General features: G+C 61.8%; 105 protein-coding genes, 1 tRNA gene and 2 pseudogenes (2 of these 108 cut by a window edge). 66 read left to right on the top strand and 42 right to left on the bottom strand.

Annotation, left to right across the window (positions count from 1 at the left end; genetic code table 11):
- The 4 genes from K2O51_RS31565 to K2O51_RS31550 form a co-directional block, all read left to right on the top strand.
- Positions 1-821, top strand: the 3' portion of a protein-coding gene (locus tag K2O51_RS31565) for a HEPN domain-containing protein (RefSeq protein WP_220631740.1). 487 nt of this gene lie to the left of the window's left edge; only the last 821 of its 1,308 coding nucleotides appear in the window; its start codon lies off the left edge, out of view; its stop codon occupies positions 819-821.
- Positions 822-973: 152 nt separating this feature from the next.
- Entirely contained in the window at positions 974-1,498 is a 525-nt protein-coding gene (locus K2O51_RS31560; RefSeq protein ID WP_220631739.1) for a GIY-YIG nuclease family protein, read from the top strand.
- A 102-nt stretch (positions 1,499-1,600) separates the two neighbouring features.
- Entirely contained in the window at positions 1,601-2,053 is a 453-nt protein-coding gene (locus tag K2O51_RS31555; RefSeq protein WP_220631738.1) for a C2H2-type zinc finger protein, read from the top strand.
- A gap of 546 nt (positions 2,054-2,599) precedes the next feature.
- Entirely contained in the window at positions 2,600-2,809 is a 210-nt protein-coding gene (locus K2O51_RS31550; protein WP_220631737.1) for a hypothetical protein, read from the top strand.
- 40 nt (positions 2,810-2,849) lie between these two features.
- On the opposite strand, the gene K2O51_RS31545 is transcribed toward K2O51_RS31550, so the two are convergent.
- From K2O51_RS31545 to K2O51_RS31535, 3 genes are read right to left on the bottom strand one after another with little or no spacing between them, the layout of a single operon-like run.
- Positions 2,850-3,320 carry a 3'-5' exonuclease family protein gene (locus tag K2O51_RS31545; RefSeq protein WP_220631736.1) on the bottom strand — a complete coding sequence of 157 codons (471 nt, stop codon included), beginning with the start codon at positions 3,318-3,320 and terminating at the stop codon, positions 2,850-2,852.
- Positions 3,321-3,338: 18 nt separating this feature from the next.
- Positions 3,339-4,175 carry a type II toxin-antitoxin system HipA family toxin gene (locus K2O51_RS31540; protein WP_220631735.1) on the bottom strand — a complete coding sequence of 279 codons (837 nt, stop codon included), beginning with the start codon at positions 4,173-4,175 and terminating at the stop codon, positions 3,339-3,341.
- Positions 4,172-4,567 carry a HipA N-terminal domain-containing protein gene (locus K2O51_RS31535; RefSeq protein WP_220631734.1) on the bottom strand — a complete coding sequence of 132 codons (396 nt, stop codon included), beginning with the start codon at positions 4,565-4,567 and terminating at the stop codon, positions 4,172-4,174. The genes K2O51_RS31540 and K2O51_RS31535 overlap by 4 nt, the downstream gene beginning before the upstream one ends.
- Before the next feature lie 89 nt (positions 4,568-4,656).
- On the opposite strand from K2O51_RS31535, the gene K2O51_RS31530 reads away from it, so the two are divergent.
- Both K2O51_RS31530 and K2O51_RS31525 read left to right on the top strand, forming a co-directional pair.
- The gene (locus tag K2O51_RS31530; protein WP_220631733.1) at positions 4,657-4,938 is read left to right on the top strand and encodes a hypothetical protein; all 282 of its coding nucleotides are present in this window, start codon (positions 4,657-4,659) and stop codon (positions 4,936-4,938) included.
- 6 nt (positions 4,939-4,944) lie between these two features.
- Positions 4,945-5,112, top strand: coding sequence for a hypothetical protein (locus K2O51_RS31525; protein ID WP_220631732.1), 168 nt, complete (start codon positions 4,945-4,947; stop codon positions 5,110-5,112).
- Between the two features lie 80 nt (positions 5,113-5,192).
- Here the strand turns inward: K2O51_RS31525 and K2O51_RS31520 are convergent, their stop codons facing one another.
- Positions 5,193-5,435 (bottom strand): hypothetical protein, encoded by a 243-nt coding sequence (locus tag K2O51_RS31520; RefSeq protein WP_220631731.1) that lies wholly within the window; start codon positions 5,433-5,435, stop codon positions 5,193-5,195.
- A 1,155-nt stretch (positions 5,436-6,590) separates the two neighbouring features.
- Here K2O51_RS31520 and K2O51_RS31515 point away from each other — a divergent pair.
- From K2O51_RS31515 to K2O51_RS31505, 3 genes are all read left to right on the top strand, one after another.
- Positions 6,591-7,832: an IS4 family transposase gene (locus tag K2O51_RS31515; protein WP_220631730.1), complete on the top strand. Its 1,242-nt coding sequence runs from the start codon at positions 6,591-6,593 to the stop codon at positions 7,830-7,832.
- Positions 7,833-7,905: 73 nt separating this feature from the next.
- Entirely contained in the window at positions 7,906-8,541 is a 636-nt protein-coding gene (locus tag K2O51_RS31510; protein ID WP_245001973.1) for an ATP-dependent DNA ligase, read from the top strand.
- A gap of 194 nt (positions 8,542-8,735) precedes the next feature.
- Entirely contained in the window at positions 8,736-8,984 is a 249-nt protein-coding gene (locus K2O51_RS31505) for a hypothetical protein (protein ID WP_220631729.1), read from the top strand.
- A gap of 30 nt (positions 8,985-9,014) precedes the next feature.
- Here K2O51_RS31505 and K2O51_RS31500 read toward each other — a convergent pair whose 3' ends face one another.
- Together K2O51_RS31500 and K2O51_RS31495 are read right to left on the bottom strand one after the other, a co-directional pair.
- Complete coding sequence (locus tag K2O51_RS31500; RefSeq protein ID WP_245001972.1) at positions 9,015-10,193, bottom strand: type II toxin-antitoxin system HipA family toxin; 1,179 nt, start codon at positions 10,191-10,193, stop codon at positions 9,015-9,017.
- Between the two features lie 172 nt (positions 10,194-10,365).
- Entirely contained in the window at positions 10,366-10,683 is a 318-nt protein-coding gene (locus K2O51_RS31495) for a helix-turn-helix domain-containing protein (protein ID WP_220631727.1), read from the bottom strand.
- A 225-nt stretch (positions 10,684-10,908) separates the two neighbouring features.
- On the opposite strand from K2O51_RS31495, the gene K2O51_RS31490 reads away from it, so the two are divergent.
- Complete coding sequence (locus K2O51_RS31490; protein WP_220631726.1) at positions 10,909-11,811, top strand: DNA-binding protein; 903 nt, start codon at positions 10,909-10,911, stop codon at positions 11,809-11,811.
- A 315-nt stretch (positions 11,812-12,126) separates the two neighbouring features.
- Positions 12,127-12,414 (top strand): hypothetical protein, encoded by a 288-nt coding sequence (locus K2O51_RS31485; RefSeq protein WP_220631725.1) that lies wholly within the window; start codon positions 12,127-12,129, stop codon positions 12,412-12,414.
- A gap of 201 nt (positions 12,415-12,615) precedes the next feature.
- On the opposite strand, the gene K2O51_RS31480 is transcribed toward K2O51_RS31485, so the two are convergent.
- From K2O51_RS31480 to K2O51_RS31440, 9 genes are all read right to left on the bottom strand, one after another.
- On the bottom strand, positions 12,616-13,065 hold the full coding sequence (locus K2O51_RS31480; protein ID WP_220631724.1) for a hypothetical protein: 450 nt from the start codon (positions 13,063-13,065) through the stop codon (positions 12,616-12,618).
- A gap of 253 nt (positions 13,066-13,318) precedes the next feature.
- The gene (locus K2O51_RS31475; protein WP_220631723.1) at positions 13,319-14,377 is read right to left on the bottom strand and encodes a ParB/RepB/Spo0J family partition protein; all 1,059 of its coding nucleotides are present in this window, start codon (positions 14,375-14,377) and stop codon (positions 13,319-13,321) included.
- A gap of 5 nt (positions 14,378-14,382) precedes the next feature.
- Positions 14,383-15,072, bottom strand: coding sequence for an AAA family ATPase (locus tag K2O51_RS31470; protein WP_220631722.1), 690 nt, complete (start codon positions 15,070-15,072; stop codon positions 14,383-14,385).
- 1,155 nt (positions 15,073-16,227) lie between these two features.
- Positions 16,228-17,565, bottom strand: coding sequence for a replication initiation protein (locus K2O51_RS31465; RefSeq protein WP_220631721.1), 1,338 nt, complete (start codon positions 17,563-17,565; stop codon positions 16,228-16,230).
- A gap of 1,809 nt (positions 17,566-19,374) precedes the next feature.
- Positions 19,375-19,462 (bottom strand) — tRNA-Ile (locus K2O51_RS31460).
- 228 nt (positions 19,463-19,690) lie between these two features.
- Positions 19,691-20,728, bottom strand: coding sequence for a hypothetical protein (locus K2O51_RS31455; RefSeq protein ID WP_220631720.1), 1,038 nt, complete (start codon positions 20,726-20,728; stop codon positions 19,691-19,693).
- A gap of 3 nt (positions 20,729-20,731) precedes the next feature.
- Positions 20,732-21,673 carry a recombination-associated protein RdgC gene (locus K2O51_RS31450; RefSeq protein ID WP_220631719.1) on the bottom strand — a complete coding sequence of 314 codons (942 nt, stop codon included), beginning with the start codon at positions 21,671-21,673 and terminating at the stop codon, positions 20,732-20,734.
- 83 nt (positions 21,674-21,756) lie between these two features.
- Entirely contained in the window at positions 21,757-22,710 is a 954-nt protein-coding gene (locus K2O51_RS31445; RefSeq protein WP_220631718.1) for a hypothetical protein, read from the bottom strand.
- A 29-nt stretch (positions 22,711-22,739) separates the two neighbouring features.
- Positions 22,740-24,338, bottom strand: coding sequence for a hypothetical protein (locus tag K2O51_RS31440; protein WP_220631717.1), 1,599 nt, complete (start codon positions 24,336-24,338; stop codon positions 22,740-22,742).
- Positions 24,339-24,908: 570 nt separating this feature from the next.
- On the opposite strand from K2O51_RS31440, the gene K2O51_RS31435 reads away from it, so the two are divergent.
- The gene (locus K2O51_RS31435; protein ID WP_220631716.1) at positions 24,909-26,621 is read left to right on the top strand and encodes a DEAD/DEAH box helicase; all 1,713 of its coding nucleotides are present in this window, start codon (positions 24,909-24,911) and stop codon (positions 26,619-26,621) included.
- Between the two features lie 42 nt (positions 26,622-26,663).
- Entirely contained in the window at positions 26,664-27,716 is a 1,053-nt protein-coding gene (locus tag K2O51_RS31430) for a hypothetical protein (RefSeq protein ID WP_220631715.1), read from the top strand.
- A gap of 385 nt (positions 27,717-28,101) precedes the next feature.
- Here the strand turns inward: K2O51_RS31430 and K2O51_RS31425 are convergent, their stop codons facing one another.
- The 3 genes from K2O51_RS31425 to K2O51_RS31415 are packed head-to-tail and all read right to left on the bottom strand — an operon-like array spanning position 28,102 to position 32,021.
- Positions 28,102-29,085, bottom strand: coding sequence for a formylglycine-generating enzyme family protein (locus K2O51_RS31425; RefSeq protein WP_245001971.1), 984 nt, complete (start codon positions 29,083-29,085; stop codon positions 28,102-28,104).
- Positions 29,086-29,102: 17 nt separating this feature from the next.
- Complete coding sequence (locus K2O51_RS31420; RefSeq protein WP_425333005.1) at positions 29,103-30,566, bottom strand: arylsulfatase; 1,464 nt, start codon at positions 30,564-30,566, stop codon at positions 29,103-29,105.
- Positions 30,567-30,596: 30 nt separating this feature from the next.
- Entirely contained in the window at positions 30,597-32,021 is a 1,425-nt protein-coding gene (locus K2O51_RS31415; RefSeq protein WP_245001970.1) for a flavin monoamine oxidase family protein, read from the bottom strand.
- 319 nt (positions 32,022-32,340) lie between these two features.
- On the opposite strand from K2O51_RS31415, the gene K2O51_RS31410 reads away from it, so the two are divergent.
- The 5 genes from K2O51_RS31410 to K2O51_RS31390 all read left to right on the top strand — a co-directional run bounded on the left by K2O51_RS31410 (position 32,341) and on the right by K2O51_RS31390 (position 40,288).
- A complete protein-coding gene (locus tag K2O51_RS31410; protein WP_220631712.1) occupies positions 32,341-33,294 on the top strand; it encodes a helix-turn-helix domain-containing protein in 954 nt (317 codons plus the stop codon).
- Positions 33,295-33,488: 194 nt separating this feature from the next.
- A complete protein-coding gene (locus K2O51_RS31405) occupies positions 33,489-34,871 on the top strand; it encodes a DUF1329 domain-containing protein (protein ID WP_425333004.1) in 1,383 nt (460 codons plus the stop codon).
- 210 nt (positions 34,872-35,081) lie between these two features.
- Positions 35,082-36,860 (top strand): DUF1302 domain-containing protein, encoded by a 1,779-nt coding sequence (locus K2O51_RS31400; RefSeq protein WP_220631913.1) that lies wholly within the window; start codon positions 35,082-35,084, stop codon positions 36,858-36,860.
- A gap of 73 nt (positions 36,861-36,933) precedes the next feature.
- A complete protein-coding gene (locus tag K2O51_RS31395) occupies positions 36,934-39,291 on the top strand; it encodes an efflux RND transporter permease subunit (protein WP_220631711.1) in 2,358 nt (785 codons plus the stop codon).
- Positions 39,292-39,301: 10 nt separating this feature from the next.
- Complete coding sequence (locus K2O51_RS31390; protein WP_220631710.1) at positions 39,302-40,288, top strand: WD40/YVTN/BNR-like repeat-containing protein; 987 nt, start codon at positions 39,302-39,304, stop codon at positions 40,286-40,288.
- A gap of 160 nt (positions 40,289-40,448) precedes the next feature.
- On the opposite strand, the gene K2O51_RS31385 is transcribed toward K2O51_RS31390, so the two are convergent.
- Genes K2O51_RS31385 through K2O51_RS31370 form a run of 4 tightly spaced genes read right to left on the bottom strand, consistent with a single transcriptional unit; the run spans position 40,449 to position 44,108 of the window.
- Positions 40,449-41,195, bottom strand: coding sequence for a hypothetical protein (locus K2O51_RS31385; RefSeq protein WP_220631709.1), 747 nt, complete (start codon positions 41,193-41,195; stop codon positions 40,449-40,451).
- Positions 41,196-41,235: 40 nt separating this feature from the next.
- Positions 41,236-42,018 carry a class II aldolase/adducin family protein gene (locus tag K2O51_RS31380; protein ID WP_220631708.1) on the bottom strand — a complete coding sequence of 261 codons (783 nt, stop codon included), beginning with the start codon at positions 42,016-42,018 and terminating at the stop codon, positions 41,236-41,238.
- A 14-nt stretch (positions 42,019-42,032) separates the two neighbouring features.
- Complete coding sequence (locus K2O51_RS31375; protein WP_220631707.1) at positions 42,033-43,025, bottom strand: Bug family tripartite tricarboxylate transporter substrate binding protein; 993 nt, start codon at positions 43,023-43,025, stop codon at positions 42,033-42,035.
- Between the two features lie 57 nt (positions 43,026-43,082).
- Positions 43,083-44,108, bottom strand: coding sequence for a TauD/TfdA family dioxygenase (locus K2O51_RS31370; RefSeq protein WP_220631706.1), 1,026 nt, complete (start codon positions 44,106-44,108; stop codon positions 43,083-43,085).
- Positions 44,109-44,278: 170 nt separating this feature from the next.
- Between K2O51_RS31370 and K2O51_RS31365 the strand changes: the two genes are divergently transcribed.
- The 11 genes from K2O51_RS31365 to K2O51_RS31315 all read left to right on the top strand — a co-directional run bounded on the left by K2O51_RS31365 (position 44,279) and on the right by K2O51_RS31315 (position 54,489).
- Positions 44,279-45,163: a LysR family transcriptional regulator gene (locus tag K2O51_RS31365; RefSeq protein WP_220631705.1), complete on the top strand. Its 885-nt coding sequence runs from the start codon at positions 44,279-44,281 to the stop codon at positions 45,161-45,163.
- A 349-nt stretch (positions 45,164-45,512) separates the two neighbouring features.
- A complete protein-coding gene (locus tag K2O51_RS31360; protein ID WP_220631704.1) occupies positions 45,513-46,673 on the top strand; it encodes an amine dehydrogenase large subunit in 1,161 nt (386 codons plus the stop codon).
- Positions 46,624-47,235 (top strand): MauE/DoxX family redox-associated membrane protein, encoded by a 612-nt coding sequence (locus K2O51_RS31355; protein WP_220631703.1) that lies wholly within the window; start codon positions 46,624-46,626, stop codon positions 47,233-47,235. The genes K2O51_RS31360 and K2O51_RS31355 overlap by 50 nt, the downstream gene beginning before the upstream one ends.
- Before the next feature lies 1 nt (position 47,236).
- Positions 47,237-47,851: a methylamine dehydrogenase accessory protein MauD gene (gene mauD / locus K2O51_RS31350; RefSeq protein WP_220631702.1), complete on the top strand. Its 615-nt coding sequence runs from the start codon at positions 47,237-47,239 to the stop codon at positions 47,849-47,851.
- Between the two features lie 11 nt (positions 47,852-47,862).
- Entirely contained in the window at positions 47,863-48,390 is a 528-nt protein-coding gene (locus tag K2O51_RS31345; protein WP_220631701.1) for a methylamine dehydrogenase light chain, read from the top strand.
- The gene (locus tag K2O51_RS31340; RefSeq protein ID WP_220631700.1) at positions 48,387-48,875 is read left to right on the top strand and encodes a c-type cytochrome; all 489 of its coding nucleotides are present in this window, start codon (positions 48,387-48,389) and stop codon (positions 48,873-48,875) included. Before K2O51_RS31345 ends, K2O51_RS31340 begins: the two co-directional genes overlap by 4 nt.
- Entirely contained in the window at positions 48,872-49,339 is a 468-nt protein-coding gene (locus tag K2O51_RS31335; protein WP_245001968.1) for a c-type cytochrome, read from the top strand. Before K2O51_RS31340 ends, K2O51_RS31335 begins: the two co-directional genes overlap by 4 nt.
- 42 nt (positions 49,340-49,381) lie before the next feature.
- On the top strand, positions 49,382-50,803 hold the full coding sequence (locus K2O51_RS31330) for an aldehyde dehydrogenase family protein (protein WP_220631699.1): 1,422 nt from the start codon (positions 49,382-49,384) through the stop codon (positions 50,801-50,803).
- A gap of 91 nt (positions 50,804-50,894) precedes the next feature.
- Positions 50,895-51,788, top strand: coding sequence for an HpcH/HpaI aldolase/citrate lyase family protein (locus tag K2O51_RS31325; RefSeq protein WP_220631698.1), 894 nt, complete (start codon positions 50,895-50,897; stop codon positions 51,786-51,788).
- Between the two features lie 207 nt (positions 51,789-51,995).
- Positions 51,996-53,429, top strand: a complete 1,434-nt coding sequence (locus tag K2O51_RS31320) for an arylsulfatase (RefSeq protein ID WP_425333007.1) — start codon at positions 51,996-51,998, stop codon at positions 53,427-53,429.
- A 103-nt stretch (positions 53,430-53,532) separates the two neighbouring features.
- Positions 53,533-54,489 carry a SphA family protein gene (locus K2O51_RS31315; RefSeq protein WP_220631904.1) on the top strand — a complete coding sequence of 319 codons (957 nt, stop codon included), beginning with the start codon at positions 53,533-53,535 and terminating at the stop codon, positions 54,487-54,489.
- Between the two features lie 63 nt (positions 54,490-54,552).
- Here the strand turns inward: K2O51_RS31315 and K2O51_RS35850 are convergent.
- The 9 genes and pseudogenes from K2O51_RS35850 to dnaG all read right to left on the bottom strand — a co-directional run.
- Positions 54,553-54,645 (bottom strand): annotated as a pseudogene (locus K2O51_RS35850) (tyrosine-type recombinase/integrase); the annotation flags it as partial.
- A 56-nt stretch (positions 54,646-54,701) separates the two neighbouring features.
- Positions 54,702-57,593, bottom strand: a complete 2,892-nt coding sequence (locus K2O51_RS31310; RefSeq protein WP_220631903.1) for a TraM recognition domain-containing protein — start codon at positions 57,591-57,593, stop codon at positions 54,702-54,704.
- A 44-nt stretch (positions 57,594-57,637) separates the two neighbouring features.
- A complete protein-coding gene (locus tag K2O51_RS31305) occupies positions 57,638-58,117 on the bottom strand; it encodes a hypothetical protein (protein ID WP_220631902.1) in 480 nt (159 codons plus the stop codon).
- Entirely contained in the window at positions 58,114-59,211 is a 1,098-nt protein-coding gene (locus tag K2O51_RS31300) for a thioredoxin domain-containing protein (RefSeq protein ID WP_220631901.1), read from the bottom strand. The genes K2O51_RS31305 and K2O51_RS31300 overlap by 4 nt, the downstream gene beginning before the upstream one ends.
- A 25-nt stretch (positions 59,212-59,236) precedes the next feature.
- Positions 59,237-60,646, bottom strand: a complete 1,410-nt coding sequence (locus tag K2O51_RS31295; protein ID WP_220631900.1) for a secretion/conjugation apparatus DotM-related subunit — start codon at positions 60,644-60,646, stop codon at positions 59,237-59,239.
- On the bottom strand, positions 60,646-61,176 hold the full coding sequence (locus tag K2O51_RS31290) for a lytic transglycosylase domain-containing protein (RefSeq protein WP_220631899.1): 531 nt from the start codon (positions 61,174-61,176) through the stop codon (positions 60,646-60,648). Before K2O51_RS31290 ends, K2O51_RS31295 begins: the two co-directional genes overlap by 1 nt.
- Entirely contained in the window at positions 61,173-61,661 is a 489-nt protein-coding gene (locus tag K2O51_RS31285; RefSeq protein ID WP_220631898.1) for a hypothetical protein, read from the bottom strand. The genes K2O51_RS31290 and K2O51_RS31285 overlap by 4 nt, the downstream gene beginning before the upstream one ends.
- Complete coding sequence (locus K2O51_RS31280) at positions 61,661-62,080, bottom strand: hypothetical protein (RefSeq protein ID WP_220631897.1); 420 nt, start codon at positions 62,078-62,080, stop codon at positions 61,661-61,663. The genes K2O51_RS31285 and K2O51_RS31280 overlap by 1 nt, the downstream gene beginning before the upstream one ends.
- 141 nt (positions 62,081-62,221) lie before the next feature.
- A complete protein-coding gene (gene dnaG, locus K2O51_RS31275) occupies positions 62,222-63,982 on the bottom strand; it encodes a DNA primase (RefSeq protein ID WP_220631896.1) in 1,761 nt (586 codons plus the stop codon).
- A 150-nt stretch (positions 63,983-64,132) separates the two neighbouring features.
- Between dnaG and K2O51_RS31270 the strand changes: the two genes are divergently transcribed.
- The 12 genes from K2O51_RS31270 to ltrA all read left to right on the top strand — a co-directional run bounded on the left by K2O51_RS31270 (position 64,133) and on the right by ltrA (position 83,482).
- Positions 64,133-65,506: a hypothetical protein gene (locus tag K2O51_RS31270; RefSeq protein WP_220631895.1), complete on the top strand. Its 1,374-nt coding sequence runs from the start codon at positions 64,133-64,135 to the stop codon at positions 65,504-65,506.
- A gap of 51 nt (positions 65,507-65,557) precedes the next feature.
- A complete protein-coding gene (locus K2O51_RS31265) occupies positions 65,558-66,277 on the top strand; it encodes a hypothetical protein (RefSeq protein WP_220631894.1) in 720 nt (239 codons plus the stop codon).
- A gap of 133 nt (positions 66,278-66,410) precedes the next feature.
- Positions 66,411-72,779 carry a strawberry notch C-terminal domain-containing protein gene (locus K2O51_RS31260; protein WP_220631893.1) on the top strand — a complete coding sequence of 2,123 codons (6,369 nt, stop codon included), beginning with the start codon at positions 66,411-66,413 and terminating at the stop codon, positions 72,777-72,779.
- Positions 72,780-72,830: 51 nt separating this feature from the next.
- The gene (locus K2O51_RS31255) at positions 72,831-74,798 is read left to right on the top strand and encodes a DNA topoisomerase (protein WP_220631892.1); all 1,968 of its coding nucleotides are present in this window, start codon (positions 72,831-72,833) and stop codon (positions 74,796-74,798) included.
- Positions 74,799-74,841: 43 nt separating this feature from the next.
- Positions 74,842-75,081 carry a hypothetical protein gene (locus tag K2O51_RS31250; RefSeq protein WP_220631891.1) on the top strand — a complete coding sequence of 80 codons (240 nt, stop codon included), beginning with the start codon at positions 74,842-74,844 and terminating at the stop codon, positions 75,079-75,081.
- 14 nt (positions 75,082-75,095) lie between these two features.
- A complete protein-coding gene (locus tag K2O51_RS31245; protein WP_220631890.1) occupies positions 75,096-75,770 on the top strand; it encodes a hypothetical protein in 675 nt (224 codons plus the stop codon).
- Position 75,771: 1 nt separating this feature from the next.
- Entirely contained in the window at positions 75,772-76,326 is a 555-nt protein-coding gene (locus K2O51_RS31240) for a hypothetical protein (protein WP_220631889.1), read from the top strand.
- Positions 76,295-77,608 carry a hypothetical protein gene (locus tag K2O51_RS31235; protein WP_220631888.1) on the top strand — a complete coding sequence of 438 codons (1,314 nt, stop codon included), beginning with the start codon at positions 76,295-76,297 and terminating at the stop codon, positions 77,606-77,608. Before K2O51_RS31240 ends, K2O51_RS31235 begins: the two co-directional genes overlap by 32 nt.
- Positions 77,508-78,041 (top strand): hypothetical protein, encoded by a 534-nt coding sequence (locus K2O51_RS31230; RefSeq protein ID WP_220631887.1) that lies wholly within the window; start codon positions 77,508-77,510, stop codon positions 78,039-78,041. Before K2O51_RS31235 ends, K2O51_RS31230 begins: the two co-directional genes overlap by 101 nt.
- A gap of 11 nt (positions 78,042-78,052) precedes the next feature.
- A complete protein-coding gene (locus K2O51_RS31225) occupies positions 78,053-79,342 on the top strand; it encodes a hypothetical protein (protein ID WP_220631886.1) in 1,290 nt (429 codons plus the stop codon).
- A 74-nt stretch (positions 79,343-79,416) separates the two neighbouring features.
- A complete protein-coding gene (locus tag K2O51_RS31220; RefSeq protein ID WP_220631885.1) occupies positions 79,417-81,657 on the top strand; it encodes a DotA/TraY family protein in 2,241 nt (746 codons plus the stop codon).
- A gap of 457 nt (positions 81,658-82,114) precedes the next feature.
- Complete coding sequence (gene ltrA, locus K2O51_RS31215) at positions 82,115-83,482, top strand: group II intron reverse transcriptase/maturase (protein WP_220631910.1); 1,368 nt, start codon at positions 82,115-82,117, stop codon at positions 83,480-83,482.
- A gap of 197 nt (positions 83,483-83,679) precedes the next feature.
- Here ltrA and K2O51_RS31210 read toward each other — a convergent pair whose 3' ends face one another.
- Positions 83,680-84,336, bottom strand: a complete 657-nt coding sequence (locus K2O51_RS31210) for a hypothetical protein (RefSeq protein ID WP_220631884.1) — start codon at positions 84,334-84,336, stop codon at positions 83,680-83,682.
- A gap of 237 nt (positions 84,337-84,573) precedes the next feature.
- Between K2O51_RS31210 and K2O51_RS31205 the strand changes: the two genes are divergently transcribed.
- Entirely contained in the window at positions 84,574-85,047 is a 474-nt protein-coding gene (locus K2O51_RS31205; RefSeq protein ID WP_220631883.1) for a hypothetical protein, read from the top strand.
- A gap of 233 nt (positions 85,048-85,280) precedes the next feature.
- On the opposite strand, the pseudogene K2O51_RS31200 reads toward K2O51_RS31205, so the two are convergent.
- Positions 85,281-86,419: pseudogene (locus K2O51_RS31200) on the bottom strand (IS3 family transposase); the annotation flags it as partial.
- A gap of 3,262 nt (positions 86,420-89,681) precedes the next feature.
- On the opposite strand from K2O51_RS31200, the gene K2O51_RS31195 reads away from it, so the two are divergent.
- The 4 genes from K2O51_RS31195 (at position 89,682) to K2O51_RS31180 (ending at position 93,285) form a co-directional block, all read left to right on the top strand.
- Complete coding sequence (locus K2O51_RS31195) at positions 89,682-90,068, top strand: hypothetical protein (RefSeq protein ID WP_220631882.1); 387 nt, start codon at positions 89,682-89,684, stop codon at positions 90,066-90,068.
- A 580-nt stretch (positions 90,069-90,648) separates the two neighbouring features.
- Positions 90,649-91,707: a CAP domain-containing protein gene (locus K2O51_RS31190; RefSeq protein WP_245001984.1), complete on the top strand. Its 1,059-nt coding sequence runs from the start codon at positions 90,649-90,651 to the stop codon at positions 91,705-91,707.
- A gap of 213 nt (positions 91,708-91,920) precedes the next feature.
- Positions 91,921-92,415, top strand: coding sequence for a zinc metalloprotease (locus K2O51_RS31185; RefSeq protein ID WP_220631881.1), 495 nt, complete (start codon positions 91,921-91,923; stop codon positions 92,413-92,415).
- A 294-nt stretch (positions 92,416-92,709) separates the two neighbouring features.
- Complete coding sequence (locus K2O51_RS31180) at positions 92,710-93,285, top strand: site-2 protease family protein (protein ID WP_220631880.1); 576 nt, start codon at positions 92,710-92,712, stop codon at positions 93,283-93,285.
- Between the two features lie 637 nt (positions 93,286-93,922).
- Here K2O51_RS31180 and K2O51_RS31175 read toward each other — a convergent pair.
- Positions 93,923-94,603, bottom strand: a complete 681-nt coding sequence (locus K2O51_RS31175; RefSeq protein WP_220631879.1) for a hypothetical protein — start codon at positions 94,601-94,603, stop codon at positions 93,923-93,925.
- A 217-nt stretch (positions 94,604-94,820) separates the two neighbouring features.
- On the opposite strand from K2O51_RS31175, the gene K2O51_RS31170 reads away from it, so the two are divergent.
- The 17 genes from K2O51_RS31170 to K2O51_RS35335 all read left to right on the top strand — a co-directional run bounded on the left by K2O51_RS31170 (position 94,821) and on the right by K2O51_RS35335 (position 104,169).
- Positions 94,821-95,285: a hypothetical protein gene (locus tag K2O51_RS31170; protein ID WP_220631878.1), complete on the top strand. Its 465-nt coding sequence runs from the start codon at positions 94,821-94,823 to the stop codon at positions 95,283-95,285.
- Positions 95,286-95,475: 190 nt separating this feature from the next.
- On the top strand, positions 95,476-95,748 hold the full coding sequence (locus K2O51_RS31165) for a hypothetical protein (protein WP_220631877.1): 273 nt from the start codon (positions 95,476-95,478) through the stop codon (positions 95,746-95,748).
- 373 nt (positions 95,749-96,121) lie between these two features.
- A complete protein-coding gene (locus tag K2O51_RS31160) occupies positions 96,122-96,442 on the top strand; it encodes a hypothetical protein (RefSeq protein WP_220631876.1) in 321 nt (106 codons plus the stop codon).
- A gap of 114 nt (positions 96,443-96,556) precedes the next feature.
- Positions 96,557-97,033, top strand: a complete 477-nt coding sequence (locus K2O51_RS31155; protein ID WP_220631875.1) for a hypothetical protein — start codon at positions 96,557-96,559, stop codon at positions 97,031-97,033.
- A gap of 281 nt (positions 97,034-97,314) precedes the next feature.
- Positions 97,315-97,653 carry a hypothetical protein gene (locus K2O51_RS31150; RefSeq protein ID WP_220631874.1) on the top strand — a complete coding sequence of 113 codons (339 nt, stop codon included), beginning with the start codon at positions 97,315-97,317 and terminating at the stop codon, positions 97,651-97,653.
- Positions 97,643-97,966 carry a hypothetical protein gene (locus K2O51_RS31145; protein WP_220631873.1) on the top strand — a complete coding sequence of 108 codons (324 nt, stop codon included), beginning with the start codon at positions 97,643-97,645 and terminating at the stop codon, positions 97,964-97,966. The genes K2O51_RS31150 and K2O51_RS31145 overlap by 11 nt, the downstream gene beginning before the upstream one ends.
- Positions 97,966-98,712: a hypothetical protein gene (locus K2O51_RS31140; protein ID WP_220631872.1), complete on the top strand. Its 747-nt coding sequence runs from the start codon at positions 97,966-97,968 to the stop codon at positions 98,710-98,712. The genes K2O51_RS31145 and K2O51_RS31140 overlap by 1 nt, the downstream gene beginning before the upstream one ends.
- Positions 98,697-99,191: a hypothetical protein gene (locus K2O51_RS31135; RefSeq protein ID WP_220631871.1), complete on the top strand. Its 495-nt coding sequence runs from the start codon at positions 98,697-98,699 to the stop codon at positions 99,189-99,191. Before K2O51_RS31140 ends, K2O51_RS31135 begins: the two co-directional genes overlap by 16 nt.
- 377 nt (positions 99,192-99,568) lie before the next feature.
- On the top strand, positions 99,569-99,892 hold the full coding sequence (locus K2O51_RS31130) for a hypothetical protein (protein ID WP_220631870.1): 324 nt from the start codon (positions 99,569-99,571) through the stop codon (positions 99,890-99,892).
- Positions 99,893-99,925: 33 nt separating this feature from the next.
- Positions 99,926-100,282 (top strand): Lar family restriction alleviation protein, encoded by a 357-nt coding sequence (locus tag K2O51_RS31125; protein WP_220631869.1) that lies wholly within the window; start codon positions 99,926-99,928, stop codon positions 100,280-100,282.
- A gap of 142 nt (positions 100,283-100,424) precedes the next feature.
- Entirely contained in the window at positions 100,425-100,955 is a 531-nt protein-coding gene (locus K2O51_RS31120) for a hypothetical protein (RefSeq protein WP_220631868.1), read from the top strand.
- 142 nt (positions 100,956-101,097) lie between these two features.
- Positions 101,098-101,859: a hypothetical protein gene (locus K2O51_RS31115; RefSeq protein WP_220631867.1), complete on the top strand. Its 762-nt coding sequence runs from the start codon at positions 101,098-101,100 to the stop codon at positions 101,857-101,859.
- Positions 101,856-102,218 carry a hypothetical protein gene (locus tag K2O51_RS31110; protein ID WP_220631866.1) on the top strand — a complete coding sequence of 121 codons (363 nt, stop codon included), beginning with the start codon at positions 101,856-101,858 and terminating at the stop codon, positions 102,216-102,218. Before K2O51_RS31115 ends, K2O51_RS31110 begins: the two co-directional genes overlap by 4 nt.
- Before the next feature lie 60 nt (positions 102,219-102,278).
- Positions 102,279-102,677 carry a hypothetical protein gene (locus K2O51_RS35340; RefSeq protein WP_245001983.1) on the top strand — a complete coding sequence of 133 codons (399 nt, stop codon included), beginning with the start codon at positions 102,279-102,281 and terminating at the stop codon, positions 102,675-102,677.
- On the top strand, positions 102,674-103,042 hold the full coding sequence (locus K2O51_RS31100; RefSeq protein ID WP_220631865.1) for a hypothetical protein: 369 nt from the start codon (positions 102,674-102,676) through the stop codon (positions 103,040-103,042). The genes K2O51_RS35340 and K2O51_RS31100 overlap by 4 nt, the downstream gene beginning before the upstream one ends.
- A gap of 15 nt (positions 103,043-103,057) precedes the next feature.
- Positions 103,058-103,795: a hypothetical protein gene (locus tag K2O51_RS31095; RefSeq protein ID WP_220631864.1), complete on the top strand. Its 738-nt coding sequence runs from the start codon at positions 103,058-103,060 to the stop codon at positions 103,793-103,795.
- A 239-nt stretch (positions 103,796-104,034) separates the two neighbouring features.
- The gene (locus K2O51_RS35335) at positions 104,035-104,169 is read left to right on the top strand and encodes a hypothetical protein (RefSeq protein ID WP_245001982.1); all 135 of its coding nucleotides are present in this window, start codon (positions 104,035-104,037) and stop codon (positions 104,167-104,169) included.
- Positions 104,170-104,203: 34 nt separating this feature from the next.
- On the opposite strand, the gene K2O51_RS31085 is transcribed toward K2O51_RS35335, so the two are convergent.
- A complete protein-coding gene (locus tag K2O51_RS31085; protein ID WP_220631862.1) occupies positions 104,204-104,878 on the bottom strand; it encodes an SOS response-associated peptidase in 675 nt (224 codons plus the stop codon).
- 935 nt (positions 104,879-105,813) lie between these two features.
- Between K2O51_RS31085 and K2O51_RS31080 the strand changes: the two genes are divergently transcribed.
- Complete coding sequence (locus K2O51_RS31080; protein WP_220631861.1) at positions 105,814-106,536, top strand: hypothetical protein; 723 nt, start codon at positions 105,814-105,816, stop codon at positions 106,534-106,536.
- Between the two features lie 221 nt (positions 106,537-106,757).
- Here K2O51_RS31080 and K2O51_RS31075 read toward each other — a convergent pair whose 3' ends face one another.
- The 7 genes from K2O51_RS31075 to K2O51_RS31045 all read right to left on the bottom strand — a co-directional run bounded on the left by K2O51_RS31075 (position 106,758) and on the right by K2O51_RS31045 (position 112,775).
- A complete protein-coding gene (locus K2O51_RS31075; protein ID WP_245001981.1) occupies positions 106,758-107,258 on the bottom strand; it encodes a carboxypeptidase-like regulatory domain-containing protein in 501 nt (166 codons plus the stop codon).
- Positions 107,259-107,452: 194 nt separating this feature from the next.
- Complete coding sequence (locus tag K2O51_RS31070; RefSeq protein ID WP_220631859.1) at positions 107,453-107,956, bottom strand: hypothetical protein; 504 nt, start codon at positions 107,954-107,956, stop codon at positions 107,453-107,455.
- A gap of 426 nt (positions 107,957-108,382) precedes the next feature.
- Positions 108,383-108,517, bottom strand: coding sequence for a hypothetical protein (locus K2O51_RS35605; protein ID WP_280640424.1), 135 nt, complete (start codon positions 108,515-108,517; stop codon positions 108,383-108,385).
- Positions 108,518-108,548: 31 nt separating this feature from the next.
- Complete coding sequence (locus tag K2O51_RS31060; RefSeq protein ID WP_220631858.1) at positions 108,549-109,562, bottom strand: FAD:protein FMN transferase; 1,014 nt, start codon at positions 109,560-109,562, stop codon at positions 108,549-108,551.
- Positions 109,543-111,756: a PepSY domain-containing protein gene (locus tag K2O51_RS31055; RefSeq protein ID WP_220631857.1), complete on the bottom strand. Its 2,214-nt coding sequence runs from the start codon at positions 111,754-111,756 to the stop codon at positions 109,543-109,545. The genes K2O51_RS31060 and K2O51_RS31055 overlap by 20 nt, the downstream gene beginning before the upstream one ends.
- Before the next feature lie 25 nt (positions 111,757-111,781).
- Entirely contained in the window at positions 111,782-112,249 is a 468-nt protein-coding gene (locus K2O51_RS31050) for a DUF2271 domain-containing protein (RefSeq protein ID WP_220631856.1), read from the bottom strand.
- 112 nt (positions 112,250-112,361) lie between these two features.
- Complete coding sequence (locus tag K2O51_RS31045) at positions 112,362-112,775, bottom strand: PepSY domain-containing protein (RefSeq protein ID WP_220631908.1); 414 nt, start codon at positions 112,773-112,775, stop codon at positions 112,362-112,364.
- A gap of 143 nt (positions 112,776-112,918) precedes the next feature.
- On the opposite strand from K2O51_RS31045, the gene K2O51_RS31040 reads away from it, so the two are divergent.
- Positions 112,919-113,578 carry a response regulator gene (locus K2O51_RS31040; protein WP_220631855.1) on the top strand — a complete coding sequence of 220 codons (660 nt, stop codon included), beginning with the start codon at positions 112,919-112,921 and terminating at the stop codon, positions 113,576-113,578.
- A 2-nt stretch (positions 113,579-113,580) separates the two neighbouring features.
- Positions 113,581-114,140, top strand: partial view of a sensor histidine kinase gene (locus tag K2O51_RS31035; RefSeq protein WP_220631854.1) — the 5' end (the start) only. The gene runs 796 nt beyond the window's last position; only the first 560 of its 1,356 coding nucleotides appear in the window; the start codon lies at positions 113,581-113,583; the stop codon falls past the right edge of the window.

Below are 114,140 nucleotides of genomic sequence, written 5' to 3'. Positions count from 1 at the left end.
TGCGTTGGCTGGAATATCAACAAGCAACTGGAGGCAGCGGCCTGATCACATCGACGCTGGCATGGCAAGAGATCAAAGCAGCCTTGATCCTACCCCGTGAAATCAAAGAACTGATTTCTCTGGAACCCCTCAGCGAGAACGAGCAGCAAGCGGACAGCGTAGAGTTCCAGCGCGTGGAGGACCTATTTAACGACGCAACACTTGCATTAACTATGGTTGGACCTCAGCCGGTGATCCCCGTGGCAAAGTGGTTCACGTTTGACGACCCGGAGCTTGAGCTTGCAGCCGGCGGTGGCCAACGCCTGACAAGGCTGCACGAGATCCTTCCCCGGCAGATTCCCGCTCATAAGGTATTTGATGGAGCGCTCGCCAAGCAGGTGGTTGGGGACTTCCTGGCAATGGATGTCAAAAGTAAAGCTCGGAAGACGATCGGCCTTGCCTTAGCCAGACTCCAGCAGGCAATGACGCGCCACAGTCTTGGCGACGCCGCAGTCGAACTGTCCATTGCCCTCGAGGCCCTATGCGGGGACGAGTCCTCGACGACCGAAATGACTCATAAGGTTACGCTGCGCGCGGTGCGCTTCCTGGGAGGCGATGCCGCGCAGCGCCGGCACAATTTTGACTTGATCAAGAAGATGTATGGCATTCGGTCCAAGCTCGTCCACCGCGGAGCCCAGCCCACCGGATCATATAAGGTCGGCGCAGAGGACCTCACTGCCGCTACGGTGATGAACCGATCGATTGCGCTGTGTGCTGAGCTGATTCGTAAGCTGCTGGCCGGTCGCGCCATCCCTGATTGGACAGAGATCGAGATCCTCTAAGCGCCGCCGAAGTCCAGCCCGAATGTGCGGAATCCCGACTCCACAGGCCGAACTCAAGGTCCACTACAAGCTATGTCACCACCGAAGACGCACGTAGAATGACGGCGTTGAAGAAATTCTGGGGTGCTTAATGGCACCCGCATCATATCCCGATGGCACTACACGACTGCCAGCACACGTTTGAGAATCTTGCCTCGACGGTCCTACCTCAATATATGGACAAGATGCGGGAAGCCATGTTCTGTGCCGAGCCGCTGAGCCGCTTCGCCGAAAAGGGCGTTGGCGTAAAGACGCTGCTTAAGCGACGAGCATTGGCGGAGGATTTCCCGGGCTGCTACGTCATGCTGGAGGCCGAGAAGCCTCTCTACGTTGGCATTTCTCGGTCCGTCATCGGTAGGCTCCGGCAACATGTCACGGACACGACCCATTACGGCGCAAGCCTAGCCTATCGGATCGCTGCGTCGATGCACAGGGAAGATCTGGATCTTCCAAAGACACGGTCGGAACGAATGATGGATCCTCGGTTTGCCTCGTCGTTTGCCGCGGCTCAGGAGCGGTTACGCGCCACAACGGTAGCCTACCTTGAGATAGGCAATCCTCTTGAGCTCTACGTCTTCGAGGCATATTGCGCCCTTGAACTCGACACAGGCCAGTTCAACTCATTCGAAACCCACTGACACTTCGCCTTCCGGAGTTGAACCGCTGCTTGCTAGCGTTCGAACTCCAAGCATGGCGCACACGACTACAACGGCTGGCCGCGCGCGGCTCAGGAGAAACCAATGGCCAAGAAGCAGACCCAAGCATTCCACTCGCTGTATCCCGACATGGTGGGCAATCCGAATGGAAACGCAGATTCAGACCTTGCCGTTTGCCGGGTCTGCAGAATGACGTATGTCTCCTCAGTGCCGGAGGATGTGAAGACCCACGCGGAGGAGCACGCCAGGCTCGCACAGGGCTCAATTCCCAAAGTAGCCCGCGAAATGCTCAAGGCTCACGGATGGGCGCTTGCTCACGGCACCGAGATCCAGATGAACTTCAACCCTGACGATGGCAAGCTGGGTGTTGTCTACGGGTGGTGGATGCGTGCCCGCTATCAAGGAGCCTCGCCTGACGACTTTGACGAATACATGGCCCTGCACTTCAGGCTAGTAGATTCGATTGTGGCCGGAACAGATGGTAACGACACCCCGGAACGACGCGCCACGAGACGCTGGGAACGATTTGCGGGCTGAGCTCTAGCCCTTCTGGCCCAAGTACACGGTCAGCGCCTTCCGAAGCGATAGGCGTCCTGCCCTTGGCCCCGCAATCAGGCAAAAGCCCGTCAGCCAGAATCTGAGTCGGGCAGCCTGTGGGGATGACAACCCTTGGGAACCCCCCTTTGGCGTTACTCGCTTAGCCCTATGTTCTAGGGGTCTTCCTTGCTAGCATGGTTGCCGTGTGCCGACAAACGGTAGACGCCCATGCCATATCCGCTCCGGTTTGCCCTCCAGCTGCTTGCTGCAACCGCCTTTGTTGTCTTGGCAGCTGTCCTCGCGCGCCAAGTCTACCTCCGGCTCGGCCAGCCGGATCGAGATCCGGACGATCTGCCGAAACCGGCTGTGATGCCGGTAGATTTTGACCTGGGGTCTGAGTGCGAGCGGTATCTTGACCGATTGGCCAGGGGAGCGAGCGCATCGAATGGCGAGACGGCGCACGGAGCAGGGTGCCGGCACTCGTGAGCATGTCGGTTGGCGCCTGCGATCGCAGGCCGGCCGCCGGCAAAAGATGGCGAGAGGCCGATGACGAGCGTAAAGACCTGGACCTATGCCGAGCTGACGACGAACGCCGAGCGTGAAATCGAGAACTGCCGCCAACATCCGCTGCGCCACGAACGGGAGCCAATGGCCTTCGGCGTATTTATACTCTGGGCCCGGCTAACCGGCGGTAACCGGGACGAGGCCGACGCGGACCGGCTGGAGGCGCTGGTCAAAAGCCTCAGGCACTGGTGAGACCCTCCAAGGCGCCGGTCGCGCCGCCCTGCGGTTATCGCTAGAGAAAGGCGCGGGCCTTGGCGCGTGCGTCATGTAACGCGTGGTGCCGGCCACCGTGCTCGCAGAAGTATGCTTCCTGTTTATCGAAAGCTAGGCGGCACCCGATGTGCTCGCACTTCCAGCCGGCCGGGATGTCGCCATCGACCAGGTCGGACAACAAGTCAAAGTCGCCTTGGTAGTCGAAGCACAGAATCGGCTTGGGCTTAGCTGGCACGGCGAGCAGCCATGCCAGCAGCTCGGCCTTCAGTTGTGAGCCCGACATCGACCGGCCCGGTGCCTGACCGAGTTGTGGCAGCACGGCCGCGCGCACGAATTCGCTGCACGCCGACAGATCGAAGTCGGAGCACTCACCGTAAAACTCGCGCCCGTCCTCGCCCACAATCGCAATGCTAATAAGCTGGCAGTCCAGAAAATCGGTAAATTCGGTGTCGACGAAGTAGCGGCACTTCCAAGGGCTGCGTGGTCTCATGATTTTAGGGAGGGCCCCTCAGCCGGTCGAGCGCTCGGAACGCCGCCGGGTCGGGGGCGGCGGTAGCTCCGAATCCCGCAACATGAAGGGCTCAAGCTCTCGGATGTCATGTTCGGAGACGCCGGACTCCCGGAAGACCTCGCGCCAGCCGGACACGGTGTCCAAGAGTCGCTCGACTTCCATATACGCCTCGGCCGGCGTGAGCATGAAGCGGCCCGCTTGGGAGAGCGCATTCGTCAGCGTCGGGTCCGTTCCTTCGTCGCCAACAATGAGCTGCTGATACTGAATCCCCTGCAGCTGCGGCTGGACATCGTAGACCGGCGACAATCGCCAACGGTCCGCGCCCTGGTGCAGGAAGGCGTGATTCTTTGCGTGATCGTCCGTATTCTCGATCAGGATGTTCAGGACCATCCGGCGGAACACCTGAAGGCTGTCCTCCGCGGGGGTGGGAGAAATGCGGCGGGCGCACTCGGCGATGTCGGCATACGCCATCTGCTCTTCGGGAATCCCGTTTCCAAGCAATATAGTTCGCGCACTCGCGACGTGGATGCGGCCGCCGTCTGACTCCCGGTCAAATCGCTTCACCAGGAGGACATTCTGTCGGCCGACCTCGACCAGCTTGGATTCAGGCGCCTCAATCCCGCATTCGCGTGCCAGCCTCACCGCGGCGTGTTCAATGGCGCAGACGTCGACCTCATCGCCTTCCGCTGGAAACTTCGCTATCCAGGCAGTGCCGTCGTCGTCGATGACCGCTTTAGGCCGAGCGCCGCCGATCGGTCCACATGCGCGCAGCAATTTGCGAAGCCGGTCATCGATAGGCTCCCGCAATTCGACCGCACGCGCGGCCTCGATCAAGCGCCGCGGTGGACCGGCGGCGCGCCTCTGACTGGGGAGCTCTCTCCGGACCCCGAAAAGCCGAGGGCACCGATGCGGTCGACACCGGCGAGGGCGAGGTAGTCGATAGCCGCGCGCCGGCGCGGATTTACAGCCAGATCCATGACGCGCCGCCCCCAGCGATCTGGTCCAGCATCCTCGAAGATCGGATGCATCTCTACGCCAGCGGACGCGACGTACTGCCGTTCGAGCAATGGCAAGTCAGGACACAGGGCGATAGCATTTGACCGGTTCAAATACTCCGGCGCATAGGAAAACAGGCACTGCCGGCCACCAATCAGGTCCAGTCGACCGCAGAGCAGCGGGTCGTGGCCAGGTGGCGGATAGAACCAGACGAACAGATGGTCATTCATAGCTGGGAAGAGCGGTATCTGAAGGCTGCAAGAGCATTACATACCACCAGTATTTGTGCGGCCGGGTCCTTGGCGGTATGCTCGCGCCCATGCAAATCGACATTGCCCCCCAAGCTGTTGAAATCCTCATCGACAATTGGCGCGACGGCGTCGACATGAAGGCGCCCATGTTGGACGAGTTCAAGATCCACATGATGCAGAACCGTCGCTCGATCCTGAACAACCATGCCCGCGCGGCCGGCGCCTGGAATCTGCTGCTGTCGTGCGCAACGCCGGTGGGAGATGGGGCCGAGTTCGAGCAGCTGCGCGCCAAGATTCGGGCGTTTCAGGACTGGGCTAAGACAGAACTGGCGAAGTTGGACGCACTGTGAGACCTCATGGAATTCCTGAAGCTTTTGTACGTCTTCGTGACCCACAACCCGTTCATTGCGATCCCTGCCGCGATCGGCATCCTCTACGCCATCCTGGTGAGTTCCGGGGCCATCGACTGCGAAACCCGGCACCGCGTCGCAGCTAACCCGGCCTCGGTTAGCTGTACCGATTGAACAGCATACGTGCAGTAATCATAACATTTCGCAGAAGAACCGTTATGTTCAATGCGCATAACCACCGGGAGGGGCGCGCATCAGTCGCCCTTGGCTTCGAGTTCGGCGAGGCGCCGGCGGGCTTGCTTGCCGAGCGCATCGAGCACGGCATACAGCCCTTCGAGGTCATTGTCCCGGTAGGCGGCCATCAGGCGGGCATACAGATCCTCCATGCCCATCAGGTAGGCCATCTGCACGGTTCGTCCGACCTCGGGCGGCCAGTCCGGCAGCTGAAACCAGTCGGCGCGGAACTGCAGCAGTTCGTCCAGGTGCGGAGTGTCCATGCATCAATCCCTCTTGGCGATCTTTGCCTTGAGCATAGAACACATCGAGGACGTCAGGCCTTCGGCGGCTTCTTGCCGGCGGCGGGCTTTTGTCGGCTGCCGTGCCGCCAGCCATGCAAAGCGCGACCGTCGATGTCGCGCCCCAGCATACGCTGGGCACAGAAGCGTCTTGCGCGTTTGATGGACACCGCCAGCCACCGCGCCGCACCCCGGTGGCCCTGTCTTGCTGCGACCAATGACGCGCAGCGTCTCCAGCCGGCGGGCATACGCCCCCCCAATCTCTACCTCGCAGCAAAGATCCGTATGCTTCGTCGCCCGGAGGATCTGCACCCGCTTGTCAAACCCCATGCTGGTGTGGGGCTATCGGGCGCGCCGCACGGATAAAAAAAATTTCCAAAAAATGTGCGCTTGCGAGCGACTTAGCAGAATCTCTTGTCTATTAAAGCGTTTCTGCGAATTTGTCTCTGCCGCACTTGTCATCCGCGTGTCGCAACCACGCTTGTCAAGACTGGTCTTCTGGATTTCTTCCAATATACTCGGGCCCAGCTGATCGATTCCGACCGACGTTTTCTTTCCTCGTTACAAAACCGCCTACGAGGAAAATTCGGAAAGGGATATGATGCGGCTGAGTTCGGCCGGGCCGAACAGTCTGGTGGGGCCAGAACATGGCCGGTGTTAGCGCACCGGCCAGGCCCTGGTTAATGGTGTTATTTGAAAACGAGGTATTTCATATTGAAAGACGTTAATCAGTACGTTGCCCTGGTCGGCATCCTAATCATCATCCTCCACTACTTCCCGCAATAACACCGGCGCACCGGTCTGGTTCGTTAGCGCGATCTAGGCCGGTGTCCTACTGATGTGTTTTTCACAACATCGCAGGCAATGCTACGGTCCTTGCTAACAGGGGTCAAGCATTCGATTGTAATCGCGACTTATTGACCTAGCCGCTAATTAGTCACTTCCTCAACTGTAGGACAGGCGCCGATTGCACGCAATCAACCCAAGATAAGCCGTCAAGAAAAAATCGCAATTCCCGCCAACAACGCTTGACAGGTGACGAGGTTCGAGTGGCCGCCGCCCTGCTTGCGCTGGTTGTTTAGCGCAAGCAGGGCGGCGGCCAATAGAGGATCATTTCTCGATCCTCGCTTGGCTCTGATGCCCCTGTCCGATCTGTTTGCTACGCTTACCCAATATCTGCACACCCAGGTCTTTCGCGAACTTGCCCGTCATGCCGAACATCCGGCTGCATTCACCCGTCAGCGTAAGCTCACCCTCCCAACACTGATCGCCTTCATGCTTGGCAACTTGCGCATGGGGGTACAAGCCGAACTCGATCAATTCTTCGCCGCACTCGCCCGCCAAAATACCTTGTGCCGAGGCGTCAGTGAACAAGCGTTCGCCCAGGCTCGCAGCAAACTCAGCGGCGATGTCTTTGCTCACCTCAATGACTGGCTGCTTCAGCACGTCTCCAAACATTTGCCGCGCTGGCATGGCTTTCGGCTGGTCGCCGCGGACGCCTCACACCTGCGTTTTGCCATCCGCCGCAGCCATCTCCCTCGAGCCGCCACCCGCGATCAACTCGCCTTCGGCCTGTACCTGCCCGAGGCCGAGATCATGCTCACCGCCTCATTGCACAGCGTGCACGAGAACGAGCGTCAGATCTTGTTCGAGCATCTGGACCGCCTGCAATCCAACGACTTGCTTCTCCTCGACCGCGGCTACCCAGCCCGCTGGCTGGTGGCCGTGCTCAACCAACGAAACATCCCTTTCTGCATGCGAGCCGACGGCAGCGGCTTTACCGCCGTGCGACACTTCATCCGCTCCGGCCGGGCCGAGGGCATCGTCACGCTCCCGGCCCCAACTCGCAATGACGCGCGCGACTATGAGTGTGCGGCCGTCCCGCAGACCGTCCGGCTGATCCGACAGATCTCGCCAGCCGGCAAGGTACGCGTGCTCATCACCAATCTGCTCGACAGGCGCCGTCATCCGGCCACCACCTTCCGCGATCTCTATCACCAGCGCTGGCGCCTGGAGGAGGCCTTTAAACGCCTCAAACACCGTATGGCACTCGAACATCTGTCCGGCCTCTCGCAGTTGGCCGCCAGGCAGGACTTCGGCGCCAAAATCCTCAGCGACAACCTTCACGCCCTCTGCTGCCTCAGCGCCGCGCAGGAACATGAAATTGACTCTGATCATCGCATCAACCGAACCTTCGCCATCACCGCTCTCAAACCTGTCCTGTCAGCGGTGCTGCTCGGCTTGCGCTGGGCCAAGGCTGCTCTGAATGAGACCTTGGCCTTGATCGCAACACGTACCCATCGCGTGAGGCCGGATCGCGCTAAGCCACGTCCGCCTCGCCACAAACCTCATCGACATGCTACTTACAAGGCTTTTTGATGCCTATTTGGGCGTCGCTTATGTTGGGTGGATTGCGATTGCACGCCGCTCGGGCCGGCGCAATCCTGCGGCCATGCCGCGCCATTCCCCGTCCCTTCCCATTACCATCCAGGACGTACAGCCCATGCTGGCCGTGCGCAGCAAGGTGCTGCCGCGCTATGGCTCCTGGCACTTTGAGCTGAAGTACGACGGATACCGCATGCTTGTGGCTACGGCACCGTTTGCGCTGAAGACGCGCGGCGGGACTGACGCAACGACCTGGTTCCCTGAGCTGGGCGTCGCGCTCGCGCACCTGCCGCCCGGCGCCCACATCCTGGATGGCGAGGTAGCGGTGCTCGATGAGCTGGGGCGCGCGGACTTCAATCGCCTGCACAAGCGCGCCCTGCGCCGGCGCTGGTATCCCGGCGCTGATGGTGTGGTTCTTTGTGCGTTCGACCTTGTCATGCATGACGGGCGCGACGTACGTGGCCTGCCCTATGAGGATCGCAAAGCGCGGCTCCAGACTCTGCTCGCAGGCGTACCTGGCGTTCTTTTCGTGGAGAGCGTGGAGGATGGCGCCTGGCTCTATGACGCCGTGCTGGGCCTAAAACTGGAGGGCGTGGTGGCCAAGCGGGCTGGCAGCCTGTATGTCGCGGGCGAGTCGCCGGACTGGCTCAAGATCAAGCGACCAGGCTCGACGCCGCCGGGCCGATTCCACCGGGAGATCTGACGCGCCCAGCACAAAGCAACATGGATCGACGCCTGCATGGTCGGCAAAGACTGGAAAGTGAAACAGACCGCGAAGCAGTTTGTCAGCGCATCCCGCTCTGCTCTGAGGTCGATCGACGAACCTGACGTGAGTATGGATAGATCTGCTTCGAATACTGTATATTTATACAGTATTCGAATGCGTTGCCCTACGACATGCCCACGACGATATTTCTCGAAGCGCACTACTTTGGCGAAGACAGCGAGGAGTTGCGCCTGGCCTGTGATGCGGTCGCTGCGACTGCTGGAGGCCTCGTGATCGCCGGCGTTGAAGCGCGCTACCTGCGGGCCTTGAAATGGCGCCCTGATTACCTGTCTTACTGGGATGACGGACAGCTGCTTCGCCTGGCTGTCGGCCCGTGGATTGCCCTCGATGCACTGACGGTGCGCTTCACATTGCGGTAATAGCTTGGGCGCGGGACGATCGCGCTGACGCTACCCCCGCGGCCTGGCCGCCGGCACATGGTCTGGATCCTCCTCGAAGTCCTCGAGCAGGTGCCAGGCGCTCATGCAACGATCGATGACTTCGATCTCCCTGTCAGTTAGGCCTGCGCGCGCGTAGTAGTCGTGCCGGCGGCTGGTCACGTCCTGGACACGGCCAATGATCTCCTGGGCGGCTTTCGGCTTGATGCTCATGCGAGCGGCGCCGGCGAGGGCATTGTCAAAGCTGCTCTCGCGCCCGACTGGACCGATGTGCAGCATGTGTTTGGCACTGCCTTCCTGGGTGACCACGTCGAACAGCGGTGATAGGCGATAGCGTCCGGTGCGGCCGTCCTCATGCTTGAGAAACCCGGTGTTTTTCAGATGGTCATCGGTGTTATGGATCGCCACGTTCAGGACCATCCGGGCGTAAAGTTCCTGCAGATCCCGCGCGGGGCTCGACGAGATCCGCTTGATCACGTCAGCGACTCGGGCATACGAGAACGTGGCCACGCCCTGCGGCCGGTCCATGTCACGCTTGTCGAACGAAGGCGATGGGCTGATCAGGGACGCGGCGCTAAGATAGTGGCGGCGCGAAGTGCCCTGCCCCTCCACGGCGCGGTCAAACCGGTGCACGAGGAGCACCGCACCAAATCGGCCCTCAATCAATTGGGCCTGGGGCACGTCCATGCCGATGTCACGTGCCATTTCCAGGTTTGCCCATTCGACCCGTTGCCGATCAAAGGAGTCCCGCGCCCGAGGAAACTTGGCAATCCACAGTTCGCCGGCCTGGTCTCGTACGATCGTCTTCGGCCTGGCCCCACCAATGTCCCACGAGCTGGCCAGCAGATCCCGCCATGCATCGTCCACCTGGCCGCCTTCATCGATGGTGGCCAGTACGGCTTCGACTGTCTGGATCTCCTCGAACCCGGCCACGTGCGCGGAAGCCTGCGGAAGGCTGGCAAGATCCACCGCTTCGTCGAGCATCTGGGGCGCGAACAGCAGACTGCCGACACCCAGGCCGCGGCCACGCACGAAAACCTCCCGCTCGCTGGGCATGAGGCCCGCGTTGTCGGCCCGAATGACACTGCGCCCCCACGCATCCGGTGCCGCGTCGAACAGGGCGCCCAGCACATGGAAGCGGCTGGTCGTGCGAAACACCTCGTCTCGCAACGGCAAGTTGATAGGATCCAATGGGTAAGCCGCGGGGCTTGCCAAGTACGAGGGCGCGTAGCGGAAGTCCGCGAGGATCGGCCTGGGCACTTCCCCACTGCTGTCGTCAAGGTTTAGCGTGCCGACCCAGACGAGGCGCCTGTCTATGGCGGTATAAACGTAGAGGGGGGATTCAACGCTTTTCGCGCGCAGGTCAGACCTTGGCACGTGAAGTTCCTTTTTTAGGGAGTCGTTGCCGGTCCAGGCGATTGCCGAGTTCGTCGGCCTCGGGTGAGGCCAGCGCGAAGACCTGTCTGTCAAAGCCGTATACGAGGAGAGCTTCGATCAGCAGACCTGTGGCCACGCCAGGACTGCCGTCCTCAAGACGGGCCCAGGTGTTCCGCGTGACCCCCGTCCGCTGAGCAGCCAGAGCCGTTGACTCGCCGCGGCGGAGCCTGGCCGTCCGGATACCGGCGCCGATCGTTCGTAGGGCTTCTTCGGTCTGGAAAGAGTAAGGAGTCGCAACCTTCATTGCACTATAAATGTTGCCGAAATTTCGAAGTTGCTTCTTTTATAGCGCAAATATTCCGAATAGGCGAGCTGTTGTGCCCTCTCCCCTCGGCCAACGGCACTCAGTCTGTGGTGGCTTTTGCCGCCCACGGACTCGCCCCAGGTCGAGAATTGTCCCATCTCTCTGTCATTTCGTATCGTAGTGTCCTTTAATACGATACGGATAATCTCGGAGTGGCAATACGATATGGCCCGTCAAGGAATCTCCTACGAGCAGGTGGCAGCCGCCGCCGATGCGCTCATCGCCGAGCAATTAAAGCCGACGCTGACCGCCGTGCGTGAGCGGCTTGGCACCGGCAGCATGAACACGATCCATCGCCATTTGTCGACCTGGCAGGCCCAGCAGAAGCCGATGCCTCGCAAAATCAGTGAACCGAACGCCCGGCTGCTCGCCGCACTGGGCGCCGAACTTTCGAAGGTTGCAGATGAGGCAGCGGCTGACGCTGAGGCTGCACTTGCCCAGGCGCTAGGTGAACTCGCGGTGATCGCGACCAACGGCGAGGCACTGGAGGCGGAGCGCGATGAGTTGGCCCAGCAGCTCGTGGCTGTCAGCACCGAGCGCGACACGGCAGCAGGCAAGGCCGCCGAGCAAACTGCCGAGATCACACGGCTAAGCCAGGACGCCGTTCGTCAGCAGGAGGAACTGGCCAGCGTCCGACAAGCCCTAGCTCGGGCAGAGCTCCGTCTAGAAGCAGTGCCTCGCCTGGAGGCCGAGGTGGCAGCCTTGCGCACCCAACTGGCAAGTGAACAGAGCCTGCGAGCCGGGGTGGAGAAAGCCGCGGCAGTTGCGGAAGCGCAGCGAGTGGCGGAAGAGGCCGCCCGTCAGCGCGCTGAATTGCGACTGGGCGCAGCGGAGACGAGGGAAGCTGAGACCCGAAAGGATCTGGTGGAGGCCCACGCTGCCTATCAGGCCGTGCAGGGCCGGCTTACCGAGGCGGTCGGCTTGGCCGCCGGGGCTCAGGCTGAATTGAAAGAGCTGCGTGCCCACCTGGAAGGCACAAGCGAGGAGCCAGTCGCTGCCTCAAATCAAACCCCGCGCGAAGACCAGGCGTCGCCGTCGCGGGCAGGAGGCAAGTCACGACAGAAGTGAGAATCCGCCGTGTCCCCCTCTACCTTGGGCATGGCTGGATTTGCCGGTGGACTCACGGTGAGCGTCCGAGTCTAAGGCCCCTCCCCCGCGGTGCGCTCGTCTTCTGGCGGCTTTGCCGCCCACGACTCGGCCCAGGCCGAGCAATCGACCAGATTGAGAAAATCCGGGGGGGTTTGCCGCACGGTTGTGCGTCCAGGCGGTTAGTTGCACCCGGCGGATTCCGAATACGGCACTTGCTCGGAGGACAAATTCTGGCAGACTGTATCTTCCTATCAACTCCGGGGGTAACAGATGGAACCGAACGAGTTTGAGTCCTTGAAGAAATACCTGACGCAGGTGCTCAAGGAACTGAAGGACGCGGACGAGGAAGGCAGCATCGTGGTCTGCTCCATCCACAATCCCGATTTCACCTTCCGCCTTCGCAGAGTTGAACGCCACGAGCACGATCGTGTTTGGCTAGCGGGAAGCCCAATCAGTCCTTCGCCCACTGTGCATATCCCGCACACGGCATCAGTAGTCTGGAATCCCGACAATTACATGCTGATTTCCGCGACGGACCAGATCCTCGAGCCCGCGTTTATCGATTTAGCACGTCGGAACTAACAACGCTTGGGCTAGGCGGTCAAGCTGAATGAGAGGGGTGGTGACCCCTTAGATCTGCCCGCGCGCCGGTCGCCGCCAGCAATGCCCCGGTTGCCACCGCCGCGATGATCCCTCGCCTCATGGCTTCCCCGCCCTTCGTTGTGGTGTGGCAATTCTGCCAGATCGATCCCAGCACGAGACCACGCCCCCAACTCAGGCAATTCACTCGGTAAAGATCCCTTTTTGCCGCCTAGCTACTGGCGCGCTCCCAAACTTCCCTACAAATTTTTGACACTTCCCACTGGCCATGGCGTCCCCGTACGAGCCATCGCCAATAGTGGCATTAACGACCGCACCGTCACGAATCATGAAGTATGCCGGGCGAGCTCCCGTGTATCCACCATAACTGTTTTTGGCATTTATGAGGGCGCACACGACGAAGCCGTATTGCGCGCCGCCCAAGCCGTAGAAGCCTCTTTGCGGGGAATTCTGGAATTGGTATTGGGCGCTGAACGGGTCCTTTAGACGAGAGGACATATAGTCGCGAATGATCTCCTCGTAATTCATCGGGTAAGACCCATAGTCGGCAGCTGCGAGTTCACTCTCCGATGGCGGAAGCGCACAGCCTGACAACGAAACAGCAGCAACAAGAACCGCGAATGCGCGTCTCACAAGTCTTTCCTTTTCTTATGTGAAAGGCGCTAAGTTTGCCTCCTGGTCACCGCCCGCGTCTCCCCGCTTAGGGGGGATAGGAGGGTGTCGTGCTGCGAGCGCTGTGTAGTTAAACATCCCATTGCTCTGCACCTTTACACACCCCAGCGGCGCGACCCTAAGCAAAAAGCCGCGAACCCTTGCAGGATCACGGCTGTTCAATAGATGGGGCGCATCAGGGATACGACGCGCCTGAGGGTCCTGACGGCCTGCTTTACTGCTCCACTTCGGCTCGTTCGCTAGAGAAGGAATCAACGATCGCCTTCAGTTTCTCCGCCAACGCTTCCTGATGTTCCGTTGGGATATCGACGAGTTCGAGGCTCACACGTCCATCTGGGAAGGTCTTCAGTTGGCCAAGGGACCCTCCGCCATTGACCTTGAAGTCGTAGAGCTGGTGATACCGAGTCCGCGCCTTCTTGTTTGGCGCACTGGTATCCGCCAAGTCCCGGACCTGGAGCTCGAGTTGCCGGACGGTTTTCTTGCCGTCGATCACTGCAGACAGCGTGCGGTCAGCCACATCCTCGCCCACCTTGTCGAAGATCAGCTTGATGAAGTAGGCAGCCTGCAATCCGATTTGACTGGCCGATTCAGCCATTCGCTCAAGGATCGACCTTGGGAGGGAATTCAGCGACAACACCTTACTCACGTAGGTCTTGTCTCGCCCTACCCTCTCGGCCAATGCGTTCTGGTCTGCAAAGACAGCATCATCCAGCAGACGGCGCCAGGCAATCGCGTCGTCGAAGATCGTCTGCCGCTCGTGGTCATTGTTTGCTCGGTACGCGGTCGAGTACAGCTCTGCGGGAGCTTGATCAGCTCGTAGCTCCGCGTCAATGAGCGCTTCGCCGAGGGACTTTGTCGCCCGCAGCCGTCGCTCGCCATCGATGACCACGTATTTGCCTGGGTACTTCGGCAGTTGCGTGACCTTGATAGTCTCGATCTGGCCATCCCGCTTCAGCGTAACTGCAAGCTCCTGGATCTTGGCCTCTGGGTAGAACTCGCGGGGGTTGTACGGGTTTGAGATGCAGTCCGCAACCGCGATCCGAAGGCGGCCACCACTCGCGGGTGAAATGGAAGGCCCAGTTTTCGTCACTGGCGGGGAGTCGTGAACAGCGCGGATCGGCGCGACGGTTGCCGAGTGTGGCGGCGTTTCGGCGTCCGCACGCTCCCGCTCATCCAGGGCCGCTTGTTCGTTGTTCAGACCTTTCAGAAGTCCAGCTGCCAACGACAATCCGGTAGCCGCGGGCTTCTTCTTCACGCTATTTTGCTTACTCATTTAAGTCACCCTCTTTTCTTTGTCTCGGCAATGAACGTGGACAGCTCAACCGCCAAAGCCTCAATTTCGGCCCGGGCCTCCTTCAAGCCCCTCATGTAGCGGGTGCACTCGTGAACTGTCGTGCCGAGAGCAAAGACCTGACGATAGATCTCTCGTTGGGCGATCTGGCACTTTAGGAGATGGGTACCCACGTCCTGCTCCTCGAGCAACTTGATGATCTCCCCTCTCATCTTCGTCTTTCCGTTGACGGCATTGAGCATGAGGGCAGAGTTGAGGCCAGGATTGTCCCTGCGTCGAATAGCGGCCACTTCTCGAATCATTGCCAGGGTGCTGAACAGATCCGCTGGCGACGGACCCAAAGGCATGAGGCAGAAGTCAGCAACTTTCAGTACTTCGGGGGTGCGAGGATCTTCCAGATTGCCTGGGCAGTCGACAACCACGAGATCGTACTTCCGTTGGAGCTTGGCAATTTCATTGCCGATCTTGTTGCCGGCCGGCGCCAGGCTTGTGACGGCAATTCCGAGCGTTTCTGCCCCACTTGTCGCCCATCGAAGAGACGTGTTCTGAGGATCAGCATCGACCAGTGCGGTTTCGGTTCCACCGAGGTGAAAAGCAGACGCAAGGTTGAGACCCACTGTCGTTTTGCCGACCCCACCCTTCTGGTTAGCCAATGCGATCGTGTAAGCCTTCTTCATCAGATCCCTCCCGGTTCCTATATTTCGCGAATTCTATGCATCACAAAATATGGTAGCAAGATAATTTTCGATAACTTTCTGTTTGTGTGCTTTTCGTTGCATCTCACGGTGGCATTGGTTGCGGTGTCGCAACGATCTGTTGTCACGTAACAACCATCAAAGGCCAGCATTGCTCGCTGAGTTGCGGAATCGCGACATACCTGTTGTCACGTAACAACCCCAGAGGCGAGGTGCGAAGTCGAGCCTGATTCGCGGAGCGCAGACCGGGGGTGGTTGCTACGTTCTGTTGTCACGTAACAACCCAAGTGCAAATGCGCGCCAATCTGGCATTCGCATGGCAAGCGGTTGTCACGTAACAACCCAAATGGGACGCAGCGAAAATCGATCTTGGTAATCGCGGAGCGCAGACCCTGCGAGGTCGGAAACGGTCTGTTGTCACGTAACAAGCTAAACGCAGTGGGCACGACCACCTGAGAAGACCCGGCTAAATCGTTCCTGGTAGCCGCTCGGCCAGATCGGATCGCGAGCTCCCAACTGGCAGTTGTCACGTAACAACATGAGAAGACGCGGCGAGAATCGGTCTTTGTAATCGCTGAATTGCGAGACCAGCGGTTGTCACGTAATAACCCAAGTGCAGAGGCCTCGTTGGGGTTCGCATGGGCAAACGGTTGTCACGTAACAACCACCGATGGAAGCACCGCAAGGCGTGCGCATCTCGCGTACCAACCCAGGCAAAAGTACGGGCCGACATTTTGCGACCTTGCGCTCTTCACGCCTGCTACTCAGGACCGCTTGTGGGTTGTCACGTAACAACCCGGCCCGTATTGCTCCTCACACCTAGCTGCGCCCGAGTCATTTGTGGCTCACTCTGGCTATAGAGACCCCGGTTGTTACGTGACAACTGATCCGGCCCCAGAGAGCACCGCTCCGAAATGGGGCAGAGGTTACTCGTAGCGTGGACCAAAGCAAATGCCATCGGCTTTCTATGTCAAAGCATACGGTGCCTGCACCAGAGACGACAGAGGCGACGCGAGACGCTGGCACGTACAGTAATGCGTCTCATTTAACGATTGTTACGTGACAACTCTGATAAAACTCGGCCGTAGAGATCAGCATGAACCAAAAGAGTTGTGCGCCTCAAGAAACCTTAAAATCTCAAGCCGCTTGCCGTTCGTCCGACCAGCGCTTCACGTACTGGCCGAGCTCTGCCTTTAGCGCCTTACGGGCCATGATTGCAGCTTCTTCGGGTCGAGCCTTTACCTTTTGTCGGCGAGCAGCCAACTGGAAAGTCTGCTCCCTATAGAGTCCATCGAGAACCTGCAGGCGAGTGCCATCGTCCAGGCCTTCGAAAATTGCCAGGCCGTCCTCGATACTTTTCTCAATGTTTCTAGAAAACTCAATCTCCGCGGCCGGTACTTTCGGTTCGCCGGCGGCTACCACTAGGGCCACATTTCCCTTCGCTGCCTCGCGCTCCATTTCGCTTAGCGACCATCCTTCTTTGATCGCGCGCATGAGGTAAGCACCAGGTGATTTCACCCCGCCGACCTTAACTCGGTACTTCACAAGGTCAATAGCGGCACGGATGCGCTCGTCCGTGTTCACTTCCCGATTACTGATGAGCTCGTTGATCTGCTTCTTGCTGAGCCCGAACCCCTTCACCAACGTCTCGTAGAGATCTTTGAGTTCGTGTGGCTGCGCAAAGTCCAGGACCAGCTTACCCTCGGCGTTGTCCCTGACCTTGAACCTGATCGCGGCAACACGGCGCGATCCTGGTGAAGTCTTCGTCTCGTACTCGATGTACAGGTCGGTCAGCTCATTGATCTGCGCGATGTTCTTGTCCAGTACCAGGCGCTTGAATTGCTTGTATTCAGTAAGCGATTTCACTGTGTCCGCATTGACCCACTTCCGGACCTCTTCGACAGGAATCCAGTCCGTCCCGCCCTTAAAACGAAAGGTCCCGAGCCTTTCATAGAGGATGTATGCGTACTGGCTCAATGCGGCGGCCATGCGCACGGAGAGGTAGGTGAAGCGCTTCGGGTCCTTCAACTGCCGACGAATCATCTCGTCGACCTTGAAAACCACGCGACCCCCAGCGATCCCAACTGAACCTAACAAAGGCACTGACACCCATTGCGGCTCACCATCCTGATCGTCTACAGATACCTGGACAGATGAGCTTTGACATTCGCGCAACGCCTTCTTCAGGTGTCCGACGTTATTCGACGTCTCAAACTTCGCAAGCCACTTGAAGTAGCCGAGGTCGATGTCGTAGTGGGGGAGGTCGGGATTCTCTGATACGGTGAGCCACAGTGCATTGATGGCGCGCCTGGCGACCAATGACATGGGAGTAACGTCGACAAGAACGTTGCTCTTGCTGTACCCAATCTCCCGCGTTGATTCAGTTATCGAGGTCCCCGGCCCCAGCTCCTCGCGGACAGCGTTAAACAGGTCAAACCCTAGCTGTTCAGGGATGTTCTTCGGGAGATTTGACATGGGTAGCGGCGCCCAATTCACTAAGTGACGCTACTATCTCCACAAAGGTGTAATGAGTCAAGTATACGATTACACCTTTGCGGAAGGGTGTTGTGCGCTTGTACCAATCGATTACACCGTTCGCCCAAAAAATACCACCATACTCAATACCTTAAGTCATGAAACGCCCGCCCCATAAGGCTTTCAGGGTAGCCAGGTGTTCAGGACCAATGGTTAACACCTTGCACCAATCCATTGCACCTTTGCACCAATCAATGACACCTTCAGCGACCAACCAGTACCACCTTTGCGGCCCATTGCGGTACACCTTAAGACCAATGAATATCACCTTGGCACCAACGGTTAACACTTTGCTCCACGTAACTTATTGATTATCAAAGCGAAAAACGCTCCCGTATACGTTAGTTGGTTAACGTAAACAAAGCTGCTAGCTATCCGCAAATATTTGCGGAACGTCAAAACCGTCCCAGTTATCCACAGCCTCAGTCTGCATGCCGAGAGAACAGGGCAGCGTCAAGACGTGCATGCGCCGTTTCCTCTCAGGCCCTAAAAGAGGTGCACTTCATTGGTCCGCAACTCCAGGGGCTAACGAAGGTGACCCGTTTGGCCCACAAACACAAGCAACAGCTACTCGGACGGCAGCCCCTGGCACGACTCAACGCCACTGGCAGACCACTGGTGTAATCGTTTGGTCCGCACAGAGTTAACGGAGGACCGCGGCACTGATCAAGGTGCAATGAATTGGTCCGCAATCAGATCCAGCAAGCTCCTAGGCCTGTGATGGTGTAACCAGTTGGTCCGCAAACCCTCAATGCTGTGCATCATGCTGCTCATATACGCGAATCAAGGCTAGGCTGCGGGAAGTAACTACTTACGTCTCTCCGCAAAACTCTCACAGTCAACCAAACCGATGCACCATAGCGTGTATGAGCCGTTGCGGCCATCTGACTGCACCTTAAGGCGAGCGAAAGTGCCTTATATGCCATATCCGAGTTTCTTGCGGCCCAGATCGTTGCACCTTGAGGCGCGCCCAGGAGCACTGGTCGGCATATTTGAGTGATTTGCGGCCCAATCCATGCCACCTTGGAGCGCGTCGAGGGCATCGCCGAGTGATTTGCGGCCCAATTCATTACACCTTGGAGCGCGTCCAAGCGCATTGAAGCGCGCTGGAAGGCATAGCCGAGTGATTTGCGGCCCAATTCATTACACCTTGGAGCGCGTCCACGCGCATTGAAGCGCGCTGGAAGGCATAGCCGAGTGATTTGCGGCCCAATTCATTACACCTTGGAGCGCGTCCACGCGCATTGAAGCGCGCTGGAAGGCATATCCGGTGGTTTGCGGCCCAACTCATTGCACCTTCAAGCGCGTTGAAGCTCACTGGAGGGGCATAGCCGAGTGTTTGCGGCCCAAATCATTGCACCTTGAAGCGCGTTCAAGCGCATTGAAGCGCGCAGGCCGGCCTAGTCGACCGGTTTGCGGCCCAATTCATGCCACCTTGGAGCGCGTCCAAGCGCATTGAAGCGCACTGGAAGGCATAGCCGAGTGGTTTGCGGCCCAATTCATTGCACCTTGAAGCGCGTCCAAGCGCGCTGAAGGGCATAGCGAGCGATCTGCGGCCCAATTCATTGCACCTTGGGGCGCGTTCAAGCGCGCTGGAGGCATGGGTGACTGGTTTGCGGCCCAATTCAATGCACCTTCGGACGCGTCAACGCAAGAGGGGCACGGCCCGGGGCATTTGCGGCCCAAACCACTGCACCTTGGGGTCGTGTCCCGAACATCTCGGGGCCGCAAAATAGGTAAGTTCGGAATTGGTGGGCCGGGTGGGATTCGAACCCACGGTGTCCTTACGGAGGCGGATTATGAGTCCGCTGCCTGCAACCAGCACGGCGTCCGGCCCAGGGAAGCGGCGCGCCGCCCCAGAAGGCGGCAATCGTAAAGGAAACAAGTCGCGGTGACTACATGCGCTGAATGCGCCTCTCGTTGCCGTTAGTCGTGCGTCATCCGCGGGTTGCTCTCAATGCAGAAAAAAAAGCCTGCAGCTCAAGGCTCCAGGCTTTCTCACGTTTGATGGGAGACCTATGTTGCTGGCCGCCACCCCTTGTCAAGCTTTGCCGCCCACCTGAGCCTAATGCACGGAAGGGCGGCTAAAGGTCTCGCGCGCGTGGGCTGATGCATCCACAGGCAGCTCGATCCCGGGGTTTCTCGCGCGCAGATCAGCAATCACCTCGTTCGGCACGTGCTCGCCGCGTTCGCAGGCCGCGACGACCAGGTCGCTGTGCACCATCGACCGGACCGAGTGCGGAGTCAGGCGAGGATTGTCAGAATGAAAGAAGATCATTGCCTTGGCCCCCGGCATCTGGAAGGTCCGAAGATCACAATTCAGCGCGCGATTTAGGAGTTGCGTGACCGACGACGCGATCCACTCCCCACGCGGGGCGAGTTCGAGCCCATCCTTCCCAACAGCAGCTCGGTCATAGATGCGACCCAGCTCAGTGCGCAATGCGCTGAGGTCCTGGGCACCCGCTGGAGCTTGTGTGCCTTCAACAACCTGCATGCGCGATTCCTTCACCCCGTTTCCCCGGATCACCGGAATGGCGAGCGAGGCGAGCTCGAAGTCCTCGAGCGGCATGCACCACGAATCGACATCGGCCAGCCGCGCCGCGCGCGCCGCGCGGAGGGCCTTGTTGCTCTCGACATCGGCGGCGACGACATTGCCTGCCTGGTCGAGCAGCCTGTACTCGACAGCATAGCCGCGACGTCCGCGCTGCCAGACCAGATCCTTTAAGAGCGGGTCGGTCTCGCGGGCAACATTGCTCGCGTGTTGCATGAAGGTGACGATCGGCGCTGCACCAAAGGTATTAAGCAGCAACCGCTGCGCGCTTTGACGCCGCATTGGTACCTCTGTGCCGAAGGGCACTTCATAAGGCTCAGGGTCGGGCTTCGGGGCGAGGCCTCGGCCGGTTCGCCAGGCGTCGCTGAGCGCGACAGCCAACGCCCTTATCACGTCGCCGTTCAAGGGGCCTCCGCTGGCGATACAAACGGGTTCGGACTCAGATGCGCGGGAGACGTAGAGGGAAGTGACATCACCTTGCGTCTTGGCGAAGCACCGGCCAATCCAGTCCGCCGGCAGATGGATCCCTTCGAGATGGAGTTTGCTAATCATTGGTCACGCTGCAGCCAGCAGCGCCTCTTCGTCGTGTTCTTGTCGCTTGCCGTTCGCAGCTCGTTCGCCCCCGAGTGCGTAGATGAGGGCGGCGATAAGCTTGCTCAGTTCGCCGGCCATCAATGCGAAGTCGGCGTTGAATCTTGCGTCCGCATCTTCACCGTTGTCCTTCGATTCGTCCTTTATGACATCCAGAGCCTTGACCTTCTTCACTGCCAGGGCGCTTGTCAGAACAAACGAGACTCGGTCTTCCCAGGTCATTGCCAACTGCGTGCACCGTTTGCCGCCGGCAAGGTGGTGGCCAAGATCGGCTGCATCCAGGCTGTGGTTAGCGAACTTCACGGTCGACTTGCCCTCGCCGGAATCCTTGAGCTCGGCATCTTGGTCGACTGTGAAACCGGCTGGAGCATCGTCGCTGGCCAGCCAATCCGTCATAGCAGCCGCGGGTGACACATGGCAATGCAGCTGCGTCGCCTCAAGCCGATCAATCGAGCGGAAGAGGGCGCTTACGATGAGATCGACCTTCGAGCCAATGGCGTCGATGCAGATCAGCTTATTGACTGGATCGATCCATACGGCTGTCTTACTGCGCGTCGCAAAGGCTTTGGGCAGGAGCTCGCGGGTGACTTCCTCCTTTAACTCTTTCATTTGCTTTCGGCCGACCTTGTATCCTTGCCGGGCCTCAATTTCTGCCGCCCGCGCAGCTAAGGCATCTTTAACGACGGCGCCTGGGAGCACCTTCTTCTCGATACAGTAAGTAAGCAGAACCTGCTCGCCTACTACATGGGCCAGCGGCCCGTCAGTGCGGGGAGCTACCCAGCCGCTTGAGGTGAAATCACTGCTGCCACAGGGCGTGAAAGCTTGCTTTGCAAGCGCGTCGTCGAGTCCGTGGACACGAAGTCCAAGGCTTACGAGCCGAAGCACCGTCGCATTCTTGAGCCACATAGAAGTCCCTTGTTGGTGACGCGCCGGTGTATCCGGCGCTATATCCTGCGTTTTACAGATATACCGATAAATAAATACTTGCACTAGGCAGCTGGGCGCATTGATGCTGAGTGTCGCTGTGAGCCAGAGTCCGTCATCAAGAGGGGCACGGCCACTCGGCGCTCGCCCGGAGTGGAGTCGGTTCGGCCGTCGTCCAGAATGCTGACCGACCCGATGGAAGGGTCATACATGCCAACATTGAGTTCATCGCCGCGGTTGAAATAAACCACCGAGCCAGGCGTTGCTGCGGACCGGCTATATGCGCGGTCAAACCAAACCCCGGCATCGAGCAGGATCTGCTCTGCATCGACCTGGGAGGCTGCGTGCTGTCGCCCGGCCCAGCGGGCAACGTGGTCAGTCCGGCTGCGGGCAAACTGCTGGCGTACGAAGATGGCCAACTGGCTGTTCAGGGCCGTTGCCGGAACCCGTACTGTCGGCCCCAACATCCGCGTGTCACCAAAGGCGAGGGCACCCAGCCAGCTTTCGCCGTCGGCGGCGCGGATCAGCCGGCAGACGTCCATCGTGTCGGCATCTTCCACCAGGTAAATGTCTGCGCCACCGTGCTGCCGGAGGTTGCTGAAGCCGGCGCGCGCCGCCTCGAAGAAGTAACCCGGAGTTTGGCGCTCCCTGTAGGCGACACGCCACCAGTGTGCGATCTGCTCCACGGAGCGGGCCTGGGCAATGAAGTGGCCAAGGTCGTCAAACTCGAGATTCCGCTCATCCGCAAACTCTATCGCCGCGCGGAGAAAAGCCCGATCCGTGCACTGGCTTAGCGCCAGTTCGACATGTGCCTCAGCACCCTCCTGGCTCCCAAAAGCCGCCTCGAGGATGTCGCGAGCCGAGGGGAAGGCACGGCTCAATTCCTCAAGGAGGAGCGCAGTAAGGCTGACAACCTGGAGCGTGAGTCCGCGCGCCTGCGCCTGCTTTTCCAGTTCTGAGGCGATCGCATTGCGCTCGTTCTCGGAAACGCCGTTCAGACCAATAATCTGTGGATCCATTTGAGACCTTGGCGACGATAGTTGGAGGTCTAGCGCATCCGCGGACGGGAGTCGGCTCCCTGCTGGTCGTCGTCCGGATCATCCTCCCGCTGCTCGGCAAGGTCACCGGCAGCCAGCTGCGCGAAGACCGCCGCAACGATTTGCACGTCGGAGGCGTCGCCTGGGATCTGCGCTTCACCGGAAACGCGCTGCATCCAGGCGAAAAAGCTATCTGCCGTGCGACCAACCGTCGTGAAGGAATCCGCCACATCGCTGGAACCGGGCGTCTCTTCGGCGGGCAATGCCAGAGCACCAGTCTTCCAGAGGGAAAAGGCGTGAGCAGCCGTTTCGCGTGGGTTGTTGCACTGGGCAGCAGCCCGGATCAGTCCCTTCTTCGCGAGGCATTTGACTGTGAGGGTGTGCAAAGGCGAGCCAGCTTGGAAAGCCCGGTCGATTGCCTCATTCTTCTTGGGCTCTATCAGATGCTCCTGCGCGTAGTGCCAGCATTCGTGATAGAAGACGCGGTCCGGCTCTTTGGCGCGCGAGGAAAGGAGAATCATCCGGTTCAACTGGCTGCCGGCGACCTCCATACCAGCGGCATCGTAGATGTGGGAGGCGAGTCGGACGGATGCGACCGATCCCAGCATCTCATGTGCGCGGGTGAGATACGCCCGTTGGTACTCGGGCAGGTCGTCGTTCATGACGGCAAGGGTGTGGCGCAGAGCATCGCGGGAATACATGGGTTGGGGCTTCAAAAGGACCTCCCTGGCTTGTGGCGTCATGTCGAACCCCGGCACGCTGTGCTCGGGGCCATTCTCCTGGAACTGCACTGTAGTCATCCGGATCTTCTGGTCGCTTCCCTTGAGAGCCTTCTCGGCAATCTTCGGGAGGATCTTCAGATAGAAATCATTCAGGCCGTCGCTTTGGCGCTCGTTGTTCCAGCCATTGCGCATGTTGGCGGTGATCCATCCCACGCGGCGGATTGCGGGATCCTCTGCAGCCCGCTGGAGGGTTCGGCGCAATACGAGGCCCGACCAGACCTCAGTGTTCGTCACGAAGGGCCCCTTGGCGATCCCGGTCCATTCCTGGCGGCGCCCGCGCTGGGCCCAGTCGGACTGGATTTCCTCGATCATGAAAAGATCTCCACGCACGGTGGTACGCGCATGGGCGAGAAGGTTGGCGATCTTCTGGCCGGGACGCTCCGGGTCCTCCATATCCGAGAAGTGGTGGGCCGAAAAGTCATGAGCCTTGCCGACGGAAGCCAGTAGAGCGCGGCGCTCCGCGTCGAGTCGGACAACGGCGCCAGGATCCCGAGCGAGGCGATCGAGATCGAAATCGAGCTCCTCAAGTTCGAAGCGGATCTCGTCCATCCGGTCTTCGATGTTCGCCTTCTGACTGTTGAGGACGTACAGCGTCTCCTGATAGACACTCGGCCCGGGCTGCTTGAAGCCGGCGTATTTCGGGCGTCCGAGGTCGATCTCCTTGATTGTGGGAGTGGTGGACACAAGCAGCTCCATCAACTCCTCCCGAGTCAGCGACTGCTTAGGATCGCGTAACTCCAAGGTAGGAAGCAGGTTCGAGTCCTCGATCTCGTTGCCTTTGACGCCCTTCTGAGTCAGCTTCCCGATTAGTGAAATCCACTGCGCCACCGGGGCCTTCGTTTGGGACTTGGCGATTTGGTCCGCCAGGACACTATAGAGCCGGGACGATGGGCCGGCATTGAGGTATCGGTAAGGGCTTCTCATGGCTATCAGAAAGGGCAGCAAACCGGATTGAACGGCGCCAACATCATATTGTGTATTATGATTGTAACCGTAAATTATTGAAACTATCGGTAACGTGCCCAGATGGCCATACTCTCCAATCCGACCCTTGACAGGACCGTTGTTCGGCTAGGCTTGCGTCGTCTTGAGGAGGCGCTGCTGTGTGCGCCGGCGAGGCATCAGGACTTCCGCCGCGTATCCCAACGGTTCGCGGAAGCGGCAGGGTCCGAGCGTGCAGTACCAATGCTCGTGCGGGTAGTGGAGCGTGATGACGGTAGGGCTGCAATCCTTGGCTTTGCGTCGGGCTCCAAGGCGCCACTGAAGTCTCCATTTGGAAGATCCACCGCGCGATTGGACATCTCGGTCGCAGACGCGGCAGGCGTCCAGGCCAGCATGGGCATCTTCGGGGCAGTCTGGGGTTGGAAAGACACGCAGGTCGGAGACTCACTATTAGTCATGGCCCGCCCTGTCCGCTTTGGACCGAAGCTCTGCCTGGACAATGTGGAGCAGCTAGACACTCGGTATGTTGGCAAGGTGATGCCGATCTACCTGGGCATACCAGGACGCGTGGCCGGAAACGCGGTGAACGCCCTGGTCGGCCACGTACTGGATCAGGACATCGATCTTGCACTCAGTTCTGCCGTCGCCGCTATCTGCGAAGCATGCGGGCTTTCTGACGAACAGATTCTCGATGCCTGCGAGGCTCCGGAGCAATTCTCTGACCTAGAAGATCTGTTAGCCGCGCTACATGCGCCGGCGACTCCGGAGGAGGGCAGCTCCGCGCTCCTCGTGGCTAAGCGCATTGCCTGCCTGGCTATCCAAGCAGCAGCACTTCGGCAGAACGCCAGAGCGCCACACCCAGACGCCGCGGTTGGCGGCGGCGACGGGATCGTTGAGCGGGCGGCAACGCTGCTACGGTCGCAACCGGAGACGCCTACCGGGGACCAGGAGCGCGTTACCGCTGGAATTGCGGCTGCACTCCAGGGCAGCACACCAATGAATGGTTTGCTTTGTGGGGATGTTGGCACCGGCAAGACACTGGCCTATCTCGCGCCAGCTGTCGCCGCACACCAGATGGGAGCCCGCGTTGCCATCGTTGCTCCGACATCGTTGCTGGCCGATCAGATCGCCCGGAATCTAGTGCGCCGCTTTGGCGACGCGGTCGCGGTGCAGCGCGTGGAAGCGGGGGGCAAGATCACCGACCCGCAGGCGATTCTCGTCGGTACCGCCGGGCTGACCACCGTCGCCGCCAAGGCTAAGTACACGCCAAACTTCCTCATCGCCGACGAACAGCACAAGCTCGACACGAACACGCGCGAGAGGATGGTCGCCCCCTGGACCCACGTCCTTGACGTCTCGGCGACGCCGATACCGCGCACCATGGCGCTATCACTGTTCCCCGGCGTGCAGGTATTCACGATTGATGAGCAGCCAGTCCAGAAGTCGATTCAAACCCGCCTGATTGATGTCGGGCACCGGAAATTGACCGTCGGCGCTATCCAGGCGGCGGTTGCTGCGGGCAAGCGCGCGGCGATCCTGCTCCCTCGAGTGGGCTCTGGCAGCGATGCTGGCCAGGATGGCGAGGTCGCCAACCGTTCGTCTGTGCTGAAGGCCGCGGAGCAATTCGAGAAGGCGTTTCCCGGCAAGGTGGCGACGCTCTATGGCGACATGAGTGACGAAGAGAAGCGGGGCGCTATTGAAGGCGTGGCCAGCGGGCGCACGCCGATCGTCATTGCATCGACCGTGTTCGAGACCGGCATCGATATCCCGGATGTGGCCGTAATGGTGATCCGTGACGCCGACCACTTTGGCATGTCCCAGCTTCACCAGATGCGGGGTCGGCTAGCGCGGGCCGGCGGCAGCGGGGAGTGCTTCCTAATGGTCGAGGACCTGCCGGCCCTGTCACCAGAGACACGAAACCGGCTGGAGGCTATGACGCGAATTTCGAATGGGTTCGAGTTGGCGGCACACGACATGGTTAATCGGGGCGCAGGTGAGTTCGAGGGCGCTGCCCAGAGTGGCGCAACAACCAGCGTGTTCAAGCTCGTTCCAATCAGGCCGCGCGATCTGTTGGAGAACCGCATCGAGCTCGCAGTGACTCTTGACCAGGCGGAGGAGCGCGACGACCTGGCCAATAGGCGCTTCTCGCAAAACAGGCTGTTCAACTAACAAGGGGCCCCGCGGCCCGTTCGATTCACGAAAGGAGAACCTATGGTGGGAATCACCTTCGCCGGCGGACAGCCGGAAGACGTTCAGTTCAAGGAAGTCGACGCGTCGGCGCCGCCGGGGCAGAGGCGCCCGGTAGCGCAGGCCGCATCCGAGGCAACGGGAAACGACAAGAAGGGCTGGGCGGCCGGCTATTCGATGCTGGACAAGGATAAGTCCATGATCGGACAAGTCGTGGATTGGATCGTCCGGTTCTTGAAGGCCGTCAAGGACTTCATCTGGCGCCTTTTCGGAAGGAAGCCAGGTGAAGGGGAAGCGCCGGTCGCAGCGGCGCCGTCTGATGGTGGCACTACCGCGGAGCATACGGATAGGCAAGAAGCGGGACCGGCGGTTGCAAAATTCGTCGAACGCGGGGACCGCACGCCCATCCACGGCAGCCCAAGCACCGATGCGGAGGCGCCCGCCGAGGCGCAAGCAATCGGAGTGGCGGCCTCCCAGGCAAGCGGCTTTCCTGCAGATGCAGTCAGGCGGGCAGCGGAGGAAGTCGTGCAGCGCTGGCCGGCTCTGGGCGCTGAATTGCTCAAGGATCCCGAGATCCTGAGAGAGGCGCAGGGAATGATGGCCAAGGATGGCGGCCCGGACAAGGTCGGCGAATACCTTATGCGCTTGGCGATGGAGCATGACCACGAAGCGCAGGCACAGGCCCTGATCAGCCAGCTGGAGCAAAAGCTCAAGGAAGCTGGCATCAGCGATCACAACAATGGTCTCGGCCTGAATCGGCGTGACCTGGCCCGCATGATGATCTTCGGGATGGAGGAGCCCGGGACGCGGCAAGCGCTAATGCCCCAGGCAAAGCGGATCGTCGAGGCCTTCCTGAAGGAGCCACAGCTCATCCAGCAACTCGCGGCGAACCTAGCCGTGCGCGCCGGCAAACTCGGCATTCAGGAGATTGCCCCCAACTCGGAGAAGCCCTCAGGTGATGCACCGGCCAAACCCAAGGGGTTGACGTTTGGCCCGCCGACGAAGCGCGCGGCTGGAGGCGAAATCGAAGATCCGGATGACGCATACCTGGCCAATCGGGATCGACCGGTGCAGTAAGCAAGCGGCCTGGGAGGGCGCGTCCCCACTCAAGGCGATTGGGGCCCGGCGACCAGGTCGCGCGGCGATGAGCAGAAAGCCGAACTCTTCATCGCCGATTTACCCGCATGACCACGGGCAGGAAACGACCCTTCTGAGACATCCGACAGCCTCGAGCCGAGCGGCCGGTTCGGCCCGAGAAGCTGCCGTTCGCTGACTGGGGAAAGAATCGAAGTTGACCAGGTTTGCGAGTGCGACGACAGGCGCGCCTCCACCGTCTTTCCTCCGCCGTATATCCCTTGAACACGCGGGCTGGCGTGCCGGCATCGTGCATAATCTGCGCAAACAGGTGGCACAGTGCCCGCTGGCACCCGTTCGACGAAGGACTGTCGCGCGCGTTCTGTACCTATCTTGCCGTATGAGAGGCGCAAGACTGCCCCGGTGGATCTTCGCGTTTCACGCATCGGAAGCCCACATGACAAGTCGCCGTGTCCACCGGCTGGGGGTAGCGGGCGGCCGGGCGATAGCGTTGGCAATAGTTGGGCGCGCACAGGTACGATCCGCCCTTGAGGACCTTGCGGGGAATGCGGCTTTCCGGTTCGCGGCTGTCGTAGCTTTCGCGCATGTCAGCGCCTCGCGGATTCTGCGGGATGCAGCAGGGGTTGCCCGCCCGCGCGCCGGCGTGCCGGGACCGATACCAGTCGGCGGTCCATTCCCAGACATTGCCGGCCATCTGGTACAGACCGTAGCCGTTGGGCTGGTACGCCGCGACCGGAGCGGTGCGCTCGTACCCGTCGGTGCACAGGTTTTGCCAGGGAAACTCGCCCTGCCAGGTGTTCGCCATGTGCTGGCCGCCTGGCGTGAGTTCGTCGCCCCAGACGAATTCGGCGCCGTCCAGTCCGCCTCGCGCGGCGAACTCCCATTCGGCTTCGGTGGGCAATGCCAGGCCGGCCCAGGCGGCATACGCCTCGGCGTCTTCGTACGCCACCTGGACGACCGGGTGATCATCCAGGCCGGCAACGGAACTGCCCGGCCCGAGTGGATGCCGCCAGTTCGCGCCCGGCACGTAGGACCACCAGTTCCCGATGTTGCGCACGTCGACACGCTGCGGCGGCCTGGTGAACACGAGCGCGCCGGGAACCAGCAGTTCAGGCAGGGCACCGGGATACATGGCCGGATCCAGCGGACGCTCGGCGACGGTGACGTAGCCGGTTTGCGTGACAAACCGGGCAAACTGGGCATTCGTGACGGCGGTCCGCGCGATCCGGAACGGGGACACTTTCACCCGGTGCGACGGCCCTTCGTCAGGGTAGTGGCGATCCGATCCCATCAGGAACGACCCGCCGGGGAGCCGGACCATCCCTGCATCCGGATCGATCTCCGGGGTCATGGCGTCACGCCTGCTGTTCATGGCCGTGCTTCGGGAGGCTGGTACGGGTCAGGTGTTCCCATCGGGATCAGGGGAGCCTTTTTCACGCTCGCCTCGAATGCGCCGATCATCTTCAGCATGGGACCAAGCACCCAGCTCGAGAAGGCGCGCTTGTGCTCGTCTTCCTGCGGATTGGTATAGAGGTCGAACAGGCGCGGAATGCCGAGCTTGACGGGCGGGGCTTCCATGTTGTCCTGCTGGTAGAAGTGCACCTTGTAGTTGTGCCATTTGACCGCTTGCAAGCGGTTGTCCACCCAGATCAGGATGCCCTCGCGGGCGGACTTGTCGGTCTTGCCCTCGAAAAAGCCGGTCTGGTCCACGCCATCGATCGGGCGGTCCCCCGGCACGCGTGCGCCGGTCACGTGAGCGATGGTGGGGAACAGGTCGACGCCGTGCACGATCTCGTCGCTGACGCGGCCGGCCGGCACCTTGCCCGGCCACCGGATCATGAAGGGTACCCGGATACCTCCCTCGTATGCCGTGAAGTACTGCCCGCGCCAGGGCCCGGACCAGCCGTCCCACGGCTTCAGGTACTCGGCGCCGTTGTCGCTGGCGAAGATGACGATGGTGTTGTCGCGCACGCCGAGACGATCGACCGCGTCCAGCATCTGGCCGACATTCGCGTCCATCTCGGCCAGCATGTCGGCCCAGTCGCCGTTGCCGGTCTTGCCGGCAAAGCGGGGGTTCGGCACCGTGGGATAGTGCGGCTGGGTCAGGCTTGCAAACGCGAAGAAGGGCTTTCCGGCCTTGACCTCCCGCTCCATGAACGCGATCGAGCGGCGTGTAAGGTCGGCATCCATCAGGCGGCGTTGCTCCAGGTCATAGACCCGAAGCTCCCGGCTTTTCTCGCCCTTGCGGCCTTCCATGATGTACTCCGGCTTCATCCGGTCTGGCGAGAAGCCATTGGAGCCGGGCCAGAGCGCCTCGTTCGTGGTGCGGGGGATCCCATACCATTCGTCGAAGCCCTGGTCGTTGGGCAGCCGGCCGTCCGTGCTGCCCAGATGCCACTTGCCGTAGAGGGCGGTGGCGTAGCCTGCGTCCGAGAGCGACTCGGCCATGGTGACTTCCCATTGCGTGAGTCCATCGGCCGCGCCGCCGATGGGCACGGAATAAGTGCCAGACCGGATCGCGTAGCGGCCCGTCAGCATGCTGGAGCGGCTGGGCGTGCATTGCGGCTCCATGTTCATGTTGGTGAGGCGCATGCCTTCGCCGGCCAGCCTGTCGATGCGCGGTGTGGGCGCGCCGCGCAAGGCGCCGCCGCCGTAGACCCCAAGCTCGCCGTAGCCGAGGTTGTCCACCAGGATGAGCAGGATGTTCGGCTTCTGCTGCTGCGCCGCCGCGACAGAAGAGCCGAGCAGGGCGGCGGCTGTCACGAGGGTCGTGGCGACCAGCCGGGTCAGCCGGTGGACGCGCGGCGTCTTGCTTGCGTGCATGGGTTTCATGGCGTGTCAGGAACGAGGACGTTGGAAGGCTTAGCCCAGCATGATCTTGGCGCGCTCGGCGGCCCGGATGCCCGCGCCGATCGCCCCGTCGATGAAGCCGCGCCAGCCTTCGCCATGGTCGCCCTGGCCGAAGATCACGCGGCCACGGTCCTGCTGGAAGTGCGCGTAGTATTTTTCGAACCAGCCGGGGCGGTAGTTGGCCCAGGTGCCCAGGCTGTACGGGTCCTCGGTCCACGGGTGGAAGTGGACCTCTTCCACTTGCGCATCCGGGAAGAAGTCGCGCAGTGCCTGCTGGACCGCGGCCTTGTCCTGGTAGTCGATGCGCTTCGGATCGGGGCCGAACATGACGAGGACGGTGTGGTCGTCGGCGGCCGCGTAGGTGATGATCAGCGGCAGCGGATGCGTGGGATCGGCCAACGCCAGCACACGGGTATCGGCGACGCGCCCCTTCACCTTGATCAGCAGCTTGACGCCGCGGCCGGCATGGCGTTCCTGTCCGGCTGCCACGACGCTGGCATCGAGCGGCGGGGAGAACTGCACGCCTGGCAGCACGTTCATCGGCAGCCCCACGATGACGCTGGCAGCGCGCAGGCGCTGGCCGGCCTGCGTGGTGACCACGGCATGGCTGCCAAGGTCTTCGACCGCGCGGACCGGCGTCGACAGCCGGATCTCGGGCTTGCCGTCGGCCACCATGGCGTTGATCAGGCTGATGGTGCCGTCCTTGAACCGGTAGCGGCCGGCAGCGTCGCGCAGGGCGGTCAGGTTCCCGCCGGGCAACGCCCACCAGCGGCTGACTTCGATGTGCGACGCCATGCCGGGCGGGCAGTGCGACAGGCCGGCCAGATAGCCGTCGAGTGCGACCTGCTGAAGGCGCGAGAGCTTCATGGACTGGACGACGTCGCTGGCACTCAGCCTATCCGCCGCGGCAATGGCGGGCCAGCGGTACTTCGCGTCGTAGGGCCGCTCCCACAGTTTGCCGGCGTCGGCGAAGTAGCGGTTGAAGGCGCCGAACACGTCGCCGAGCCGTTCCGGCGTGTCCAGATACTCCCGGCGGCCGTCCACCAGCACTACGGCGTGCACGCCGGCGGGATCGACGTTCGACTCGGGCGTTTCGATCACGTCGAGCTTGTATCGCTGGACCTCTGCCCAGACGAACGGCTGCGTCCAATGGATCCAGGTGCCGCCCAGCTCCACCATGTGGCCGGCAAACTGGCTGGTGTAGGTGCGGCCGCCGAGCCGGTCGCGGGCTTCGAGCACAAGGGTCCTGTAGCCGTTCTTGCTGCTTTCGCGCGCCGCCGTGATGCCGGCGAAGCCGCCGCCGAGCACGATCACGTCATAGTCGACACCCCTGGATTTCGCCTTGCGCTGCGTCTCGCCAGGCTTGCTGTGGGCTTCCGGAGCGCCGACCACGCTGCCAAGCGCAATCGCGCCTGCGCCCAGTCCGGTCTGGCGCATGAACCCCCGTCGGTCGAGGGAAGCGGCTGCCTTCCGATGTCCCGAATTATTTCCCATGACAATCCTGTTGCGGTTACCTTTCGATCCGAGCATAGGGCAGCCGTCAGGCGGGCGATGTCCGAAAGCGGCAATGGCGTTGCTTTCGCTTGTTACAACCAGGAGGCAACGTGCACCCGGCGCCATTCCTCTCGCTGTTGCAGGCGAGCCGGGTAGTTACCCTAGTATTCCTGCGGGATGACGAAAGTGAAAATTTGGCTTCGGGCTATGGTTTGTACGGACAAAGTACATATCCAGCCGCCTCTTTGCAGAAGCGTCCCCCATGTCACATGCCGTGCATTGCCACGTGGAGTCGTTCGGGAATCCGGAAGACCACGCGCTTGGCCTCCCCCAGCTTAACCAGCAATACCTGCAAACCGGGCCAGGCCGATATGAGGGCCAACTGCAGCAGTTCAGGCTCGACGATGATGTCTTCGTGTATCACGAGCGGCTGAATGTCCCTACCTTGCAGGAAGGCTGTGTAAGGAGGGGGTGCCGGATGTTCGGCATCCCGCTGCCTGCCGATAGCCGTACGACGCTCTATGGGCGTTCGATCGGGACGTCCGTTGGCCATATTGCCGGCGGACGGGAGTTTTCTGCCCAGTCTTCCGGGCCGAGCGAGCATGTCGGCATCGTGCTCGGCGATTCGATCTTTGCGATGTATGCGGATTACCTCGGCGGGATGGCCAGTCTTGCCTGGGCCGATGAGCAACTGCTCAAGGTCGGCCTGCCGGCGCGGCAGCGCGCCTCGGCAGGCATCGTGGAAAGCCTTTGCACCGCCGGGGAAAACCGCGAAGCGCTGGCATTCCCGGCGGCCCGCATTTCCGCGCGCGACGATATCCTGGAACACCTGTTCTGCCTGCTGATCGATGCCGAAGCGCCACGGCGCCGCGGCGACGTGACACGGTTGTCCCACAGTGATGTCGTCAACCGCTGCCGCAAGTACATGCAGGCGAATCCCAGCCAGCCCGTCGGGGTGCTTGAGCTTTGCAGCCTGGCGCGAGTCAGCCGGCGAACGCTGCAGATAGCGTTCCTCGATGTCACCGGCGTAACACCGTACGTCTACCTGCGCACGATGCGCTTGTCGCTGGTTCGCAGGCTGTTGCGGCAAACCAGTGCCGACCGCGTGCAGATCAGGGATGCGGCGGCGCGCTGGGGCTTTGTACACATGGGCAGGTTTGCGGCCGACTACAACCGGATGTTCGGCTACCTGCCTTCGGAGACGCCGCGCGCCTAGACGGGCACCACCGCGGGCACGACCGGCCCGTCCAGGAAATGCGAGCGCAGCGGCCTAGGTAATTTCCCCAATCACATCTCGGCCGCCGGCGCAAAGTCCTGTTACTACCCTCTGCCGAAACCCGGCCTTGTGCGAACGCGGTGGATCGTAGACTTCTCCCGAGTTTCGGATATCGACACGAGGGAGAAGAAAGGATGAGGCAGCGCAAGTTCGTAGTCGGCCTGACCGCCATGGCACTGGCGGCGGGCATGTTGGTGATGGATGCCGGTGTCCTGGCAGCGGAGGGGGACGCGGATCTGACCCCGGCCGGGGCGCAGCGCAGCGGCAGCAAGGATGGCGCCATTCCGGCATGGGATGGCAAGGACACGCCCTCGGCCGGCTGGTCGCCGGAGCAGCCGCGCGGCGGGTTCTGGTCGCACAAGGGCGAGAAGGCGCTTTTCTCCATCGATGCCACCAACGTCGACAAGTACGCCGACAAGCTCAGCCCCGGCCAGGTCGCGTTCATCAAGGCGACAAAGGGCTACCACATGGATGTCTATCCGACGCATCGCAACTGCGGTGCGCCGGACTGGGTGCAGGCCAACAGCAAGCGCAACCTTGCCGAGGCCAGGATGGCGTCCGACGGCGTAATCCTGGAAAACGCCGTCCTGCCGGGCGTGGCCTTCCCGCGTCCGAAGACCGGGGCGGAGGCGATGTGGAATTTCCAGACCCGCTACCGGGGCATGGGCATCGTATTCCCCAGCTTCTACACGGTGCTGTCGCCGCGCGCGGGGAGCGAGGAGTGGGTCGATGCGAACCAGGAAATGACCCTGTACTTCCCGTGGGCGAAGAAGGGTGCTACCACGCCGGAACAGGTCAAGAACACGCTGCAGGCCGCCTACTTCCAGTACAAGTCGCCAGCGGCGCTTGCCGGGCAGGGCGCGGTGGGCGTCAACTCGTTCGGTGGGGCGGCCCCCGAAGTCTCGTACTACTTCCCTGGCCAGCGCCGCGTGCGCCGCATGCCGAGCTACGCCTATGACGCGCCGCAGATCGGCATGGAGAACCAGTACACGGTTGACCAGGCCTTCATGTTCATCGGCAATCTCGACCGCTTCGACTGGAAGCTCGTGGGCAAGAAGGAGATGTATGTGCCGTCGAACACCTTCGGCATCTACGACTTCCACGCCAAGCTTCGCGATGTGCTGGGGCCGCAGTACATCAGCAACGCCAGCCGCCGCTACGAGTTGCACCGCGTCTGGATGGTCGAGGCGACGGTCAAGGCCGGAGCCCGTCACACGGCACCGAAGAAGACCTTCTATTTCGACGAAGACAGCTGGCTGGCGCTGGTGTCCGAGGACTACGACGCGCAGGGCAAGCTCTGGAAGCTGCGCGAAGGCTTCCCGATCCCGGTCTGGGAAACGGGTGCCTGCGACCTGGAGACGTTCGTCCAGTATGACCTGATTTCCGGCCGCTACATCGCCGACGGCGTCACAGTGGGCGGCGGCAAGGATATCCGCTGGGTCACCGACTCGAACGAGCCGCGCTTCAAGCTCGACTACTACACGCCGGAAAGCCTGCGCTCACGCAGCGAACGGTAAGTCCCCAAGCGAGCGCCGCGCCGCCGGCGCTCGCCACATGTCCCGAATGCTCCTGGCACGACGCCGGCACAGACCGGCGCGGCCGGCGCTCGTCCATGCAGCCAACAGCGCAACGAGGCAACAGGCAAGACAACAAGAAGCAGGACAACCGGAAACAGGGAGGAAGAAGTGATTCAAAGCAAGAGACGCTGTATTGCCATTGCCGCCGCCATGGCGGCCATGCAGATGGGCAATGCCAGTGCGGTCGAAATCAAGGGAGAGACCGTCTACGGTTCGTTCGACTCGCAGATCACCACGGGGCTGGCCATGCGGGCGCACGGCATCGACTGCCAGCGCGTGGGCGATCCGAACGCGTCCGGCTGTGCCGGCGACGTGAACACGGCGCAGTTCTCCAATCTGGACAATGGCAACCTGAACTACAAGAAGGGCGACCTGTTCGCTGCGTATGTCAAGGGAACGCACGAACTGCTGCTGAATTTTCCGGAAGACATCAAGTTCATGGCGCGCGGCACCTGGCTATACGATGTCGCCGCCAGCCATACCGAGCGCTCCGACCTGACCAAGGACTCTTTCAACCAGGTGGCGCGCGACACGCGGCTGCTCGACCTGTGGGTCAGCAAGGGTTTTTCGATCGGCGACCAGAGCGCCCGCGTGCGCATTGGCAACCAGGTGATCAACTGGGGTGAAAGCATCTTCGGGCTTGGCGGCATCAACGCGACCAATGCACTGGACATCCAGAAGCTGATGGTGCCCGGCACCCAGATCAAGGAAGCCGTGCTGCCGGCGCCCATGATCAGCTTCGCATCGGGTCTGGGCCACGGATTCAACATGGAGGCGTACTACCAGGTCCAGTGGAACGGCAGCCGCCTGCCGCCGGTGGGTTCGTACTTCTCGCTGACCGACAATCTCGGCCGCGGCGCAGAGCCCTTTAACGTCAGCACGCAGAACCCGAACTTCTCCGGCACTGACGCCACGACGATCGCGCGGTCGCGCGACCAGGGGACCATCCAGTCGGTGCAGCAGGGCATCAACCAGGGCGCATTCGCCGGCCCGCCGTTCAATACCTTCGGCATCCCGCTGCAGCCGAACCAGTACGCCCGCAACTCGGGGCAGTACGGCTTTGCCTTCCACTACAAGCCGGAAGGCACGCAGCTCGACATCGGCACCTACGTCATGAACTATCACGACAAGCTGCCGGTGATGGGCCTGCGCCCCGACGACACCATCCAGGTCCAATACCTGGAGGATCGCAAGCTCTATGGGGTCAGCGCCAACTTCCCAGTGGGAGACTGGGCGGTGGGCTGGGAACTCTCGTACCGGCCGCGCGATGCCGTCGCGCTCTCGGCATGCTATGGGCCAAACGGTCCACTGGACATCATCAGTAACGGCGTGACCGGCGTCAATTGCCAGCAGTGGATCGACAGGAAACGGTTCCAGACGCACCTGACCGGCCTGCTCGCGCTCACGCCGAGCAATTCGGGTGGTTTCCTCAAGCTGCTGGGGGCCGATACCGCGGCGTTCACCGGGGAACTGGTTGCTATCTACTTTCCTGGCGTGAACTCCAACTCGCGCTTCGTTCGCACCGTAGACGGTGTGCAGGTCATGCAAGCCCCGGCACCGGCGTTGCAGCCATGGATGGACAGTTCGACCAACTCCACCCTCGGCTACCCGATCACGGCGGCCAAGGGCACCTCGCTGTCGATGGGCGCGACGGTGGACTTCAACTGGACCTATGACGGCAGGCTGATTCCGGGCTGGCAGGTCACGCCGGGCGTCACGTTCTCGTATTCGTTCATGGGCTACACGCCGACCGCGCTCGGCAACTACATGCAGGGCGCCAAGTCCGCCAACCTCTATGTGCTGTTCAACCAGAACCCCACCAAGTGGCAGGCCGGCATCAACTACACCATGTACTGGGGCGCCAATCCGCTGGCGCAACCGCTTGGAGACCGCAACTTCGTCGGCGCGTTCCTGACCCGGAACTTCTGACGAATTCCACGCGGGTCGCGCAGGCCGCAGGCAGGCGCGACCCCGAACCCACGCACTCTGGAAGTTTGCAGCAATGAACGGATTCGTACGACGCCTGGAAGGCATCCTGTTCGCGCACCGGACCGCAACGCTGGTGGTGATCGGACTATTTACGGCGGTGACGGCCTTCTTCGCCGCCCAGCTACGCATGGAAGCGGGCTTCGAGAAGCAGATGCCGCTGAACCATGAATACATCAAGACCTTCAAGTCCTACCGCGACGACCTGTTCGGCGCCAACCGCCTGACGGTGGTGGTGAAAGCGCGGCACGGCACCATCTGGACCCGGCCCGCGCTGGGCAGGCTCTATGACGTGACGCAAGCCGTGCTGTTCATGCCGAACGTGGACCGGCTCGGCGTGCAGTCGCTGTGGACGCCGAACAGCTACGTCAACGAGATCACGGAGGAGGGCTTTCGCGCCGAGCCTCTCATCGATGGCAACATCACGCCGCCGCGTCTCGATGATGCCGTCATCGGCCGTATCCGCTCGGCCACCAGCGACGGCGGCTTCGTCGGTACGCTGGTCTCGCGCGACCAGACCAGCGCCATGATTACCGCCGAACTGGAAGAGCGGGATCGCGACGGCAGGCAGCTCGACTACATCGCATACAACCATCTGCTCGAGAAGCAGCTTCGCGAGCGGTTCGAGGACAAGGACTTCGAGATCCAGATCATCGGCTTCGCCAAGCAGGTGGGCGATATTGCCGATGGCGCCTCTGGCGTGCTGGGATTCTGCGCGATAGCACTGCTGCTGACCGCACTGGCCGTGTACTGGTACTCCCATTCGGTGCGTTTCACGGTCCTTCCCATCCTGTGCTCGCTGACCTCGCTGGTCTGGCAGTTCGGCACGCTCAGGCTGCTCGGCTACGGCCTCGACCCGCTCGCCGTGCTGGTGCCGTTCCTGGTCTTTGCCATCGGCGTGTCGCATGGGGTCCAGCAGATCAATTTCATCGTCCGCGAGCTGGCGCACGGCAGGAACTCCATGCAGGCGGCGCGCAACAGCTTCACGGGGCTGCTCGTGCCGGGCACGCTGGCGCTGGTGACGGCCTTCGTCTCGTTCATCACCTTGCTGATCGTGCCGATCCCGATGGTGCGGGAGCTGGCGGTCACGGCGTCGATCGGCGTGGGCTACAAGATCGTCACGAACCTGGTGATGCTGCCGGTGGTGGCATCGTTCTTCCGCTTCTCCCAGGCCTACGCCGACGGGGCGATGGCCCGGCGCGAGCGTCGCTCCCGCTGGCTGCGCGGGCTCGCCCGCGTGGCGCAGCCGCGCACCGCCGTGGCCGTGACGCTGATGAGCGCCTGCCTGCTGGCAGTGGCCATCTATGAAAGCCGCGACCGCGTGATCGGCACGGTGGAGCCGGGCGCGCCGGAGCTGCGGCAGGACGCGCGCTTCAACCTGGATGCCAAGTCCATCGCGGCCAGCTACGACATGGGCCTGGACTGGCTGACCGTGGTCTTCGAGGCAGCCCCGGAATCGTGCGGCAACACGGCCATCGGGGCCTACCAGGACGATTTTTCCTGGGCCATGCGCGACGTGCCCGGGGTGGTGTCCATCAGCGGCTTTTCCAGTCTGCTTCGCACCTACAACACGGGATACAACGAGGGCTACCCGAAGATGTCGGTGGTGCCAATGGATGCCGCCAACTACGCGGCGCTTGCCACCGAGATCGGCCGGCTGCGCGGCTACATGCGCAAGGATTGCAGCATGACGGCCGTCCACCTGTTCCTGGCCGACCACAAGGCGACCACCATTGCCGGGGTGATCCGCGCCGTCAACGCATTCCGGGCCGCCAACGCACGTCCGGATGTGAAGATCAGGCTGGCGTCGGGCAATGCCGGCGTGCTGGCGGCCATCGACGAGGAAGTCGAGCGAAGCGAGCAGCCGATGATGCTGTATGTCTACGCCACCATCATGCTGCTGGTACTGGTGGCGTATCGCGACGTGCGGGCCATGATCGCCTGCTGCCTGCCGCTGACCGTGGCGACCTTCGTCGGCTACTGGTTCATGAAGGCGCTCGACATCGGCCTGACGGTGGCGACGCTGCCGGTGATGGTACTGGCCGTCGGCATCGGCGTGGACTACGCCTTCTACATCTATAACCGCCTGCAGGCACACCTGGCCGACGGCCTGCCTATCGCAAGGGCGGTGGAAAGCGCGCTGCTGGAGGTCGGCATGGCCACCATCTTCACGGCGATCACGCTGGCGATCGGCGTGTCGACGTGGGCGTTCTCCGCCCTCAAGTTCCAGGCCGACATGGGCAAGCTGCTGGCGTTCATGTTCCTTGTCAACCTCGTGATGGCGATGACGGCGCTTCCCGCCCTGGCGGTGGTACTGGAACGGTTGTTCCCGCGACGCGGTGCGGTGCGGGTTTCAAACTTCATGTCGCACTGAGGGAGGGCGCATGCAAAAACGGGATCTACGTAACCTGATCGGACTGCTGGCTGCGGCGGCCGTGACGCTGGGGGGGCAGGCATCAGCCGCTGCTCCGCAGGGCCAGGCGCCAGCGCCGCAATTGATGCTGGCGGTGCGCACGCCATCGGCTGCCACGGCTGCCATGCTCGGCGCCACGCGTGCCGGCAACCGGATCGTCGCGGTGGGCGAGCACGGCGTCGTGCTGCTTTCCGACGACAACGGCAGGCATTTCCGGCAAGCGCAAAGCGTGCCCGTGCGCGCGATGCTGACATCGGTCAGCTTTGCCGATGAAAAAAATGGGTGGGCCGTCGGCCACGCGGGCGTGATCCTGCATACCGGGGACGGCGGCGAGACCTGGACGCTTCAGCGGTCGGACACCGAGGCCGACCAGCCGCTGTTCTCCGTGCTGTTCAGTGACCGCAACCACGGACTGGCCGTGGGGCTGTGGTCGCTGCTGCTGGAGACCGACGATGGCGGACATACATGGCGACAGCGCGAACTGCCTGCGCCGCCCGGGGCGACCAAGGCCGACCGCAACCTGTTTCGCCTGTTCGCGGCGCCGGACGGGAAGCTGTTCATCGCGGCGGAGCAGGGACTGGTGTTGCGCTCGACAGACCAGGGCAAGTCCTGGCGCTACCTGCCAACGGGCTACAAGGGCAGCCTTTGGGCAGGCGCCGCCGGGCCAGACGGTGCGCTCTATGTCGCCGGGATGTGTGGCACGGTCTATCGCAGCGGCGACGGGGGGGACTCCTGGCGGCAGGTGCCTAGCGGAACGCACAGCGGGCTGACTGACCTTGTGGCGGCGCAGGGCGGCGTAGCCGGTGTCGGCATGGAGGGTGCGTCGGTCCGCAGCAATGGGACGGAAGGCATGGCCGCTGCCACGCGCCCCGACCGCGTCGACCTCAACGCCGTGGTGCTGGCGGCGGACGGCAAGTTGATCGACTTCTCCTCTCGAGGTCCGCTCGCGCCGCGGTGAATGAACGTTCCGCATCGGGTACAGACCCACCACGTCGCGCGGTCCCCAGAAGATCGCGTCAGTGTACGGCTTGAAGGTCTCACCACGATGCGGCTCGCTCCGGCCGCAAGTCTCTCGGGATCGCGTCAAGAGGCACCGCTACCGCGGGAGCGCGTGGCGATCATCGATACGCGGCCGCCTTCTGCGGGGTGTACAGCAGGAGGACCTGCACGCCGTCGTCGTTCGCGCCCATGTCAGGCAGTGCTTCATCGGCCGACACGAATACGCTCTCCCACTGGCCGAGGTCGTTGCCTGCGGCGCGCATCGCGCCAGCCAGCACGACGATGAACAGATCGCCTGCGCGCGGAGGCCGGTCGACGAAAAGGGGTTGCCAAGGCGGGAGGCGAAGGACGGTGACGCCCAGGCCGTCGTCGTCGAGTGGCACGACCGCCTCGCACGCGGCACCTGACAACGTACGGAGTTGATCGGGTGTATCGGTTGCAATCGGACCGGCCTGTGCATGGCGTTTCGGGCCGCGGATCATCTGTCCGCGCGCGCTGACCGGGATCAGGCCGGTATCGAACGCAGGCCGTATGGTGAAGTACTTGAGTCCGGCGTCTCCCGCGACAAGTGGGCCATAGCCGGTATACGCGCCCGCGTAGTGCACAGTCAGCGGGCGCAGCGGATGCCTGCCAATCGTGCCATCGCCGTCGATAAAGAGCTGGAACTGGTTCTGGCGATGAAAGTGCGCCGGAGCGATGGAGCCGGCAGGCTGCTCGACCAGAAAGACTGTCGGCGAAAGCTGTGGATCACGCCCCGCCTCCATCCATTCTGATTTGTGAAAGATGCAAGCGTGCCCATCCTCGAAGCACAGCGGTACTTCTCGCCGGGTAGCCTCCGCCCGGGCCCGGGTGCCGTAGACGATCATCGGGGTGTCCTCCTCATCAAGGTGTCTCCAGGACGTCAATTCAAAATCTGTAGCTTTCGTCTACGCGGTCAAGCAGGCGAAGCAGCGCCGGCCATTCGCGCTTGCCGAACGTATCGGCGCGGGCGTCCATGGCGCGGCGGGTGCCGTCGATCGCTTGCTGCGAGGGCAGGACGATCTCCGCGCTGGCAGCCATGGCGTCCACCTGCGTACGGCAGGCCATTTCAAGCCAGTAGATGCGACTGAACGCCTCCGCCACGCTCGGCCCGACCGCCAGCAGGCCGTGGTTGCGCAACACCATCACCTCGTGCCCGCCGAGCGATTGAAGCAGTGGCGCTTGCTGCGCCAATTCGACCACGGGGCTGTCGAAGTCGTGGTAGCCGGTCTTGCCGTGAAAGCGCAGCGCCGTCTGGGTCATCGGCAGCAACCCGCACGGCATGGCGGACAAGGCCATGCCGGCACGCGTATGGGTGTGAATGACGCAGTGAACGTCGGGCCGGGTGCGATGGATGGCGGTGTGGATCACCATACCGGCCCGGTTGACCTCGTAATCATGGTCGTTCTGCGGGCTCAGCAGGACATTGCCGTCCAGATCGATCTTGATGAGGTTCGACGCGCAGATCTCGCCATAGAGGTACCCGTAGGCATTGATGAGCAGATGCTCTGTGCCGGGAATCCGCAGCGTGATGTGGTTGTAGATCAGGTCTGTCATGCCGTAGCGGTCGACCAGACGGTAGCAGGCTGCCAGTTCCTGGCGTGCCCGCCATTCGACATCGCTGACGGACGCTTGCACGGCTTCACGCGCAATATTGTGGGAAGAGTTCATATTCTTCAGGATGCCTATTCGACGCGGATCTTGCCTGCCCTGATGACCTTCGCCCAGCGCTCGCTCTCCGTGACGAAATAGCGATTCAGTTGTGCCGGCGTCATGACGTCGGACTCCATGCCGAAGTCGGCGATTTGCCGGCGAACCTCGGGCTCGGCGAGGATATCGGTGACGGTGTGGCCCAGCTTTTCGATCACGCCGGGTGGCGTCTTGCCCCGGGCGACGATGGCGAGCCACGAGTTCGCCACCACGTCGGGATAGCCGCTCTGCGCGAATGTCGGCACGTCAGGCAGAGCCGGCACCCGCTTCGTGCCGGTGAAGGCAATCGCGCGAACTTTTCCGGACCGTATGTGCGGGGCGAAGAGCTGGAGCGTATCGATCATGACCTCGAATCTGCCCGCCATCAGGTCCGGCAATGCAGCGGCGGAGCCCTTATAAGGGATGTGCTCGAGGCGGATTCCCGTATGCATGGAGATCAGCTCGCCGGTGAGGTTCGCTGTCGAGCCGGAGCCCGAGCTGCCGTAGCGAAGCCGGTCCGGATGGGCTTTTCCCCAGGCCACCAGGTCTGCAACGGTATGAATCGGCAAATCCGCGTTCACCACGACAAGCAGGGGTACACGCGCCATCATCGCCACGCCTGTCAGGTCGCGACCGGTTTCGTAGGGAAGCTTGCTGTAGAGCAGTGGATTGAAAATATGCGCGGGCGAGGTCGTCAGCAGGGTGTAGCCGTCCGGGTCGGACCTGGCGACGTAGTTCGCGCCGATTTGCACATTGCCGCCGGGCTTGTTCTCGACATAGAAGCTGGCACCCAGACGCGCAGAGAGGCGGGTGCCAATCAGCCGCGAAACGGCGTCGATTGGTCCACCCGGCACCGAGGGCACCACCAGCTTGACCGGCCGCGACGGATACGCGGGTTCGGTGGCGTGAGACGCCGTGATACCGCAAGCCAGCAGGCCGGCTGCCGCAAGCGCGCCGGCCAGGCGCGCGAATCCGATAGCTTCTCGCATGTTCTTCTCATCTCCTGTTTGCTGCGCCTGAGTGACCGGCCGCCACGTTTGCCACGGTCAGGCGAGGAGCGCGACCTGCACATCCCGCTGCCCCTGGTAGGGATTGCGGCCGTGCCATACCTGGAGGTTGTCCAGGATCATCACGTCGCCGTCACGCCATTCCCAGCTATGGGTGTTCCGGTCGCACACGGCATTGATATGGTCGACTTCAGCAGTCTCCAGTCGCTGCGCGCTACCGAGGAACATGCCGGTCGGATAGCGCCGGTTCTTCCGGATTTCTGTGTCGAGCACTTCGGTAGCCGTGTGGGACCTGTGCAGCCCCGAGCGATATAGACGCTGGCCCGTCTGCGGATGGTCAAGGAACGGGTCAAGCGTCGCGAAGACAGTCAGCGAGCCATCGTCGTGCCAAAGCGGCTCAAGACCGCGCGCAGCACACAGGGCTTCAACTTCGTCCGGACTATCGGTATCGAACGCGTGATTCCAGCCGTACTTGTCCTGGTCGACGTACGAGGCATCGACCGTGCCTGTCTTCGGCCCATAGTTCAGTGCTGACCGGATGCCCAGCGACGCTATCTTCGCGACCAGGTCTTCGCCCATCTGCACCACGAAATTGCGGGCATCGGCGATTGTCGTCTCGCCGCCCACCGGCGCGGTCTTCCGCGAGAAGAAGGCGATCCGCCTGGGGAACTGCCGCCGATACGCCATCTCCGAATGCACGCCAAGCCCTACGCTGGCATCGAGCCGCGTGGCTTCCATCACCCGTCCGGCAATCTGCATGCGCGGTGCGCGTCCGCCGAGGTAGCCATCCCGGAAGGCGGGAAGCTGGTCGATGATGTCGGCGAAATCCGCAGTATCCGGTGTGGGAAAGCCGCGCAATACGATCCCGCCGTGGCGGGTGATCAGCGCTTCGAGTACGGGCATCACATCCCGGGTCCATGCGCGAAAATTTCCCCTGTCCCGCAATGCGTCGCCGTGCGGCTCGATGAAGAACGGCGGCTGCCCCGAACTCCGCTCGCAGCACTGCACGCCATTTCCCAAGGCCTCGGCCAGATCCGAAGCCACCATTGTCCGACCTGCACTCATATCGTCTCCGCTACGCCGTTGTTCCGGCCCCGTTTCGCCACCCTGCGGCGTTGCCGGGCGACGTGGCACAACTTTACGAATGCCGGCCGGGTGGCAGTGATTCCACTGATATGCCCGGTGATTCCAAAGCGGAATACTTGCGGGGAGCCCGACAGGCACCCAGGAGCGAGATGCGAATCGACGATCTTCGAGCGTTTGTGTTCGTGGCCCGGCATGGAAGCCTGCACCGTGCAACGGCGCAGGCAGGTGTGACCCAGTCCGCCCTGACGAAGGCGCTGGCCCGCCTGGAGTCGGAAGCGGGCATGCGGCTGTTTGACCGCACCACGCGCGGCGTAGCGCTGACGCAGGTAGGTCAGTCGCTGCTAGCCCGGGCCGAACGCATCGTGCTAGCGAGTCATGATTTCATGGACGAACTGGAAGGCCAGCGGTCGGGGCGCGCGGGCAAGATCCGGCTCGCCGGAACGCCTCACATCGTCTCGGTGTTCCTGATGCCGGTGATTGCACAGTTCCTGGCCAGGCGCCCGCTCGCCCGCTTTTCCATCGACACCAGCCTGACCCAGGGCGCGCTGCAGGCCCTGGTGTCGGGGGAGGCCGATTTCGCGTGCGGGGGATTAGTGACTGACGTGCCCGCTGGGCTGCTCAGCACCCCGCTGCAGCCGCTGGCCATGCAGATCGTCGCCCGCGCCAACCATCCCCGGCTGCGGTCATGGAAGACATTGGCGGATCTCGCCGAGGAACGCTGGGCGCTCCCGCAGCCGTCATCCAGCGTGTACCAGATCCTGGCGGAAGCGCTGGCGCGCCAGGACCTGCCCGCTCCACGCGTGGCCGTGGAATGGACCGGCTCAGGCGGCTCGGTTGCCGAACTCCTCAGGAGCAGCGACCTGCTTGGCATCGTGGCACAGCGGACATTGCAGCAGGCGGACGGGCACGACCTTTGCGCGGTCGGCGATCCGAGCTTGCTGCGACAGCCTGAGGTTGCACTGTTCTGGCGCGAGGATTGCTACCTGTCCCCGTTCTGTATCGAGTTCCGGGAAGCGCTCATTGCGTCCTTTTAGCTTCGCGAGCGCGGCGGGCAGTGGTCGCCAAAGCTCGGCCGGTTCTTTTCGGGAACAGCGGTACTTCGGCAACTGCTTGCCAGCAGTCTAGGAAGGATTGTGCGAATGACTGCAAGAGTTCGTTCCGAGACTCTCACTCATCCCGCACATCGGTGACGAAACATTCTTCCTGACGGGCTCGCATGGCCCGGTCCGGAGCGCCTTTTGCACTTGTGCCGCCGCGTCATCACGGGCCGGCACCAATCCCGCCCCGGTTACAACTCGCGTCATCTGGTTGGCCGAATCCGGATACTGGCGCCCCGAGCGCGACCCTATAGTTGCTCCATCCAAGTCTCCCCCAATACCAGCCATGCGTATTCCACACCTGCGACCGTTCGTGGTCGCTTGCCTGGCGGCACTTGCAGCGTCGGCGGGTTCCGCGACGGTGTACGGCGCGGCGCCGCTGCAGCCCGAGACGCTCAGCGTGCAGCCCATGCCACCGCGTGGCGATCACTTCCTCTATGCGCTCGAGATGTCCGCGCCTATCGACGCGCGCCTGACGGTGTACGACATTGACAAGAAGAAGGTCGTTGCCCAGCAGGGAGCGGGGTTCCTGCCCGGCGTGACGCGCTCGGCGGATCATCGCTTTACCTATGTTGCGACGAGCTACTTCTCGCGTGGCACCACCGGCGAACGCACCGATGTCCTGGAGATCACGGACAACGCATCTTTCCGCAAGGTTGGCGAGGTCGTCCTGCCGGCCAAGCACGCGCAGCAGGTGCCGTCGCTGTTCAATACCACGGTGTCGGACGACGGCGGCTTCGTCTACGTCACCAATATCACGCCGGCGACGTCGGTCTCCGTTGTGAACCTGGCTACCCGCAAGCTGGCCGGCGAGATCGACACGGCCGCCTGCGTGCTGACGTACCCGTCCGGCAGGAACCGCTTTGCATCGCTGTGCCAGAGTGGAAAGGCGCTGATTGTCACGCTGGACCAGGATGGCAGGGAAGTCGGCCGCGAGCAGTCGGCTGCCTTCATCGACGTGGAGAACGACCCGGTCTACACCCACGCCGCGCGCTGGGGCAGTGGCTACCTGTTTGTCACATTCAGCGGCAAGGTGACGCCGGCGGACTTCAGCGCAAGTCCTGCGCGGTTCGATGCGCCGTGGCAACTCGTCTCGCCAGCGGAGGCGCGCCAGGGCTGGCGTCCCGGCGGCCTCCAGCCGTTCGCGGCAAGCGAGGCTACCGGCAAGCTTTACGTCCTCATGCATCAGGGGGGCGAGGGATCGCACAAGGAGCCGGGCACGGAGATCTGGGTCTTTGACGTCGGGTCGCATGCCCGCGTGGCAAGGTGGAAGCTGGCGGCCGAGAAGCTGATGCCGATGGTGACATTGTCCGTATCCGAAGGTGGCAATCCGATCGTCTATGGCAGCACCTACCTCGGCGTGCAGGCGTTCGATGCCGCCAGCGGCAAGCCGGTGCATGCCGACAAGACGCTGGGCAGGGCCGTCGTTCAGATGTTCCCTTTCTGAGGGGGGAGTGATGGAAATCGATCCCGCTGTCCTTCGGACCTGCCAGGCGGCCGTCATCGTGGTGTTTGGTGCCGCCGGGTTTTCGAAGCTTGTGAATCCGGAGCGCTTCGAGCGCGCGGTCGCGTCATACGGCTTGCTGCCGGCGTTCCTTGTGGCCCCCGTGGCTCTGTGCCTCGCCCTGGCCGAACTGGCGATTGCCGCGGCCCTGCTTGTCGATCCGTCACGTCCGGCGGCCGCGCTCGCCGGGCTTGGCCTGCTGGGCCTCTTCCTTGTCGCAATCGGAGTGAGCCTGGCACGCGGCAACCGCGACATCGATTGCGGCTGCTGGGCGTTCGGAGGAAAAGGCGATGGTCATCCGGCGAGGCTCTCCGGATGGCATCTGGCGCGGCTGGCGCTGCTGGCGGCTTTCGTGGCGCCATGCCTGTTCGAGCCCGCCCAGCGCACAGTCGAATGGATCGACTATGTCACCGCGACGGGCGGGCTGGCCGTTGCCGGCGGCCTGTTTGTCGCCATCGATTATCTGCTGGCCAACGGTGCCGCAATTCAGAAGTTGAGGTCTTGAAATGTCAAATGCTCTCGTTGTTTCGCAAGTCATGCTGTGGGTAGCTGTTGTCGTGCTGGGACTGGTGTGCCTGGCGCTGTTGCGGCAGATTGGTGTGCTGTACGAACGCATCATGCCGGTCGGCGCCCTGGTGGTGGACAAAGGCCCGGCTGTCGGCGCAGTGGCGCCCGCCTTCGACCTGCGCGACCTGTACCAGAGCGAAGTCCGGATTGGCGGCATCTCGGCCGACGGACGCAGCACCTTCCTCTTCTTCGTTTCGCCGACCTGCCCGGTTTGCAAGAAGCTGCTCGCGCTGCTGCCGTCCCTGCAAGCCAGTGAGGGTGCCAACTATCGCTTTGTGCTGGCAAGCGATGGTCCCCGCGCGGAGCACGAGGCCTTTTATCGCAAGGCGGGTCTTTCCGCGTTCCCCTATGTCCTTTCGCAGGAACTCGGCATGGCCTACCAGATCGGCCGGTTGCCCTACGCGGTCGTGATCGATGGCGAAGGCAAGGTGCGCTCGAAGGGCCTGGTCAACAATCGGGAACATCTGGAAAGCCTGTTCGAAGCCAACGAAAAGGGAATGGCTTCGATCCAGGAATACGTGGCACGCCGCGATGAGCAGCACGCCCAGGCATGAGGAACAGAAACATGAAATGGATCGACGGACTCTTTGAGCGTTCCGCTCGCAGCGTCGCCCAGCGCAATGGCCGCCGCAGCGCGCTCGGCCGGATGGGGCGGCTCCTCGTGGGCGCGGCGGCCATGCCGCTGCTGCCGGTGGACCGCCTCGCCTACGCGGCCGGGCCGGCAGCCGCGCCCAAGCTGCCAGCGGGCATCGATGACGAGACCAGTTGCGAATACTGGAAGCACTGCGCCATCGACGGCTTCCTGTGCGCCTGCTGTGGCGGAAGCTCCAGCACCTGCCCGCCGGGCACATCCACCTCGCCCATCACGTGGATCGGCACCTGCCTGAATCCGCACGACGGACGGAACTACATCGTCTCGTACAACGACTGCTGCGGCAGTACCTCGTGTGGCCACTGCATGTGCAACCGGAACGAGCGGGAACGCCCGATGTACAAGATGTCGCTCAACAACGACATCAACTGGTGCATGGCGAGCCAGCCGTCCACGTACGTTTGCTCGGTTTCCGTCCTGCTGGGAGTCCAGGAGCAATGAGGACCACGACGAAGTACATCAAGGCCTGTCTGTCCCTGGTGATCGCGCTGGGCGTATCGGCAGGCGCGGGGGCGCAGGAGCTCGATGCGGGCAAGACCATCTTTGCGAAGAACTGCGCGGTCTGCCACCAGGCAAGTGGCCAGGGCCAGGATGGCCTGGCGCCGGCGCTGACCGCCTATCCGGCCCGCTATGCGAGCACCGAGGGCGGCCGGGCACTGCTGGCGAACATTGCCCTGTATGGCCTCCTGGGTGCCATCCAGAACGGCGGCAAGCAGTACAACGGGAGCATGCCCAGCTTCCGCACAATGTCGGACGAAGAACTGGCCGGGGTGTTGAGCTATATCGCGCTTGACCTCTCCGGCGGGAAGGCGGCGGGCAGCCAGCCAATCAGCGCTGACGAGGTCAAGGCGCGCCGGGCGCAGAACCTCACGCCGACCGAAGTCAGGCACCTGCGCGAGCAGGTGCTCAAGGATGCGGGGCTGTGAGGCTTCTTCCGGCATGGCGGCCATTGACTGCGTGGATGGCGCTCGCGGCCGTGCCGCTGGCCACGAGCGCATGGGGGCAGCCGGCGGACGAGGCGGTCGCCTACCGGAACTATGTGCTGAATTGCATGGGCTGCCACGGCGCCTCTGGTGAAGGCGTGCCGGGCAATATCCCGCCGCTTCGGGGTGCCATCGGCCTGTTCGTGCATAGCAGTGCCGGTCGGCAATTCATCGTCCGCGTGCCAGGCGCGTCGAACTCCGCGCTGACGGACGATGAGCTCGCTGCGGTGACCAATCTCATGCTCGCGCGCTTTGGCGCCAACCAGTTGCCGGCGGATTTCAGACCCTACACTGGCTCGGAAGTGGCTGCCCTGCGCCGCCCGGCGTATGCCGACGTGGCGACAGTGCGCCACGCCGTGATCGAAGAGCTTCGCGGCCGGGGCGTACCGATGAAGTTCGACTACTGACACACCACCACAGCAGTCGCCGCACCAAATCAGGAGCAAATCATGGAGACGATCGATACTTTCTACATTGGCGGGACGTGGGTGGAGCCGGCGCCAGGCTTCACGCAGGCGGATATCGTCAACCCTGCGACCGAATCGGTGATCGGCAGGCTGGCGATGGGTACTGCCGGCGACGCGGACCGTGCGGTGGCCGCCGCGCGCGGGGCTTTTCGCGGCTGGTCGGAATCGACCCGCGACGAGCGTATCGCGCTGCTTGAACGAATTATTGCCTGCTACCAGGCGAGACTTGAGGACATCGCACAGGCGGTGCGCATGGAGATTGGTGCGCCCATCACGCTGGCGAGGAACGTACAGGCGACATTGGGGCTCGAGCAACTGAAGGCGACCCTGGCGGCCCTGCGAAGCTTCGAGTTCGAGTCGACCAGAGGCAGGAATCTGGTGCGACGTGAAGCCATCGGTGTGGCAGTACTCATCACGCCCTGGAACTGGCCGCTTAACCAGATTGCGGCAAAGGTGGCCCCTGCCATTGCCGCCGGCTGCACGGTCGTGCTCAAGCCTTCCGAGACCGCCCCGCTTGATGCGCGTATCTTTGCCGAGGTCATGCACGATGCTGGCACTCCGGCCGGCGTCTTCAACATGATCTACGGCGACGGCCAGACGGTGGGCGCGGCCTTGTCTTCGCATCGTGACGTCGACGTGGTATCGATCACCGGATCAACGCGCGCCGGCGTCCAGGTGGCGGTCAATGCGGCGTCTACCGTGAAGCGGGTGGCGCAGGAGCTTGGCGGCAAGTCGGCATTGTTGATCCTCGATGACGCGGATCTGGAAACTGCGGTACGCCATGGTGTGCTGCAGTGCATGGGAAATAGCGGTCAGACCTGTGTCGCGCCAACGCGCATGCTGGTGCCAAGAGAGCGCTATGACCAGGCAGTCCGGATAGCCGCGGCCACGGCCGACGCGGTGACCGTGGGCGATCCCGGGGACACCGCTGTCAGCATGGGTCCTCTGTCGAGCCGTGCACAGTACGAGAGAGTTCAAGGCCTGATCCACCTTGGCGTGGAAGAGGGCGCGCGCGTCGTGGCGGGAGGCGTGGGTCGCCCGCAGGGTCTGGAGCAAGGCTATTTCGCCAGGCCGACGATCTTTGCCGGCGTTCGCAATGACATGGCGATTGCACAGGAGGAGATCTTCGGGCCCGTGCTGGTGCTGATCCCCCATGATGGGGATGACGATGCGGTCGCTATCGCTAACGACTCCCCCTACGGGTTGGCCGGGTATGTCGCTTCGGCGGATGTCGAGCGGGCCCGCCGGGTGGCCACCCGGCTGCGTGTGGGCTCCGTACGCATCAATGGGGCGCCCATGGACCTGAGCCTTCCCTTCGGCGGGTACAAGCAGTCCGGAAATGGCCGGGAATTCGGCCCCGAAGGGATTAGCGAGTACCTGGAGACCAAGGCGATCATGGCCTGACCCGGACGGCGGCTCCTGTAGACATGAGCTCAGGAAGTCACGAGGCGCCGGTCCGATCCGGCCAAGAACGCTCTGCCATTGATCAATGACCATGCACACGATCTTTCCGAGACGCCTTCGCTCGCTTCTGTTCGTGCCTGCCGACAGCGAGCGCAAGCTGGATGCGTCGCTCAGGGCGGGCGCGGACGGTCTGGTGTTCGATCTTGAGGATGCGGTGCCGGAAAGCGCCAAGGACGAGGCGCGCCGAAAGCTTGCCGTTTTCCTGGAGCGCCATCGGACATCGATGGCCGCTGCGGTCCTGGTTCGTGTCAATGGACTGTCGTCGGGTCATATCCTCAAGGATCTCGCGACGGTCATCCCGCACCGCCCCCACGCGATTGTGCTGCCGAAATGCCGAAGCGTGGAGGATGTCCATCGGCTCTGCGATTTTCTGGCGGCGTTCGAGTGCGCTTTGCTGGAAGGCAAATGGGAGACCGGCATCATTGCCATGGCGACGGAGTCGTCCGAAGGCGTGTTCGGCTTGTCCTCTTACCGGAACGCGCCCATGCGGCTTGGTGCCCTGATGTGGGGCGTTGACGATCTGGCCGCCGACCTGGGCGCCTTCTCCTCGCACGTTGGTCGGGACCTGACAGCGCCATTCTCTGTCGCCCGGACGATGTGCCTGCTGGCGGCGGCGCAGGCGGGAATCGACGCGATCGATGCAGTAAGCACGAGCCCGACCGATGATGCGCAGATCTTTCAGGAGGCAATGCAGGCCAGAAGGGACGGCTTTACTGCCAAGGCTGCCGCGCATCCGGTGCACATAGAGCCGATCAATCGCGCCTTCTTACCGCAGGAGGAAGAGGTACGCTGGGCGCGGGATGTCATCGCCGCCTTCTCGCAGGTTGGCACTTCTGGGGTCGTTCGCCTCGGCAACGCAATGATCGACCGGCCGCACCTGCGTCTGGCCCACCGGATTCTGTGCCAGGTCGAAGGCGAGGATTGATGAAGAGTCCAGTGGGCCAGGTCTGCGGCATTCGTCGAGCCGGATAACATCACGAATCGAAATCTTTAACTTCGGATATCTCGTCACGCCATTGACAATATTGGGCCAGTGCTAGTGACCGGCGGGCGTCCTGATGCGCGGCGGGCATTCTCGGCGACGAGTCCACCTAAGGAATACCGACGGCATATAGCCGCGGGAGGGAGGGAGATGAAAGGTGTTCACGTCCTAACTGCATTCCTTCTGATGCTGAGCGCTGTGGCAGGCCCGGCTTGCGCCCAGGCTCCGCAAAAGAAGCCCAATATTGTCTTCATCCTGATGGACAACCTCGGTTATGGCGAGGTGGGCGTATACGGTGGCGGCATTACGCGGGGCGCGCCGACGCCGAGGATTGATCAACTGGCGTCAGAGGGTACGCGCCTGCTCAATTTCAACGTGGAAGCGCAATGCACGCCGAGCCGATCCGCAATCATGACCGGGCGCTTTTCCATTCGGTCCGGTACCCATTCGGTGCCAATTGGGGGCGGTGCCGAAGGGCTGACCCAATGGGAGGTGACTATTGCGAAGTTGCTTTCCGGCGCTGGCTATGCCACGGGTCATTTTGGCAAGTGGCATCTCGGTAGCGAGCCGTCTCGCCTGCCAACTGCGCAGGGCTTCGACGAATGGTATGGCATTCCGCGCACGACCGACGAGGCATTCTGGCCATCTGAGCCGACGCCTAGATCGCTTGCGCTGCCGCTGATGCAAATCATGGAAGGGCGCAAAGGGGAAAAAAGCCGCGACGTGGCCGTTTATGACCTGGAACAGCGCCGCCTGATCGATACCGAAATCACGCGTCGTACCGTCGATTTCATGAAGCGCAGCGTTCAGGCCGGAAAGCCCTTTTACGCCTATGTCCCGTTCACGCTGGTGCATTTCCCAACATTGCCGCATCCCTCGTTTGCAGGGAAAACCGGCCTTGGCGATTTTCCCGACGCGCTGGCTGAGATGGACGCCCACGTCGGCGAGATTCTTGATGCTGTCAACGCGCTGGGCATACGCGACGACACCATATTCATCTTCACCAGTGACAACGGGCCGGAAGCCACGTGGCCATGGCAAGGATCTTCAGGGCCGTGGCGCGGCTACTACTTCACGCATATGGAGGGTTCCCTGCGCGTGCCCTTTATTGTCCGCTGGCCCGGTCATGTGCCTGCCGGCAGGGTGAGCAATGAGATTGTCCACGAGGTGGATACGTTTACGACGCTCGCCCGCATCGCGGGGGTACGGGTACCCGGGGACCGCCCCATAGACGGAGTCGATCAGACCGAATTCCTGCTCGGCAGGTCGGAGAAGTCCGGTCGGGATGGGTTTCCGGTCTATGTGGCAGACCGCCTGGAGGCGGTCAAGTGGCGGAACTGGAAGCTCGCATTCTATGAAGAGCAGCGCGACTGGTGGACGCCGCCGGTCAAACTTGGCTCCCCGAAAGCTTTCGACCTGGTGACCGACCCGAAGGAAGAGTATCCGGCTACCGGCCTGCGCAACACCTGGGCCGCGGGTCCGATCATGAAGGTAGTCGAGGACTTCCAGAAAAGCCTGGCGCAGTATCCGCCCATTGCACCAGGCACCCCGGACCCTTATTCGCCGCCAACAAAGCGAAGGTAAGCCGAGGCCGAAATGTCGGGCGTCGACTTGCCACGCCGAGAATCATACCCGCGATACCCCGACTTCTTCATGGCATGACCTAACAGGAACGATGAGGGCAAGCATGCGGACCCGATCTCTATGCAACGCCGTCCTGGCGCTACTGTTGCTGGGCATCATCAATCAGGCAGGCGCTACCGAAGGCGCGCTGGGCCGGCCGGTGACGGGCATGAGCGTGCTGCCGGACGCGGGCATTGTCCCTGGCGAGCCCGTGTGGATTGGCAGCATCGCAATGTTCTACATCGACGGGTCGATTGGCGGTGGCAGGGAAGTCCCCGTCGCGGGCAAGACAACGCTGGGCGTCAACGCCGAAGCATTCTTCGCCATGGGCACCATCATGAAGGTATGGGATACCGGTACCGGACGCTGGAACTTCGCATCGAGTTTTACGCTCCCCTACACGTATACGAAGGCAAGTGCGGCGCTGAGCGCGGGTAGTGTGCAAGGGAACACGGGGGACTCATCATCCGACCTGTACGACATCACGTTCTCGCCGATCATCGCAGGCTACCATTTTTCGGAGTTCGAGCATGTCGCCCTCAGCCTGAACATCTGGGCGCCGACGGGAAACTATGACAAGAGCAAACTGTCGAGCCCCAGCCTGAACACGTGGACATTCATTCCACAGGTGGCTTACACCAAGCTGTTTTCTGCACAGAACCTGGAACTTGACGTGGTCGCCGGGCTTGAGTTCTACACCCGCAATTCCGCCACCGACTACCAGAACGCACTGCTGTTCACCCTGGACACCATGCTTCTGAAGCGGTTTGCAGGCGGTGCTGGGGTCGGTCTGATCGTGGGCACGACGCAACAGATCGGAAAGGACTCCGGACCGCTGGCGGACCGGTTGAACGGCTTTCGTGGCCACGACTGGGCGGTGGGGCCAATCGTCACATACGATACCAAGGTTGGGACAAAAAGCCAGCTCTCGCTCAGCTTGCGCTGGGTACCGACGGTATCGAGCAAGAACCGGCTTGACAGCACCCGCTCCTTCATGGGGACTGCTACCCTAGTGTTCTGAATCTGGCGTGCTTGACCTCAACGCTTTGCAGGTAGATCGAGGGGCGTCGTCGGCAAGTTGCCGCGCGTGGCGAAGGTTATCGCGCACTGTGGTCAGCTCTGCATGGTTTGCCGCGGCATGGGGCGCGTGTGGACGTCTGCAGTTCAGCCAACTCGGCCTTTCGACGATGTAAAGGCGGATGGCCGAAAATGGCCGATCTCGGCCGTAGGAGACTAATCTTGCCCCTCATCTGGCGGCGGAGCAAACCTCGCAAAGAACTCGTCGAGTTGCTCGACCGTCAACTCGCCCTGGCCGATCGTGTTGGGCGTGACCTGCGCCGCAAGTATCTGCTGCATCGTATGCGCTGACGCCGCCGGCGTTGGGCTACCAAGCTCGGCCTCGACGTTCACCAGTTCGGACATTGCCTCGTCGGAGAGGCCCACGACAGTGGAATCCGCCGAGCGGGGGTGATGGGCCATGCCTTGCGCCGCGAGGACCGAGTCAGCAATCCAGCGGGGCGAGCCCGGCGGCTGTCGCAGCGATTCGCTCGCTTCGCTGTCCAGGATCGCGTCAAGCTGCTGGTCCGGGGTCATATCTGCTGGGTCGACCAGGTCATCCAGCCCACTTGGCCAGCCCGATGGGGCACCGGTTGCAGACGGCGAGTGGACTTCGTCCTCCTCATCAAACTGTAGATCCGGCGGCGGCGCGAAGACAAATTCCTCGCGCACATGGGAGACCGGCGGCGGGCCGAGTACTTCCGCGATAGGGCGGCGCATGAGCGCAAGCGGATCAGGCAAACCGTGCTCATCGAGCACGCCGGCGACGGTGTCAAATGCACCTTCAGTCGCGAGCACCGCGGCAAAGTGAGTCACCGGCGTGCGGCCGACGGCAGCATGACCTTCACCGAGCAATTCGTCCTGGGAGATCGCGTCATCTGCGGACTGCGCGGCGCTGGCGGGGGCGGCACCAGGAAGCCCTGGCTCGGCGTACCCGACGGGGAAGGTCCCGCCCAAACCCAGCGCGTGTTTGGCCGCCAAGTACAGCACAATGCCGCGCTCCATCGGAGCGATCCCTCTGTCCACGGTATCGAGCCCTTTTGCGACCTTGCCGAGGGTTTGGAAGAGCGGCAGCACCGGCTCCGACGTTGCAGAAGCCACGTGCGAAAGGGCGGGTACCTGCCGCACATAGCGCAGATAGTCGAGCATGCGCTGGTGCACGTCGATGGATCCGCCAGTGCTCGTCGTGCGAATCGGCATGCAGAGTGCGGCGACGTCATCGTCGGTGGATGGGGCAACCTGGAGGAAGCGGTTGATGTGGAACTTCTGATTGTTGAGCTTATTGAGCCAGCTCCCCATATAGAAGGAGCTGATGCGCCGTGTTACCCCGAGCGCGTTCATGACCCCTTGCCCAGGCTTCATGCTCTGCATCTCGTTGAACGACACCCGCTCGATTTCAGTGATTGAGGCGTTTTCTTCGCGGCGGAAGTTCTGGCCGACCTGCTCGAACCGGTTGTAGACACTCACGTAGGCCTTGCCGACGATCTCGCGCACGAGCTCCCAGGTCTTCTTGGGATCGTCGATCTTCATGAAGACCTTGTTCACGGTATTGCCGAGCATGGCGCCGGCTTCAGCCGCGCGGCTGCCTTCCGTGAGCTTCTCAAGGTCCTGGGTGGCGGCCATGAGCGACAAGCCCAGGCTTCGCGCCTGGGCGAACATCACCGCGATACCGTCGGCGAAGTAATAGCCCAGTTCGTCGAGCGCAGCAATGTAGGGGTAGGGTGCGTTCGTCGCCTTCGAATCGAGCAGCTCCTCTCGCGTTCCCTCCAGCTCTGAACCGAGGTTCTTGGCCATCATCACGCGCAGGCATGCAATGGTCAGCTTCCCGAGGTTCTCTGCCTCCTGACTGGACTTCTCAAGGGAGGGAATAAGCAGGAAGAGGATGCGGTTATGGAGCGCCACGTCGATCATGTCGATCTCGGAGAACGCGGACCGGAAGATATAGCCGTAGGTCTTGTCGAGCAGGTTCAGCACCGGCATCAACTGGCCGGTTCGGTAAGCGTGCTGCTCGTACGCGACGTTGTCCTGGTCGTTCGAAGGGGCACGGCCACCGGGGCGAGCAGGCCCGCCGCCTGCGGCTGCCGGGTCGGCAATCCGGTTGTTCTTCTTCAGGAGTTTCTCGACCTGGTAGGCCGGGCAGCCCGAGTCCAGATAGTTCTTGATGCCGACATAGCCGTACGACCAGGATTGGTCCGCACGTTCCTGTGCTTCGTCATAGCCCTCGAGGTAAAGCTCCTCGATCTTGGGCAGGGCCAGGTAGTCGATGATCATACCGACCGACAAGGCGGTACCCTGGGTATCGCGCTTGTAGCAGAGAGCGGTAATCACGGCACGCCATAGGGCAAGCGCCTTCTCCTGCCAGGCCTTGCCATCGCCTTCTGCCTTCGGCAGCAGGTTCGCCCCCATCTGGATGATGGTGTCGGCATCGGCCCCAGAAAACGGGTTGATCTTGTTTGTGCGCCGGCGGCGAGACCGGGCAACCTGCTGGGGAGTCTTCCCGCCCAGCAGGAAGTTCAGCACCAGGAATGAGTCGTCCCGCCCGAAAGCGCGCGCCATGGTGTAGCCGTCGGCGGGAAGCTTGTTGTCTGCCTTGCCGTCCGCGGCGAAGAACCCGCTTCCCCAACAGAGCGCGTTATAGAAGATGCCCTTCAACGTCTCCGATTTGCCAGAGCCGGTCGACCCAAGGATTAGCCAGTGCTTGCGGAGGTCGTCGTCACTCAGCCAGCACTGCTTGAACTTCTCGAACGGCGAGTCGGACCTGACGTCGCCAATCAGCAAGATGCCGTCGCCCCTCTTGCCTTCCGGATCCGTCGTGCCATTGGAGGCCGGATATCGGTAGGGGAGGACGCTCTTCAGGCTCATGACGCCCCAATGCGCCAGCAGGAATGCCGGGGCTACCAGGGGCAGCAGCACGGGAGCCGAGCTGCAGAGATACACGGTCGGTCCGGCGACGAACAGGAAATTCGAAGGCTTCGACAGCCACTCTTGGGCCCGCTCGCCCCACGGGCGCACGTCGGCTATTCGCCGGCTGATGGGAACTTCGTGATGGGATTCGATGAACTTCGTCACGGCGCTTGATAGAGGTGGTTGCGAACGACGGCGAGCGGGCCGGCTTATGCGTCCCGCAGAACGTGTTGGCAGACGGCGATAGCGCCGAGGAACACAGCCGCGGCATGATCGCGGCCTTTGGGTGAGCCGATCAATTGGCCGATCAGGGAAAGGTCTGAGTCGGGGGTGTCGCCTGCGGCGATACCGGTGACGGACCAGTCGATCAACGCCGCTCTCCATGTCACGAGGATCGGGGCCGCCGTCCCACCACTCGGATGTGCGCTTTCGCGGATCCTGGCCAAGCTAGGCCCCATGGCCTCGGCTAAGGCTTTGACTGCGGGTGCACCCCCAGGCGAGCGGCCCGCAGCGAACGAGATAGCGTCGCCCGCGACTTCCAATAGGATTGCTGTGATCTCCCCGGCGTCGCCCTGTGTGACTGCGGACACGACCTTCTGCGTGGCGCTGGGCACAAGGAAGCGATCAATCCCGATTCCTCGGGCCCCCTTCAGCACTGCGTCTGTGAGACGCTCGAGCTCGATTGTCATTGGCGGGTCTCGTTTTGCTTAAGGAACGCGGTGAGGGTCTCGGCCGTATCGCCGCCGGCCGCAACGACGCCGTTCGGGGCAATGATGGTCGGGGTGCCGGTGAGCCGCAGATAATGGAAGAAGAGGTTGCCGGCATTGACTTTGGTCGTGCCCTCCTTACAGGCCTGCGACTTCGCGGCGAGCGATTCATCACCGGCCAGGGTCTTCTTCCACGAAGCGACTGGGTCCTTGCTGCACTGGATACCGATGGCCAGGTCTTCCCCGCCGGTCTGGAAGCCGACCGGAATGACGATCGGCTTGTATCGGGCGGGGACTTGCGTCCAGATCGGCTCCAGAGCGCGGCACGCCGCGCAGGCTGGATCCGCCAGCACATAGAAGGGCACCTCGCCGCTGCGCAGCTGAATGCCAACTTTCTCGCCCATTGCCTTGAGGTTGCCCATGTCAACGTCATTGAGCCGATTGCCTGTCACGTCCATGTCGTTCTCGGTGCCAGACGGAGCGATCGGGGCCAACTGGGATAGGGGCTGAGGAAATCCTGGCGACGCTAGAACTGCGCCCGAGGCGATGTCTGGTTGCGGCGCTGGCTCGCTGCGCTGGGGTTGGGATCGATGTCCCATCGCAAAGACCAGGCCCGCTACAAGAATGCCGCCGGCGGCAAACCCGCCTATGGTCAGGCGTTTGTACCGGCTGAATCGGCTGAATCGGGCCAGACGATGGACAGGGTCGACCTGCGCGGCCGGCGTCTCGGGCGGTTTGCCGGGGCGCAGGGCAGCCGGGATCTTTTCCGAAAGCTCTCGCTGGACCTCCAAGGCCGCCTCGCGGCTGGGGGCATCGAGTCGAACGCGGCTGATTGGTGCTCCTGTCATCGGACACACCAGCGAGAGGTCAACAATATAGCGCCGACTCCCCGACGAAAGCGCACTTGCCTCCTCAACCGAGACGCAGTATCCGTTGGCAAACGCCGTGGCCGGGATAGCCGCTGTGGTCGCGCCGCCGTCGGCGACAACGGCGGAAATGGAAAGGATGTCTACGGCGCTGGGTGCAGTCGCCGGCAGCAGGGTAACTTGAACGGTCGAGCGTTGGTTCTGGTTCATGGGAGATTCGGTGGTCGGTCTGTGCTTAGTTGTCGCCGGCGGGCGGCGGTGGCGGCGCGGTGTTGATAGCCGCAAAGGCATCAAGGATGGCGTTGTTGGATGTGCGCCAGGTATCGGTCTTCTGCCACCAGTCTTCGTTCTCGTCGGCGCTCGTCCGCCAGGTTTCCCATTCTTCGGTCAGTCCCTGATGAACATACTTCGACAGCACGATGTGCTCGAAGGTATTGGTGTCCTCCCGCCGACGGATGGGCAGATACCCGAGGCGGGCGCAACGGACTTCGAACTCGGCCTGGCTGAAGGCAATGGCCCCTTCGGTATGAGGTGTCTCCCGCCCCTCGGAGTCGAGCACGTAGAACATCACCCTGTCAGTGGGCTTGAGCCAGATGAACGACCACGGTCCGAACTTGCCGTTGCGTCGTGCCTGCTTCAGCAGGCCAAAGAGGAATGTGTATTCCCAGTGGTGAATCTTGGCCAGATTGCGTGCGAGTGGATGCGCCCTCCATTTCTCGAAGGTTTCGATGGCGAGCGGAATCCCCAGGTTAGCCATACCAGATGGGGAGCCGAACGCCGAGAGGTTCAGCGCGTCATAAAGGCGGCGGCTTTCCGTGCGTCCAGATGGGCCGCCAAACGCGTACGGGGCCATGATGGCAAAGATGACCTTGCCGGGATCCGAGAGCCGGTCGGGGAACACCACCTCGTCGGGTTTGCGCTTCATGTCGCGTATCAAGTTGACGATCTGCCGACCGAGAAAGCGCTTTTGCACGATCATTTCCCCGCCCAGCTCGATCCCGCGCTCAGCCTGTAGATGTCGCTCGAGGCGATCGGCGTGGATGGTCAGCTGGCTATCCCGGTCCGCGTTGGGGTCGTCCAGCCGGTCGGACGCTTCGTCCATGACTAATAGTGGCTTGCCGCCGACGCGCGCGGCGCGCAAGAACTCGTCCGGGAACGTCTGGCGTCGCCAACCAGGCAGCCGGTCGTCGATCAGTGCCTTCTGGATCTTTACCACCGGCGCGATGTCTGTGAAGACCGAAATCATGTCTTCAGCTAGCTGCTCTGGTGTCAGCTTCTTGTTCAGGCGTGACCGCTCGACCTTGCGGACCTGACGCAGGAAGAGAAGCGCCGCCACGCCGAAAAAGGCGAAGGCTGAAGGGCGCAGTGCAACGTTGCAGTAGCTGATCCAGTCCAGCAGCCCAATCCGGTTCGGGTATGACCGATAAAGGGTATAGGTGGCATTGAGGTCCGCGGGAATCGAGCCGACGACCGTGCGCGGCAGCCAGTGGTACGGGGCGGCGAGGAGATCGAGGACGGGGGTGAAGTAGTAGACGACCAGATGTGAGCCGACCATCCAGATCAATCCACCGAAGATGGCGATTGTCCCGACGATCAGCAGCGCCCAGGAAAGAACGCCGTCTTCGTCCTTCTTTGGCTGTGTCATCAGAAGGCCCCGCGTGCGAGGATGCCCTGGTACGCGCCCCAGACCTTCCGGATATAGATCTCCTGAAACTTCGCGGTCGGGGAGTGGTACTTACCAACGGCGCACCAAATATCGGCCGCGCCCGACCGGCGGCACCAGTCCCATTCAGACCGCAGTGCGTAGCTTTGAGCCATCAGGGCCTGGCACATGTTGGTCAGAAGCTCGCTCTTGGGGATGCCGAAGCGCTCGACCATGGTGCGCCCCCACGAACGGCTGTTCACCTGCGCGGGTCCCCAATCCTCGCTACCATCTTTGTTCTTGCCGACAACACCAATTTGACCGCCGGACTCGACTTTCATGATGGCCAGCAGAGCTACAGCCGGAACGTCGTACCGAGCTGCTGCGTCTGCAACGCATTGGGCGGGGATGTGCGCCGGCAACTGGATCTCGCGCTGTGCTCCCGCTGGGGTTTGTGCATGTACGTTTGTCAGGGCGGCCAGTAGCAGCCCGAAGCCCGCGAGCGGGGATTTCAAGGGGAAGGGGATCTTCACTTGAGAAATAGCAGGGAGAAGAAGTCGGGACGCGCGAGGAAGGCGCGGAACGTGATCAGGGCACGCAGGTCGATTTGGGACTGGAAGAGGGCGTACTGGATCATGCGCGCGGCACAGATCACTGCGCCAAGGCCAAACCCGAATACGCCAACCAGGAACCCCACAATGCCTGGAAAAAACCAGATGACGCCAAGCGTCAGGCACAGTAGCGCCCAGGTAGTGGCGAGCATCGCCCACTTGGCGCGAACTACCGCGCGCCGCTGCTCGATCAACTGCTCTGGTGTCCATTGATTGCGAACGAACAACGCTTCGAACGCAGCACGCTCGTCGTCTGCATCGATGATGGGCGCCGCAGCTGCCTGCGCCCTCAGATCCTGGAGTTGTTGGTAGGCAGACTTAACGCGCTTGCCTGCCTTGATCGACTCCGAGGCAAGACGGATATACGGCGTGGCGAAGACCTTCGCCAGTGAGCTTGCGATGCCCATCAGAGTTCTCCGGTTTCACCGCCAGGCGGCAAGGTGCGCTCATCCCGGATGGCCGCTGCCAGCCTTGCCAGGCTATTGGGATTGAAGAGGGCGGCCCACGAGCGGCTGCTTGTCACGTGCTCGCGCATGGCAGCAAGCTCGGACACCTCGATGATCAGCTTGGGGTCGATTTCCTGGAACGCCCGCGCGGCCTCGAGGAGAAGATCGCCAGACAGTCGCTTAAGTAGCGCATTGACCTGCTCCAAAGCGTGGCTGCGGGCTGGCTCCGGCTGGCTCACAATCTGTGGAAGACCGGCAACCAGCTTGCGCAGCGCTGAGCGCTCGATCTGCGCACGGCCGAGGGGACTCTGGGTGCCGTAGAGCACGCTGGCCACGCCATCGGCGAACAATCCATGGATTTCACGCTCGACACCGCTCATAGAACCGCATCGTCCTTTCAATAATATTGCACGGCGATATAGTACTACGAAATAAAGGAGCGGAGGACAGGGGGCGGGGTAGAGGCGGCCACGCTGCGAGACCGCCGAGCCGAAAAACTGCCATCTATGAGCAGGAGTGGGTCATTCCCGGGTGCGGGCGGCGAGGTACGCCGAATCGGAGATTTCCCCGCGCGCGAGCAGTCGGGCCGCGGCGGCAGCCTCCCTGCTGCGACGAATCTCGCCCGCAATCGCGCCACTGGCTTCAAGTACACGCTCATAGGAGCGGCGCTCCTGATCAGTGCATTGGGACGGCGCAGCTTTTCCGGCCGCAATCGCGGCATCGAGGCGGGCGAGGAACTCCCGCTCGACCATATCCGGACCAGCGCCGGCCGCGAAAACGGAATTGACATTCATCCGGGCGCGGCCCGCCTCACCAGGCAGGCGCATGGCTGCGTTCAGAAGGCGTTCGCCCGCCGGCGGGATTGCCGGCAAAGCTACCGGCTTTGCCGCGGGAGCACGAGGCGGGCGCGCCAGTGCCGGGTTCGGACTTTCGATCCCCTCAATCCGCGTCATTCGCGCCCTCAAGTCCGCCGCAAGGGGGCTCGAGGGATCAAGCTTCTCGATTGCCCGGGCGGCGCGCTGAAGGAGGCTGCGCTTGCCAGCCTCGTCGGCGGCGTCTGCCTGTTCGGCCAGTAGCTTGCTCAGAGCCTCCCCAATCCCCAGGTGATGCTCTTCCCTGAAAGCCGCTGGACCATGGGCACGAACGTATTCATCGGGATCCAGATCATCGGGTAACAGGAGAAACTGGAACCGATTGGCGTCAGCATAAGGAATGACCAACAGCAGCGCACGCAGCATGGCCTTGCGCCCCGCCGCGTCCCCGTCCATGACAAAGAGTACGTCCCGGGTGTGGGCCAGAATCTGCTCGATCTGGCTTTCGGTGACGGCGGTGCCCATACATGCCACAGCGTTCTTGACGCCCTTTCCGGCCAGGGAAAGCACGTCCATGTAGCCTTCGACTACGCAGGCACGCTGGACGGCGCGAATGGCGCTAGCCGCCTCATAAAGTCCGTAGACAACCTCGCCCTTATGAAAGATTCCGGTCTCTGGCGTGTTGAGATACTTTGGGCCATCGTCGCCAGGTAGGACGCGGCCGCCGAACGCGATTGGCCGGCCCTCCTTGTCCCGGACGCCGAAAATCACCCTCTTCCTGAAGAAGTCCCAGCGGGTATTTCGCTCGGGGGTGATCTTCTCCTTTGAGAGACCGGCGGCGATCAAGTCGGTATTTCTCGCATAGTCGTTACCAAACGCGCCCTTCAGAAAGCCAAATTCGTCCGGAGCGAAGCCAATGACGTACCGGCGTGCAATCTCCGGCGTAATCCCGCGGCTTTCCAGGTACGCGATGGCCTCGGGAGAGCGTACGAGCGCTGCGATGTATGCATCAGCGGCAATCCGGGTCACCTGATACAGGTTCTCAACCGGCGCCACTGGCAGGGCAGAGGCTTCATTCGGCTTGGGCCTAACCACCGGTGTCGGCCGGGGCATCAACTGTGGCGCGTCTCCGGCGTGCGGGAACGGGATGCCGGCTCGCTCGGCAAGCATTTGCACGGCTTTCGGGAAAGGCAAGCCGTAAGTGAGCTGCGCCCACTTAACCGCGTTACCCCCGGCTCCGCAGCCGAAGCAATTGAAGAACCCTTTTTCCGATGAGACCGAGAGGGAGGCTGTGCCGTCATTGTGGAACGGGCACTTGCCCATGACCGTCGTCCCGCTGCGCCGTAGGTCGACAGACTCCGATACTAGGTCTTCGAGGTCGACGGCCTCATTGACACTGTTGATAAAGGCGTCGGTAAGGCGTGGCCGGGGCTCAAAACGAGGGCCGGGCTTGCGGGCGGAGAAGCTCATGGCTGCCAAGCTTAATATTGTGTATTGCCATACTACCACGCAAGATGAGCATGGAACCTTGACACTTGCCAGACCTGTTATTAAATTGCGAACCAACATACTAAACAGAAATAAAAGGGCCAGACGCCCGATTATTTTGGGACCACCCCGATGAGCACCAATCCGGATCCGTCCGCGCTCCAGCAGTTACGCCATCAGCTTGTCGCAAGACTCGACCGGCTGCCCCAGCGCGACGCCATTGAACTGTCCGATGCCAACGCGTGGATCGACTATGTGATCGCGAACATGCCACACGAGGCGTCGTGGCACATGGCCAGAGCCGGAGGCATTGGCGGCAGCGAGATCGGCGGACTGGTGCGCAACTACCTTGGCCACCGCGCAGATTTCATGTTCAGCGCGCACGACTGGGCGATGGAGAAGCTTCTCAAAAGGCCTCCGACCCCTACAACTCCGGCGATGCTTCGTGGCAAAGAGTACGAGAACACCCACCGCGGTCGGTTCTACGAGCAGCTCGGGACGGATCGCGATGCGGTTGCGTATAAAAAGCTGTCGAACGCCAAGGGCACACGGCCTTGGATGCGATATTCGCCGGATGACCTGGTAGTCCTGCCGCGCCAGGCGATGCAGACCGCAGCGGGGGAGGTCATGGTCCAGGGCCGCTACCTTACCGATTACAAGGCGCCGACCTCGGTCGACGATTCCGAATCTGTCTCCTTCCAGTACACCGCGCAACTGCACCAGGGCGCCATCCTCTGCGCCGAGCAGGATATTCAGATCAACGGCGCGATCCTCTCCCAGTTTGACTGGGCCAACTGGCGGCTGCGTAACGACTTTGTGCCGATCCGGCCTGAGCTATGTGACCTGATCCGGGAAGCGGGCGACCACTATTGGGGGTGCGTGTTGCGCGGGGAAGTTCCGGCCTATATCCGAACCGCGCGCATGCAGATCGAGGATGCGCAGCGCGAGGCGTGGGCACCGCACGCGGCCCGGATCGCGCGCCAGTTGGCGCTATCGAAAGCGCTTGAAAGCGCGGCGGAGGCGGAGCGCAAGCGCCTTTTGGGAGGACTGGAGCTCAATGCCCGCCGTTTCGGCGGCGAGCGGCTGGTGTTCCCTGGTGACTTGGCTGTCACCGCAAGCGCATCGGTCAGCATCGAGAAGGCCCGCGAGCTGCTTGGCGAGGCGGTGATGGCCACTTGCACCAAGAAGTCGAGCGGAAAGCCGAAATACGACACGGAGAAGATGCTGGCCTTCCTGACCGAGCAGGGCATCGGGCTGGACCAGTTCATCGTGCCGTCGTACGACAGCTCAAAGATCTACCAAGCGCTGGCCGAGCATGGCCATGACGCTGATGCCGTGGAAACCGAGACCATCAAGTTTGCTGCGGACAAGAACCTCAAGGCGCAGGCGGAAGCCTGGGTCGAATCGAACTTTGCCCCGCTCGCTGCGCCGCAGGAGAGCGAGGGTGAGGAAGACGACGGGCAGTCGGAGCACGAGGCGCCCGCCATCCCACGCGAGCGCGCCTAACCGGCCGGTCGATCTCTACAAGCCCATCAGAAATCTCTAAAGGAACAGATCATGGCATTTACCCAACGCGGGCCGGGTCAAGGCAAGGTGACTTTTGCCGAGATCAACGCCAAAGAAGGCATCATGAAAGTGAACACCGGCGAGCGTGATCAGTCGACCGGTAAGACCATCTACCAGGTGGTCGATACGATTGAAGGCCAGATCAACGGCTTTCAGATCCGCGACCAGCCGAGCAACAACCCGCAGTACAAGGATAAGACGGTCGCAACGATCTACTTCGCGGACAACACCGCAGTCAGCTTTTCGCTGAAGTCCGGTGGCGACGCTACGTATTTTGGCGCGCGCTTGGTTGCAAAGCTGCTCGGCTCTGATCTTGGTCGGCCGCTGTCGATCACTCCGGGACTTACCAAGGCGGGCGAAAAGATCGGCGACAACCTCGTTAAGTCCGATATGGCCTGGGTGAGCGTAAAGCAGGACGGCGAACCCGTGGCGCCGAACTATGGCGTGGACGGTAACGGTGCCCCGATGCAGGGTCTTCCCGCCGCGCCTTTCCTGAAGCTCGCGAACGGTGGCGATTCCAACCAGCGTGACTACTCCGCACTGAATGAATGGGTCAACGGCGCGACTGCATACCTGCAGGAGACTGTTACCCAGATGCGGGAGGCTGCGAAACAGCCTGACCAGCATGAAGCGCAGGCTGGGACACCGGAGGAAGACTTCATCGATCCGGACGAAATTGCCCGTGCTGCTCAGCAACGCGAAGCTGCTTAATCCTCCTCTCAGGGCGCAGTGACCACACAGCGCCCATTGGGCCTGGCGCCTCACGGCGCTGGGCCCTTTTCCCTTAATAAGTAGTCCATCGGTCTCCGGTGCACGGAGTCCTAACCTTGCATCGGAGTGAGCGATGTCCGCCACGACCAAGTGGATCGACCTGAATGACCCCGTTGGCGTACGCCTTCGTGTTGCCTCCCTGGAGAACCGGCTGCTGTATGTCATTACGGGCATCAAACCCGGAACGCGGCTGTTCACCCGGGTCATCGAAGAACTGAAGTTCCGCTCGAGCCCGACTGGCGCGTATCTAATCCGGCCGTTCCAAGACGGAGAGCAGGCGCGTCCGAGTGAGTTCCGATCCATCTGGCCAGGCGCTGCGACGCGCGTCATGACCCGCAGCGAGTTCTTCATCGATCTCGATGCAGCCCGCCGCTCTCGGGCGAACCGGGAAGAGGCAGCCAGCCAGCAGCGAGAGCAGGAAGCCGACGAGCTCGCGCGTCTGGTCGCGTCCGGGCTGTTCCTGGGCCGCAACGCCGACGGCGCACGGATCTTCGAGGACATTACCGGCCGCTCCCTAGTCACCGACGGCGGCGCAATGATGCGGGAGGGCGCGGGTATGGCCCCGACTTCCTTCCTGCGCGCCTCGACCGAGCGTGACCTTATCGCCTGTGCGCAGGGCTTCCTGCGCGAGGTCAGCCTCGGGGAGATCCAGCGGGAGGCTGACTTCCACCGCTTCGTGCGGGCAACGTTCCCGGATGTGCCTGCGGATGTCGCCAGCATGCGTATGGCCTGGAGCGCTATCGAGGCAGCATTTGTCGAGCACCTCATGCGCGAGCACGACAGTGCCGCTGCGGCCTGGGGCGATGCCGTTCATATCTACGAGTCGATGCCCGGTGGATCGATCACGCGGGAGGTAGGCGCGGCTCCAGTGCCAATGCCGGTCGCGTTGGCTGCGCAGCGCCTTCTTGGCGTTGGGGCAGCGCAAGAGGGGGCTTCGGAACCCAGCGTGCTCATTCCCTCGGCTGGGAATGGTGCTGCCTTTGCCTGCTACCCGGAAGGCGTGAAGATTCTCGCGGTTCGGTCGGAATCGGGCAGTGCGCTTGCCGAGGCTAACATCCACTGGAATCTGGGCGTGACGTGGGCGGATAGCGTGGACCCGCAGGCGCGCCACGATGGCATTCTCGCCCATAACGTGGACTGGCAGGCCGGCGCCCGGGGCGAGGGGGTCGCATCGCCGGCGGTGCTGGCAGCGGGCCTGTTGCCTGGCGCGCGCGCTGTTCTGACCCTCGACGCCGGCGAGATGCAATCCGACACGGGGCGCCTCGCGCCGGAGATGAGGCAGTACCTGGCCTCCCTTGAGGCCGTGGGTACGATCGAGTACGCCTTCGACGTCTCGCGCGCGCTAACCCAAGCCGGCGGCGCCCCGAACGGTACTCGGGTGCTTGTTTTCCGTAATCGGCCGCGACGCGCCGAGGACCAGAGCTATGCGGAAGCCGATAAGTTGCCGGTCTGCTTCGACTGGGACGGCGTCAAGACGATCGTCGACGAGACGCTCACTCTGCGCGAGAACGCGACTGAGATCGAGGTCGACCCGGACGAGCCGATCAAGGTCGGCGACCTGCGAGAGGAGAACCGTTACCAGCGCCCGTACGCTGCCTTCTCCCGTACCGGGTCTGGTAGCACTATGGTGCCAAAGAACCTGCAGGCGTCGCTGAGCTATGCACTCGCAAAGCTGGAGGAGGAGCGCGGCCAGATCGATGAGTTTGTCGCTCACGAGCTGGGCATGGGCTACGAGACCCTGCCCGAGCGATTCTCGCCCGAACAGATCGACGCCATTTCGCTGATGATCAACCGTGTTCAGCAGGGCCGCGGCGCGATTCTTGGAGACGAAACCGGGATTGGTAAGGGCCGCAGCCTCAGCGCGCTGGCCGCGTGGGCGAACAAGCAGGGGCGCCCGGTGATCTTCTTCACCGACCGAGCCAACCTGTTCTCCGATCTCGCCCGCGACTTGATCGATATTGAGGAGTGGGGCCGCTTCCGCCCGTTCATTACCAATCAGGACGGGCAGATCCTGGACATTGCAGGTGAGGGCCAAGTGCTCGCAGAGCCTGTGCCGGCGGCAAGAATGAAGGCGGTTTTGGCTGAGAACCTTTCCCCCGAGCAAATCGGGGCGAACATCATTTTCACGACCTACTCGCAGGTCAACTCCAAGGATTCCCCCAAGGGTGACTGGCTGCTTAACCACTGCCAGGACGCGCTGGTCTTCTTCGATGAGGCCCACGTGGCTGCGGGCTCGGACTCGAATACTGCCGAGCGCGTGCACCAGATTGCAGAAAGCGCCTGGGGCGTCGTCTACTCGTCCGCAACTTGGGCCAAGGCCGCAAAGAACCTTCATATCTACTCGCGGGCGTTCCCGGAATCTGTGAATATTCAACAGGTTACCGACGCCATGAACCGCGGCGGCGAGGAGTTCGGCGAGGTGTTCTCGGCGATGCTGGCCCGCGATGGCGGCTTCATCCGTCGCGAGCACGACTTGTCGAAGATCGACTTCGTCGTGGAAGTCGACTCGCTGCGCACGGACCGCAATACAGCGGTCGCCGGCCAGGTATCGGAGATCCTTGGAATGATGGCCATGGTCTCCGGGGAAATCGACCACCTGCTGCAGCGTGCAAACTCGCATACCAAATCGCTGTTGCTCGCTGCGCAGGCAGCGCGAGAGCAGATTCGGAAGGCAGAAGCCGCTGAGGAAAAGCGGGAGATCGAGGCAATTGACGCGATCGAGCTGCAGATTGCGCGGTGGGACGCGACCGCTTCCAGTACGCTTTCACAGCGCACGGCCGCGCAGGCTGAGCTGGCTAGCCTGATTGCCGTTCGGGGGCCAGCCGACCCTCCGTCGCAAGAGGAGTTGGCTGTCTCGGAGCGAATTGACCAGTCCGTGACCGCACTGGAGACTGCCGAAGCCACGTTGACAGGCCTGCGGGCCGAACTGGCGCAGGCGAAGGCGGCCGCCCGAGCCAATGCCCGCACGCGCGTGGGCCGTGCCCGCCAAAGCGCTACCCAGGCCGCCGGCCGCCTCTTCGCCTCACGATTCGGGACCGGCGGGGCGATTTATCAGGCGATGCGCCGCACGCTGGCTGCGCTTTCGACCGACCATGCCATCGAACGTGCCCTGAAGGCTATTGAGGCGGGCCGCCGGCCGGTGATCGTGTTCGAGGATACCGGCGAAGCGATGGTGCGGCAGCTTATTGAGGAAGAAACGCTGCGCATGCAGCGGGCAGCTCAGAACGCCACGCAGGACGACACCGGCCACGACGCCGAGCTCGTCAATCAGGCGACGCAGATGCTCGACGAACGGATCCGTGCGCAATCGCAGGTGGATGCCATCCGCATGCCCACCCTGCGTGACCTGATGAAGGCGCTCGTGAGTCGGCTTGGCGCCATCCGGGCGGTGGACGTTAGTGCGGACGGTGAGGACGGCCGGGCCGACGACGATGCTGACCGCCTCGGTGGCTTGGCCATTGCCGATGTTCCGGGCGTCACAGCAGAACAGGTGGCGGCATACCGCACGGGCATTGAGCAGATCATCGAGAGGATCGCCGCGTTGCCGGAAATGCCGATCATGCCAGCGGACGTGATCAGGGTCGGCTTGGAGCAGGCTGGGCAGCGCGTGGGGGAAATCTCCGGTCGCGGGCTGCAACTCACGCCGATCGATGCCTCCCGGCCGGCCGGCCTGGCGAAGATCAGCAAGCGCGCCCGCAAGAAGACCGACATCATGCGCACGGTCCGGGACTTCAACTGGGGTAACCTGGACGTGTTGACCATCAACCGGGCGGCCGCCACGGGTTTGTCCCTGCATGCGTCGCCGCGCTTTGGCAATACTCAGCAGCGCGAACTGATTGAATTCCAGATCCCGGAGAACCCTACCGAGCGGATTCAGCTGTTCGGCCGGGTCAACCGCTTCGACCAGGTAGTGGCGCCGCAGATCACTATTCTGACCACCGGTCTCTATGGCGAGATGCGTACGCTGATGATGCAGAACCGCAAGCTTGCGGGTCTGTCGGCGAACATCCGCTCGTCGCGCGACAACGCCGCCTTGATTGAGGAGGTACCGGACCTGCTGAACCGGTTGGGAGACGAGGTGTGCCGCGATTACCTGCTCGAGAACCCCGGTGTGGCAGGGCGGATGTCCATCGAGTTGCGCAGCGCCCAGGACGCCGCGGGCCTGGCCAACAAAGTCACGCAGCGCATCGCGCTACTGGCACCGCGCGACCAGAAGAAGGTCTACGATGACCTGTACATGGCCTACGACGACGCCGTGATCCAGAATGAGATCGCCGGCGAGAGTTCCGGCATCAAGGACAACGACTGGCGCGCTCGTACCGAGCGCGAGGTTCTGGCTTGGGGGACGGACCAGAATCTCGAGCTCCTGAGCGCATTCGACGGTCCGGTCTACTTGCGCGACGTGGCATACGAGAAGGATTACCAGCCGCTGCAGTGGGAGCAGCTGGAAGCGCGCATTGCTGATCAGATCGAGAGGCTCAAGGACTCGGACCGAACCGGTCGGGTGCCGGTTCGAGGCGTCGTGCGTTCTATGACCGCGCCAATGCTGCGCACACTTGATCGGGAAGCCTCCGCGGCCGCCCCGGAGCGGGCAGAGCAGTTCGCCCGCGCGATCTTCGAAGAGATCATCGACGCGATTCCTGCCGATGCCATCCCCGGCACCGAGGAGGAGGCTTCGGGCAAGCTGAAAGGGCTGGCGGCGATTGGCGGCAAGATGCTGACATTCGGCGCGCGCGTACCCGGCAGTGAAATGGAGTTGCGCTTGATGGCGCTGATGTCCCGCTCTGGGGAAACAGCGACAATCTGGCACTCCAACCCCGAGGCCGCCCAGATGGAGGGCAAGCCGGCCGGCATGCAGTGGCGGATCAACGTGAAAGCCGCAGTGCTGAGCGACGGCGAGGCGTGCGCGGGGGCCCTGCGCAAGCTCAACACTTGGAACGCCGAGGACATGCCGAGCGACGCGTGGTGGGTGGAGCGCTTCCGCCGTGAATGGGGCACCGATCCCAAGTTCGAGGCGCTCACCTTCATGCCCGCAGCGCGCAAGGCGGCCGAAGTCCTTGAGGCGAAAAAGCTGATTGGTCTCGCGCAGACAAACTTTGGCACGATCGAGGAGGCCCTGGCCGACGGGGAGCACAACGCAGTCAAAGAATCCCATCAGCGCAAGCTGTTTGCCGAGACGGTGCTACCGCACCTGACCCCGGGTACCCAGATCTGGGTCCGGGAAGAGGAGGGGAGCAAGTTTGCCCACTTCTTCGCCGACCGCCGGATGGTGATCGTGGGTGTCGACATGCCGCCGCCCAACGAAGAGAGCATGCTGTCGAAGTGGCGCTTCCACCTGGCCAGCCCTGGCGAGGAGAAGCCGGTGATCCTTTCCGCCTCGCACTTGCTCCGGCGTGCCGGAGCCGCGCCTGAGTTCCCGCGCATCCACATCGACGGCAGCCTGTTCAGTCGCTCTAAACGGTTCGAGCTGAAGGATGCGGCACGGCGCTTCAACGACTTCGAGCCAGGCCCGGTGCGTATGACGAGGTCGCTGCTTGTCGGCAACCTTTTCCAGGCGGCTGAGTGGGCAGCGGCTACCAAGAAAGGCACGGCTATTACCTACACGGATGAAACCGGGCAGCGCCACCGGGCGATCTCCATTCATAAACGCGGGTGGGGCGGGGAATCTGAATTCAGCGTCCTGTCGATGCCTCTGCGCCTGCACCAGAAGGGCATGATCGTCAATTTCATTGAGGCTGCTGTCAGCGGCCGGGGCGACCCCGACCACGTCGATTCCGGGCGGGTATATGCCCACGTCTCGTTCAAATCCGCTCTATCGACCGGTCAAGTCGGGGCCAAGAACGAGAACTGGTTCAATATCGATCTGAACAACAACCGAATCGAGATGGACCTGGACAAGTCCGAAAAGGCCAAGTTCGTGAAAACGATGCGCCAAGCCATCGAGCGGGACCAGAAGGCCTGGGCGGTCACCCATCCCGACCAACCATATCCGATCAACCTGGCGCTTTCTGCTACCAAAACCGGCAAGTCGGAGAGCCGAACCGTGATGTATATCGGCCTTCCGGAAACGTGGGAAGGTCGTGAGCGGCTGATCAACGCGATGGTGAAAAGCCAGGGTTTGCAGCTCTACGTGTCGCGCCGTAACCGGGGCTCATACCGCACGGCACGGCTGGCCGAGCAGCGCTATTACGAGCAACTGATCGGCCCACTGGCGGACGAGCGCGCGGCACGCGTCGCGGAACAGGAGGAGCGCAGGGCGCAGGTCCGGCAGCTGCTGGCCACGAGCGCACAGGCCGAGGCCCCAGCGCAGGAGATCGAGGTGCACCAAGTGGCCGCAGGCGCAGTAATTGATGTCGTGGGAGAGCCGGACCGATCCGACGCCATTGGCGACGCGCTCGAAGAGCAGTCGCGAATTACCGCTTCATCGCGCGAGCTTGGCTAACTCTTTATCGTGTGAGGTAGAATATAGAAACGAAATAAAAAGGAAGCAACGTTGAGAATCGAGCGCCTATGGATCCCCGAGAAGCCGAGTGTCGGGAAGGACATCGTGCAGGCCCTGGTCAGGACAAAGCGCGCGAAGGTTCTCAACGCCAAGTCGGCGGCGGCGGACGGATACTTTGCCCTGGATAGCGGCGACGTCATCTGCCCGCTCTTCGGCCACATGCTGACGATGTTGCCGCCTGCTTCGTACCTGACCAAAGAGCAGAACGCCGGGAACTACTTCGATTTCCTTCCGCTCGTCCCGCAGCCATTCAAGTTTGCGCCAAAGCCAGACGTGGATGCAAAGGGAAAGGAGCATCCACCGAAGCGGTTCAATCTGATAGGCGAACTGTCCAAGAAGGCGGGCCAGATCGTCAATGCATGCGATATCGACCGGGAAGGCCAGCTCATCTTTGATGAGATGTTCATGTACTGGGGCCTCGATCCCGCGGGCCACAAATTCCTGCGCGCCAAGATCACCTCGAAGGCCGAGACCGATCTTGACCGGTCTGTCACGGCTTTGGAAAGGAACGGCGCGGAGCATTGGGTTCGCCAACGGATGGCCGCCACCGCTCGCCAAATCATGGACTGGCTGCTGGGAATGAACGGATCAATGGCCTACCAACAGCTCACTGGGGTCAAGACCATGTCGGTCGGGCGTGTCCAATCTCCGGTCCTCGCCATGGTGGTGCTCCGCGACCTGGCGATTCAGACGTTCAAGCCTCAGACCTACTATGTTCCCGTCGTGCAGCTGGCCGATGGGACGACCCTGCGCTGGGAGAAGCGCAAGGATGCCGCAGGTACTGCCGGATTCGACTCAGCGGGCCGTCTGATCGACAAGGCCCTGGCCGCTGGCCTGGTGGGCGCAATCAAAGCCGGAGCGAGGGGCACCGTCGCCGTGGCAGCCACCACGGTCGAGCGGGAAAATCCCCCCCTGCCGTTCTCAATGGGCCGATTGCAAGCGACTGCGTCCAAACAGCATGGACTCTCGGTCGAACAGGTCACCAAGGCTGCCCAGAATCTCTATGAGAAGCACAAGGCGATTACCTATGTGGGCACCGACTGCGAGTATCTCCCGAGCGCGATGCACGCCGATGCCGGCAAGGTAATCGGGCAACTGGCCTCCCTCTTTTCTGGTAAGTGTGCAAAGGCGGACCCGGCACGCAAGTCGCGGGCGTTCAACGATGAGAAGGTGGACGAGCACTTTGCAATCATCCCAACCGGCTTGGTGCCTGCGCTGTCGGACGCCGAGTATGCGGAGCGTGCAGTCTACGAGACGATCGTGCTCCGGTACCTCGCCCAGTTCTACCCGGCGTATGAGTACGAAAAGACTAGCCTTGTGGTGATGTTTGGACCGGATGAGTTCCGTGCCTCGGCGCGCCGTGACCTAGTGCTCGGTTGGCGTGAGTTGGAGCGGCCGGAAGCCACAGAGGCAGAGGGAGGGCCCGCCGATGGCGGCCACCGCGAGTTACCGAAGCTCGAAGTCGGAAAGCAAATCGCGGCCACGGGCGTCACGCTCGAAACCGGCCAGACCAAGCCCCCGGCCCGCTACGACGAGGCCAGCTTGATGGACGACATGATCTCGGCCTACAAGTTTGCCAAGAACGATCGCGACCGGGAGTTGCTCAAGGAGACACAAGGAATCGGAACTTCACGCACGCGTGGTCCCATTCTTGCGGGCCTGCTCAAGCGTGGATTTCTGCTGTCGACCAAGAAGGGGAAGCGGTACGAGATCACCTCCACCCCATTCGGTAAAGAGACCATCGGTCGCCTGCCGCCGTGGCTGACCGACGTCGCGACGACCGCCAAGTGGGAACTAATGCTTAGTGCCATCGCGCGCGGTGAGGCTGACATGCAAAGTGTCATCGATTCCCAGGTCCAGTATGTAAAGACTGTGATCGAGCGGGCCAGGATGCAAGTCTCGCCAAGGACAACAGCGGCGAACGAAAAAGGCGCCGGGACCGCGAAGCGGGCGGCGTAAGTCGGGTACCTACCCATAACGACCACAAACTTTGGAGAAACCTGTGCAACAGAACAGCAACCCGGCACGCCCCGCGGAAGGGCGAGCAAAGAGCCTGTTGAACGATCTGCTGTCATCAATGGACGGGCGGCCACAGGATCGAGCCATGTTCACAGCACTCTTCGTCGAGGGGAAGACTTCGGCCGAAGTGCGGACCGACATGAACCTCACAGAGCAAGAGTACCAGGACCGGCACCTGGCGATGATGCGCCGCTTTCGCAGCGGCAGACAAATAGCGGCGTAATAGGAGACAACGAAATGAAAGCCGCAATTCGGAAGGCCTACGCTCTTGATACGCCGCCAGAGAGTGAAGGGACCGGTCCTGACGCTTGGAACGTCGAAGGCGCCGCTCGCTTCGCCAATCGCCTGCTGTGGTCTGCTCTGGTAGACATCGTGGCAGTCGAAAAGGCAATTGCCGCCAATCAGCCCGTTTCGCCAGAAAAGCAGGAGCTGGCCGTCGACTCTCGCGTGTGGATTGGTGGCGCAGAAGATTGCCCAGTGACCTTTGACACCTGTGTCGAGCTACTGTTCTCGTCCGAGATTCCGGATCTGGCCGACAAGTTGCGGATCGCGATCGAGGCGGATCCGGCCCGTGTTCTGGCTCTCGTCGAAGAAGCTATGCGCGAAGCGGAATATGAGTCGACGGTCTATCGGTTCATGCAGCGCGGCCCGGGCGAGCAACAGGCCGCGCCACTGGAGGAGTACCGCGTGCAGGCCACCGGCATTGTGGAGCGCACCTCCATCGCGGAGACCGCGGCCGCAGCGATGTTGGTCGAAGTTCCCGCGCTTCCGGTTCAGAGTGCAGTTGCAGTTAGAGCGCTGGCCGGGGGCCAATATCTGCTGCCGCTGTTCGACGACCCGGACGAGCTGGACCAGCTTGTCAGTGCGTATGACAGCCGGTCAGCGCGGTATGAACGCGCGCGAGGGATGTGACATGGCAGCGGTCGGCCTGGCTAATCCAGAAGATGTGCTACCCATGCAGCGGCACTGTCCCTTTCGCTTGCTTGCCCGATATTCCGAGCGCCAATCTGTTCGATTCCATATCGGGGGAGCCGAAATTCCGGCGGCGGCTGTGTTTCAGCCCGAAGCATTCGGTCCCGTGATCGCCATTGAGGCTGAGCGGGTGTGGCGGCGGATGGAAGGAGGTTACGGCCATGGTGCGTCCCTGGGGATCACACTGAGTGCTGACACAGAGGCGATGTTCGGGGTCAACGCTACGTTTCCAGTCATCGGCACAGATGTCGCCTCGACGATGCGGATTCTCGCAATTATTGAAGGGGCCACACGGGTGCTCGGCCTGGCCGCCGGCGCTGACCTCGACCTTGCAAAGCATATCGAGGCATTTGATCAGATTGACTGGTATGCGGACGGCTTGCCGTCCATCCCGCTCCCGGAAGACTTCAACCCGGACTTCCGGCGCGAAGCGAACCTGCCCCGCACTGAGAAGGAAAGCCACCATGCCAACCCCAACGAACACCAGCGTACCTGAAGGTGAGGGCCGCGGTCGCCTTGGTATCGCCTCCTCGGCGATCGTCAAGATGGCAAGGCGCGGCCTCGTTCCGACGGGAATGCCGTCTGCGGACCTGGCCACGGCGACCGGTGCTACGCTAGGTAGCGGGCTGGCCGCGAACGCCCCTGCCGCGCCTGTCGTACGCGTGAAGGGGAGATCTACGGCGGAGGCGCTGCCGGCGCTCGCCAAGGACAGGTATGCACCAAAGGCGACTCCGTTCGGGGCAAGCGTGCTGCCGCGCAAGGAACTGCAGATTACGGCGGCCGCCGCCAAGGGCCTCACCCAGCTCGCCGCCGCAGTGTCCCTAGACCCAGGCAGTGGGCCAGAAGTGCCGCGCGAAGTGCGCGTCGCTGCGCTGAATCAGCTTGTGGAGGGCGCGCACTTGACCGCCGACAAGCTGGCGCGCACGCTGGTTGGCCCGAAAGGAAAGATCCCTGACTACCTTCGCGCACGATTGCTGCAGCAGGCTTGCTTCTACATTCATGAGCAATGGTCCAAGACTGGAAAGTTTGACGCGCAATCGCTCCTGGCCCTGAGCGATGACATCTTCAATGGGTTTGTGCCGGCGATCGATCAGCAGGTCATCGACCTGTTCCACCACGCAGCCGACTACCGGAAGGTGGATGAGCGAGAAGTGGCACGGAGCCGCTTGCAAGTGTCTGCGACCAAGGCGGTTTGGTCACTCCTCGACGATGTGAAGACCGTCAAGATTTCCAAGTGGGACACAAACGCCGAGCCGGATGCCGTGTTTTCCTTCGGACGTCCGCCGGAGGACGTCGCATCTGATCTTCTCACGGGCGTGCTTAAGATCGTCAACGAGAACAAGGTGGAAGTCCCCGACGTGGATATGGCCACCTCGTGGATGCAAGGCGCCATGGGGCGCGCGGCGACGCTGGTCGGAGCCGAATACCGATTGCTGACGTCCAGGATCTTGGACAACGCCCACCGAAATGAGCTCCTTAGCCAGCAGGCCCTGGCTTCTGCAACATCCCTGTATCCGGCACTGATTGAGAAGGCGGCGGTGCGAGCTCGAAACGTATTTGTAAAAGTCGAGACGGAAGCAATGAACAAGCTCGATGTTCAGCTGTTCAAGGAGTTCGTGAAAGACGCTGCCTCGACCAGGCAAACAACCAGAAGCCCTGCGCCAGCGGGTACATCAAATGCGCGTGCAGATAGCGAATCCAACCAAGAAAATGAAAATCTCAACAATCAGCCGGATCAGGCACAACGTCCGTCGTTTAGTTTTCGTCAGCGTGGCTAGTTTGGCAGTCGCCGGGGCTGCTGCTCATGCGGATATCGCCGACCAGTCGTGTGCTGATCTGGAAACGGCGAGGCAGACCGGCATCAACCGTGAGACGAGCAGGATTGACGCGTCCGATCAAAAGGTATCGGATTCGAGCCAAGCGGCACAGAAGTGCATGCTGGACTTCGGCATTGGGTCTGGCGCCAGCATCGGCGCTGGATCGACTATCGATGGGATCCTGAACGGGCTCGTGAAGAATCTGCAGTCTTCGGCCTGCGGCGCCCTTTCGAGCCGCAGTGTCCCGGACATTACACAGGTGGCGAAGAATGCCGGAACGCAGGCAACGAGCGCTGCGACGTCCGCAGTCAATTCCGCCGCAACGTCTGCCACGCAGACTGCCGCATCCTCAACCGGTCTTTGGGATCGGCTGAGCAGCGTACTTGGCCTCTAAGGGAGCTCAGGATGAAGTTCGTAAAAGCTTCTGAGGCAACCAAAGTTGGTGTCGCCGCGGCCTTGATGGCTGCGGCGAGCTCTGCTTCGGCCGTAATGGTTTGCAGCGTCGACGTTGCTGGAAAGATGCAGATCCTGGATCGGATCGACGCAAGCAGGGACTATGTGACTGATCGCATCGACACGATGCGCTCCGATGTCGTGAAGGCCATCGGCGAGCAAGGCAAGCTCCTCGCCACACAGGCAGCGAAGGCCGCTGATCAGGTGAGCACCACGACCCGTGGCACGACGAGCGAAACAGAGCGTAATCGTACGCAAAACCGTTACCCTGCAACGCAATGCGGGGTCACCTCGACCGCGAAGGCGGGGGGAGGCGGCGGCGGCTCGTCAGCGGGAACCGGCGTGGGTGAGGGGACGGGCGGGGCCCCATCAGCAAAGAATACCTACACGCCGCGACAGATTACGGCCGCAGAGGTCGCTCGCAAGGAACAGTTGCCACCGTCTGACCCGAACAAGCAGGCGGCGGACATCGGTATTGGCTCTTGCGGCACCTTCGCCGGTGGCGGCTCCATCGGCGACCAGGTGCGCCGCTTCCTCTGCCGAGGCGCGGGTGTCAGTCCCTCGAACAGGAATCGCTTTATCGACGCCGATATCCGCGCGGATACTCTCTTTGACGGGCCGCAGCAACTGGGTGCCGAGAAGCGCCGCTTGACGATTGACCCGGTTGGCGACGAGGGTGAGGCACTCTCCGCGTATCTGAACAACGTGGGCGATCCTTTGCCTCCGCGCATGGTTGGGGCGGAAGAGCTGAAGACTCCGACCGGCCAGGCCTACCTGGGCCTGAAGAACATCTATGAAGCGAGGATGTCGCTGGCGAAGAAGCCGGCCAATGACTATGGCGCATGGTTGCTTGCCCGTTCCGGAAACAAGGCCGCGGCGCAGCAGATGACCAAAGACGCGGATACCGGTGCGTGGGTCCAGAAGTACCTGGACACGAACTTCCCGGCTTGGACGTCCAAGGGTGTCTCGGATGCAGACCTTTTGAACCTCGAGGTGGAGAAGCGGGTTGGCAATGAAGATTGGTACAAGCTGATGACCGCCGGCGGGCCAGAGATTCAGGCGCGCGAACACCTCTATGTCGCGGCACTCGGTCAGCGGATTGCCTTCCTCGCGCTCCAGGAGCAGAAGCGGACAAACGTTCTCCTTGGCCAGATCTCTGCCGGGTTGTTGCAGCAAAACCTGCGGCCGGTGCTTCAGGGCTACCTGAACAGCTTGAAGTCCAGCGCCGCGGCGAACCGATAGTCGCATCACTCATCACAACCAAAGCCATGCCCGCCAAATAAGCGGGCATACCTTTTTCTAAAGGGAGAACGACAATGGATCGCTCGATCCGGCGCAACCAAGCGCTCATCTTCCTGGCCCTGACGCTGGGCCTTGCGCTTTTTTCGTGGTCGGCGCACAGCTGGGCGCAGTCGGTTGGCGACATGCCAACATATGACCAGATCCAGGCCGCTGGCTCAGGCGCGGACGATAAGGCGCGCAACATCCTCAACAACATGCTGGGCCAGTTCGGGGAGAATCCGTTCGCGGCGGTTGGGCCGCCCACCGAGCTGCTCGGGAAGATGTTCTTCATCTTCAATGCCTGCCTGTTCGTGGTTGGGGCATCGTGGGTTGGCTATCACTGCCTGGCGGGTATCGCGCAGACCGCGCACGAGGGAGAGGTTCTCGGCAAGCGCTTGAGCTCGCTGTGGCTGCCTATCCGTATGACGATTGGCGTTGGCGGGATGCTGCCCGTGTTTGGCGGCTTCTCGCTAGCTCAGTCGGTCATGATGATGGTGGGGATATTGGGTATTGGTATCGCGAACCTGCTCTCTACGTCGGCCATCGACAGCGCAGCCGAGTTCGAGGCCCTGGTGCCGCCACCGGCAATCGCCCAGGGGGTAGGGCAAGTCGGCTTTACAGGCGAGCTCGGGCGCGACCTTTTTGCGATGCATGTTTGTACGTTGCTGAGCAACGACTACCGAAGCAAGACAGGACAGCCGACACAGGACATCGCGTTCGACGGTACCAGGCTGGTTGCGCCGGATTCCTGCGGAAGCATCACGATTGTCACGCATGGGAAAAGTGACCGGTCGGGTTATAGCTTGGTGGGCTTTCGCAACGCAGCTGTGGACTATGACAAGATCGCTGCCATCGCCGACCGCACCAACCAGCAATATCCGCAAATGCTGCAGTCGGTGAACAGCAGTGTCCAGCAGTTGGCACAAGCCTGGTTCGAAGTCTACGCGGCGGAAGACGGCCAGACGCACATGCGTATCAACCCGGTGCCCACTTATCCGGACATGGATGTGGCCACCACGATGGTCGATGCGCAGAACCGGTTCTTGGCCGGCGTACGTGGCGATTCGAAGGAGGATAGTGCGCTCAAGGACCGGGCGCTTGCGAATATGAAGCAGGGCGGATGGGCGACCATTGGCTCCTGGTATAGCGCCTTCGCGGAAATGAACGCGGCGATTCAGACGGCGATGACCCAGACGACACTGCAGGTGCAAAGTCCTGAGGAGGCGCTTGCTGTCGCCGGGGGCCAGCGGATCGAGTCAGTGTCTGATGGACTAAAGTCGCTTGGCATCAAGGCAAGCACGGCGGTGGCCAGCCGGGCCGGCGATTTCTGCGACGAGCCAGGGCTCTTGTCGAGTGTTAGCAACCGCGTTGGCAACGCTGTCGGTGCTGGGACGGCAACCGGCAATTGCTCAGTTGGACAGGCCATTATCATGATGATTACCAATGGCGTGGCAGCTGATTCGGGCGGATCGGGGATGATCAACCCGTTGATCGCGGCCAAGAACCTGGGTGACTGGCTGCTAGTCGGCGTTCAGGGGGCATATGCCCTCACAGTAGCGGCGCGAAGCACCCCAGTCGGGGCCGCGGCAGGTGTGGCTGGGCAAGTCGCTTCCGAGAGTGCCGGTGCCACATCCGCGGGACTGGGAAGTAAGTTGTTGAAGTTGACTGGGATTTTTGGAACGATCGCGAGTGACTTCGGCTCAGTTGCTCCGATGCTGCTCGGTGCGCTGCTGGTGATCGGGATGTTCCTCTCGTTCTATGTACCGTTCATCCCGTTTGTTACCTGGTTCACCGGCCTGGTCAGCTACTTCGCTAGTTTCATCGAGGGTTTGATCGCTGCCCAGGTCTGGGCCTTTTCCCACCTCCATGCCGAGGGCGAGGGCCTTGGCCAGCGGACAGAAAAGGGCTATCTCTATGTCCTCAACATGCTTCTTCGCCCGGGGCTTATGGTGCTCGGATTCTTCTTTGCTTCCGCAGCTTCGGTTCTGGTCGGCACCCTGTTGTTTCAGATGTTCGGACCGGCCCTTGCCAATGTCCAAGGCAATTCGGCAACCGGTGTGCTTAGCATCATCGGCTTCTTCTGCATCTTCCTGATGTTGCTGGTGCTGATGCTGCAGATCTTGTTCAACCTAATCTATGAACTGCCCGACCGGGTGATTGCTTGGTTCGGGAGCGGGATGGAGGCGCGCATGGCCAAGGAACTCGACCACAAAGTCGAATCGACCGTAACTAACTTCGCCAGGTGGGGCGGCCACGCGGCAATGCCGAGAGGGTAGAGAGCTACGGATCTGGTTCCCCAAAGATAAAGGCCCGCTGCGAAGCGGGCTTTTTTTGTGCGCCCAGCATGGGCGCACTCCTGCGGGTGCAAGTCCCGCCGTAAGTTGATCACAGCGAACGAAGTGAAGCGCAACTGCGAAAGGGCGACCGATCGTGGGGAGGAAGCGTGGAGCGAAGCTGCGAGCCGAGGGACACGAACCGGATAGAAGGCGGTGCCAACCAGGACGAGCGGGCAAAAATCCGCGAAGTTCTCGTGATCAAGGGGAGGCGGCGTAAATCCGGCGGTTGTGCAGTGATGGAGTGCGTTCTTACCTGGGGAGATCTCGCCTCATGCCTGAAAGGGCGACGGCGTCGAGCCGGAGCGAGAAGTCAGCAGAGGTCGAAGTAGTTGGGGGTAGCGCCGGGAAGGCTTGAGTCCTCCGACGAAGGACCGAACGAGAGGGAGTGTTCGAAGCCGTGTCGATGCAACAGGCATTGCGTCAGAAGCCCGCGCCAGCGGGGCGGGAGGGGGTAGCGGACGGTGAAGCCGGCCGGGAACTCGCTCGTGACGAAGCCTGCGGCCCGCGACGCGAATCGGAGGACACAGGGTCGGCGCTGCTGGCAGCGGCGCTGACGCGAGAGAACCTGAAGCAGGCGTTCAAGCGGGTCAGACGCAACAAAGGTGCCGCTGGCGTGGATGGTCTGGATATTGATCAGACCGCTCGCTATCTGGTGTCGGCGTGGCCAGAGATTCGCCAGCAACTGCTCAAGGGGACGTACCGGCCTAGTCCGGTACGGCGGGTAACGATACCGAAGCCGGACGGAGGCGAGCGCGAGCTTGGTATCCCGACGGTGACGGATCGGCTGATCCAGCAGGCGCTGCTGCAGGTGCTGCAGCCAATTCTGGACCCCACCTTCAGCGAACACAGCTACGGCTTCCGTCCCGGCAGGCGTGCGCACGACGCGGTGTTAGCCGCGCAGTCGTATGTGCAGTCGGGGCGGCGAGTGGTGGTGGACGTGGACCTGGAGAAATTCTTTGACCGGGTCAACCACGACATCCTGATTGACCGCCTACAGAAGCGCATCGGGGACGCCGGAGTCATCCGGCTGATCCGGGTGTATCTGAACAGCGGGCTGATGGATGACGGGGTAGTGCTGCAACGGTACGAGGGCACGCCGCAAGGCGGGCCGCTGTCGCCGTTGCTGGCCAATGTTCTGCTCGATGAGGTGGACAAGGCGTTGGAGCGTCGCGGTCATTGCTTCGTGCGCTACGCCGATGATGCGAACGTGTATGTGCGCAGTCGGCGGGCGGGCGAGCGGGTGATGGCGCTATTGCGGCGGCTGTATGGCGATCTGCGCCTGAAGGTCAACGAGGCAAAGAGCGGAGTAGCGAGCGCCTTTGGCCGCAAGTTCCTAGGCTACGACTTCTGGGCGGGCCCGAATGGTGCGGTCAAGCGCGGCGTGGCAGCCAAACCACTGCTGGCATTCAAGCAACGCATCCGCGAACTGACCCGCCGTTCCGGCGGACGCAGTTTGCAGGCAGTGGTGGAACGGCTGCGGCGCTATGTTCTGGGCTGGAAAGCATACTTCCGGTTGGCGCAAACACCCAAGGTCTGGCGAAAGCTTGACGAGTGGATGCGTCACCGGCTGAGGGCGATTCAGCTCAAGCACTGGCGCCGTGGTCGGGTCATTTACCGCGAGTTGCGTTCGCTGGGTGCTACAGCGGAGGCCGCCAGGCAAGCAGCAGCGAGTAGCCGGTGCTGGTGGCGCAACAGCGGGGACACGCTGAACCGAGTCCTGACCATCGCCTACTTCGATCAGTTGGGCATGCCTCGTCTCACTTAACCTCAACCTCTCGAACCGCCCGGTGCGGACCCGCATGCCGGGTGGTGTGGCAGGGGCGCAGCCACGATGGCTGCCCCCTATGCCGATTTCGTCGATCCTCTCGCCGAGGCTTCTGCCGGAGGGGTCTCCGCCAGAATCGGAGGCATCTCGAAGCGGAACCCCTTTCTGCCCAAAGTCTAGGCAGGTCACCACTAACTTCAGTGTCGAAGGTAGATGAGCCATATCAAGATTCGAAGAGTGATTATGGAAAAACCGATCCAGCCGCAAATCTTGGCTGCAAAGCCAGGGAACCCTTGCCATAGGTACTTTTCTATTTCCCCGTTTGGCTGGCCGGCGGCAACCGGATGCTTGCCAATCATTAGCGCCAAATCCTCGGCAACCCCCAATGGGCCTGCAATGACGACGATTGATGCTATATAGAACGCTGTCTTCTCGTAGCCGAGCCAACCGGCAACAAACGCCATCGCAAATCCGCCTATTATCCCTATGCGTATTATCATTGCGCTAGCATTACTGAAGACGCCGGGACCGAATTTGTAAGCTTTACCATATAGAGAGGTCGTCACCACGGTGAAAATCGCAAGCGCGCATCCCAAAATTTCGAGATGCGCGGGATTTAAGGCTTTTACATTACCCGTCAGAAGCGCACGACCAAGCTCAAAAGGAATGTAGCCTAATGCGACCGCGGAGAATAACGTGGCAGGCAGCAAGACAGCCATGGTCAAGGGGCGGGAATTGATAACACCCTTGATGGCGGCGGTCTGTGCAGCGACAACGCCCGGACCGATAGCGGCCATTATGGCGGTGAAAGGCCCGGCACCCGTCTCCGACATGTTGTGATTGGTGAACTTCATAATGTGTCCCAGTATTAGCCGACCACGCAAAGTGGGGCGAATTAAGTTCTTGCATTCAGTCGGGCAGTAGAATACCCGGTACAGCAGCGGATCTTCCACCCCACGATCTCATGATGCCGCACCAGGGGGGGTACCACGCAAATCTTTTTTTCCCAACCCAGGGCACCGGGGCTATGCCGGTTAGACGGCTCCCGCCGGCGCGGGTATATTTCGACTCAAGCTGGTAAAGTGATCTACATGATGACGACTTCCACGACTCTCGACACCTCCGGTCTGAAGCTGCAAAGGCAACTCCTCCAGCGCTTGGCCAACGCAGCCGTCGCAAGCTCCGGGCGACTCGCCGAGGAGATCTCGCAAACCTTCGCGGCCATCGACTCGCATCTCCAGTACCCACGGCGGGCGAGCTGGGGCGCGGACTGCGAATGGCTGCTCAGCGGGCTGCAGGCTACCAGCCGTACCGCTTTGGACCTCCTGGTCTATGTTGGACACCGGACGCAGGCCGAGTCTGAAGGCATTCAGCGCCGACTTATGGTGACCATCCAGCTAGCGAGGGCGCAGGCGCAGGCGGCGGGCGACACGGTCGCGCCGATTATTGCCGCGAGCCGGATCACTTCATTGGTCGCCCGAGCCAAGGAGGACGTCACCTCATTCTACGATGATCTACGGGACGCTCGAGCACTTGAGCACGAGCCTCGGCAACGCGCACTGTAAGCGGGCTCGCTGAGCTGGCACTCGTCAGCTCTCTCCACCGGCCGGTACCGCAACCGGCCTCCACTCTTACGCGAATTGGCCCAATGCCAGGTACTCGCGCACGTCATTGCTCCCTGGGGTTGCCCCGTTTCATCGGACAGATTCGCATTGGAATTTTATGTCGATGGGTCTTCTCCTTGTGATGGGGCAGTGTAGGCCCGGTGTAGCGCCGGATTCATGCCATTGACGGGCAGCTTTTCAAACTCCTGCGGAGACCGATATCCCAGTGCGCTGTGCAGGCGATGCGAGTTGTACCAACCCTCGATCCAGGTGAACAATGCCTGACGGGCGTCGTCGTGCGTGGCGAAGCGCGAACGCATCAGCAGCTCGCATTCGAGCGTGGCGAAGAAGGACTCGCACATGGCGTTGTCGTAGGCATCGCCCACCGAGCCCATCGAAGGCTGAACGCCAGCCTCGCGGCAACGTCGCCCGAAGGCAACAGACGTGTATTGGCAGCCCTGGTCCGAGTGGTGAATCACTGCACTGGGATGTCGCTGCGCCAGCGCCATGTCCAGCGCTTGCAGCATCAGTGCGGTGCGCAGATGACTACCCATGGCCCAACCTACGATGCGTCGGCTGTACACGTCCAACACGACAGCCAGATAGTAAAAGCCGGCAACGGTCGGAATGTATGTCGCATCGGCGACCCACAGCTGATTGGGCGCATCGGCAGAGAAGTGTCGCTGCACCAGATCGGGCGCGGGTCTGCCCGCTGGCGCACGGTGGGTGGTGCAAATGAAGCGCGGCCGGCAAGCCCCGCGCAGGCCGGCCTCACGCATCAGACGCGCCACGCGCTTGCGCCCGACGTGGATACCTTGGCGCAGCAGCGTGGCATGCACACGTGGCATCCCATAGGTACCGCGCGAGCGGGCGTGAATCTCACGGATTTGCGCGAGCAACAGCTTGTCACTCACGGCATGAGCGCTCGGACGTCGTTCCATCCATGCATGGAAGCCGCTGCGCGAGACCTTAAGCAGCCGCGCCATGGTGGACAGCGGAAAGCGGTCCTGATTTGCCTTCATGAACTCGAACCCTTGTCGGGCAGCGTGTCGGTCTCCCGGGCAAACCAGGCCGCGGCTTTTGCAAGTATCTCCCTCTCCATTTTGAGTTGCCGGTTCTCACGGCGCAGCCGCGTGAGTTCCTGGCGCTCCGCCGTGGTCAGGCCGTCCTGACGAACGCCGGCATCGCGATCCGCTTGGGCAACCCAGTTGTAGATCGTCTGGGCCGTGGGTTCGAACTCCTTGGCCAGATCCTCCGGGCGGCGACCTGCATGGACCAAGTCAACCATTTGCTGACGGAAGACCGCACTGTACGGTGGGCGCGTTTTCGGCATGGTGCACCTCCTGCTTACTCAAGATAGGCACTGTCCGAAAAAGCGGGTCACCTCCACCCAACTCCGCGTGTTAGCGCGTGTCCAAGGCCATTTAGCGGTCGCGCGGGCCTTCGCACCGAATTCTTGGTGATGCCATACCCGCGCTTTGTGGCGCGTCGAAGGGCCTCCAAACGCGTCCAAGGGCCGCCACGCGCCTCCAAGCGCGGTTAAGGCCTTTCAAGGGCGGTGACGGGCGGTGAATGGCGGTGAATGGCGGTGACGGGCAGTGAAGGGCATAGAGGCGCGTAGGGCCGCAACGCAACGCACGGCTGAAGGGGTTGCACGAACGAGATGCGGAAAGATACCTGGCCAACCAAATCACGTCGGTCGAGCACGGGCTATCAAGCAGTGAACACGACCAGAGTAATACCGGGCGCTGTTCAATACGAAGGCCGCGCTGTTCAATACTAAGCCGGCGCTGTTCAATGCTAAGAGCACGCTGACCGCGCAGTCTTCGCACTAAGTCATTGAAACAAAGCAGAAAACGGGGATTGTTCAGCATCCGCGAAGCTCACACTTTAACTAAACCTATCTCACATCGACCTCACATCGCATCTTTCTATGTGAGTTTTTGCATTTCTTTTTATTCTACTGTCCGCGTTGCGTCGACTTTGGTCGGGCGTTGTAGCAAGGATTGGCGTGGAGATAGCTCATGCGACCGTCGATAGAAAGCATGTCATTGGTCATCGGCGCTCTTAGTAAGCCGTCCCAAGAGTAGGAAGGCGGAAGAGATCTGTCCTAAAAGAGCTCACACTCTTCGTCGTTAAAGAGCTCTCATTAAAGTCATATCACTCAATGCACCTCACCTCACGTGTGTAGTAAAGTCGACGGTGCAGAAGCGTCAAATTTGGAAATGGCAAAAAATGATTAAGTGTGAAGACGAGTTTGAGCGCAAGTCCGACGCTGAAGACCGGCTTGAAGCAGGGGAGGACGGGGCTATTACGCAGCTTCCCCCGGGGCGAATCCGCATAGTCAGCCAGTTCGACTTTAGGTCGCCTGCCGAGAGGGGCCCGATACCGTCTTACGTCCTGACGCAAATGCCACATCGACGAGGTGGGCTTGGGGCAGAAGAAGATTCGAAGAACGGTGTCCGGTTAGCGGATTCGTCGGGCGAAAAGCCTGGCCGTCGAACGCATCCAATCAATGCCACATCTGGCAAGGCGTTCGGGCCAGCTGTTCAGAGGGTCTCCGATGAGATGCTGCATCGCTATCACAAGGCGGTCGACTCGCTGTGGAGGCGGATCGTAGCTGAAGAGGGGGACTCCACCAGGCACCGTATTGTCGGGCCACTTGAGATCGTAGACCTCCTGCTGCGCCGCGCGCCTGAAATGCGACCGTCCACATGGAACACGACCAGATCTGCGGTGCTCTACTGGCTGGAGGGAATGCCCGAGGCTGAGGACGCGATACAGGCAAGGGTGATCTTGCTAACTGGTTGCCCAAAGGATGGCTTCAAGGGGCCCAAACCCGGAACAACAGCAACGCGCTATTCATCCAAGTCCCAGCGCAAGCGTACGTTCTCAAAGCGAGAGTTTGATCGATTCCTCCGATATCTGGACCAGCGCGCATTGGCGTCGCCAAGAACGATCAGCCCAGGAGCACTGACCGCTGCATGGTTGCGCGCTGGCCTTGCCTCGGGGCTCCGTCCCGTTGAATGGGAACAGGCCGTGTGGGCCGATGAGTCCATGACCCAGTTGCGGGTGAGGACTGCAAAACAGCGACTGAGGAAGGCAGACTGGACTGCAGGGCTGGCCAGGTTAGAAATAGATCTGGAGCCGGCAGAGGCGAATGAAATGCCGCCGCCAAAATATCGATTGGTCAGAATTATTGAGTCGGATCGAGGAAATGTCGACAAATTCATGATAATGCTACGCGTGCTCATTGAAGGCGGGGAGGATTACCGAACTATTTATAACCGAGTGCGTAGATATCTTTGGGATTCATCGGTCGCGGTATTCGGTCAGCAAGGCACGCGATTCTCTCTGTATCTGATGCGGGGTCAATTTGGGGCAAACAGAAAATCGCGTCAAGGTACGGTGGCAACCGCGGAAGAAATGGGAAATTCTCCATTAAAGGCGAGCGGATATTATGGAAAGGTAATACACGCACACCGAACTGGTGGTTCTGGCGGACAAAGACCAGTTGAGAGTCCGAGCGCTTCTCGTGGCGAAGCACCTGGGAACTAAAGGAGTGAAAATTGTATGGCCGGGTGATAACTGCTATCGGTATCGCCTCACTCGTTCTCTGAACTTTGTTCGCGGATGAAATGTCCGATTGATGATCGTTTCTGGGCGGTATTCGCAATAGTAGGGGCTCGATCACAGGGCCCCTCACTTCGCTTCGTCTGGGATCCCTTGCCGTAGATCTAGCCCAGCATCCACGCGGGCACTGCATCCTGAGCGCTCTGTCAAAAGCGCCGTTATGCATATCCGGCAGCGGCGCGGCTCGGAAGACACAAACACAGCCAGTCCATTGCATCAAAGCTGTCCATTTGCTTTTCTGTCGGGACCTGGGGTCAAGCGCGAAGGATTGGTTGCGCGGCGGCGGATCTTGCTCAGGCTTCAACTGTGCCCAGACTTCACAACGCCTATCCGGGCATCGCGTCGTCGCTGAGTAGGACTTCTCCAATACTCGGCGGTGGTCAACTTACGGACCCGTCTGGGAGCTATTTATTCGGCGCGAAAGCGATTGCAGCCGGGATAAATGCCGTATTGCGGCTTAACCGAACATGCTTTGCCTCGGCGCGGGTTTGCAAAATACTTGCGACGGTCTCCTCGCGTTCGGTAGGCTGGGTTCATCGATCTAACCGCCCGTGAGTCCGCCATGCAGCCTATCTACGCATCCCTGACGTTCACCCTCATCAGTTTGCTCCTGATCGTGTCAACCATCGTCGCGCCGTTAGCCGCCTACGCGGGGGGCCAGCTTAAGGAGATGCTTGGAGAGGGGGTGGCATTTGAAGGTGAACGAGCAGCCCACGTTGCTGCCGCCTTCCTGGTGGCCCTGCTGACGACTGTCGGTTACTGCGCGGACACCGTCGCGCCGCCGGCCTGGACGGGCGTGCTCTGCGTGGGTGCTGCCTACGCGCCAGTTGCGTGGCTGGTCGTTCGGACTGGGCGCAGTATCCGAGTTTCCGCGTCCCTACGACGGTTGCGGGCTGCCCTCTGACGCGTTGGTGCCGCGATCCTGCGGCTGCCGACCTGACACAAACCCAATGGAGCTTTCGATGACTACCGTATTCGAGAATCACGGGATGGCGTGCCCGAACTGTGGAGATGACAACTGCCTCAACGTTGAGATTCAGTCCGTTGCCCGCCTACTGCCCACCGGCACCGACATCGTGGGCGATCAGGAGTGGAGCGACAGGAGCCACGTGATCTGCGACGCCTGCGGGCATGAGGGTCCTGTCTCCAAGTTCTCCGGTCGCAAAGCGAAGATGGCCCGTCAGTTGCGCAGCCTGCGCGACCTCATCGACCGCACTATGTGGGATCACGTCTACCAGGAGAGCGAGGGGATCTTGCCAGGCCCCGACTGCGAGTACACGGCGGCGCTGGCGAGCATCGATGCGCTGCTGGCAGACGGCAAGGGGACTCACCTGGTTGCAGGGGCTTGACGATGAGCGATAACGCCAAGGTCCAGTGCGTCACTCCACGGTGCGTCGGTGACATTGAGAAGTATGGGCAGCGATACGACTCAGTAGCTCCGGTGTCGCAGGGATTTGAGCCAGCGCAGGTCGCCGGCGCTACCGACCACTGCTCCAGGTGCGGTGGGTTCTTCGTAGCGGGTGCCTGGCGCCACGTATGCAGTGGCTGTGGGGCGGAAGTGCAACCCGGCGAGTTGCGCGGCTTATTTGCGCCCTCTCGATGCGCAGCCTGTGACAGCAAGGTTGTAGCAGAGCAGCGCGCAACGGGAGGGGTTTGCCAGGGCTGTAAGCAGGTGTTTGCCTATTGCTGCTGTTGAGCCTGCCAGTGAGGCCCCCTAAGGCCAATTCGGGATAGCGGGGCAGGCAGAACCATTGGCTCGTGACGTCCAGGCCGAAGGCCCGAGCTGCACCGGGACAGTTTGCGGCTCATGCCCTCGAAATTTGCGGGGGTCCCCGACCAGTCCGTAGTCTGACCCTATCAAGTCACTGCCTGCATTTCCGTTACATCAGGCACGGCGACTCCTCAGCCTTGGTCAGCAATTGGACAAAAATGAAGAAGAAAGCGATTCGCATGGCGATGCCTGTGGCAACTCTACTGTGGTGCGGTGCCGCGGCGGCCGGAGGTAGTGAAATCTCCACGGGCGCCCAAACCCCTCTCACCCCGGTAATCCTTCCTCCGCAGATGAGCGTGCCTGAGCCGACCTACGCGCGGGGGTCGGGGCAACTTGCCATTTTTAAGGCGGTCAACGCGTTGCGTGAACAGCTCGGCGTCGGATTGCTGGCCCAGGACACCATGCTTGACACCGCGGCACAAGCGCACGCGGTCTACCTCAGTAGCAACAGTGTGTCGCAGCACGAGGAGGCGGCTGACAAGCCGGGGTTCTATGACGTGAACCCGTTGTTTCGCGCGCGCCGGGCTGGCGCCCCGGCGGCTCAATGGGTGGGCGAGGCGGTCGCGGCGGCCAAAGGCGGCAGCGATTCGGACATCGGCCAGCGGTGCTTCGATCAGTGGTATCACACCGTCTACCACTTGCTGGGGCTGGTGGGGAACCAGGAGTCCGTGGGTGTTGGCTACAGCGAGAGAGGCGCCCTGGGCCTGAACTTGTGTGTCGTGGACTTCGGCACGCTCACGGGCGCCCAAGAGAACCCCGCGGCCAACGGCGTGCCATATGTCGGAGGTCAGCACTTCGACGCAGGTACGTTCGTCACGGTGCCGCGCGGTGGGGAGATCAATGTGCAGCCTGGCTTCAATGCCGAAGGGGAATCCCCTGATCCAGCACCTGACCTGAAAGCGCCCGGTCGCCCGCTGATGGTCTACGCAAACGGCGCGCTCGCGGAAATCCTGTCCGTGGGGACATTCAAGGTGGTTGGTCCGAATGGTGCGGAGGTGCCAGCGCGGACTTTGGTATCCCCGGCGGCCAAGGCGGCAGGCTCAGATGGTGCCGGCGACCCTTACATCAGGAACAACGCCGCCTTCCTCTTGCCGCTCGCGCCGCTAGCGGATGGCGTTACCTACACCGCAACGTTTGCGGGGACGCGCGCGGGCAAGTCTGTAAGCTTCTCCTGGTCGTTCACCACATCAGAAGGTGTCACTATCGCCCAGCGGTAAGGCAACGCGCCGCGGCGGCGGATGAAGCGGGGACAACCCCCACTTGCAACGATCTTGCAACTGGAGCCGCCACCCTATCTGGAGTGCGCCATATCCCCGTAAGCCTAATTGACAAAAAAGGGCTGCAAGGTCACAGCGCCCATACGCTACACGATGCGATCGCGCACATCGCGCGGACTTCAACTAACCGCTTCTTTTTCAACATCTATAGCAATGATGAATCCACTCCAACATGCCAAGGTCGTATGGAATACCGTCTCCGATCTACCGATCCAACAGGCCTCTGCCGCTTTAGCGTTCGTCCTGGTCGTCGCCGTGGTAGCTGTACTGATGCACGAGGGAGCGCACTGGAGCGTGGCAAGGATTTTTGGCGTTTCTGGGCAGTTTCGGATCTTCGCAAGGCGGGGAGAATCGCGGCTCTGGTTTCTGTCAGTCTTTGCGATCAAATTCAGGGAGGAAGATGTTCCCGCATTGAGCCACGGGCAGTGGCGAGCTGTGGCGGCGGCAGGCCCCTTCGTGGACGTCTCCGTGGCATTGAGCTGCTTTACCTTTGGACTCGATCTCCCTGGGCCAGTGTGGCTTACAGCCGGCGTCGCCTTGGGCGGGCTGCTCTATTTCCTATCCGCGTTGATGAACAGCGTTCCCTTGCCGTTTCTCAAGAATGATGGGTGGGTAGTCGTTCGACCATCGGTTGTCTACAAGGACTGACCGAAATCGCTACGGGGTAAGACATGATTCGCAACCGCCATCCGGCGGGACGGCTCGGCAACATGGATCACCGTTTCTCGGCTGCAAGCCCGCGCATCCATTCGCCAACTAAAGGCTGCTGCGCAAGGGCGCTGACGAGTCGCCCGGAGCCCACAGGTTTAGTGTGTATAAAAATACTAGCCTGGTTTGTGGGGCTCCCCGTCCATCTCCCATCGCTAACAGAGAGACTGCGAGAGCTGCCCCCGTCATCAGCGAGGGACAGCAAGGGAATCCGCCCACACTGGAGAAAAATGTATGTTGAAGAAGTACAGGACATATTTCGTCGAACTGCCCTTGGGACTCGTCCTGGTGTGTGGCTTCATCTACCTCCACGTCACGCCAGAGAATTACGTAGAGATGTTCCTGACTTTTGCGCTCGCGCTGGGCGTGCTTGGCATCGTCGAGACCATCATCCATGAAGGCGGGCACATCCTTTGCGGCCTCTGGTACGGCGTGCCACTTTACAAGCTCCAGATCGGCTTTGGTCCAGTGGTCCTCAGTCGCGAAATCCGTGGCGTGCCGGTTGTCGCCTGCAAGTTTCCGTTCGGCGGCCGGGTGGACTTTCAATATTTGCCGATTTCGAGGCCGCAAAGAATCGTGATGTACGCGGGAGGGGTCGGTGCCTCGATCATTGGGGCTACTGTCATCTGGCTCCTCATTCCGGCCCGCCTTGAATGGTTGGGTACCGAAGTGGTAATGGCGTTTGCGGTCTTCAATCTTGTCAATATCTTCGGAACTGCCCCGGAAGGAGCCGCTTCCGATGGTTCGGCAATCCGTGGGCTGCTCAGCTACCGGGCCGCGCCCTCGTCCGAGCCGCATTCCGGCCAATGACTTCCGACACCACGCCGCCGACGGCACGCGATAAAGAGCTGCTGGCGATGCCATCCATTACGACGCTGTTGCCAATTGAGTTTGCCAATGGCGCGAGATGGACAGAGCTGGAGTTCCTCTGTCGAGGATGCAACCGTGTGTTGCCAGATGAGCGGCTATTCGGTTCGGTTACACGTCCCCTGGGGGGCGTGGCCGTCGTGGAAGCGGTTGGGGTATGCGGGGAATGCGGCCTCGGCACCAGGTTCATGTACCGATTCCACGAAGACATGAGGATCACAGGGCAGCGCAACGGGCGATGGTTGACGTGGGTGCCAGGCTCGAACTCGCCTCTGGAACGAGTCATATCTGCTTTCCGCAGGTGGATTCGAAGGGTTTGAACTCTTGGTAGCACGCCGGCGCTCCACGGGCTAGGCGAGCAGGTAAATTCTCATCAGCGCAAACCGGACAGGAGGAGCCAGCCGAGGGCCTTGTGACTGGCGCTGCCGGGCCACCAATACCATACCCTCGCTGAGGGCCAACCGGTCGCGGCCTCACCTGGAATCCCGAAGACTGCTGCCAAGTCGATTGGCGGCGAGTAAAGGATGCTAAGGGAGCCGGACCGGGGTTTGTTCCTGTCGGCTCCCGTTCCAAACCCGGCTTACCGGGTTGCTTCCGCAGCCAGCGCCATCAAACCGCTGCCGACCAGGCCACGCAGGGTTGCGCGAACCTCGTTATCGGTGATGCCGGCCAGGAGCCCCTCCACTTGCTTCAACAGGCAGCCAGCGGCTTTGGTTGGATCGCCTGCTTCGAGGGCTTCGTCCACGCTCTCTCCAACGTTCAGCGTGGTGCTGGACTGGCTACTCATGCGGATATGGCGGCCGCGATAGTCGCCGTGACCTCCAAACTCAAAGAGGCGCGGCTTATCGCAATGCCAGCAGCCCTCGATCTTCATGGCCTTGAGGCCGTGCCCGTCATCAAAGCAGAGGGCGATGTCGAATAGCACCGAGAGTTCCGCGCTTCCACTGAAGGAGAACTTTTCGATGAGATCGCAGATTACCTCGTTCTCATCCGCACCGAAGTGTGACGCCAAGCTGGCGAGATAGTCTTCAATGCAAGGCGCGTCTGGTACAGACAGGCCCTTCTCCACGACCAGCTCCTCCAGCTTGTCGCAAATATCGTCCCAATCAGGCTGATTGCTCTCCGACATGTGCGAAATGTACGCCGAACCATTGCCAGGGATGTTCGGATCAAGATTGAAGCCTCCGAACAGAGCCGTAATGACCGGGGTCACCTTGCTCAGGACCAATACACCGGTTGCATCAAAGTAGTTGTTTGCCATCGCTATCTTCCTGGTTTGGGAGGGAGATACAGCCCGCCGGACCGATCGCCACTCGGATTGAGTTTGTGCAATTGATCCTACGCATCGACCACGGAACGGCGCAAACGATCCTGGGCCTCGCCAGGTGACTGCCTCTGTGACACCGCCAAACTCCCAAATTTGCGTCCGTCCCTCCTGAATTCGTAGGCTGATCTCATCAAATCGCCCGGAGAGAACAGTGCAAACCGAGCAAGCGCAAACCCACACTCAAGCCGCATCAGACCTCGCCAGCGGCTCCACCAGGGCATTCCATATGGCCGTGTCCTGCGAGAACGAACACGCAGAGCGGCCCGACTTTGCCACGTTCCGCGGCGACCTGTGGGAACTGCGCCGTGAGGTTCAGCGGCTACAGCGTGCCTGCCTGGACAATGGTCTGTTCGCCGCTTCCATCCTGTATCCGAGGTTGCATGTCGAATGGCACGATCCGAGTTCGCGGTTCCAGGTGGAGTCCGCGCGCCTCGTCGTGGATCGGTATGGCGATTTTCGCTGGGAGGGCCGCACTCGCCACGCGGGCAATCGAGTGGCTACGATCGAGACATCGCTGCTGGTACTCACGCAGAGCGCAGAGTCTGGGGATCAGGCGATCTATCAGGATAGCGACGTTGAAGAGGCCGTCTTGGATGCGGAGGCCAGCCGTGGCTAGGGTGGTCGTCGTGACCTTGGACGTGCTCGCGGCATTGATGGACCGCTGATGTTGCGCCAGAACGCAGGGGTGGGACTGTCCACCCGTCGCAAACTTGCGTCGTTCCCTCGCATCTCGCTAAGTTAATCAACAACGGGAAGCGGAACGCGCGCCGCCCGACCCAGCCGATAACACGACTTGAGAGGTAGAGATGAAGCAGGCCTATGTGAAGGGCACGAACACGGTCATTGTTGGCACGCTGGAAGCCCTGACAGCAGTCTCCATTCTGAACGGCTTCGATGACAGCGGAGAGCCGCAGTACGCCGGCGACACAGAAGTCCACTGGAATGAGCAGAAAAGTGTCAGGACTGCCGCTGGCGGACTGATCTATGTCGATGACGACGGCACGCAGTACACCATCGAACAGATCGAGTTCCGTGAGGTGGGCTCGTGCGACGAAGACGTTGGAACACCGGGCGCCTAGCCTATCCGATCGACAACTCGGAAAGAGAGGAACTCACATGAGTACGAGATGCGGTGACTGCGCCTTCAGCCTGGAGTTTTACCCGGCAGAGGACGGTGATGAAGGCCGGAATCAGTGTTGCTACCCAACCAACCTCCTGCCACTGGCCTATCAAGCCTGTGCGGGCCGAGAGCGCGAAACGGTGAACCCGGAGCGCACGGACTGTCCTACGTGGACGGAGAAGTGATCCGGCCAGCGGTGGCGGGTTTGGGGCGGTTCACCCGCCGGAGACTTACGTCGTTTCCTGCTGCCTCGATAGGTCGAATCGTAATCGGCAAGTCCGACACTCGCCGCACAACCAATCCGAACCATCCAACTTTGGGATGACACCAAAATGACTCGCCCCTTCGCCTTCTGGCCCAACGATCAATTCCCCTTTGTGCTCGGCGGAGAGGCTGCCGATCTGTCGTTTAAGAACGTCGGCGGCCAAGCCTTGGTCACGGCACTGGTGCCTACCTACCAGGGCCGCTATGTGGCTTGCCACGTCACCGAAAAGGTGGAAGAGGGCCGTTCCGTGCTGAACGAGCTGGAAGCATTGCAGCGGGCGTATCGTGAAGAGCAACAGCAACTCCTGGGGCGCTATATGGCGAAAGCCGTGGAATTCGCCCCGTGGTTGGCCGATCAAGCTGCTTACAAAGAACTTTCTGCCGACTAACCGAAATGCGTTGCCGAGGACAGCCATGAGCCTTTGACCGGCTGACCTGGCACGCTCGGCCCACTCACCGGCTTATCCGTCCAATTTGCACCCCGACACTCAAGGGAGAAAACTATGTCGTCGCATCAATGCTACCTGAAGGGCCAGCTCAGTCTTCGTGATGGTGTCACCGCCGATCAGGTGAATGGGGCCTTCAAGGCGTTCCTTGAGGGGCAAGGCCTGAGCTTTGCGGACCTGACCGCCTCGGACCAGATTTCGGTTGACGCCAGCAACATCCTCAACATTGACATCCCCTTCTGGTCTCAAGGCTATTTCAACGATGAAGTCGAGGAAGCGGCGATTGCTCTGGGCACAATCTGCGAGGGCGATGACTGGATTGAGCAACACGATATCGACACCGGCGACTCTGAGGCAAGCCTCATTCCGTACTTCATCGGCGCAACGCCGGAACTGCGCCTCGCCGCCCGCCGCAAGTATGGCCTGCTCCAAGCCCAAACATGGCTGGAGCCTATCCTCGGCAAAGATGCATTTGCAAAAGTTCAGGACTTCGCTGCCGGGTTCCCCTTGCAGGAAACCAAAGAAGGTCGGTGAAGGATTGCGGCCGGGGGTCCGGCCGCAGTGATCGCCCAGGAGCGCGTACCCGCTGGCGAGCTTATGGCCGCCGGCCAGTGCTCCGGCTGCGGCATCCATGCCAGCGTGACCGTGTGAGTGTCCTCCACGATCAACGTAGGCATGTGGTCGCAAACGACATCGCGCACGGCAATGCCGTCGATGTAGATACTCGCGGCCGGTGCCCAAAATCTGGCTTGCGCCGGTCCTCCTTGAATCGGTAACTTGATCTTCATGGAGTTACGACGACAGGGGAGGGGCAGATGGAAACCACTTGCCCACAAAGCGAGATCGAGCAGTTGCAGGCCGAGCGCAAAGCCGACCTGGAGTGGAAGAAGTGGCGCCGGCGCGCGGCCCGCCGCTTGCCCGAGCTGGCAGCACGAGTGTTTGCGCTCAAAGGGAAGGACTACTACGCGACGATCGGGAGGCTTGGCCGGTTGATCTCGGACGTGGGCGATCCGACCAGCACGCCCTATGAGGGCAAGCAGCGCTTTGGCAACAGGATCGTCACGCAGATCGCCTTCGAGGCATTGCACGCCGAGCTGCGCGAGGCTGAGGCGGCGGCCAAGGAGATTGCAGCCAGGAGCGGCGATGCAGGCTAGCTCGATTCGCCAGCTCGCCAACTCAATGCAGTGGAGGCTGACCGAGGCGCTGCGCGAGCGCGACGCCGCTGCGGCCGAGAGGGTTTGCGCTGATCTGCGGCGCCTCAATGCCGAGATCGAGCGGTTGAACACGTCAGCCGGCGCTGTCCGCACCTTGATTGCCCAGGAGCGCGACCTCGCGTGGCAGGCGGCAAACCCAAAGGCCCAAGAGGAAGCACGAGCAGGCCGTGGGCCGCTGTGGGAAAGGATACGGGTTGCCTTCCCGTATTTCCCCTTACCCGATAAAGCGAAATTCAAGAAGGACAAAGTTTGATGCCAAAACAACTGGAAGGCGCCGGCCTGAGCGCCGAGCAGCTCGATGACCTCTACAACCCCGATGGCGACGGCGAACACCCGCAGATCACCCGCTCGATGTGGCGTGACGCCGTGGCTCAACAAGATACCGCATCCGGGTATTGGCAGTGGCTGGCCCACAAGCTGCAGGAAGGGGTGGATGCGGTGATTGAGTCGGCGGCACTGAGGATTATTGAGGGCCCGGAATTCTGTGCGCCCATGAACGGCCGGGCCGGTCTGTATGTTCAGGTGCTCAGTCAGCGCGGTCGCGTGCCGGCGGCAGTCCTGTTGGAGTTCCTCCGTAACGCCGTAAAAGAGGCGGGGTTTGACCCGGACGGCGAAGGTCTGGTGGGCCTGCCCACGGTGCGTGGCATTACGGCACGTACCTATGGAATGTGGTTCTTCACCAGGGTTCAGCCGGCGCAGGTCAAACCCGCCGACGACGGCCCGCACTTTGTCGTGATCCAGGAAGGTGGCACCAGCACCGAGCTCCACCTCCATTCGTTCAACACGGCGGCGGATGCGGAGCAGTACAGGGTTGGGTGTGTGAGCGACGGTGCTTACCGAACGAGCCCCTGCATCCAGATTGCTCCTTCGCTGGCTAACCACCCGCAGTTCTATGAGATCGCCGGTCAACTGATCCAGGCGATTACCGAGATCGACTATGCCGAGGAGCCGGATGGCGAAGACGGCGAACAGGAGGAAGTGCTATGCGCAGCCAAGTAGCTTCGATTTCGCTCACCCGTATTGAGGGAGCTCCGGTCGCCGGCATCAACGAGAGGGTAACCACGTGGGCGCAAGCCGATTCGGTCCTGAGACGTTGGTCGGAATCGGTGGCCCGCGACGGTGGGTACGACAAGTGCGAGTTCTCCGTGGAGTGGCAGAACGGAGCCACCTACCACGGCCGTTACGACCTGGTGAACTGGCGCGATGCCACGCCGGACCTTGCCCGGCACATACGGGAGCTCGCCTACTTCTATACCGGGCGCCGGACCCCGGCGCACATGACGCTGAGTATCTACGGCGCTTTCCTGGACATGCACTGCACGAAGGCGGTGGCGACGCAGTACGAGAAGCTGCTCGCACGCAATGATCTCGGCGTTGCCGAACATCCGACCGTTCAGGTGCAAGCGGAGGCGCCGGCGGCCGCTGGAGCGTTTCAGTTCGCCGGGTTTGCTCGGCCGGCGATGTCTGGCGGGCTGTAGGCTACCCGGTGGTCTCCGCAGCGAGACTTTACCGCTGGCCGACCTTGCGCGGCTCCAGCCTGGCTCTGTACGCTGACCTGGTAGGTGAACAACAACGAAATCAACAGGGCAACGAATGACCATTTGTGAGAATACCCGCGCAGCGCTCATCGAGTACGATCGCACGCATCCATCGCGCGCGAGTGCTTGGAACAACGTTGAAACCAACGCCGATGTTGATGCGTGCGTGGCTTCGGATCGTGCCGCCCTGGAGCTCGTGCAACGTGCCTTCCACCGTGATACGTCACATATCAATTCACTGGCTAACTGCCTGCGGGTTGACCTTGCGTTCATGCGGAAGATGGCAGACAAACACTCGAAATCGAGGGGAAATGACTATGAATCGAATCATGATGGGAAAGCTTGTTGCGATTGCGGTGTTGGCTCTGGCTTCGAATCTTGCTAGCGCGCAGGAACAGGACAGCGGGAAAGCTGGCTCCAAGGTGACAGTTGTCACTCTATATAGCGAGGCCTGGGTGGCGCCCGGCATGGGTGGCGGTGATCAATCCAGCCGGCCTCCGATCCAGATTGTGAACGGAGGGGTAAAGAGCGCAGGCGGCTCCTGCTGGGAGTTGAGCCCGACCGGTGAAATCAAGACGGTCCCCGGCGAGTGCTACGTGCTTCGTTCCGCTGGCCCCGGCGAAAAGCCGCCGCAGCAGTGAGAAGGGGGCGCTTGACATCAGCAAGGAAGGAGCATGAACGAGCAACTGAGGCTGTGTGGCTGTGGCGCTGTGCCGCGCATGTCGAACTATGAGGGCAGCGCGATTCACGTATCGTGCCGGTGCGGCCTGCAACTCTGGGGAGCCAAGGCCCATTTCGGCAGCGAAGCCGAGGCTATCGCTGCCTGGAACAAGCGGGCCGGCGCCGCAGCGGAGCCGGTGGCGTGGCGATACCGCACGATCACCGGATGGCATACGACCACTGACGCGGGGAAAGCGAGCCGTCTGAAGTTTGAGCATGGCTATGAGGTTGAGGCGCTTGCGGTCATGGCCAAACCAGAGGATGCCGCGCATCGCGAATCGCCAGGTCGTCTGTGGGGCGACCTTCGATGAGCTGCGCCGATGGCACTGGCAGCACCGTCAGAAGATGGTCGCTGTCTCCCCCAAACGAGGGGGGTGTCGGATGCCGCGTGTTTGGCCGTAGGCGCTCAACACACCAATTTCGAGCCGGTATATAGGGACCAATATGGAAAAAATGAGAACGAATGTCGATGTCAAGTTGCCATACAAGAAAACCGTGATGAGCGACGGAACAATTGAGGTCTCGCTCCCCTCTTTGAGGGTTGGACTCATTTGGATTAAGATTCTTGCGTTTCCAATTGTTTGTGTATTTTTTGTTATCTTTTGGATTGGCGACAAAATTTCTAGATTGCTGGACCTTGGGCCGTGGTTTATCCCGGTTGTCTTGGGACTTGCGGTGTATGTTCCTTACCGCTTGTGGCGTATGCTTTTTAACGGTGCGGAGAACAAGTTTTATGTTGTCCCACAGCAAGGCGTGAGGTTCGACGGCAAGCAGATTGCATTTGCCGATATGGACTATGGGAGAGTTCACGTAAGCGAGAAAAGCCATCCGGGAACTAATCATCCCGCGTATCATATCCAAGCCACCATTTCCGGCGTAAATGTCACAATCTTAGCACTTACGAGCTTTGACGGCGCGAATGCTATTGCATATTTGATTAATCAGAATAGTCCGAGCGTTCGCCCTGCCAGAAAGGCCGCCTAGTTACATGCTTCGTACATTAATCTGAGCGGAGCGGGTCACCGGCGAAGGCCTGCCGCCCATCGCCACCCACCGGCCGAGACCGACTTGCGCGGTTACTCGGCCGTTTTGTATTCTGGCCTCGTGATCAATATTTCGAGTAGATATGCAGGTCGAAAATACTCGCTTTTCCCTCGTGTCCAGCGCAGCGGTTCGGGCTGCTCTCGACGCGTTCAATGCCTTCCCTTGCCCAAACCCTGGTTCTATCGCCCGCTCCTCGAATGAAGAGCAGATGCGCGCAGCCTTGGAGGCGGCACTGGGCATTCCCACGGCGCTGGAAGGAGCACCAAGCGTGAGCGATGAGCGGACGGCGACCCCGCTGGCCGATCGCATTCTCGCGTTGTACGCCCCAACGACCAAAGACCTTGCTATCGGTCGAAAGGGGATGGGTGTGGTCGTTGGAGGCGCATTCCGAGTGTTTGCCAACGGCAGCGCACAGAGCCAGGTTGCCATGTTCACCGGGGCTGAACCCTTTGCCGAAGGTGAACTCGATGCTAATGCGGCGTTCTACGCCGGCATCCATGCGCTGATTCCTGAGATCATCCACGCCCTTCAATCTGGGTCGGAAACTGCTAGCGGGACGGCGGGTGGCACGGAACTGCAATCTGGCATGGGATGCAAAGGTATGAAGAAGGACTACGTGATCTTGGTGTCGCCGGATGAGCCGCGCGGGTATCTCGGTCTGGAAGGCGACGAGGACGATGGCGAGGTGAGCACCATTCCGCCGCGTACAACGGACGTTGACCTTGCCGTTCGCTTCGACCGGTTTTCCGACGCGCGTGTTGGCGTGCGCACCGCCGCCGCTCGTTACCCAAACCATTCGTTTCGCATTGATGTCGCTCCGCACGTGTCCAAGGAGGCTGCATGATGCACCAGGCTGACCTACTGCTGGTTCAATCGCCACCCAGGCTGGACGTGGCCCGCTTCGAAGGCTGGCCGATTCCGGGTTTGACCCCGATCGAGACGGCGCAATCCGCCCTGGCTCAGAGCCGGGAATTCAAAGCCGCGATCGCCGCTGCCATTCTGTCGGGGCCGGCCACGCTGGTCACCGAGGCGATGGTTCGCGCCGCGCTGCCGCAGGACTGGAAGGACACGCTGGGGCGTTTCTTCCATGCAGGGCTGTGCGCCAGGGAGGGGGAAGAGCACGGAATCCACGTCAAGTACGTGCCGCATGACGGTGGCGGGTACCACTATGAATACCGTGCGATGCAGGTGCGTCATGCGTGAGCACGACCTCAAGACCGATACGTCCGTCTTCGGGGCGGTCTATGAACGTGGGGAGGGGTGATGGGCTACATCAATCCGCTTCTGCGGCTGCCCGCAGCGCGAGCCTTGCTGGGTCTGTCGGGATTACAACGCCGCGCGGTGGCCAAGGTCTGCCGGGGCCTACGCGAGGAGGCGAATGCCGAGGCCGAGCTCGCCTGGAAGCGCCGCAAGGGCCCGATGGCGGCCTACTGGCGTGCCGTGTCCACCTATGCCCGGCACCTGGCCCATGCGCTGGAGCAGGGCGAGGTTGAGTTGGCAGCCGTTGCCGTGCCTGAGGGGTTTGTGCTGGTACCTAAGGAAGCGACGCCGCAAATGCTGGAGGCTTTTCGGTTCTTGCCGGAAATGACCGACCGCGCGCTGCAGGCGCGGTACCAGGAGCTGCTGGGTGTAGCTCCGCAACCGATCGAGGAGGCCGCATGAAGCTGGCCGAAGCAATTGAGCGCTTGGAGCGTATTCATGCACACGACCGGCGCGATAGCCTCCTGGTGGTGCCGTTTGATCCTGGTTACGCCACGGCTGGTGGTCGGCCGTACAAACCCGTGGAGGCGATCAACCCTGGGTTTGACTGGGACGCCGGGAAGGTATTCATCGAGCTGGACGTGAAGCTAATGGCGCCGAACGAGGAGCTCGAGCGCCTGACGTTTCGCCGCTACCAGAACGCCATGGGGCGCATCGGCCTGGCGCTCAACTCCGCTCTGCCGCCGGAGGCAAAGCTGCAGGCGGTTCAGAGCTGGGTGGACCTGGCACTCGGCCCGCGCAAGGTGAGCGCGCCAAGGAAGGCGTAGCACCAAGGACTTAAAATGACTGACATGAACCCGAATGAAGCCAAACCTGCACGCACGCCGCGCCGCTGGATCGCCGCCATCGGCGGATGGTCCCCGAGTACCGGCGTCATTTCCCTGAACCCGAAAGCGTACGACCGCTATCCACCGTCCACGGAGCGCGTATGGGTCCAGGAGGTAATGGCCGACGAGGCCGCGCCGGCAATGGCAGAGGAGGCGGCACCCGCGGTCGCTGGCGACTGGCTGCCCACTGCGGAGAACGTCAACGCGCTGCCTGAGCCGATTCGCCGCCATATCCATGACTTGGAGGCGCGCCTTGACCGTACAGGCGAGGTGGATGCGCGGCTCCGCGACCAGATCCGCATGCTGGAGGATGAAAACGAGCGGCTGCGCGCCGCGGCATCGGCGCCGGCAGATCTGGAGCAGCCGGTTGACGTGGCCGGAGACACCGAGGACGCCCTCACCACGCTGGCGCTCGAGTTGGGGTGCTTCCACAGTACGGATATTTCCAGTAACGCGGGCTTGTTCGTGCCTGGCCAGGGTAAGGCCCAGACGGACGCACGCACGGCTATCCTCGCGCTGTTCGCTCATGTCCGCCAGGGTGGCCTGGTCAATCGTCCGCTGCCGGCCGAAACGCTCAAGGCGCTTGGCCTGGTGAAGGCAACGACGCCGGCCGCCGCACCGGAGCCCGAGCGCGCGCCGAAGGCACCGACCAAGGTCGAGGAGCCCCAGGCGGAACAGATCGGACTGTTCTGACGTGACTACCGATCTTGAGAAAGGCCAGCGACAGTGCGCGCTGCTCGATCTACAGGTGGCGCTCGCGGAAGGATACCGCCAGGCGCCCGCGCACCCGGAGCCGGACCCGCAGAACGGCCGCTACTGGCTGCAGCTGGGGAAGGGATACAGCGTGCAGGAGTGCCCGCGCTACTGCACCGATCCCCGGCGCTGGCGGCCAAGCCATCATCGAGCGCGAGCGGATCGAGCTAACGCCGGACATGCCGGACGATGGCTATTGGACGGCCACCGTCACGCGCAAGGGACATGGCAACAGCCATTCCGCCATCGGCCGGACAGCGCTCTTCGCTGCGATGCGCGCGTGGGCTGAATACAAGGAGCGCAACCAGGCGTGAAATGACCTTCGACCAGGTCGTGATTGCCTGGGCACTACTCCACGCCGCGCAGGGCCGGCGCGGCACGCATCTTTTCAGCCGGGTAGTTCTTCATGAACGTCCGCGCCACTTCCGGGCTGTCGCACTGCAGCCAGTCGTCCCACTGCGTTGGCGGTACAAGCACGATGGACCGCTTCTCGTCAGTGGGCTTGTGCATACGCCCCATAACCGCGTGGCCATCGGAGTTGACGGTTAACATGGTGAAGGTGAAGCTGTCGTTCGGCCATCGCTGCCACAGCCCTGCGATGCCGAAGGCGGGCTCGCCGGCGGGCTGTATCCGGTACCAGACGCATTTAGGCCCGGCCTCATAGTTCGGCTCATCAAAGGCCCGAGCTGCGATCAAACAAAACTGGGCGTTGCGCCAGGGCCCTTTGAATGCCGCGCGCTCACCCACACTCTCGGACCGGGCGTTCATGGTCGCGTAGTCCTTCAGCTTGGGAGGCTGGCCGGTGCGCTTCTCCATCTCCGTGTTGCGCCGCTTGATTTCCTCGCGCGGCACCAGACCGAAGGTAGCCATCACGCAGTCGCGCCCGCCATCACCATCGTGCAGCAGGATCGGTGCTGCGCCGTCACGGTAGACATGCGAGGCCCATTCCGCGCCCTCGGGTGGCTCCACCAAGAACACATCGCGCAGCAATTGGGCCTGAACTGGGGCGTAGTTGGTGCACACGGCGTCCTCCGTCGCAGGTTGATATCGTCTGATGGGGTGAGTGTACTGCGGTTCACTGGTGTGGCCCCGGAATCGCGGCGGCAGCTGCCAATGGCTTGCTATGTAGTTCCAATCTCTCGGCGGAGTGATCGGGTGCTGGCGGTCCCCAGTAAGAATCAAGCTCATCACTGATTTCGTGAGCGACCTCGTTCGGCCACAAGCCGCCGTTCACATGAGTCGTCGGTAGGATGTTTAGACGTCGGCTCCTGCTCCGCAAAGGGACATTGGACGTCCGAAAGAAAAGCGAGACCTGCCCGGGATACTCGGCGCCGTTTGGCGGAACAAATCCGGACGACCCAAGCGATCTTTCTTGCGGAGACACGTTGCATGGGATATTCCGTAGATTGCCAAAGTTAGTCTCGGCAAACAAAGTTCGACACTACGATCTGAGCACCTCGAAGTGGAATATCGTTAACGCCGCCACGGTGGCAAGCTCGACGATTTCGTCCGCACCCTGAATTCGATCAAGTATGGTGCATGGGCACCACCCCTGACCCTCATGCTCGCCCTCCTCACCTAGACATCGACAGTGGCCAGCCTACGCCTGGGTCTGTCGCAATCGGTCATTGACGACGGCCTGCCGGTCGAACCGATGATCCAGCCAAGCAAGTCATTGGTCGATCTCATCGAGTAATTCGTCCGGAACACCGAGTTTGACAAGCGTCAAGGCTCCCCTGATGGAACCGGCTAGGTTGAATGGGCCACCGCACGGGCACGGGCACGAGCGATGTCTCTCCGTAAATCAGTTGCCACGCGGGCGCGCCAGCCCTTCCATCAGGCCAGCGATGAACAAGCTGGCGTTGGGGGCTCCGAGGGACCGGTCATGACCTTCGCCGGTTCGAAACACTGGAGTCTATCCAAGATCGACAGATCGATGAACAACTGGAGTCAACATCATGAAAGGCGCATCTGAGCTATTTTGTATCGTCAGCTTCGCCAGCCTCAGCTTGCTTACCCCAGAGTGCCAAGCACAGGAAGCCGTTGGACAGGTTGCAACACCCGCAACTCCCCGGACCATGCGCGGGGTTGACCTGCTCAGCAACGAGGAAAAGGCGGATTTCTGCGCCCGCATGCACGCCGCCAGGACACCAGAGGAGCGCCAGGAAATCACGCGTCGTCTGCACGATCTCGTGCAGACACGCGCCGATCAACAAGGCGTAGTGCTTCGTCATGAGCGCAGGGGCGGACAGCGCATGTACGGCGGCGGTAGGAACACCGCAAGCCTGGACTGCGGCCCCGTGATGAGCCGTAGTGCCGACACTGACCAACCAGCGGCTGGCGGACTGCCGCCGCAGAAACAGGCGAGCGGTCTGGCCTACCTTAGTGGTGGCATTGGCGAGGACGAAGCCGCCGCCTTCCGGCGTGCCGCGCCGTCGTATAGCCTGCGCCTTACCTTCACCGGCAAGCGGGGCGAATTTCTGGCCGACGTTGACACTCGGATCTACAAGCCGGATGGCAAACAGATCTTTGGGGCGATATCCGACGGGCCCTTTATGTACATCAAACTTCCAGCAGGAAAGTATCGTGTGGTTGCTACTACAAACGGCATCGAACGTAAGACGGAGGTTACGATCCCATCGAAGGGAGGCGTCGCCCAGCACTTGAGCTGGCCTTCCTGAAACAATTGTAGTCTAGGCCTTGCGTCGGCCCGTCTTCGTCGTGAGCCTGCAACGCCAGCCCCGCCACCGCCCGCGTTGCCCCCGGCCACGCGGGCTCTTTTTTGTGGCGGTTCAGAGTGCCGTCAAATCGTCAAATCCACGGCCGAGCCTTGCGACCGAGTCGTAGTGCGCGCGCCAGGGCGCAATGCAGGTGAAAGTAATCTGCCGAGCGGCCACTCAGTTCATCGGCACGGACAGTTCATACTTGTGCAAAGTAGCCAGTCATCTTCCAGCGTGTTGACCTTGAATTGGAACGTCATGTCCAGGGGTTGGTCCGACACGACGACGTCGCGCATCTGGTCGCGGCCTTGGTATCCCACCGTGAGCCGGTACGCACCTGGCTTTAGTCGCATGTATAACCGTGGACCACCGGCGACAATGCGCAGCACCGCCTTGCCATCGGCGCTGGTCACAACCACGGTCGCCCCGCTCAGCGGCCTGGCGCTGCCTGCATCCATCATGCTGAGTCGGACATTGAAGCGCGCGGCGACATCTTCCATGGCCCGCCTACCGGCTTCGTCGTCTCTGGCACAAGCGTAGGGAATGCCCCGCTGCTCCATGATCTGCACGCGGTCTTCCGCCAGTTCCGTCCGCGTTGCGCAACCCGCGACCAATAGCGCAGCCAACAGCGCCGATATCGCGATGCCAAGGCCTTTTGAAATCTGCATTTCCCTGTCCCCCATTAGATTTCGACAGCGGCTCCGATTACCGGCCACGAATACGGGCCGACTGCCTCAGCTCGTCACCATCGGACCGATCGCGCTCCCGCAGCACTGGACCAACCGTCCTGGCAACGAGTTGATATGAGACGGAACTCAGGATGGCGACTCTAACGCGCTTGGATTTTGCGTAGAAAGCAGGCACGGCCCCGCTGGTTTCATCTCGGCGGCGGAGACTGCCACATCCACTGTTGATGCTGCATCATGTGGTCCATCATCATCTGCTGCATGGGCATGTACTGATCCCGCATGTACTGGCGCTGCCGCTGCTGTTCCGGGGTGAGCTTGGCATAGTACCCACCCATGTGCCCCCAGCCCATCATTGGTCCGCCCATCATCCCCGGGCCCCTACCCATCATTCCCGTGCCCATTCCGCCGCCAGGTCCCCACATGTTGTGCATCAACTGCATGTTGGCTTGCATTGTGTCCCAGTGCTCTTGAAGCAGTTTCTGTCGCGCCTGGGGATCCTGGGTCTGTCGGATCTTGTCCATTTGCTCCTGCATCTTCTTCATGTTCTCTTGCGCCTGCGCCATCTGCTTGTCGAATTCCTGCACATTGGGCGCCGCAGGCTTTGCTTGGGTGGCGGGCGGCTGCTGAGCGAGAACAGGCGTAGACGAGAGTACAAGGGCGGAAGCCGTGGCCGCCAGGATTCTTCGTTTCATTTCTCAACCCCTTCACATTGAGACGGTGACACGCCGTCGGCAAGGGGCACTCCTGCCGATTGAGTTCAATCTAGATCTCAGCGACAGCAATGATTTGCGCTGGCGCAAGAATGGCTTGCATGGCGAGCGTCAGCGGCCGGCCAAGTGGGCAGGCGAGACTTTGAGCAGCGGCTGCTATTGCCAATCCCAAACTGTCATTTGCGCCCGGACAAGCGCGATCCTGCCGTCTTGCTGGCGCCGTGAAAGACCTACATGGCGCCCACCGAAATCCACACCGTCGGTCTTCGACGCCGCGCGGCGGCAGACCCTGGCCGGCCGCAACTTCTTGTCAGGCCTTCGGAGACAGCGGCGATGTGTCCGTGGCGAGGAATTCAAGTTCCTTTTCGGTTTCAAGGCTAGCCACCGGGGCAATTTCGATGAGATCGCTCAAGCGCCTTCTCCGACGACGTTTGCAAGAATCCTGTGCCCCAGTTCAGCGGCCTGCTCGGCGCCGCGTGCCGGATGCGCCGAGACATCGAGCCAGGTCTGGATGATGTCCGTAACCGGGATGCCGTCACGCAAGACAGCGCCGCGCTGGCCGTATGGCTGCAGCTCATACCGGCAGCAAAACCTGGCCAGGGTCCGAATGCAAATTGGCAAAGCAGCCGGTCCCGATCGTGCCCAGCGCATCACCATCGCGTACGACGAAGAGTGCGTCGAGGCGCCGGCGCTGAGCATAATCTCGCGCCGCCTGCGGGCCAAGCACCAGCAAGGCTGTTGCGTAGGCATCCGCGTCCGCGCATGTCGGTGCAATGACCGTCACCGACGCAACGGAACTGCACAGTGGCGCGCCGGTTCGGGGATCCATTGTGTGCGAGATACGAGCTCCGTCGATGTCAGCCCAATGGCGGTAGTCACCGGACGTCGCGATGGCGGCGTTGCTTAGTTCGATCACGCCCATTGCGGCGTGCCGCTCGTAGTCCGGGGCCTCAAGCGCAATCGCCCACGGCGACCCATCCGGCTTGCTTCCGCACGCGCGCATTTCGCCGTCGATGCCGACAAGGCATGAGTCGATTCCGTGCTCGCTCAACACGCGTGCAAGTTCGTCGACGCCGAATCCCTTTGCAATGCCGCACAGATCCAGCGCAACGGGCCCCAGCTTGCGCACCCGGCACTGTTGCACGTCCACGTCGATCAGATCGCTCACAGACGAGCATGGGCTTGCCCGCGACGTGCCCACTCCGCCCGGACGATGTGCACGCTGCTCCCCCAATGGCCCAAAGCCCCACATGCCGACCAGGTCACCGACGCCGATGTTGAAGGCATTGTGGGTGTCACGGCCGATCTCCAGCGCACGCACGAGTAAAGCCGCGAGATTGCCGGAGACCGGCACCCAGCAATCCAGCTCGGCACGATTCAGCCGAGAGAGGTCGGAACTGTCCTTCCAGTTCGACATCTGCTCGTCAACCGCGCCCACTGCCGCAGCAAGCCGCGCCGACAGTGCTCTTTCATCCGTCTTCGGCGACGCATGGAAGGCTGCCGTGTAGCGGGTTCCCATTGTCGCGCCGCTCACACGCCAAAGCTTGAGCTGCGTGTCTGGCAACGCCTCAATAGACATCTTCAACATAGCGTCCCTGCTCTCTCAGTTGTGCGACCGACAAGCCGGTATCCGTCAGAATACGTTCCCACGCCTGCGCGACACCCTCCGCCATCCTGCGCCCACCGCACACCATGATTTGCGCGCCCTGCGTAACCAGGGTGCGCAGGCTCTGTGCATCGGCGAGAAGGCGCTCCTGCACATAGCTCCGGCTTCCGGAACGTGAGAAGGCAGTCGTGAGTGCCTGCAGCCGCCGGTCGGCTACCAGGTGCCTGAGTTCGTCGCGGTACAGGAAGCCATCGTCAGCATTGCGCGCACCGAAGTACAGGTGCATCGGACGGCGGGCCGCGTTGTGCCGGATGAAACCGATCAGTGGACCAATCCCGGTACCAGCCCCGATCAGGATCACGGGCGCGCTTCCGGCGCCCGGCCGAAAGCGCGCGTGCGGCCGCATGAATGCCTCGATCGTGTCGTCGGGCTGCAGGCCTGTGAGATACCCGGAGCAAACGCCGTTCAGATGACGCCGCACGCAGATCTCGACCAGGCCGTCCGCCGTCGCGCTCGCGAGCGAGTAGTACCGGGGCGAGGTGGCGCCCGGCGGCACGACGCCGAGCAGATCCCCCGTCTCGAACCGAGGCAGCCGCGGCCGTAGCAGAGTGGGCCAGGATCTTGCCCCCGCTGCAGGCCTGAAGCGCAGCACCGAAGTCATGTCCTCTGGATCCGCACCATAGTCGTCTCGTGAGACGAGCTTGAGCGGTATTGTGGGCGGCAGCAATGGTGTGTAGCGGATATCGAGCGACACGCCGAGCCTTTCGGCGAGCCCCGTGCACCACTGCCGGAATTCGGGTTCAGACTGCCGGTCAACCGTGCCCGGATCGGTCAGTGCTTCCAGCCCCCTGGCGGTCAGCGCGTCATGAACCGTTCGCGCATAGCCGCAAAAATGAGGGAACTGGCGGTCGCCGAAGCCCAAGACCCCGAACGCCACCCCGCCAGGGATCGTCAGACGCTCGAGCTTCGGCAGGAATCGTATAGCGCTCTCCGGTGCATCGCCGTCACCGTAGGTCGCAGTCAGGACCAGCAGATACCGCAGGCTGCGGTAGCCGGCTGCGAAATCGTTCATCGGCGCAACATGCACGCGAAAGCCAGCCCGGATCAGCGCTGCATGCAGCGCCGAAGCAAAGCCCCACGTGCTATTGCCCTCGGTGCCCACCAACAACACAGTATCCGCGTCGCGTGCCGGCACGTTGTTGCCAGCAAGCTTCAGCATGGCCCGTCGACGACGCAGCCACAGTAGCAGGCCGGTTGCGGCCAGCAACGGCACCGACGCCGACGATACGCCGAGGATCAGCCCGAGCCACCATAGCCCTTCGCCCGTGTGCAGCATGCGGACAACCCCGTGCGCACGTTGCCAGGCGTCGGCCGGCTGAAAGGCAAGCCATCTGCCTGACGATCGATCGACATAACCGACGCCATCTGTCGTATTCACTTCGATGCTGCTGCTCGGGTCGGCCGCGCTGGCAAACGTCAACTGACGCAGCCTGGAGACATCTATTGCCAGTGCGGGCATCTGCCGCAGTGGCATCGGGGGCGTGGTGAGTGCCGAAACGCTGAGGGCGGGCTCCTGCGCGCCGCCTTCCGGGATCACGCCGAACGTCGTCAACGACATGACGACCCCGGTCATCGCCGACAGCGTGAGGCCGGCAAGCGCGGCTCGTGCAGTTTCGTTATGCAGCCGCTGCAACCCGTCACCCCGGATCGGGGCCGCAATATGCGTCCACCCGCCCATTCGGCGTGCGAGCAATACAAGCCCGGATAACGTGGCGAACAGCATGAAAGCAGCAGTCGCACCTGTTGCGATCCGCCCAGCATCACCGAGAAAGAGCTTGCGGTGGAGGTTCTTCAGCCAACGCTCGACAGGCGAGGGGCGATAATCGCCGACAGCCTTGCCGGTAGCGGGATCAATGATTGATGCGCGTTGTTCGCCGCCAGCCTGGTAGTACGCGATGATCGCCCCTGACGGCCGGCGTATGAGTGTTTCGACGTCGGGCACCGAGGTGCTCACGCGGCTGGCGAGCGTTGCAACGCTCAGCGGAGTCAGGCCTGGGCGGACGGCACTTGCGTGCTCAAGTGCCGGATTCACTGACAGCACCGTGCCTGTCATGGCGACGATCGTCATCAGCAATGCTGCGACGAGACCGGGGATTGAATGGAGCTTGCGTAGCATCGGGCACCTCCTCGCCTGCCCCTGGTTACAGTGAATAGCGGAACGACTTCACATAGCCGCTCCCCTTGACCGTCTTGTTTGCGCCCGAGGTAGTCAACGGCACGACGACCTCGGACGGGTACTCCTTCATGTCCTCGACCGCCGTGTCGATGTGGATCTCATATCCGGCGTCGAGCAACGTGTCGGACAGATCCAGCGTCGCGCGCAGCGTCTTGCCTGCGCCGACGCTGGCGCCCGTAATGCCGTCTACCTTTGCGGCGCCGCCCGTGGCGCGATACCAGTCGCGCAGGTGCCGGTAGTACTTGGCTTTGCGCCCTGCCACCCACAGCGTGCCCTGGTACCGCCCGGCGCGATCGGTGACATACATGGCAACGTAAGCGCCATCTCCCCCATAGCTCGACAGTTGCGTTTCGAACGAAACCTGACGCGCGGATGCGAGTGAAGGCGCGGCAAGGGCGCCGGCAAGCACGGCGATCGGGAATGCGTGTTTCATCTGGATTCTCCTGATTTGGGCAAAAAGGGGGCCTCGCACCCATCGCATTGGCCTGCCGCTGCTTCAGCAGGGCAAACGCCGATGAGGTACGCGTTGCGTCAGCAACAGGGGGTCAGCGGATCTGGACCTGGGGCTTCGTGCCTGGCTTCAGCAAGCCTTCGGGGGGTACGTCAGCCGGTGGTTTGCCAGTATTCGCGTCCGACAGGCGTCCGCGTGCTCCGCCGTGGTCGTCGTCTTCACGCTTCATGCGCACGACTTCAAGGGTGACGGGGTCAAGTTTTGCCTTGAAACGCCGGCCATCGGCATCATGCCCCTTGACCTCGTAGCAACCGTCGTCGATCCTGAGCCTGTCGATCTGCCAGCCCTTTTGCTGCGCCATCGTCCGGACATCGTCGCGCGGCTTCCAGGCGTTGACCGGCGCCTCGCAGTCGTCGCTGTCGTGCGCCTGTGCGGAATGGATGCCGGTAGCGCCGACAATCGCAAACATCACGAGTGCCAGATCCCTGGCAATTCGCCGGTGTTTCATTGCTAACATCTCCTGTTCGCATCCTTGGACTCTACAATGCGCCTGAAACCTGAAGCCAAGCTTGCGGAGACGAAAGATTTTCTTCATGTTCGCGACAGGTTCGCGTGGCAAAGTCATGCGAGACATCCATCAGAAAGATCTTAATGAGAGTCCTTCTCATCGAGGATGAACCCTGGCTCGGGGAGGCCGTTCGCGACCAGATCGAGAAAGACGGGCATCCGACCGACTTCGTGGCCAGCCTCGCCGAGGCGCGCCGACACCTTGCGGCCGCCAACTACGACCTGATCCTGCTCGATCTGCTGCTCCCCGACGGTCGGGGGCTCGACTTCCTTCGAGAGCTTCGTGCGGGTGGTTCGAACGTGCCCGTCATTATCCTGACTGCGCTCGATCAGGTATCGAACCGCATTGCCGGCCTGAACGCCGGCGCGGATGACTATCTCGTCAAGCCATTCGACCTGCCAGAGCTTTCCGCACGGGTGAGTGCGGTGTCACGCCGGTATTCGGGAAATCCGAATCCCTTGGTCAAGCTCGGCGAACTGCATATCGATACGGCGGGGCGCAGTGTGATGCGCGGTACCGCGCGCATCGACCTGACGGCCAGTGAATGGGCACTGCTCGAAGCCCTGATCCAGCATCCGGGGATGATCGTGTCAAGGAGCCGGCTGGAGGATCGCCTTTATTCCTTCAACGAGGAAATTGGCAGTAACACCATCGAGGTACATATGAGCCGGCTGCGCAAGAAGCTTGGTGCCGATGTCATCGAGACCTTGCGTGGGCTCGGCTATCGGCTCAAGCGGGACTGACCATGCTGCGCAGCCTGCAAGGTCGACTCGCGGCAGCACTGGTTGCAGGGCTCGCAGTGCTGTCGCTCGCGGCTGCGGCAGCTTCATTCTACGTGCTGCGCCACGAAGTCGATCAGATGTCGGACAGTGCGTTGCAGGAAACGGCGCAGCGCCTGTTGCCACTCGCCATCATGGATATCGTCGGGCGGGATGCGGATGATGATGAGGATAGCAACCGCCGTATCGCAGCCGTTCGCCCGCACGACGAATTGCTGACCTACGCGGTTCGCGATGACAGGGGCAGACTGCTGCTGCGGTCACACGACGCCGATCTGGCGATCTTCCCGCCGGACCTGAAAGCAGGCTTCACTTCCACGCCGTCGCACCGGATTTACGCCGAGCCCGGCTTACAGGGCACGATCTCTCTGATGATCGCCGAGCCGCTCGCCACGCGCCGGCATGCTGTGATGGAAGCCGCGCTCGCGGTCGCAAAGGTCCTCATCCTGTTTCTACCGGTGGGGCTGTGTGGCATCTGGCTGATTGTCCGGACCGGGCTGCGGCCAATCCGACGCTTTTGCGGCGG

Origin of the sequence: Cupriavidus pinatubonensis, from assembly GCF_019602855.1 — a bacterium.
Lineage (GTDB): Bacteria > Pseudomonadota > Gammaproteobacteria > Burkholderiales > Burkholderiaceae > Cupriavidus > Cupriavidus pinatubonensis.
The sequence above is the reverse complement of the archived record's forward strand: the minus strand, read 5'-3'. Positions and strand labels throughout refer to the sequence as shown.

What these genes read in the sequence shown, in the direction of transcription:
- K2O51_RS31445 (WP_220631718.1), bottom strand. Translation starts at nt 22,710, where the DNA reads ATGGATCCACAGATTATTGGTCTGAACGGCGTTTCCGAGAACGAGCGC.
- K2O51_RS31140 (WP_220631872.1), top strand. Translation starts at nt 97,966, where the DNA reads ATGCCAAAACAACTGGAAGGCGCCGGCCTGAGCGCCGAGCAGCTCGAT.
- K2O51_RS31270 (WP_220631895.1), top strand. Translation starts at nt 64,133, where the DNA reads ATGAGCACCAATCCGGATCCGTCCGCGCTCCAGCAGTTACGCCATCAG.
- K2O51_RS31425 (WP_245001971.1), bottom strand. Translation starts at nt 29,085, where the DNA reads ATGACCCCGGAGATCGATCCGGATGCAGGGATGGTCCGGCTCCCCGGC.
- K2O51_RS31400 (WP_220631913.1), top strand. Translation starts at nt 35,082, where the DNA reads ATGGCGGCCATGCAGATGGGCAATGCCAGTGCGGTCGAAATCAAGGGA.
- K2O51_RS31145 (WP_220631873.1), top strand. Translation starts at nt 97,643, where the DNA reads ATGCAGGCTAGCTCGATTCGCCAGCTCGCCAACTCAATGCAGTGGAGG.
- K2O51_RS31195 (WP_220631882.1), top strand. Translation starts at nt 89,682, where the DNA reads ATGACTACCGTATTCGAGAATCACGGGATGGCGTGCCCGAACTGTGGA.
- K2O51_RS31190 (WP_245001984.1), top strand. Translation starts at nt 90,649, where the DNA reads ATGAAGAAGAAAGCGATTCGCATGGCGATGCCTGTGGCAACTCTACTG.
- dnaG (WP_220631896.1), bottom strand. Translation starts at nt 63,982, where the DNA reads ATGAGCTTCTCCGCCCGCAAGCCCGGCCCTCGTTTTGAGCCCCGGCCA.
- mauD (WP_220631702.1), top strand. Translation starts at nt 47,237, where the DNA reads ATGTCAAATGCTCTCGTTGTTTCGCAAGTCATGCTGTGGGTAGCTGTT.
- K2O51_RS31115 (WP_220631867.1), top strand. Translation starts at nt 101,098, where the DNA reads ATGCAGGTCGAAAATACTCGCTTTTCCCTCGTGTCCAGCGCAGCGGTT.
- K2O51_RS31365 (WP_220631705.1), top strand. Translation starts at nt 44,279, where the DNA reads ATGCGAATCGACGATCTTCGAGCGTTTGTGTTCGTGGCCCGGCATGGA.
- K2O51_RS31340 (WP_220631700.1), top strand. Translation starts at nt 48,387, where the DNA reads ATGAGGACCACGACGAAGTACATCAAGGCCTGTCTGTCCCTGGTGATC.
- K2O51_RS31280 (WP_220631897.1), bottom strand. Translation starts at nt 62,080, where the DNA reads ATGAGCGGTGTCGAGCGTGAAATCCATGGATTGTTCGCCGATGGCGTG.
- K2O51_RS31475 (WP_220631723.1), bottom strand. Translation starts at nt 14,377, where the DNA reads ATGAGTAAGCAAAATAGCGTGAAGAAGAAGCCCGCGGCTACCGGATTG.
- K2O51_RS31100 (WP_220631865.1), top strand. Translation starts at nt 102,674, where the DNA reads ATGAAGCTGGCCGAAGCAATTGAGCGCTTGGAGCGTATTCATGCACAC.
- K2O51_RS31175 (WP_220631879.1), bottom strand. Translation starts at nt 94,603, where the DNA reads ATGGCAAACAACTACTTTGATGCAACCGGTGTATTGGTCCTGAGCAAG.
- K2O51_RS31495 (WP_220631727.1), bottom strand. Translation starts at nt 10,683, where the DNA reads ATGAAGGTTGCGACTCCTTACTCTTTCCAGACCGAAGAAGCCCTACGA.
- K2O51_RS31520 (WP_220631731.1), bottom strand. Translation starts at nt 5,435, where the DNA reads ATGGACACTCCGCACCTGGACGAACTGCTGCAGTTCCGCGCCGACTGG.
- K2O51_RS31295 (WP_220631900.1), bottom strand. Translation starts at nt 60,646, where the DNA reads ATGACACAGCCAAAGAAGGACGAAGACGGCGTTCTTTCCTGGGCGCTG.
- K2O51_RS31230 (WP_220631887.1), top strand. Translation starts at nt 77,508, where the DNA reads ATGCGCGTGCAGATAGCGAATCCAACCAAGAAAATGAAAATCTCAACA.
- K2O51_RS35335 (WP_245001982.1), top strand. Translation starts at nt 104,035, where the DNA reads ATGCCGGACGATGGCTATTGGACGGCCACCGTCACGCGCAAGGGACAT.
- K2O51_RS31435 (WP_220631716.1), top strand. Translation starts at nt 24,909, where the DNA reads ATGGCCCGCCCTGTCCGCTTTGGACCGAAGCTCTGCCTGGACAATGTG.
- K2O51_RS31180 (WP_220631880.1), top strand. Translation starts at nt 92,710, where the DNA reads ATGTTGAAGAAGTACAGGACATATTTCGTCGAACTGCCCTTGGGACTC.
- K2O51_RS31345 (WP_220631701.1), top strand. Translation starts at nt 47,863, where the DNA reads ATGAAATGGATCGACGGACTCTTTGAGCGTTCCGCTCGCAGCGTCGCC.
- K2O51_RS31050 (WP_220631856.1), bottom strand. Translation starts at nt 112,249, where the DNA reads ATGAAACACGCATTCCCGATCGCCGTGCTTGCCGGCGCCCTTGCCGCG.
- K2O51_RS31505 (WP_220631729.1), top strand. Translation starts at nt 8,736, where the DNA reads ATGCCCACGACGATATTTCTCGAAGCGCACTACTTTGGCGAAGACAGC.
- K2O51_RS31450 (WP_220631719.1), bottom strand. Translation starts at nt 21,673, where the DNA reads ATGTGGCTCAAGAATGCGACGGTGCTTCGGCTCGTAAGCCTTGGACTT.
- K2O51_RS31320 (WP_425333007.1), top strand. Translation starts at nt 51,996, where the DNA reads ATGAAAGGTGTTCACGTCCTAACTGCATTCCTTCTGATGCTGAGCGCT.
- K2O51_RS31395 (WP_220631711.1), top strand. Translation starts at nt 36,934, where the DNA reads ATGAACGGATTCGTACGACGCCTGGAAGGCATCCTGTTCGCGCACCGG.
- K2O51_RS31240 (WP_220631889.1), top strand. Translation starts at nt 75,772, where the DNA reads ATGGCAGCGGTCGGCCTGGCTAATCCAGAAGATGTGCTACCCATGCAG.
- K2O51_RS31225 (WP_220631886.1), top strand. Translation starts at nt 78,053, where the DNA reads ATGAAGTTCGTAAAAGCTTCTGAGGCAACCAAAGTTGGTGTCGCCGCG.
- K2O51_RS31515 (WP_220631730.1), top strand. Translation starts at nt 6,591, where the DNA reads ATGCCCCTGTCCGATCTGTTTGCTACGCTTACCCAATATCTGCACACC.
- K2O51_RS31235 (WP_220631888.1), top strand. Translation starts at nt 76,295, where the DNA reads ATGCCAACCCCAACGAACACCAGCGTACCTGAAGGTGAGGGCCGCGGT.
- K2O51_RS31545 (WP_220631736.1), bottom strand. Translation starts at nt 3,320, where the DNA reads ATGAGACCACGCAGCCCTTGGAAGTGCCGCTACTTCGTCGACACCGAA.
- K2O51_RS31490 (WP_220631726.1), top strand. Translation starts at nt 10,909, where the DNA reads ATGGCCCGTCAAGGAATCTCCTACGAGCAGGTGGCAGCCGCCGCCGAT.
- K2O51_RS31430 (WP_220631715.1), top strand. Translation starts at nt 26,664, where the DNA reads ATGGTGGGAATCACCTTCGCCGGCGGACAGCCGGAAGACGTTCAGTTC.
- K2O51_RS31535 (WP_220631734.1), bottom strand. Translation starts at nt 4,567, where the DNA reads ATGAATGACCATCTGTTCGTCTGGTTCTATCCGCCACCTGGCCACGAC.
- K2O51_RS31420 (WP_425333005.1), bottom strand. Translation starts at nt 30,566, where the DNA reads ATGAAACCCATGCACGCAAGCAAGACGCCGCGCGTCCACCGGCTGACC.
- K2O51_RS31075 (WP_245001981.1), bottom strand. Translation starts at nt 107,258, where the DNA reads ATGGGGGACAGGGAAATGCAGATTTCAAAAGGCCTTGGCATCGCGATA.
- K2O51_RS31390 (WP_220631710.1), top strand. Translation starts at nt 39,302, where the DNA reads ATGCAAAAACGGGATCTACGTAACCTGATCGGACTGCTGGCTGCGGCG.
- K2O51_RS31130 (WP_220631870.1), top strand. Translation starts at nt 99,569, where the DNA reads ATGAATCGAATCATGATGGGAAAGCTTGTTGCGATTGCGGTGTTGGCT.
- K2O51_RS31080 (WP_220631861.1), top strand. Translation starts at nt 105,814, where the DNA reads ATGAAAGGCGCATCTGAGCTATTTTGTATCGTCAGCTTCGCCAGCCTC.
- K2O51_RS31155 (WP_220631875.1), top strand. Translation starts at nt 96,557, where the DNA reads ATGTCGTCGCATCAATGCTACCTGAAGGGCCAGCTCAGTCTTCGTGAT.
- K2O51_RS31470 (WP_220631722.1), bottom strand. Translation starts at nt 15,072, where the DNA reads ATGAAGAAGGCTTACACGATCGCATTGGCTAACCAGAAGGGTGGGGTC.
- K2O51_RS31160 (WP_220631876.1), top strand. Translation starts at nt 96,122, where the DNA reads ATGACTCGCCCCTTCGCCTTCTGGCCCAACGATCAATTCCCCTTTGTG.
- K2O51_RS31410 (WP_220631712.1), top strand. Translation starts at nt 32,341, where the DNA reads ATGTCACATGCCGTGCATTGCCACGTGGAGTCGTTCGGGAATCCGGAA.
- K2O51_RS31550 (WP_220631737.1), top strand. Translation starts at nt 2,600, where the DNA reads ATGACGAGCGTAAAGACCTGGACCTATGCCGAGCTGACGACGAACGCC.
- K2O51_RS31285 (WP_220631898.1), bottom strand. Translation starts at nt 61,661, where the DNA reads ATGGGCATCGCAAGCTCACTGGCGAAGGTCTTCGCCACGCCGTATATC.
- K2O51_RS31370 (WP_220631706.1), bottom strand. Translation starts at nt 44,108, where the DNA reads ATGAGTGCAGGTCGGACAATGGTGGCTTCGGATCTGGCCGAGGCCTTG.
- K2O51_RS31185 (WP_220631881.1), top strand. Translation starts at nt 91,921, where the DNA reads ATGATGAATCCACTCCAACATGCCAAGGTCGTATGGAATACCGTCTCC.
- K2O51_RS31110 (WP_220631866.1), top strand. Translation starts at nt 101,856, where the DNA reads ATGATGCACCAGGCTGACCTACTGCTGGTTCAATCGCCACCCAGGCTG.
- K2O51_RS31165 (WP_220631877.1), top strand. Translation starts at nt 95,476, where the DNA reads ATGAAGCAGGCCTATGTGAAGGGCACGAACACGGTCATTGTTGGCACG.
- K2O51_RS31210 (WP_220631884.1), bottom strand. Translation starts at nt 84,336, where the DNA reads ATGAAGTTCACCAATCACAACATGTCGGAGACGGGTGCCGGGCCTTTC.
- K2O51_RS31070 (WP_220631859.1), bottom strand. Translation starts at nt 107,956, where the DNA reads ATGAAACGAAGAATCCTGGCGGCCACGGCTTCCGCCCTTGTACTCTCG.
- K2O51_RS31315 (WP_220631904.1), top strand. Translation starts at nt 53,533, where the DNA reads ATGCGGACCCGATCTCTATGCAACGCCGTCCTGGCGCTACTGTTGCTG.
- K2O51_RS31465 (WP_220631721.1), bottom strand. Translation starts at nt 17,565, where the DNA reads ATGTCAAATCTCCCGAAGAACATCCCTGAACAGCTAGGGTTTGACCTG.
- K2O51_RS31055 (WP_220631857.1), bottom strand. Translation starts at nt 111,756, where the DNA reads ATGCTACGCAAGCTCCATTCAATCCCCGGTCTCGTCGCAGCATTGCTG.
- K2O51_RS31120 (WP_220631868.1), top strand. Translation starts at nt 100,425, where the DNA reads ATGAGAACGAATGTCGATGTCAAGTTGCCATACAAGAAAACCGTGATG.
- K2O51_RS31305 (WP_220631902.1), bottom strand. Translation starts at nt 58,117, where the DNA reads ATGACAATCGAGCTCGAGCGTCTCACAGACGCAGTGCTGAAGGGGGCC.
- K2O51_RS31045 (WP_220631908.1), bottom strand. Translation starts at nt 112,775, where the DNA reads ATGAAACACCGGCGAATTGCCAGGGATCTGGCACTCGTGATGTTTGCG.
- K2O51_RS31405 (WP_425333004.1), top strand. Translation starts at nt 33,489, where the DNA reads ATGAGGCAGCGCAAGTTCGTAGTCGGCCTGACCGCCATGGCACTGGCG.
- K2O51_RS31265 (WP_220631894.1), top strand. Translation starts at nt 65,558, where the DNA reads ATGGCATTTACCCAACGCGGGCCGGGTCAAGGCAAGGTGACTTTTGCC.
- K2O51_RS35340 (WP_245001983.1), top strand. Translation starts at nt 102,279, where the DNA reads ATGGGCTACATCAATCCGCTTCTGCGGCTGCCCGCAGCGCGAGCCTTG.
- K2O51_RS31040 (WP_220631855.1), top strand. Translation starts at nt 112,919, where the DNA reads ATGAGAGTCCTTCTCATCGAGGATGAACCCTGGCTCGGGGAGGCCGTT.
- K2O51_RS31555 (WP_220631738.1), top strand. Translation starts at nt 1,601, where the DNA reads ATGGCCAAGAAGCAGACCCAAGCATTCCACTCGCTGTATCCCGACATG.
- K2O51_RS31060 (WP_220631858.1), bottom strand. Translation starts at nt 109,562, where the DNA reads ATGTTGAAGATGTCTATTGAGGCGTTGCCAGACACGCAGCTCAAGCTT.
- K2O51_RS31325 (WP_220631698.1), top strand. Translation starts at nt 50,895, where the DNA reads ATGCACACGATCTTTCCGAGACGCCTTCGCTCGCTTCTGTTCGTGCCT.
- K2O51_RS31530 (WP_220631733.1), top strand. Translation starts at nt 4,657, where the DNA reads ATGCAAATCGACATTGCCCCCCAAGCTGTTGAAATCCTCATCGACAAT.
- K2O51_RS31510 (WP_245001973.1), top strand. Translation starts at nt 7,906, where the DNA reads ATGCCGCGCCATTCCCCGTCCCTTCCCATTACCATCCAGGACGTACAG.
- K2O51_RS31330 (WP_220631699.1), top strand. Translation starts at nt 49,382, where the DNA reads ATGGAGACGATCGATACTTTCTACATTGGCGGGACGTGGGTGGAGCCG.
- K2O51_RS31245 (WP_220631890.1), top strand. Translation starts at nt 75,096, where the DNA reads ATGAAAGCCGCAATTCGGAAGGCCTACGCTCTTGATACGCCGCCAGAG.
- K2O51_RS31360 (WP_220631704.1), top strand. Translation starts at nt 45,513, where the DNA reads ATGCGTATTCCACACCTGCGACCGTTCGTGGTCGCTTGCCTGGCGGCA.
- K2O51_RS31375 (WP_220631707.1), bottom strand. Translation starts at nt 43,025, where the DNA reads ATGCGAGAAGCTATCGGATTCGCGCGCCTGGCCGGCGCGCTTGCGGCA.
- K2O51_RS31415 (WP_245001970.1), bottom strand. Translation starts at nt 32,021, where the DNA reads ATGCGCCAGACCGGACTGGGCGCAGGCGCGATTGCGCTTGGCAGCGTG.
- K2O51_RS31300 (WP_220631901.1), bottom strand. Translation starts at nt 59,211, where the DNA reads ATGAACCAGAACCAACGCTCGACCGTTCAAGTTACCCTGCTGCCGGCG.
- K2O51_RS31150 (WP_220631874.1), top strand. Translation starts at nt 97,315, where the DNA reads ATGGAAACCACTTGCCCACAAAGCGAGATCGAGCAGTTGCAGGCCGAG.
- K2O51_RS31525 (WP_220631732.1), top strand. Translation starts at nt 4,945, where the DNA reads ATGGAATTCCTGAAGCTTTTGTACGTCTTCGTGACCCACAACCCGTTC.
- K2O51_RS31355 (WP_220631703.1), top strand. Translation starts at nt 46,624, where the DNA reads ATGCCGACAAGACGCTGGGCAGGGCCGTCGTTCAGATGTTCCCTTTCT.
- K2O51_RS31260 (WP_220631893.1), top strand. Translation starts at nt 66,411, where the DNA reads ATGTCCGCCACGACCAAGTGGATCGACCTGAATGACCCCGTTGGCGTA.
- K2O51_RS31385 (WP_220631709.1), bottom strand. Translation starts at nt 41,195, where the DNA reads ATGATCGTCTACGGCACCCGGGCCCGGGCGGAGGCTACCCGGCGAGAA.
- K2O51_RS31455 (WP_220631720.1), bottom strand. Translation starts at nt 20,728, where the DNA reads ATGATTAGCAAACTCCATCTCGAAGGGATCCATCTGCCGGCGGACTGG.
- K2O51_RS31125 (WP_220631869.1), top strand. Translation starts at nt 99,926, where the DNA reads ATGAACGAGCAACTGAGGCTGTGTGGCTGTGGCGCTGTGCCGCGCATG.
- K2O51_RS31560 (WP_220631739.1), top strand. Translation starts at nt 974, where the DNA reads ATGGCACTACACGACTGCCAGCACACGTTTGAGAATCTTGCCTCGACG.
- K2O51_RS31135 (WP_220631871.1), top strand. Translation starts at nt 98,697, where the DNA reads ATGCGCAGCCAAGTAGCTTCGATTTCGCTCACCCGTATTGAGGGAGCT.
- K2O51_RS31205 (WP_220631883.1), top strand. Translation starts at nt 84,574, where the DNA reads ATGATGACGACTTCCACGACTCTCGACACCTCCGGTCTGAAGCTGCAA.
- K2O51_RS31220 (WP_220631885.1), top strand. Translation starts at nt 79,417, where the DNA reads ATGGATCGCTCGATCCGGCGCAACCAAGCGCTCATCTTCCTGGCCCTG.
- K2O51_RS31380 (WP_220631708.1), bottom strand. Translation starts at nt 42,018, where the DNA reads ATGAACTCTTCCCACAATATTGCGCGTGAAGCCGTGCAAGCGTCCGTC.
- K2O51_RS31095 (WP_220631864.1), top strand. Translation starts at nt 103,058, where the DNA reads ATGACTGACATGAACCCGAATGAAGCCAAACCTGCACGCACGCCGCGC.